Below are 107782 nucleotides of genomic sequence, written 5' to 3'. Positions count from 1 at the left end.
CGTCGTGCGGCGCCCAGTGCTGGACGAACACGTTCGCCCCCGCGCGTGCCAGCCGTGACGCGACCGCGTACCCGATGCCCTGGCGCCGGCTCACCCCGGTGACGACAGCCGTCCGTCCGTGCAGGTCCTCGCTCATGGTCGCCGACCGTAGGCGCCGCGCCGCGCGCCGGCCACCGGATAACGCACGTGCTGGTCCGATACCCCCTCGCCGCGCGTCGTCCCCGCGTACCCTGACGTGCGGGGGGCGGACGTGCGCACCCTCGGCACGGCCGGCGGCCGTGCACCGGACACGGGGGCACGGCCCGCGGAAGGGTGGTCATGGAGACCGGCGCCGTCCCCCAGCCCGCCCTCGAGCGGATGGTCGAGCCCACCGGGCACCCCCTGGTCGTCGGTGTCGTCCCCGGGCAGGACCCCCTGGTGGTGCGCACCGCCGCGGCGTGGGCGCGCGCGGTCGGCGCCCCGCACCTGCACCTGGCCTACGTCGACGTGACCCGGTACGTGGTGCAGGAGTACCCGGACGGGTCGGTCGCGCACATGTCGATCCGGCCCGCCGGTGCGGACGACGCCTGGCGGGTCACCCGCGACGAGCTGCGCGCGCACGCCGCCGAGCACCTGGCCGGGCAGGACGTCGTCTGGCGCGTGCACTACCTGGCGGGTCGTCCCGACCGCGCCCTGACGCACCTGGCCCGGGCGGTCGACGCCTCGGCGTTCGTCGTCGGCAGCGGGTCCGGGCGCCTGCGTGAGCTGGTCGACGGGTCGATCGCGCTGCGCCTCGCCCACCACCAGCACCGGCCCGTCCTGACGGTGCCCCTGCGCGTCGTGGACTGGAAGGACCCGCGGGCCCCGTGGCAGCGGTGACACCGACCGCGCCCCCGGGTGCCCCGGTCCCCGCACCGCCGACCCCCGGGGCCGTGGCCCTGGTCGCCGCCGGGGGCAGCGTCGGCGTGCTGGTCCGGGCCGCACTGGCCCAGACCCTGCCCGCCGCGCCCGGGGGCTGGCCCTGGACGACGTGGGCGGTCAACGTGGTCGGCTCGCTGCTGCTCGGTGCGCTGCTGGGGGTGCTGGGGCGTGGCCCCGACGCGGGACGCCGGCGGGCGGTGCGGCTCGGCGTCGGTACGGGGGTGCTCGGCGGGTTCACGACGTACAGCACGTTCGCCGTGGAGGTGGACACGCTGGTCACCGGCGGGTACGCCGTGGGTGTCGCGTACGCGCTGGTCAGCGTCGTGGTGGGGGTGGCCGCAGCCGCCGCGGGCCTGCTGCTCGGCGGGCGACCCGTGCGGGCCGCCGACGGGCCGGACGTCCCCGTGCGGGGCGCCGACGGGCCGGACGCCCCCGTGCGGGGGGCAGACGGGCCGGACCTCCCCGTGCGGGGCGCCGCGTGATCGTCGTGCTCGCGCTCGCGGGCGGTCTCGGCGCGGCCGCGCGGTTCGTCGTCGACACCGCGGTGGCCCGCCGTGCCCGGACGTCCGTGCCCGTGGGGACGGCCGTCGTCAACGTGACCGCCTGCCTGCTGCTGGGGCTGCTCACCGGCTGGGCGCTGGGGCGCCCGGGCAGCGACGGTGTGCTCGCGGTGCTCGGCACGGGCCTGCTGGGCGGCTACTCCACGTTCAGCACCGCGAGCGTGGAGGCCGCGCGGCTGCTGCTGGCGGGCCGCCGGTCCGCGGCCGTGCTGCACGCGCTCGGCATGCTGCTGGCCTGCGTCGGCGCCGCGGCGGCGGGTATCGCGCTCACCGCGCCCTGACGCTCGCGCTCACCGCGCCCTGACGTGCGACGGGCCGCGGGGCCGGCCGCGCTGCGTGCGCAGCCCCGGCCGGCCCCGCGGCCGTGGTCGGACGTCCTGTCGGCGGGTCGCGCCGTGTCACCAGGTCGGCGCGACCCGCCGTGCCCCGGACACCGGGGCCGGATCCCGCCCGGCATTCGCGGAAGCGCCGGGCGGGACGTGCGGTGGACGTCAGCTCGTCGTGCAGCTCAGCGTCGGGCTCGACGGGCTGCCGGTGGCGATGAACCCGAAGGTCGTGGTCCCGCCGGCCGGGAGCGTGCCGTTCCAGGCGGCGTTGCGGACGACCACGAGGTCGCCCTGCGGGGCGAGCGTGCCGCTCCACAGCTGGTCGACGCGCTCGCCGGCGGTCCGCCAGCTCACGCTCCAGCCGCTGGTCGCGGCACCGGCGCGCACGGTGACCTCACCCTGGAACCCGCCGGGCCAGCTGTTGACGGTGGTGTACGTCGCGGTGCAGGCACCCGCCGGCGGCGGCGTCGTGGGGCCGGGCGTCGGTGTGGTGGTCGGGCCGGGTGACGGCGTGACCGTGGGCGTGGGGGTGGGCGTCGGGGTGACCGTCGGCGTCGGCGTGGGGGTCGGCGTGACGGTCGTCGAGCGCAGCGACGTGAAGAACTGCCAGATCTCGCCCGGGACGTGCGACTGCTGCTTGCCGCGGTCGACGGCGGCCCACTGGTGGTCGCTGTCGTTGGCGATCCACACGACGGGGTACCCGTCGCGGCACTGGTACGTGGTCTTGGTGTGCGCCTGACCGCTGTTGCCGGCGGGCTCGGGCGCGTTCTGCGCCTGGCAGCCGTTGTTCCGCAGGGCACGGTCCCGCAGCGCACGACCCTGCGAGATGTTGAGGACGCTGTCGACGACGCCGTGCGAGCCGAGGTACGCGATGGGCTGGGTGCCGCCCTCGCAGCCGGACAGCTGGGCGCCGTTGAGCACGGCCACGGCGCGGAACACGTCGGCACGGGCGCACGCCAGCGCGTTGCTCATGCCGCCGCCGTAGCTGAACCCGGTGGAGAACCGCTGCGTGGTGTCGACGCAGAGGGCGGCCTCGACGGTCCGCAGGATGTCGTCGATGAACGTGACGTCCCTCCCGCCGGAGTTCGGCCACGCGTTGTCGATGCCCTGCGGCGCGACGAAGATCGTGCTGTTGTTCGCCAGCGGCTTCAGCCCGTAGAAGTTCTCGTTGACGACGTCCTGGGACGTGCCGTGCCACCAGTGGATCCCGAGCACCAGGCGGTACGCCGTGTTCGGGTCGTAGTTGGCGGGCACGTCGAGCCGGAACTGGCGGGACTGCCCGCTGCTGGTGATCGTGTGGTTGCCGGTGCTGAGGCGCGGTGCGCTGCCGCAGCCGGCGGTGACGGCGGCCGGGAGGGCGCCGCCCGGGGCGGCGGGCGCGGGCAGTGCCGACGCCGGTCCGGCGATGCCGCCGAGGACGAGTGCTGCGGCGGAGGCCGCGAGCACGGCTCTCAGCCGTGTGGTCGGGGTTCGCAGTCGCACGGGGGTTCCTCCCTGCCGGTGCGCGTCGGCGACGGTGCCGGACGCGCGTGGCCGTGGGGTCGGTGAACGTTCGCGGGTCCGGCGAATGTAGCGATACAGCACGTCGAGGAGCAGTGCCCGAAACGGTTCGGAGACTTCTCAGCCGGTGACCGGGTCCTTCGTCCACACCATCGCGTACCGCCACAGCGGGAGCCGCCGCCAGCGCGCACCGGGCAGCACCTCCCGCACGATCGCCCGCACCTGCGCGTACGTGTGCGGGCAGGGCCAGACCGTCGGTGCGGTGTGCTCCCAGGAGGTGCGGGTCCGGCGCAGCACCTGGTGCTGCACGACCCCGGCCACCTCCCACGGTGCGTCACGCCAGCCGACCGACCGGGCCATGCCGACGTCGACGAGCACACCGCCCGGTGCGACCAGCGTCGACAGGCGGCGCAGCCCGTCGGCGAGGTCGGGCAGGTGGTGCAGGACCGCGACGGACGCGACCACGTCGAACGTCCCGGCAGGGAAGGGTGCCCGCAGGGCGTCGCCGCGCACCCACGCGATGTCGTCGCCCGCCGCCCGGGCGCGGGTCAGCACGTCGGCGTCCAGGTCGAGGCCGACCACGTGCGGCACGCGGCGTCGCAGGTCGGCGGCGAGCAGCCCGTCGCCCGTCCCCACGTCCAGCGCCGTGCGCGCGTGCGCGGGCACCGCGCCGAGGACGAGCGGGTGGTAGTGCAGGTTGTGGTTCCAGCGGTCCTGCGTGACGGGCGCGCTCACGTGCCGCCCCCACGGTGTGCCGGGACGGCCGAGGTGCGCGACATGGACGGAACGTACCGGTCAGGCGCGGGCGCCGCGGGCGTCCATCGCCGTCGCGACGGCGGCAGCCTGCGGGTCGTCCTGCGTGCGCAGGCCCGCGACGACGCCGGCGTGGTCCGCCGCCGAGCGGTTCTGGCTCAGCTTCGCCTTGGCCTCGACGCGCTCGATCCGCACCTCGATGCCGACGACGGCCCGCAGCTGCCGGGTGACGAAGTCCGCCGGTGCGTCGGTGACGCGCCAGCGGTCGGCCCGGCCCTCCTCGTGGCGGTCCGTCAGCAGGGTGACCGCCTCGCGCAGCCACGCCTCGTCGGTGCGCACGGACGCGCGGCCGCTCAGGTGGACGGCCGAGTAGTTCCAGGTCGGGACCATCCGGCCGTGCTCGGCCTTGCTGGGGTACCAGGACGCCGACACGTACGCCTGCGGCCCGGTGACGACCGCCAGCGCGGGTGAGTCGTCACCGATGCTCCGCCACTGGGGGTTCGCCCGCGCCATGTGGAGCACCAGCCGGTCGCCGTCCCACACCACCGGCAGCAGGGTCGACGTCGGGTAGCCGTCGGGTGCGACGGTCACGAGCTCCGCGGTACCGGCCGCCGCGACGAGCGCACGGATCTCGTCGGCGTCGTCGAGCGCGTTGAACACGGGCACGTACATCGCGGGGTCCTCCCGGTGGCTGGTGCGACGGTAGCGCGGAACGGGGGCGCACGGCCGGGCCGACCGGGTGCCGCCGTCAGCGGGTGGCGATGCCGAGCAGGTGGCTCGAGACGTCGGCGGCCCCGCGGTCGCCCTCGGCTCGTCGTGCGAGCAGCAGCGCGGCGTCCACCACGTCGTCGTCAGGTGCGGAGAGCTCGAGCGCGAGGCTCGCCGGGCCTTCCAGGCCCGTGACCCACGCGTCGCGGAACCCCGCTGCGCCGAGCTCGTCGACGAGCTCGGCACCCGTGTGGAAGTGGCCGCCGGGGAACTCGCCCTCGGGGTTCCGGATCTCGTCGAGCACCTCACCGGTCTCGAGCAGGTGGACCAGCGCGGGCCCGGGCAGGCCGGTGAACCGGCGTCGCAGCACGGCGTCGAGCGCAGCGATCGTCCGCGAGATCCCGACCGCGAACACCGACCCGCCCGGACGCAGGACGCGAGCCGCCTCGCGCAGCGCGCGCACCCTCTCCTCTCGCGTGACCAGGTGGCACAGGGGGCCGGCGAGCAGGACGGCGTCGTAGGACGCGTCGTCGGCGACCAGCGCGCGGGCGTCGCCCAGCTCGGCCGTGAACGTGCCGACCGTGCGGGCGGACTCCACGTGGGACGGCACCGGGTCGACGAGGGTGACGGCGTGCCCGGCAGCGGCGAGCCACGTCGCGTGCGCCCCGGCGCCGCCACCCACGTCGAGCACGCGGGACCCCGGAGAGAGGTGAGCGCTCACGACCTCGCGGACGCGTGCGAGCTCGGCGCGGCCGACGGCTCCCGTGGTCAGCCGTGCAGCCTCGTCGAAGTCCCCGCCGTAGTAGCGCTGGATGCGCGCGTCGAGCGTCCGCTGGTCCATCCGCCGACGGTAGCGGCGGCGGTGCATCGGGTCCCGGTGATATCGACCGGTCGAGGCAGGTGCGTGGGCCGGCCATTGGTGACCACTGGTCAGTTGGGTCGGCCTGGCTGTGACCACTGGTCAGTTGGGTCGGCCCGGCTGTGACCACTGGTCAGTTGGGTCGCCCCGGCTGTGACCACTGGTCAGTTGGGAGGTGGTGCCGGCCGTTCCGGGCCCCCAACTGACCAGTGGTCAGCGGTGGGTGGGACGGCGGGCCGGTGGGCCGGTGGGGGCGCGGGTTGGCGTGGGCCGGGCCGCCCTCCGCGGTGGGAGGGCGGCCCGGTCGGTGCGGTGCGTCGTCAGCGTGCCGTGCAGGTGGCCGACGGGGTGCTGCTGTTGCCGCCGGAGTAGTACGTCACGCCGAAGCTGTTGCTGCCGGACGACGTGAACGTGTTGCCCGAGCGGGTGGCGTTCCAGGCGTTCTGGATCGACTGGCCCGAGCCGGGGTTGACCGTGACCGACCAGCTCGAGGCGCCGGACACCGTGTAGGTGACGTTGAAACGGTCGGACCACGACTCGGCCTTCGTCGCCGTCACGGTGCAGGCGCCACCGGTGTTGCCACCGGTGTTCCCCCCCGTGTTGCCGCCGGTGTCACCGCCGGTCGACGTCCCGGTCGGGGCGACCGCCCGGCCCGTCGAGGCCGAGATGTGCCCGGTGCACAGGTTGCGCGACTGCAGGTCCTGCAGGATGCCGGGCAGCGCCTGCACGGTGGCCGCCGGCCAGTCGTGCATGAGGATCGTCTGGCCGTTCGTCAGGCGCGAGGCGGCCTGGCGGATGCTCGACGACGACGCGTTGTTCCAGTCGTTCGAGTCGACGTCCCACGTCACGACGCGCAGGCCGAGACCAGCGGCGACGTTGTTGACGGTGCCGTTGACCTCGCCGTACGGCGGCCGGAAGACCGTCGGCGTGACGCCGGCGGTGCTCTGGATCGCCTGCTGCGTGCGCGACAGCTGCGACTGGACGTCGCTCTGGCTCATGTTCACCAGGTGCGGGTGGTCCCAGCTGTGGTTGCCGATCTGCAGGCCGGCGTTCTTGTAGGCCTGCATGAGGGAGGCGTTGCTCTGCGCGTTGGAGCCCGTCGGGAAGACGGTGGCGGTCGCGTTCGCGGCCTTGAGCGCGCTGATGATCTGGTTGGTCGTGCCCGAGTTGGGGCCGTCGTCGAACGTCAGGGCGACGTACCCGGCGGAGCAGTTCTGCGGCGTGCCGCCGCCGGTGTTGCCGCCCGTGTTCCCGCCGGTGTTCCCGCCGGTGTTCCCACCCGTGTTGCCACCCGTGTTGCCACCGGTGTTCCCGCCGGTGCTGCCCCCGGCCGCCGTGCAGGTGGCCGACGGGGTGCTGCTGTTGCCGCCGGAGTAGTACGTCACGCCGAAGCTGTTGTTGCCGGCCGACGTGAACGTGTTGCCGGAGCGGGTGGCGTTCCAGGAGTTCTGGATCGACTGGCCCGAGCCGGGGTTGACGGTGACCGACCAGCTCGACGCACCGGAGACGGTGTAGGTGACGTTGAAGCGGTCGGACCAGGACTCGGCCTTCGTCGCCGTGACCGTGCAGCCGCTGGACGTCCCGCCGCCGGTGTTCCCACCGGTGTTGCCACCCGTGTTGCCACCGGTGTTGCCGCCCGTGTTCCCGCCGCTGCCCTCGGACACCGTGATGTTGGACGAGCCGGAGGACTGGTACCCCTCGGTGGCCATGATCTGGTAGTTCTGCCGGCCGAGCTGCATGCCCTTGGACGCCCACGCGTTGAAGTGGTTCTGGGCGGTGATGGTGCCGCCGACGCGCTTGGACTGCCGCACCGACCAGAACTGCTTGAACGTCGAGCTGTCACCCTCGATCGACGGGGCGTTGACGCGCGTCGTCTCGTAGATGTCGTACGTGCCGCCGTCGGAGGTGACGGTGCCCTTGAAGGTGCCGGTGGGCCGGTAGGTGCCCCACGAGTCGACGATGTAGTACTCGACCAGCGGCCCGTTGGTCCAGCCGTAGAGCGTCAGGTAGGCGTTGCCGGAGGGGTTGAACTGGCCGGAGTAGGACACGGCACGGCCGGTGCCGGTCTGCCACCCCTTGCCGATGACGAAGTTGCCCGTGTTCTGCCACTGCGTCGTGTAGTTGCCGCCGTCGTTCATGCCGGACGAGACGGTGCCGGGGCTGTCGGTCCAGAACGAGAACCAGTAGCCGCCGCTGGTGCCGGTCTGGTTGGTGGTGACGGTGGCTGCCGTCGCGGGTGCGGCCGCGGCCACACCTCCGGCGGCGAGCACCGCGGTGGCGAGCGCGCCCAGGAGGGCGCGCGCGGTGCGGCGACCCTTCCGGGCCGGCCCGGCCGTTGCGAGGGTGTCGAGCATCAGGGGCTCCTTCGTTGCAGCACGGGGAGAGCGGGTGCGGGGCGGCCGACGGGGTGGAGGTGGCGCTCGTCGACGCACGTCCCGGGTGCGCACGGGCGCGGCTGGTGGGCGTCGCAGCACCGGGTCCGGCCAGTGTGGATCCTGCGGAACCGCAGGTGACAGGCGTGGAGAGGATCAGAACCGTTTAGGTTTCGGGGTTCAGCCCGAAAGGGTGTCGCCGGTCCCGGTGCGCGGACGCGGCGACGCCCGCCACGACACGGAGGTCTCCTCGCGTCGCGACGGGCGCCGTGGTGCGTCCGGTGCGGTCGGGACCGGTCACCCGGTCCCGACCGACGGTGCTAGGAGCAGATGCCCCAGGGGATGTAGTTGATGTTGTTCGAGCCCTTGTAGTACGTGACGCCGAAGCTGTTCGAGCCCGAGGACGTGAAGGTGTTGCCGTTGCGGTTGGCACCCCACGCGCTCTGGATCGACTGCCCGGTGTTGGGGTACACCGTCACGGACCAGCTCGACCGACCGGACACGGTGTAGGTGACGTTGAAGCGGTCGCCCCACTCCTCGCCCCGCGTCCAGCTCACCGTGCAGCCGTTGTTCGTGTTGCTGCCGCTGTTGTTGCCGCCGGTGTTGCCGCCGCCGCCGGTGTTGCCGCCGCCGTTGTCGCCCCCGCCGTTGTTGCCGCCGCCGCCGGCGGTGCCCTCGGAGACCGTGATGTTGGACGAGCCGGAGGACTGGTACCCCTCGGTGGCCATGATCTGGTAGTTCTGCCGGCCGAGCTGCATGCCCTTGGACGCCCACGCGTTGAAGTGGTTCTGGGCGGTGATGGTGCCGCCGACGCGCTTGGACTGCCGCACCGACCAGAACTGCTTGAACGTCGAGGAGTTGCCCTCGATCGACGGGGCGTTGACGCGCGTCGTCTCGTAGATGTCGTACGTGCCGCCGTCGGAGGTGACGGTGCCCTTGAAGGTGCCGGTGGGCCGGTAGGTGCCCCACGAGTCGACGATGTAGTACTCGACCAGCGGCCCGTTGGTCCAGCCGTAGAGCGTCAGGTAGGCGTTGCCGGAGGGGTTGAACTGGCCGGAGTAGGACACGGCGCGGCCGGTGCCGGTGGACCAGCCCTTGCCGATCACGAAGTTGCCGGTGTTGCGCCAGCTCGTGGAGTACTGGCCGCCGTTGCCCAGCGACGCGGAGACCGTGCCGGGGCTGTCGGTCCAGAACGAGAACCAGTAGCCGCCGTTGGTGCCGGTCTGGTTGCTGTTGACGTCCAGCGCGGAGGCGGGCGTCGCCAGCGCGACGGTGCCGGCCATGAGTGCGCCGACGGCGACGCTGCCGAGGGCGGCGCGCAGTGAGCGGCGCCGGGAGGGACGGACGGGGGCGAAAGTGTCGGTCATCAGGAGGCGCTCCAGTACGTGAGGGTGGAGGTGCCAGGCGGGGCGGACCGCGCTCCCTCGCGGGGCCCGCTGAACCTGCCACGGCGGTTCGACCGGTACGAGCCGGTCGATACCGTTATCGACGCAGTCTGCAGCGTGGGAGCGTGACCCCTCACGGGGAATCCGGGCGGTTAATCGTTTACGTCCTTCACCCGCTGCTCGTCTCATGGAGCGCTCGGGAGGCGGAGCAGCGCGCGCAAGTTTCGGGTGCTGGGTCGCACAGCCGCCCGACCAGGGCGGTCGTCCGGTGCCGGGTACGCTCGCGCCCGTGGCCGACTCGGGGGACGTGCTGACCATCGACGGCGGCGACCTCGGGTGCGCGCGGCTCCTGCTGCTGCTGCGGGACCGCGTGGCGACGCTGCCCGCCGGTGCGGTCGTGCACCTGGTGACCGACGACCCCGTGGCCCCCATCGACCTGCCCGTCTGGTGCCACATGACCGGCCACACGTACCTCGGCACCGTCGAGGGCCGGGCCCGGCCCACGTACGCCGTGGCGGTCGCGTCGCGACCGGCGGCGACCGACGAGCGGAACCCCTGGCACGCGGGCCCGCGCGACGCCTGACCGCACGCCGAGCAGCCGCGTCCGAGCAGCCGCGCGCCCGGTCGGGTCAGTCGCGCGGCACGACCCGCAGCGTCACGTCGACCACCTGCGGCCCGACGACCGTGCCGACGATCGCCGGCCCGTGCGCGTCGTACTTGGCGTGGTAGGCGGCGTCGAGGTCCGCGTGCACGTCGGGCGGCGCCGGTTCGAACGTCACGTCCTTCTCGACGCCGTCGGCGCGGACCCGCCCGCTCCCCGACGCCCGCGCGCGACGGAACCAGCCGTTGGTCGGGCCGTACGCCGAGCGCACGTACAGGTCGTCGCCCGTGCGCGCGCACCAGATCGTCACGTACGGCCGCAGGCTGCCGTCGGGACGGTACGACGCGAGCTGCAGCTCCTCCGCGTCGCCGAGACGTGCCAGGTCGTCGGGTGCCCAGGTGCTCATGCGTCCTCCCGTGCTCTCAGGGACACGACCGATGCTGTCGGCACGCGTGGACGAGCGCCACCGGGCGGTCGCGACGCCGCAGGCCGCCGGGCCGTCCGGTGTCGTCAGGCCGCCGACCTGGTGCGCGGTGCCAGCCGCACGACCGGGATCTCGCGGTCGGTCGCGGCGGCGTAGTCCGCGAAGCCCGGCGCGGCGGCGACGATGCCCGCCCAGGCCTGCGCGCGCTCCTCACCGTGGAGCTGCTCGGCGGTGACGCCGACGTGCTGCCGGTCGACCTCGATGCGCACCCGGTCGGGGTGGGCGGCGATGTTGTGGAACCACGCGGGGTTGCGCGCGTCGCCGCCGGCGGACGCGACGACGAGCCACGTGCCGTCGTCGCCGGGGAACCACGCGACCGGCACGGTGCGCTCCTCGCCGCTGCGGGCGCCGACCGTGGTGAGGACGAGCGCGTTCATCCTGCCGGCGAAGCCGCGGCCGCCGGTGGCGCGCAGGCGACGTGCGACGAGGCGGTTGACGAGCCGCATGACGGGCGCAGGGAGGGGCATGCCCTTGCCGCGGGTGCCGCTGGAGGTGCTGAAGCTCATGGCAGGTCCTGTTCGTCGGAGCGGCGGAGCGGTTCCCCCCTGCAACCGGCCCTGCTCCTGCCCGATTCCTGGCGTCGCGCGCGGTTCCTCAGCGTTCGCTCAGGGCGTGCGTGCGCCCGGGGGTGGGCGGTGGGGCCGCCGCGTCCGCGTACCGCCGGGCGAGGCGCGCGAACGCGGCGCGCAGCTCGTCCGGGCCCTCGACGCGCACGTCGGCGTCGAACCGTCCGAGGGCCGCCGCCAGCGCGGCCCAGGACCACGACCCGGACTCCAGCCGGCAGCGTCCGTCGCCGAGGTCCTCGACGACGCCGTCGCCGGCGAACGGGGCGACGTCACCGGCGGGCAGGTCGAGCACGACGGAGCCGCGGCACGGCCACGCGCTGCCCGACGTCGCCCCCGTGAACCGTGCCGCGAGCAGGGCGCGCACGTCGCCGCCGGGCACGGGGCGCGGCGCGAACCGGGGGCCGGTGGGCGTACGGGGCGTCATCCGGTCGACGCGGAACACCCGCCAGTCCGCGCGGTCCAGGTCCCACGCGACGAGGTACCAGCGGCCGCGGGCGGCGACGAGGTGGTGCGGCTCGGTGCGGCGCGGCGCTGCCGGGCGTGCAGGGCCCGTGCCGGCGCGGTCCGGTACGGGTCCGTGGTCGGCGGAGTCGCCCGCGTAGTCGAAGCGCAGCACCTCCCGGGTGCGGACGGCGGCCGACAGGGCCAGGAGCACGTCCGCCGCGACGGGGCCGGTCGGGCGCGTGGCGTCCGGGGCGGTCTCGAAGCGCAGAGCCTCGGCGCGGCGTCGCAGCCGTGGCGGCATGACGCGGCGGATCGTGCCGAGTGCGCGCTCGGCGGCCTCGTCGAGGTCGGTACCGAGCAGCGGCGCGGCCTGCAGCGCGACCGCGACGGCGGTCACCTGGTCCTCGTCGAGCAGCAGCGGCGGCAGCTCGGCGCCGGCCTCGAGGCGGTACCCGCCGGCCGAGCCGCGGTCCGCGTGGATCCGGTAGCCCATCGCGCGCAGCCGCTCCACGTCGCGGCGGACCGTCCGCTCGCTGATCCCGAGCCGGCCCGCGAGCGCCGGCCCCGGCCAGTCCCGCGGCGTCTGCAGGAGCGACAGCAGGCGCAGCAGCCGTGCCGTCGTGGTGCCCGACGTGCTCATGCCGCCAACCTAGCCGCGTATCAGGACCGAACCTGACCTGATGCCCCGGCATCGTCGGGGTGTCGGGACGGTCCCGGCACGTCACCACGAGGAGCCACCATGACCATCACCACCACGACCCACCTGAACTTCCGCGGCCGGGCCGCCGAGGCGCTCGAGCTGTACCGCGGCGTCTTCGGCGGTGACGTCACCGCCGTCACGTACGCCCAGGCAGGCGCCGTCACCGACCCGGCCGAGGCCGACCAGGTCATGTGGGGCCAGGTCGCCTCGCCCGCCGGGTTCCGCGTCATGGCCTACGACGTGCCCGCGCACACCGCGTACGAGCCCGGCGCCAACCCGGTCTACGTCTCCGTGCGCGGCACCGACGCCGACGAGCTGCGGGGCTACTGGGACGCGCTGGCCGCGGGTGCCGACGTCCGCGTCCCGCTCGCCGCGGCCGCCTGGTCGCCGCTGTACGGGATGCTCACCGACCGCGTCGGCGTCACGTGGGTCCTCGACCTCGAGGTGCCCTGGTCGTCCTGACGGACCGGCCGGCGCCGCTCGGGCGCCGGCCCGCCGGCACCACGGGTTTGCGGCGGCCAATCGTTTCGGGGCGGGACCGCGGGCGCCCGCGCTGCCTAGCATCCGGGCATCCACACCCGACGGAACGGCTGGTGCGCGCATGAGGACGATCCGGACCCTGGTCACCGTCGCGGCGGTCGCCGCGACCACGCTCGTCCTGGCACCCGTCGCGTCCGCCGGGGGTGGGCACGGGCACGGGCCGGGTCAGCGCGGCCCGTGCGCGCGCACCGACGCGCTGTTCTGCGAGGACTTCGAGGCGCAGCCGCTCGGCGGCCCGGTGAGCCTGGACTGGGGCGTCGACACCCGCCGCGGCACGCTGTCCGTCGAGCGGGCAGGCCGCGCGGGCAAGGTGATGCGGGTGCACACCGAGGACAACGGGCAGGCGTTCCTCGAGGTCACGGACTTCGCCGCCCCGGGCAACACGTTCTACGGCCGGCTGCGCGTCAAGGTCGACGACTTCCCGACGGCACCGGACTGGGCGCACTTCACGCTGGTCGAGGTCACGGGCTCCGGCTCCGACGAGGTCGTGCGGCCGCTCGGCGGGCAGTTCGCCCCGACGGTCGGCCCGGACGCCACGTTCTGGGGCATCGGCGCCGACGGCGGCCCGACCGGTGACTGGACGAGCTGGCAGGAGTCCGCACCGACGGTCGAGGACCGCTGGCAGTGCGTCGAGTTCGAGTGGTACGCCCCGGAGAACCGCGTGGCCGTGTGGTTCGACGGCGTCCCGCAACCGGAGCTGACCGTGACCACCACGCAGCACGGCGGCGCCGACACCGACTTCGTCCTGCCGGCGGCCGACACGGTGCGGATCGGCTGGCAGCTGTACCAGGGCGGCTCCGTGCCCGGGCGCTACGACCTGTGGGTCGACGACATCACGCTGGACACCGAGCGCGTCGGCTGCCGCTGACGCCCCGGTCCGGCCCGACCGACGTCAGAGGAACGGGCGCAGCTCGACCCGCCGCCGGCAGGCCCGGGACGCCGCGGTCGCGAGCGCGAGCGCGGTGGCGTGGTCGGCGGCGTCGACCACCCAGAAGCCGGCGACGTACTCGGTGGTCTCCACGAAGGGCCCGTCCGTCCGCAGGGCCGGACCGTCGCCCGTCGCGTCGACGACCGTCGACGCGCGCGGGCCCGCGGCGTTTCGACACGACGCGCGGTCCTGCCCCCGACCCGTCAGCGTGCCAGGTCGCGTCGCCGGAACCCGACGAACCCCACGGCCACGAGCACGGCCGTCACCAGCGCGAGCCACCCCAGCCCCGACCGGTCGGGGCTCGGGGCCGTCGTGTCCGGGACGTGCCAGAACGGGCTGATGCCGAGCACCAGGTCGTCGAGCCCGAGGGTCGGGCCGAGGAGCGTCAGCAGGAACGACGCGACGAGCGCCCCCCAGGCGGCGAGGCTCACGACGGGCCGCGCCCCGACCACCGCCACGGCCACGGCCACCACGGTCCACACCGCCGGGACCGTGGCCAGGGTCTGCTCGACGACGTCGACGAGCCCGACCGTGAGGTCGGCGCGGGCGGCCATGAGCCCCACGACGACCCCGGCGCCGACCAGGTACCCCGTGACGACGGTCAGCGCGACGGCCACGTGGCTCGCGTAGTACCGGGCGCGGGGCAGCGCACCGGCGAGCAGCGGCTCGACGCGGCCCTCCAGCTCCTCGCCGCGCACCCGCAGCACGATCTGGATGCCGGGCACGGCGGCGATGATGCCGACGAGGCTCAGCAGGGTGCGGACGACCGCGCCCGTGAGCTGCTCGGGCGTGGTGGCGCCGGACGCGAGGACCTGCTGCACGCCGGTGCTGCCGGCCACCAGGTCCGTGATCGACGTCGTGAAGTACCCGAACACCAGGCCCAGCAGGTGGAACGCGACCGCCCACGTGAGGATCGGCGCCCGGTTGAGCCGCAGGGCGAGCAGCAGGGGCCCGCGGACCCGTCCGCGCGCCGGGCCCGGGCGCTGGGCGATCGCGCCCTGGCCGACGTCGCGTCGCGCCTGCAGGGCGAAGCCGACCGTGACGACGACGACGGTGAAGGCGACCGCCGGCAGCAGCGGTGCCCAGTGGTCGCCCGACGCGGGTCGCGTCTCGAGCATCCAGCCCAGCGGGTTGGCCCGGACGGTCCACACGGGCGCGTCGAGGGAGACGCAGAACCCGCGGGCGAGGAACAGGGTGCCCAGGGTGCCGACCGCCAGCGCGTTCGCCGTGCGGGCGTCGGACCCGAGCTGCGCCGTGACCGCGGCCACGGCCGCGAACATCCAGCCGCTCGCCGTGTACGTGGCACCGAGCAGCAGCGACGCCTCCCACGCGCCGCCGCACAGACCCGTGACGACGCCGGCGACCACCCCTGCGGCGAGCGACCCGACGAGCGCGACGGCCACACCGGTCAGCAGCCGGGCCGAGCGGCCCATGACCCCCGACGCGAGCAGCTCGGCCTGACCGGAGTCCTCCTGGCCGCGGGTCGTGCGCGTCACGGAGAGCACCGCCCCGAGCGCCACGAAGAACCCGCCGAGGGCCAGGGTGCGCCAGGCGTTGAACCCGTCGACCGTCGTCAGGTCGAACGCCGGGCCGAAGACCAGCCCGAGGGCGGGGTTGGCCTCGACGGCCCCGGCGAGCGCGCGTCGTGCGGCCAGGTCCGGGAAGACGAACGGGTACACGACCACCGACGACGCCGACAGCAGCGTCACGACCAGCACCCAGGGGGCGAGGAGCCGGCCCTCGTGGCGCAGCGCGACGCGCAGCAGCGGACGGGTCCCGGTGAGGGAGGCGGCCGCGGTGCTCATCGCGCCGGGGTGCCGTCGTCGCCGTAGAGCCGCAGGAACAGGCTCTCCAACGACGGGGGCGCGACGGTGAGCGAGCGGATCCCGTGCACCGTGAGCACGGCCAGGGCCTCGCCGATCCGCGGCGTCTCGACGTGCGCCGTGATCCGGGCACCGTCCACGTGCACGTCGCGCAGGACGGCGGGGGCGGGCACGGGGAGCGGGCGCGTGAGGGTCGCGTGGATCGTCGTGCGGGTCTGCCCGCGCAGGTCGGCCAGGGTGCCGGACCGCACGACGCGCCCGTCGCGGACGATGCTGATCCGGTCGGCGAGCGTCTCGACCTCCGCCAGGGCGTGGCTGGACAGCAGCACGGTCGTCCCGCGGCTCCTGGCCTCGGCGAGCACCTCCTGGAAGACGTTCTCCATGAGCGGGTCGAGCCCGCTGGTCGGCTCGTCGAGCACCAGCAGCTCGACGTCGGACGCGAGCGCCGCGACCAGGGCGACCTTCTGCCGGTTGCCCGTCGAGTACTGCCGCCCCCGCTTGGTGGGGTCCAGCTCGAAGCGCTCGACCATCTCGGCGCGGCGGCGCTCGTCGAGCCCGCCGCGCAGCGCTCCGAGCAGGTCGATCGCCTCGCCGCCGGTCATCCCGGGCCACAGCGAGACGTCGCCCGGGACGTACGCCAGCCGTCGGTGCAGCGCCACGACGTCCCGCCACGGGTCGCCGCCGAGCAGCCGGACGGTGCCGCCGTCGGCGCGCAGCAGCCCGAGCAGGACGCGGATCGTCGTGGACTTGCCGGCGCCGTTGGGGCCGAGGAAGCCGTGCACGTGGCCGGCCTCGACCCGCAGGTCGAGGCCGTCGAGCGCGCGGAACCGGCCGAACGACTTGCGCAGCCCCCGGACGTCGACCACCGGTCCGCCCATCGGCCTCCCCCTCGTCGACGACCGGGCACACCCCAGTGAACTCCCCGGGAGCCCGTCCGGCGCGCTCGAGACCGCCCGCCGTGTCGGTGACGGGCGGCGTCGTCAGCCGCGCAGCAGCGCGCTGTAGCGCAGGTGCACGTCCAGCGGCAGGCCGTCCTCGGTGTCCTCGTCGTCGACGAGCCCGCCGGGCACCGCCCGCAGCATGACGTCGGGCACCGGGTACGGCTCGGGGTCGTCGCCCTCGCCCTCGGTCCAGTCGATCTCGTCGTCGTCCGTGGGGTCGAACCCGATGCCGTGGTCCGCCCAGTACCCCGCGGCGTAGCGCTCCTCGATCAGGCGCAGCAGCTCCCAGGTCGGACGGTCGGGCTCGGGCACCTCGTCGGCCGACGCGTACCGGCAGTAGTACCCGGCGCCGAGGATCCAGTAGGCGGCCAGTGCGCTGGCGCGGTCGGTCGTCGGGTCGTCGAGCACGAACCGGACGAGCGCCTCACCGGTGTCGTAGTTGGCCCGGCGCACGAAGGTGTGCCGCTGCTCCGGGGTGGCGGAACGCAGGTAGTCGCGCAGGAACTGCTCGGCCTCGGGGTGCACGGTGCTCACGTCCGTCGAGGCTACCGGGCCGTAGCCCGTCGGCACGGCGGCCGCGCGCCGGGGCGGTCACCGCGCCCGCAGCACCGTCTCCAGGTCGGCCGGCGGCGTGCCCGTGATCCGCTCGACCGCGTCGCTCGGCTCCGCCATGACGTCGCTCGCGATGGCCGTGTACGTCGACACCCACGCGTCGACCTGCCAGTCGGGGGCGCCGTACGACGCGCGTGACGCGTACGCCTCCTCGAGCGTCTCGTCGTGGAACGTGACGGGCGTGCCGCGCACGGCGCTGATCGTGGCGGCGGCCTCGGTCAGCGTCAGTCCCCGCGGCCCGGTGAGGTCGTACGCACGGTCGACGTGCGGCGCGGGGTCGGCCAGCACCGTCGCGGCGACGCGCGCCACGTCGGACCGGGCGACGAACGCGCACCGTCCGCCGTCGGCCGGCCCGCGCAGCACGCCGTCGGGGCCGACGAAGTCCTCCAGGACGTCGAGGTAGAACGTGTCGCGCAGGAACGTCCACCGCAGGCTCGACGCCCGCAGCGCCTGCTCCGTGCGGAAGTGGTCGCGCCCGAGCGTGAACACCGCGTCCGGTGCCGCCGCCGCGAACGACGTGTACACGACGTGCCGCACCCCCGCGTCGGCGGCGGCCGCGACGAACGTCTCGTGGTCGGCCGCGCGCGTGCGGCTCTCGCTCGCGGACACCATGAGCAGGACGTCGACGCCGCGCAGCGCGGCCGTGCTGAGGTCCCGGTCGCCGTAGTCGACGCGCTCGACGTCCGCGCCCACGTCCGGCAGGCGCGGGCTCGCGGGGTCCCGCACCAGCAGCCGCTGTCGCAGGCCCCGGTCGGCCAGGTGCCGGGCGACCAGCCCGCCGACGTGCCCCGTGGCACCGGTCACGCCGATCGTGGGGGAGTCCATGGGCCCTCCTCGGGTCGGCCCCCATCGTCGACCCCCGGCGTGCGGTCGCGCCATCGGGCGGCGGGCCGGGACGCGCCGGGTTAGCGTCGGCGGCGTGTACCGCGAGGTCGGGGGCGTCCGCGTGCACCACGTCGAGCACGGCGACGGGGTGCCGTTCGTGGTGCTGCACGGTGCGGGTGTCGACCACCGCGAGGTCGCCGGGGCGCTCGAGCCCGTGCTCGCCGGCGTCGACGGGCTGCGGCGGGTCTACCCGGACCTGCCCGCGCACGGCCGCACGGCCGCTCCCGCGCACCTGGGCGGCGGTGACGACGTCGTGGAGGTGCTGCTGCGGTTCGTCGACCGGGTGACCGGCGGCGGGCCGTTCGTGATCGGCGGGCACTCCCTGGGCGGGTACCTGGCGCGCGCCGTGGCCGCCCGGCGGCCCGACCGGGTCGCCGGCCTCGCGCTCGTCTGCCCGGCCGGCCGCAGGGCCCGGGACGTCCCGCCGCACCGGGTGCTGCACGACGAGCCCGGTGCCGCGGACGTCCTGGACCGTGCCGACGTCCCGGGGTTCGAGGAGTACCTCGTCGTGCGCACCGCTCGCACCGCGCGGGCCTACCGGGACCATGTGCTGCCCGGCGCCCGGCTGTGCGACGAGGAGGGGTTCGGCCAGGTGTACGGGCGCTGGGAGCTGCGCGACGCCCCCGACGCCGACGCGCCGCAGCCCTACCCGACGCTGGTCCTGGCGGGCCGCCACGACGCGTCCGTGGGGTGGGCCGACGCCGTGCGCCTGCTCGACGTCTACCCGCGCGCCTCGCTGACGGTGGCCGACGGCGCGGGCCACGCGCTCCTGCACGAGCAGCCCGACCTGGTCGCCGCGCTGCTGCGGCACTGGCTCGCGGGGCTCGGGCTCCCGGCCACCTGACGTCCGCACCACCTGACGGTCCACCACCTCGCGGCCCGGCCGCGTACCCCCGGGTGCGCCCCGCCGCGTGCGGGGTGCGCCCCGCCTCCGCATGCTGGGGACGGCGGGACCGTCCGGATCCGCCACCACCAGCCGGCAGGGGGCGCCGCGATGCGCGCAGTCATCATGGAACGACCCGGTGAGGTCCGCGTCGTCGACCGGGAGCAGCCGAGGATCGAGCAACCGACCGACGCCGTCATCGAGGTCACCGCGACCTGCATCTGCGGCTCCGACCTGTGGCCCTACCGCGGGATCGAGTCCGCCGACCACGCGTGGATGGGGCACGAGTACGTCGGCGTCGTCCGCGAGGTGGGGGCGCAGGTGCGCGACGTGCGGGTCGGGCAGTTCGTCGTCGGGTCGTTCTTCGCGTCGGACGACACCTGCGAGATCTGCCGCTCCGGGTACCAGTCGCACTGCGTGCAGCGGGTGCCGATGGGCATGATCGGGACGCAGGCGCAGTACGCGCGCATCCCGCTGGCCGACGGCACGCTCGTCGCGACGCCGGGGATGCCGGACCCGGACCTGGTGCCGTCGCTGCTGGCCGCGTCCGACGTGCTGGGGACCGGGTGGTTCGCGGCGGTGGCCGCCGAGGCGGGGCCGGGGAAGATGGTCGCGGTGGTCGGTGACGGAGCCGTCGGGCTGCTCGGTGTCCTGGCCGCGCGGCAGCTCGGTGCCGAACGCGTGATCGCCATGTCCCGGCACGCCGACCGGCAGGCGCTCGCGCGCGGGTTCGGCGCCACCGACGTCGTCGAGGAGCGCGGCGACGCGGGGGTGGCGCACGTCAAGGACCTCACCGACGGGCTGGGCGCGCACAGCGTGGTCGAGGCCGTCGGCACGCAGGAGTCGATGATGCAGGCCATCCGGTCGACCCGCCCCGGCGGGCACGTCGGGTACGTCGGCGTCTCGCACGACGTCACGCTGCCCGGCCAGGAGCTGTTCTTCTCCGGTGTGCACCTGCACGGCGGCCCGGCGCCGGTGCGCCGGTTCCTGCCCGACCTGATCCAGCGGATCTGGGACCGCACCATCGACCCCGGCAAGGTCTTCGACCTCACCCTGCCGCTGGAGCAGGCCGCCGAGGGCTACCGTGCGATGGACGAGCGGCGGGCGACCAAGGTGCTGCTCACCGTGTGAGGCGCGAGGGCGTCGGTGTGCACTCGTCAGCCCTCGGCGACGTCGAGCGTGTAGGCCGCCTCGACCGTGAACCCGTGCCCGTCGCCGCCCCTGATCACGACCTCGTGCCGGCCGGCGGGCAGCGGCGGGACCAGGCCCCACAGGCCCCACATCGCCATGGGGACGATCCGGTGGGTCTGCGTGACCGGGTTGTCCTGCGAGCCGGCGAGGTCCACGGCGTCGACGACGACCTCCCGCAGCTCGACGTCCGCACCGTCCACGGTGATCCGGCCGAACCCGTCACCCAGCACCGGCGCACCGTCGCCCGCCGGCCCCCACATGTTCACGGCCGGGCCGTACAGCGGCCGCCCGGCCGGCACCGTGCAGTCCCGCTGCACCGCCCCGCCGAACGTCCCGGCGAGGAACCAGACGTCGTCCGGCTGGTCCCGGCCGGCGTGCTCACCGTTGAGGTCGGCGACCGGTGAGGTCGCCCAGTCCTGGCCCGCGACCCAGCGGAGCCAGCGCGCGGACAGGTCCTCGGGGGAGCCCGTGGGGTACGGGACGGGCGCGGGCCTGCGGCGCCGGAAGAGCTGCATGGGCAGAAGGTAGTGGTCGGCGGTGCTCCGTGGGGCCGGAACCGGGGGACCGATCGGTGCCGGTCGTCCCGGGGGTGTCGCACCGTCCGCCGACGGCCGTCAGCCGGGCAGCACCTCGGCCAGGAAGCGGTCGACCACGGCCCGGAACGCGGCGGGCTGCTCCACCCACGGGTAGTGCCCGCACGCCTCCAGCACGACGAGCCGACCGGCGGGCAGCGCGGCGGCGAGCGCGGCCGGCGCGGTGACACCGGTGAGGGCGTCCTCGGCGCCGGCGACCACGAGCGTGGGGACGGTCAGCGTCGGCAGGCCCGCACGCAGGTCGTCGGGCGGCGGTCCCGCGAGGTACGCCCGGGCGGCTGCCAGGTGCCACCGGCCGGCCGCGGCGTGCGCCCGCTCCGCGGTTCCCCACGCGGCGTACCCGGCGGGCGCACCCGCGTGCTGCCACGCGTCGTAGGCCTGCGCGCTGCTCGTGCCGGCGCCGCCCTCGAGCGCCGCCACCGCCGCCCGGAACACCGGGTCGGTCGCGCGGCGGGCGGCCACCGCCTCCGCGTCCGAGGTGACGTCCACCAGCGACGCCGCCGACGGCGTGACCAGGACGAGCCCGGCCAGGCCGGGGAACCGCAGCGCGTGGCTCACCGCCTGGCGCGCGGCCGCCGAGTGCGCCAGCAGGACGACGCGCGACGCACCCAGGTGCAGGCGCAGGTCCTGCACGTCCCCGGCCTGCGCCCACCACGAGGCGTGGGCGGGGTCCAGCGGGGAGTGGCCGACGCCGCGCGGGTGGGGCACGACGAGCCGCCGGGCCCCGGCCAGGCCGGCCAGGTCACCGAGGTACGCGGGGTCGCGCGCGGACCCGCCGGGCAGCGCGATCACGACGGGGGCGTCGGCGGGGCCGTGGGCGTCGTACGTGAGCCCGGCACCGTCCGCTGCCGGGTAGGTGGCCACGCGGCGACCGTAGCGGCGGGGGCTCGCCGCGCGCACCCCGCGCACCCGACCTACCTTGTGGCGATGACTTCCGCAGCGACCGTCGTCGACCGTCTGATCGCCGCGTACCAGCGGTCCGTCTCGCCCCGCAAGGGCTTCAGCTGCGCCTACCGCGTCGCCCACGGCGACGCGTCGTGCTCCGGCGTCGTCCGGCAGGCCGTGCGCAGCCGCGGGGTCGCCCGTGCGGTGGTGCCGGCGGTCGTGCAGCTCGTCGCCTGCTGCCGGGCGGCGACGATGCTCGCGCAGTCCGACGTCAGCGGCGTCTGCTGCTGCGGGGGGATCCCGATCCCGTTCCGGTTCCCGTTCCGCTCCTGATCCGTCGCCGGTCGTCGTCGCGCGCTGAGGCCCGGGGTGCGTCGGCGGGCCGCCCCTCCGCGGCCCGCCGACGCGGCTCAGTGGCGGCGCCGCGCCGCCAGGACGGCGACGACCGGTGCCACGAAGGCGACGCCCGCGGCGACGAACGCGGCCGTGGCGACCGTCTCGTCGACCAGCGGGCCGTTGGTGCGGCCGATGCCGATCCACGTCAGGCCCCAGGCCATCGCCAGCCCGACCGGGATGACGACGGCGGGGCGGCGGCGGCCGTAGGCGCCGTACGCGACCGCGAGCAGCGCGGCGGCCGAGACGAGCACGACGGACCAGCCCGTGGCGCCGAGGCCCAGCTCGCCCACGCCCGCGATCGCGAGGAACGCGGCGGTGTTGGCGAGCGTCGCGACGCTCACCCAGCCGAGGTAGAGCCCGACGGTCACGTCCGTCACCACGGACGGCAGCGTCGTGGTGTGGTCCATCCGGACGAGCCTGACGAACATGGTGGCCAGCACCGCGAGCAGCACGATGATGACGACGTCGCTGCCGCCGACCGACCCGGCCTGGACGACCGCGATCCACAGCGCGTTCAGCAGCATCGACGCCAGCACCCACCAGGCGATCGCGCGCAGCCGCCGGTCGGTGGCCTGGCGGGGCAGCGCCTGGACGATCGCGAACACCGCCAGGCCCGTGTAGATGACGGACCAGATCGAGAAGGCGGGGCTGTCGGGGGCGACGGGCGTCGCCGTGGCGGACAGGGAGCCGCCCGCGGCCTCGGCGATCGGCTGCCCGCCGAACGCGCCCGAGCCGACGGTGGCACCGACGATGGCGATCGCGGCGCCGACGAGGACCGTGACCTGACGGACCCGGTCCTGGGACGTGGTACGGCCGACTGCTGCGGCGGGGTTCAAGGTCTCCATGTCACCAGAGTGACAACAGTCAGCAGGCTGAGCATCTTGAGAGGCGTCCCGATCTGCCCAGATCGTCCCCGCAGAAGCCAGGGGCGGCGTGGAGCCCCGGCCGGGTCGACCGCGGCCCCGTCGCCACCTGCCGCGTGCGCTGCGTGCGGCACGGGCCGTGAGTAGCGTGACGAGGCATGGGTCCCGAGCGTCGGGCGTGGGTGCCGCCCGAGTGGGTGGCGTGGGGTGCGGTCGTCGCGGCCTTCGCGTTCGCTGCGGTCAGCCTGGTGTGGGCGACGGGCAGCACGCTCGGTCTCGACACCCTCGGGGGTGCCGTCGAGCGTCTGGGGCGCGCCCGCGACCCGGCGCTGCTGGCGGCCAACGGTGTCGCGCTGGTCCTCAAGGTCGCCGGCGGCGTGCTCGCCCTGGCGCTCGTGCAGCCGTGGGGCCGACGCCTCCCCCGCCGGCCGCTGCTGGCGCTGGGCTGGGCGGGAGCTGCCGTCCTCGTGGTCTACGGCCTGCTGCAGGTGACGTCCCTGGTGCTGGTCGCGGCGCACGCCGTCGTGCCCGACGAGGCGCTGTCCGCCCGCGCGCTGCGCTGGCGGCTGCTGCTGTGGGAGCCGTGGTTCCTCGTCTGGGGACTGCTGCTCGCCGGTGCCACGCTGCGGCACCAGCGGCTGCGTCCGGCGACCTGACGTCGCGCCGCGAGCGGGGAGTCGGAGAAAACGCCTCCTCGGGGGACCGTGACCCCCTACTGTCGCGCCATGGCTGCCAACTTCACCTGCATCGGTCTGGACGCCACGGCACCGGGTGAGCTCGACCGCATCGTGGCGGCGGCCGCGACGGCCGCGACGCCGCTCGGTGAGCGGGACGGCATCAGGGTGATGCGCTGGCAGGACGACGGAGGTGCCCGGCTCGTCCTGGAGGTCGACCGGCAGCGGCGGGTCCTCGCCGTCACCCCGTCGTTCGCGGCCGAGGCGGGTGCGGAGGTCGGGTCGCTGAGCCACCTCAACGAGCAGGTGTGGAGCGCCGACGTCCTGCAGGGCGGTGAGAAGGTCACCGCGCTCGCTGCGGACGTCGAGCAGTCGGCCCTGCTGGACCAGTCCGTCCCGCCCGGTGGTCGTGCCGCGATCATCGCCTTCGGCTCGGACGTCCAGGTCCTCCCGGACGAGGAGGCGTTCATCTCGTCGTCGGCCTCGCTGCTGGCCCCCGACAAGGAGGACCACGGTGAGCCGCCCCCGCACTACGTCGAGCACGGCTGGCCCTGGCCGCCGCGGATGGGCGCGGAGTCGTTCATCTCGTACGGCGTCTTCGGCGACCCGGCGGGGGCCGAGGCGTACGCGCGGCTGAACGGCACCGTGCTGCGTTCGCGGACCCACCGCACGGCCCTCACCGGCGGGACGTTCCACGTCGCGCGCGTGCGGACCGCGGGGTTCGAGGCGGACGTGTGCCTCGCCGCGTCGGAGCACCCGCGGGCACCCGCGCCGGGAGCGGTGGTCGCCGGGGTCGTCTACCTCGTGATGGCGCTGGGGGAGACGCCCGCGCAGGACGCCCGCACCGCTCGCCGGCGGTGGTCGCTCCGGCGGTGACCCAGGACCGGTGGGGGCTGGGCGCGCCGCACGGACGGACGACGTCGCCTCAGGCTCGGCGGCGGAACGGCGCGAGCGTCGCGCGCAGGGTGTCGGCCGCGCCCCAGTCGTCGTCGAACTGGGCCACGACGGCGAGGTGCTGGCGCAGCTGGACGACCGGCATCCGCTCGCGCCAGCCGTCGTCGAGGCCCGTCAGCTCGGCGTAGCGACCGAAGAAGCGGTCGGCCTCGGGCGGTGGTGCGGTCGTCCAGACGTGCGCCAGGTCGACGTCCGCCCACGTGTACGAGACGGCCGGGTCGATGAGGGCGGGCGTCCCGTCGGCCGTCGCCATGACGTTGCCCGCCCACAGGTCGCCGTGGACCAGGCAGGCGGGGCGCGCCGGCAGCAGCTCGGGCAGCCGCGCGCACAGGTGCTCCAGCGCGTCGCGGTCGGCGGGGTCGAGCGCGGCGACCACGCGCGGCTCGTCGAGCCACCGCAGGAGCCGGTGCTGCGCGAAGAACTCGAACCCGTCGTCGTGCCACGTGTTGACCTGCCGGCGGCGGCCCAGCCAGTTGTCGCGGTGCCAGCCGAAGCGGTGGTGCGTCGTCGTGGTGTGCAGGCGCGCCAGGACGTGCGCGAACCGCTCCCAGAAGGACGCGTCGGCCGGGCGGGGGTGCAGCGACTGCAGGACGAGCAGGTCCGCTGCGACGAGCACGACCTCGGGCGTCACCGCCCCGCCGAGCGTGCGCAGGGCGTCCAGGCCCTCGGCCTCCGCGGCGAACGCGTCGTCCGACGGGGACTCGACGAACCCCTTGGCGAACACCGACGTACCGTCGCCGCGGCGTGCCAGGCCCGCGACGGCCGCCTGGCCCCCGGCCGCGTGCTCGACCGCGACGACGTCCGTCAGCCCGGCCGCGTGCAGGCGTGCCAGGAGCAGCGCTGTCGCCTCGGGCGGGTCCGTCCCGCCGGCCTCGTCCTCGATCGTCACGGGACGGGACCGTAGCGCGCCGCACGAGGGGTCGGTGGCGACGCGCGCACGACGGACATCCCCCCACAGACCTCCCGTTCCGCAGGCGCGATGACGTCGCCCGCAGCAGGATGACCAGCGACACCGTCCCCCAGCGAGAGGTGAGACACCCGTGGAGCACTGGACGATCGCGACCGTCGCGCAGCAGAGCCCGGACTTCCGGCGCGTGCTGTGGACCGGCAAGCACACCCAGCTCGTCATCATGACGATCCCGCCGGGCGGGGAGATCGGTGAGGAGGTCCACGAGGACATCGACCAGATCCTCACGTTCGTCTCCGGCACGGGCAAGGCGGTCGTCTCGGGCCAGGAGCGCAACGTCGCCCAGGGCGACCTGGTCGTCGTCCCGGCCGGGCGGACGCACAACTTCCTCAACACCGGCGAGAACCCGCTGATCCTCTACACGGTCTACGGCCCGCCGGAGCACGCCGACGGCGCCGTGCACGCCACCAAGGAGGAGGCGGACGCCGCGGAGGAGGCCGGGAAGGACGAGCCGCCGACGGAGTGAGTCGGTGCGGCGCCGGGACCAGGGGCCCGGCGCCGCCCCCCGCCGTGGCGGCCGGGCCCGTGCGACGCCCTACGGTCGGGCGGGCTCGGTCGCCGTGCGGTCCGCGCCGCCGGCCGTGCGTCCGGCCGCCTGCGCGTCCAGGTCGGCGACGAAGCGGAGCAGCGCCTCGGCCAGGCGGTCCGGCGCCTCGAGGCCGAAGCCGGCCAGGCCCGTCTCCACCGCCGTGACGCTCCGCACGGACTCCGGGTGCGCTGCCGCGAACCGGGTGACCGCGGCGCCGCTGAGGTCCTGGGCGCGCCGCCGCACCCCCGTCAGCACCGCCCCCTGGCACGCCTCACGCCCGGGGCTCCGCCTCCCGCCGACCCGTGGGCAACCGGTCCCACCCCGGGGGCAGGGCGACGGCTCCCCACGCAGGCTCCGGCAGCCAGGCGTCCCAGTCGGCGTCGAAGGGCCAGCGCGCCTCCCGCGCCCGCCGCAGCAGGTGCGCGCCGACGTCGTGGACGTGCGCGGCCTGCTGCTCCGTGACGTACCCGCGCTGCACCATCCACGCGAGCTCGTCCTCGTCCTTGAGCCCGACTCGCCACGCGTCGCCCGTGGGGTCGCCGCGCCCGACGACGTCCAGCGCCCAGTCCTGCGACTCGAACCCCAGCGCCGAGCGGCGCCACGGTGACTCCAGGTTGCCGTACCAGACGTCGCCCCACCGCTCGCCGTCGTGCCACCGCCACACGGACCAGCGGTCACCGCGCCGGTGCACCCGGACCACCGTCGCCCCCTGCCACACCCGCTCCTCGTAGGTGCCGTCCCACGCCGCCGGCAGGACGGTGCGGCCGTTCGGTCCGTCGCCGCGGCCCGCCCGCACGCGCACGTCAGAGCCCGGGGCGGTCGCGACGACGACCACGTCGTCGCGATCCCGCACCACGGTGCCGGCCACGGCGAACCCGACCGCGACACCGTGGCGGGGCCCGTGGTCCCGCACGCTGCGGATGGCCACCGTGGCGCCGCGGGTGAACGGCGCGGGCTCCTCCGCGGGGGGCAGCGGGACCTCGTCGTCGGCCATCGCGCCACGGTAGCGAGGCACGGCCGGGACCGCCGCGGGGGTGCGCCACGACGCCGCGCTCTCCGCCCCGCGGCCGATGCGTCCGCCGCAGCGCGTCACTACCGTGGCCGCATGCTCATGGCCGAGGACGTCCTGCTGCTGCTCACCGACGACACCACCGGGAGGTCCCTGGTCGACGGCACCCGCCGTGACATCGCCGTGGCGGGCGCGGTGATCGCGGAGCTCGCGGCCGCCGGGCGGCTGGAGGCCGTGACCGCCGACGGCGTGCTGCGCCGCACGACGCTGCAGGTCGTCCCCGGGCCCGCGGTCGGCGACGACGTCCTCGACGAGGCCCTTGCGCGCGTCGGCGCCGGCAACGGGTCGCCGGCCGCGGTGCTCGACCGGATCCGCAAGGGCCTGCGGGAGCGGCTCTACGCGCGGCTCGTCGAGCGCGGCGTGCTGCGGGCGCAGGAGGGGCGGGTCCTCGGGATCTTCCCGACGTCCTCGTGGCCGGCGGTCGACGGGCTGCACGAGGCGGAGGTCCGCCGCGGGCTGCACGAGGTGCTGGTGGCGGGACGTGCGCCCACCCCGCACGAGGCGTCCGTCGTGGCGCTGCTCTCGGCGGTCGACGCGCTGCCCAAGGTGCTGCCGGGCACCGGGCTGCCGAACCGCGAGCTGCGCGCCCGGGGCAAGCGGGTCGCCGAGGGCGACGTCGGCGGCGAGGCGGCGCGCAAGGCGTGGGAGGCCGTCCAGGCGGCGGTGGTCGCCGCTGGTACGGCGACGGCGGTGGCCGCCGCCAGCTCGTGATCCGCGGCCCGGTGCGGGCGGCGGGTCCTCACCACTGCGAGCGGGCGTAGTCCTTGAGGAAGCAGCCGTACAGGTCCTCGCCGGCCTCGCCGCGCACGATCGGGTCGTAGACCCGCGCCGCGCCGTCGACCAGGTCGAGCGGGGCGTGGAAGCCCTCCTCGGCCAGCCGCACCTTGGTGAAGTGGGGGCGCTCGTCGGTGATCCAGCCCGTGTCGACCGCGGTCATGAGGATGCCGTCGGACAGCATCTCCGCCGCGCTGGTGCGCGTGAGCATGTTGAGCGCGGCCTTGCTCATGTTGGTGTGCGGGTGGCCCGGGCCCTTGTAGCCGCGGGAGAACACGCCCTCCATCGCGGACACGTTGACGATGTACGTGCGGCGGGCGGGCGACGCCGCCAGCGCGGGGCGCAGGCGGCTGATGAGGATGAACGGCGCGGTCTGGTTGCAGAGCTGCACCTCGAGCAGCTCCATCGGGTCGACCTGCTCGACGGTCGCGACCCAGGAGTTGGTCTCGGCGACGTCCGGGATCAGGCCGCCCGCGTCGATCGACGTCCCGGCGACCAGCCGCTCGAGGCTCGCCGCCTCGGCCGTCAGGGACTGGGCGACGAGCTCGTCCGCGGCGCGGTTCGCGCGCTCGATCGCCAGCGCGGGGCTGGTGAGCTCGCTGACGGACCCCGCCAGCGCTCGCGGGTGGGCGTCGCTGGTCTGGCCGAAGGTCGTGATCAGCGCGGCGGCCTCGTCCGGCAGCGGGGCGGACTCCGCCTCCGCGAGCTGCGAGTACGCGCCCGGCGACCGGCGCACGGTCTGGGCGGCGTTGTTGATGAGGATGTCGAGCGGGCCCTGCGCGGCCACGTGGTCCGCGAGGGACACCACCTGCGACGGGTCGCGCAGGTCGATCCCGACGACGTGCAGCCGGTCCATCCAGTCGGCCGAGTCCTCCATCGCACCGAACCGGCGCACGGCGTCCCGCGGGAAGCGCGTGGTGATCGTCAGGTCCGCGCCGTCGCGCAGCAGCCGCAGCGCGATGTACATGCCGATCTTCGCGCGCCCGCCGGTGAGCAGCGCCCGCCGGCCCGTCAGGTCGGTGCGGGCGTCGCGCTTGGCGTGGTGCAGCGCTGCGCAGGACGGGCAGAGCTGGTGGTAGAACGCGTCGACGACCGTGTAGTCCTCCTTGCAGACGTAGCACGGGCGCGGCTTGAGCAGGGTGCCCGCGATCGCCCCGGTGGCCGACGAGGACAGCGGGATGCCGTTGGTCTCGTCGTCGATCCGGCCCGGGCTGCCGGTGGCGGTCGCGGCGATGACGGCGGCGTCGGCCTCGGCCAGCAGGCGGCGCTTCTCGCCCCGGCGGTGCTTCTTCGCGGCCTTGAACAGGCCCGACGCGGCGCGGCGTGCGGCGGCGTGCTGCGGGTGCTCCTGCGGCAGGACGGCCACCTGGTCCATCACCCGCAGGAACGTCGCGAACTCGGCGGGGTCGACGCCGGCACCGGTCGCTGCGTCGGGGGTGTCGTCGGTGGGGGGCACCGGGGTGGTGGTGTGCGCGGGCATGCGCCGTCCGTCCTGCAGGAGAAGAGCCGTCTCGGGGGCGAGGGCCGCAGAAATGGTACGCGTCGCGGGTGTGCGGGCCCCGGTGGTGCGACCACTGTCACGTTGGCGATCTTGGTGAGGCGCTGCGCCGGATCCTCCCCTCGCTGCTGGTGGACGGCTAGCCTCTCGCGATGATCCACGTCGACGAGCGTCAGCACCGTGCGCTGGTCGAGCTGTGCGCGCGGTACGGCTTCGCCAGGCTGGAGGTGTTCGGTTCGGTGGCGCGTGACGAGGACCGTGCGGACTCCGACATCGACGTGCTCTACGACCTGCTTCCTGGGCGGCACGTCACCTGGGAGATCGTCGACGCTGCCGAGGAGATGTCGGAGATCCTCGGGCGTCCCGTGGACCTTGTGTCACGCAGGGCGGTGCACCCCCTGCTGCGAGAACGGATCGAGACGGAGGCCCAGGCGCTCTATGCGGCCTGACGTCCTGTTCGTCGCCGAGATGATCGGCGCTGCGACACGCATCATCGCGCTGACGGCGGACCGTGATGCGCGTGCCGTCGAGCAGGACGCGACGGTGCGTGACGCGCTCCCGTGGAACTTCGCCGTCCTCGGCGAAGCGGCGAACCAGGTGTCCCAGGCGACGCGGGACCAGCACCCCGATGTGCCGTGGCGCCAGGCCGCAGGGATGCGCGCCCAACCGGATCGTGCACGGGTACTGGTCCACAGATGTCGACGTTCTCGTCTCGACGGCGCGCGACGTGATCCCCGCCCTGGTGGTGCAGTTGAAGGGCGTCCAGAGCTCGCTCGACTGATCCGGTCATCACAGGGTCGTCGGACCCCTGACCACGTTGCCGGGCCACGTGCAGCATCCCGCGGCCGACGCCCGCTCAGCGCGCGGCCATCACCCGCTGGACGATCCACGCGTGCATGCCGACCTGCCGCACCCGGTCGAAGTCGTACTGGTCGAACAGCTCGACCGTCCCGCTGAACAGGAAGCGCCCCTGCGCCTCGCGGCCGGCGGTCGTCTCCGAGATGGCCTCGACCAGGCCGCCGCCCTGCCGGGCGATGGAGTCCAGCGCGCCCTCCACGGCGACGCGTGCGACACCCTGGCCGCGGTGCCGCCGGTCGACGTACACGCACGCGATCCGCCAGTCGGGCACCGGCGGGGGCTCCTGGTCGTACCTGCGGCGGTGCTTGATGTTCGCCAGCTCCTGCGGGCTGCCGTACTGGGCCCAGCCCTGTGCCTGGCCTGTGGCGTCGAGGACGAGAGCCGCGTGGCCGCGCCCGGTGCGCACGCGCTGCTCCTTGACGTCGCGGTGGCTGATGCCGCGCTGCCCGCACTCGGGGTGCCAGCCGATGCACCAGCACCCGCCGAAGATCCCGTTGTTCCGCTCGACGAGCTCGGCGAACGCGCCCCACGTCGAGGCGTCGAGCTCGCGGACCGTCAGGCCGGCGCGCAGGTCGGTCCCGACGACGTGCGGCCGGTCCGTCCGGTCGGCCGAGCTCCGGTCGTCCGCGCGCGCCGGTGAGCCGGTACGGGTGATCATCGGCGTGATCCGCCCCGCGGCTCCCGCATCGTCGCTATCGTGGCGCCCCCCACCTGCGAGAAGAGGCACGCCCATGGTCGCCCGTCGTCTGCTCGCGCTCGCGACGCTGGTCCTGCTCGTCGCCGGGCTCGGTGCCGCGCCGGCTTCTGCGGCGCGGGCCGGCTTCCCGTTCTACTCCCGGCCCTACACGTCCGTCCTCGTCACCGACTACGGGCTGAGGCAGCCGACGATGCAGCCGGTGTCGTTCGAGACGTGGCTGGCCTGGGGTGCGCCCGCCCCGGTGCCCGCGCCGACCGAGTACCTCAAGTACCCGTGGGCGCCGCAGATCGTCGCGCGGACGACCTTCCCCCACGCCGAGCCGATCTGGCAGGTGCTCACCTTCGACGAGTGGGCGCGAGCGGGATACCCGACGCCCCGCGCCGCCGCCTGGCTGCCGACGACGAGCTACACGAAGTTCCTGTCGTCGCCGGAGATCATCGCGGAGTTCGGGGGCGTCAACCACATCCTGACGTTCGACGAGTGGCGGGCCGCGGGGTTCCCGGCGTTCGTCGAGCGGAGCGTCGCCTACGCCAAGCTCTCGTGGGACGCGGGGATCGCGGAGACGTACCCGGGGAACCCGGGCGCGGAGACCAAGCTCAACGGCGTGCGGCTCACGTACGCGCAGTGGGCGGCGGCGGGGCACCCGACGCCGATGGTCCGCGACATGTTCCCTGGCGACACCTTCTGCTGGGTGCCGGCGGAGTGGCTGGTCAACGACCAGGGCCCGGTGCCGAAGTACCCGGAGGGCGGCATCAGCTACGAGGGAGTGACGTACTCCGGCTACGTGCCGCGCGAGCACTGGCCGCTGATCGGCGCCGACGTCGCCACCGCGCCCCACTGCTAGGTCGAAGAGCCGGCGGTGTCCCCTGGACCCCGATGAGATCCGCCATCGAGCCGGGTCGGAACCTCACACCCCGCACCTGCCCCCGGAGGACCTGATGACCGACACCTCGGCGTACCGCACCCTCGACGTGCCCGGCGCGACGCTCGCCTACGACGTGCGCGGCCCCCTGCCGACCGCGGACGGGCGCCCGCCCCTGCTCCTGATCGGCCAGCCGATGGACGCCACCGGGTTCGGCACGCTGGCCTCCTACCTCACCGACCGGACCGTCGTCACCTACGACCCCCGCGGCATCGGCCGCAGCACGCGGGAGGACGGACGCACGGACCACGACCCGGCCGAGCAGGCGGAGGACCTGCACGCCCTGGTCACGGAGCTCGGGGCAGGCCCGGTCGACGTCCTGGGCAGCAGCGGCGGCGCGATCACCGGGCTCGCCTGGGTCACCGCGTACCCCGAGGACGTCCGGACCCTCGTCGCGCACGAGCCGCCGATCCTCGCCGTGCTGCCGGACGCCGAGAACGCCATGGCGGCGTCGGCGCGCGGCGACGCCGCCTACCGGGAACGTGGCTGGGGGTACGGCATGGCGGCGTTCATCGCGCTCACGTCGTGGCAGGGCCCGTTCCCTGCGGACTTCCTCGCCGAGCTGCCCGACCCGGCCCAGTTCGGCCTGCCCACGGAGGACGACGGGTCGCGCGACGACCCGCTGATGTCCGGGTCCTCCGACTCGGTCAAGGAGTACGTCCCGGACGTGGCGGCGCTGCGGTCCACCTCGACGGACGTCGTGCTCGCCGCCGGGATCGAGAGCAAGGACGTCCTCACGTGGCGCACGACCCACGCGCTGGCCGATCTGCTCGGCGCGCAGGTCGCCGTCTTCCCCAGCCACCACGGCGGGTTCATGGGTGACGAGTACGGGATGCCCGGGCAGCCGGAGGCGTTCGCCGCGCGGCTGCGCGAGGTGCTGCCGGAGGGGTGAGCCCGCAGGGCCGCGTCGGCCCGCCCGCTTGGTGCTGACGGGGCCCGTTCGTCCGCATCGAGGGACGCGACCGTTCGCCCGCTCGACGCGTCGCGCCAGCTCCCGCAGGCCGTCCGCGTCCGCACCCAGGTCCGCGACGGGTGCGCCGGCGAGGTCCACGACTGCGCTCGAGCGGCCGACGTACGGCGTGGGGTGCTCGTCGAGCGCCGTGACGTCGTGCTCGCTCAGCAAGCTGGTCCCGCCCGCCGGGGACGAGCAGCCGGCGAGGAGCGTCGCCGTCGCGACGGCGACGGCGAGCAGGTGCGGTGCGTGACGGCGGACATGCGGGCATCGTCCGTACCGGGTGCGCCCGTCACCCCGGTCGTCGCGGCACGCTCGCCGCCATCGTCACCTCACGCCGCGAGGTGGAAGGTGGTCGCGAACCGGTCCAGCAGTGATCCGGGGCCGTGCAGCACCTCGACCGCGCCGGTGGCCACGGCCCGGTCCGGGCTGAGCTCGCCGGAGATGATCCGGTGGAGGCCGGGTCCGGCGGTGAACGCGAGGTCGACCGTCCCGTCGCCGGGCGCGACGTCGAGCGTGCCGCCGTCGACCCGGACGACCAGGCCGTCGGCACCCACCCGTGCCGCGTACGCCGTCGGCGGCAGGGTGACCGCCACCGCGGGGCGGAAGGCCGTGCGCAGCGTCATGGTCAGCGCGGCGGGGGTGAGGACCTGCTCGTCGCGCGGTTCGCCCAGGGCCTTGAAGCCCCAGGCGCCGAGCGCGAGCACCACCGGTTCGAGCTCGCGCCCGAACGGCGTGAGCTCGTACACGACGACGCGTGAGCGCGGCGCGCGCCGCAGGATGCCCGCCTCCTGCAGCTCCTTGAGGCGCGTCGCCAGGATGTTGGTGGGGATGCGCGGCAGCCCGGCGGCGAGCTCGCCGTAGCGGCGGGGGCCGACGAGCAGGTCGCGGACGATGAGCAGCGCCCACCGCTCGCCCACGAGCTCGAGGGCGCGCGTGATCCCGCAGTACTGCCCGTAGTCGCGTGCTGCCACAGGCTCAGGCCTGCTGGCTCATGGAGGCCTCGGGGCCCTGCTCGGCGGCGGCGGGGTCCATCCAGCCGAACTCGAGCACGTTGCCGTCGGGGTCCGCGAGCTGGCGCTGGTACATGAAGCCGTAGTCGGCCGCCGGGCGCTCCTCCCGCCCGCCGGCGGCGATGCCCCGGGCCATCGTCGCGTCGACGTCCTCGCGGCTGTCGAGGAAGACCCCGGTGGACACCGAGACCGTCTCGGCGGGGTTGCCGACCGGCCGGTCGGAGAAGGTCTGGAAGAACTCCCGCGTGAGGATCATGAACGCGCTGTGGTCCTCCTCGACCATGACGCACGCGGCGTTGTGGTCGGTGAACATCGGGTTGATGGTGAAGCCGAGGGCCGTGTAGAAGGCCTTGGCGCGGTCCAGGTCGGTCACCGGCAGGTTGACGAAGATCATGGTCATGGCGGCACTCCCTCGTGGGCGGTTCGTCCGGTACGTCCGTTCACACTTGCAAAAGACAAGTGGGAAATCAAGGGGTCCGGCTGGTCGGTCTCTGCTGGGGTGGCGTCATGCCGTCCTTCGTCACGCCGCCCAAGCTCGTCCCCGGTGACCGCGTCGCGGTGGTGTCGCCGTCGTTCGCCGCGCCCGGGTTCGCACCGGGGGTGCACGAGCAGGCGATGCGCCGGCTGGTCGAGGCCACCGGCCTGGTGCCGGTCGAGTACCCGACCACCCGGCAGCTCGGGGCGTCCCCGCAGGACCGGGCGCGGGACCTCGACGCCGCGTTCGCGGACCCGACCATCCGGGCGGTGCTGGCGACGATCGGCGGGGACGACCAGATCCTGGTCGTCCCGCACCTCGACGCCGAGGCCGTCCGGGCGGACCCCAAGCCCTTCCTCGGCTACAGCGACAACACCAACCTGCTGAGCTGGCTGTGGCAGCAGGGCGTCGCCGGCTTCTACGGCGGCTCCACGCAGGTGCACCTGGGGCCCGGCCCCGCGGTCGACGCCGTGCACCTCGCCTCGCTGCGCGCGGCGCTGCTGACGGGGGAGACGCTCACGCTGACCGAGCCCGGCGAGTCCGAGGACCTGGGCCACGACTGGCTCGACCCCCGCGCCCTGACCGAGCACGGCGAGCGGGAGCCCACCGAGCCGTGGTCGTGGGCGGGCCCCGCACGCTCGGTCACCGGACCCACCTGGGGCGGGTGCCTCGACGTCCTCGACTGGCTCGCGATGGCCGACCGGTTCCCGCCCACCGCGGACCTGGCGGGCGCGGTCCTGCTGCTGGAGACCAGCGAGGAGCTGCCGTCGGCGCCGACCGTGCAGCGCTGGGTGCGCTCGCTCGGCGAGCGCGGGCTGCTCGCAGCCGTCGCCGGTGTGTGCGTCGCCCGCCCGCCCGTGACGGGCTTCGAGGTGCGGCTCGACGCGGACGAGCGTGCGCGGCGCCGGGCCGAGCAGCGCGACGCCGTCGTCGGGGAGGTCGCGCGCTACAACCCCGACGCCGTCGTGTGCGTGGGTGTGCCGTTCGGCCACACGCGGCCCCAGTGGATCGTCCCGTACGGCGGGCTGCTGACCCTCGACGGGGTGACGCGGACGGTGACGGCGTCGTACGCGTGACGTGGCGTCGTGGCGCGTCGTCCGGTGGGGGAGGTCCTCAGTCGGTCGTCGTCGGCGGGGTGCCCGTGCCGCTCGACGCGGCCTCCTGCCCGGACGCGGCCTCCTGCCCGGACGTGGCGTGCTCGTCCGAGGCGTCCTCGGCGTCGGCCTGCTCCGCGGTCGCCTGCTCGTCCGGCGTCACGGGCTCGTGCCCGGGCAGCAGCACCGAGGTCTCGGGCTCGGGGTGCCGGCGCCGCTGGACCACGATCAGGGTCGCCCCGGTCGCGACCGCGGCCAGCGCGCCCCACACGTTGGCGGGCAGCCCCAGCGGCGTGACGCTCGTCGGGTCGATCCGCAGCAGCTCGAGCCACACCCGGCCCGCGCCGTACCAGACCAGGTACGTGCCGAAGGCGGTGCCCCACCGCATCCGCAGGCGCCGCTCCAGCAGCAGGATCACGGCGATCCCGAGCAGGTTCCACAGCATCTCGTAGAGGAACAGCGGGTGGAACAGCGTCCCGTCCGGCAGCCCCGCGGGGAACGCGCCGTTGCTCGACGGGATCTCCAGCCCCCACGGGAGCGTGGTGGGGCTGCCGTACAGCTCGTGGTTGAACCAGTTGCCCAGGCGCCCGATCGCCTGCGCCAGCAGCATCGCGGGGGCCAGCGCGTCGGCGAACGACAGGAGCCGCACCCCGACGCGGCGGCAGGCGATGGCGGCGCCGACCGTCCCGCCGATGAGCGACCCGAGGATCGCGATGCCGCCCTCCCACACGTAGAGCGCGCTCAGCGGGTCGTCCGTGTAGTCCCCGAGGTGCGTGACGACGTGGTAGATCCGGGCGCCGAGGATGCCGAACGGTACGGCCCAGATCGCGATGTCGAGGACCGCCCCGGGGGGTCCGCCGCGTGCGGTCAGCCGTCGCGAGGTCAGCCAGACCGCCGCCGCGATGCCGGTCATCAGGCACAGCGCGTAGGTGTGGAACGTCAGGGGGCCGACGGAGACGCCCGCCCAGGACAGGTCGGGGCTCGGGATCGACAGGTGCACCACTGTCGCGGCTGCTCGGTTCACGGGACGAGCATCCATCGTCCGTGGCGTCGGGGGAAACCCGTCAGCCGATCCGACGCCGGTACGTCGCGACCGCGGCCAGGTACGCGACGACGAGCACGCCGACGAGCCAGGCGAGCGCCACCACGATGTCGGAGCCGACGGGCTGCCCGGCGAACAGCGCGCGGATCGTGTCGACCACCGCCGTGACCGGCTGGTGCTCGGCGAACCACGCGACCGGGCCGGGCATGGTGTCGGTGGGGACGAACGCCGAGCTGATGAACGGCAGGAAGATCAGCACGTAGCCGATGCCGCTCGCACCGTCGGGCGACGTGGCACCGACTCCCGCGATGACGGCGATCCACGTGAGGGTGAGCGTGAACAGCGCGAGCATCCCCAGCACCGCGAGCCACGCGCCGGCCGACGCCCCCGTGCGGAACCCGAGCAGCAGCGCGACGGCGACCACGATCGCCACGCCCGCCAGGTTGGCGACCAGGGACGTCAGGACGTGCGCCCACAGCACGCTGGGCCGCGCGATCGGCATCGACCGGAAGCGTTCGACGATGCCGCTGCTCACGTCGAGGAACAACCGGTAGCTGGTGTACGCGACCCCGGACGCCACCGTGATGAGCAGGATGCCCGGCAGCACGTAGTCGATGTACGACCCGCGCGAGCCGGTCTCGATCGCCCCGCCGAACACGTACGTGAACATCAGCATGAGGGCGATCGGGGTGACGACGCTCGTGACGATCGTGTCGGGGCTGCGCAGGACGTGCCGCAGGGACCGGCCGGTGAGGGCGGCGGTGTCGGAGACGGCGTGGGTGCTCATGACGGGTCCTCCCGGGCCGGTGCGTCGGGGGTGGGGGTGCCGGTGGTGGGGCCGACGAGCGCGAGGAACACGTCCTGCAGCGAGGGCTGCTTCTCGACGTACTCGACGGTGGCGGGCGGCAGCAGCCGCCGGAGCTCGGCCAGGGTGCCGTCCTGCACGATGACGCCCTCGTGCAGGATCGCGATGCGGTCGGCGAGGTGCTCGGCCTCGTCGAGGTGCTGGGTGGTCAGCAGCACGGCCGTGCCGCCGGCGGCGAGCCGTGTGATCGTCGCCCACACGTCCAGGCGGGCCTGCGGGTCGAGGCCTGTGGTCGGCTCGTCGAGGAAGATCACCGCCGGGTCGCCGACCAGGCTCATGGCGATGTCGAGCCGCCGGCGCATGCCCCCGGAGTACGTGCCCGCCCGCCGCCCGCCGGCGTCCGTGAGGCCGAACCGCGCGAGCAGGTCGTCGGCGACGGCTCCCGGGTCCGGCAGGTGCCGCAGCCGGGCGATCAGCGACAGGTTCTCGCGGCCCGTGAGGACGTCGTCGACGGCCGCGAACTGACCGGTCAGGCTGATGGCGTGGCGCACCTGCGCGGCCTCGGCCACGACGTCGAGGCCGTGGACGCTCGCCGTACCGGCGTCGGGCCGCAGCAGCGTGGCCAGGATGCGCACGAGCGTCGTCTTGCCCGCGCCGTTGGACCCGAGCAGCGCGACGACGCTGCCGGCGGCCACGTCCAGGTCGACGCCGCGCAGCACGCGGACGTCGCCGAAGGACTTCTCGACGCCGCGCACGCGGACGGCCGTGCTGCTCCCGGCCCCGGCGCGCAGGGCCGCCGTGCTCACGGCTGCTCCCGACGCTCGGCCTCGTCCATGGCGCGGACCAGGCGGGTGCGGGCCTTGTCGATCCAGCGTTCGCCGGCGTACGCCTCGGCGAAGCTCTCCGCGAAGTCGACGGGGTCCCCCCCGACGATCGCGCGCACGGGCCGCTCGTCGGCGGCGGCGCTCTCCCAGAGGTCGGCGAGGTCGCCGACCATCCGGACCAGGGCGTCCCCGTCGGTGAGCCCCGACGTGGCCATGAGGTACCGGTGCATGCCGGTGGCGGCGGTCCGGTACGGCTCGGGCAGGGCCTGGAGCCGGGCGACGTCCCGGCGGTACTGCTTCTTCTGGTCCCACGGTCCCGTGAGGGCCTCGATCCACCTGGCGGCCATGTCAGCACTCCCTGTCGGTGCGGTCGGTGCGTGCGGTGCGGAGCCGGTCGATGCGACCCTCGAGCAGGTCCCAGGTCCGCCAGAACTCGGCGAGCTGCTCCCGGCCTGCGGCGTTCAGCGAGTAGACCTTGCGCGGCGGGCCCTTCTCGGACGGCACCTTCTCGACGTCCACGAAGCCGCGCTGCTCGATGCGCACGAGCAGTGCGTAGACGGTGCCCTCGGCGATGTCGGTGAAGCCCTGCTCCCGCAGGTGCGTGGTGATCTCGTACCCGTAGGCGGGCCGGGTCTCGAGGATCGTGAGGACGATCCCCTCGAGCGTCCCCTTGAGCATCTCCGTCAGCTGGTTGGCCACGGGTCGTCCCCACTTCTCGGTGTCACTGAGTACCAGAACAAAGTAACGCTAGGTACCACTGCTTGGCAACACTAGGTACCGCCCTACCGGTGCTGGACGAGAGGCCGCGTGGCGGAACGGCGCTGCGGGGTGGAGAGTCGACGGACGACGGCATCCGGGGGGCGCGGTGGACGTGCAGGTGGGCGGGGCGACCGCGGGCGAGGTGCCGTCCTGCGCACGGGTCATCGCCGCCGCGCTGCGCGACGACGCGGTCGTGCGCTCGCTGGTGCCCGGGGGCCACGACCGCTTCGCGCGACTCACCGCCGTGTACGCGGCGGCCGTGCGCATGGCGCTCGCGGGGCGCGGCGTCGTCGACGTCGCGCGCGACGGACCGCACGGACCCGTCGTGGGCGTCGCGATGTGGGAGGGGCCCGACCACTCGCCGGGCGGGTGGCCGCTGCTCCGCGAGCTGCCGGGCCTGGTCCGCGCCGTGGGCGTGCGGCACCTGCCGGCCTGCGCCCGGGCGCTGCGCTCGTTCGCCGCGCTGCGCCCCCGTTACCCGCACTGGTTCCTGGCCGACGTCGCCACCGAACCCACCGCGCGCGGGCACGGCGTGGGATCCGCCCTGCTCGCGCACCGGCTCGCGGTCGTCGACGCCACGGGGCTGCCGGCCTACCTGGAGTCCACGACCGCGGCCAGCCGCCGGCTCTACGAGCGGTTCGGGTTCCGTGCCACCGGGACCGTCCGGCTGCCCGGCGCCGCCGCGACCGCGATGGTGCGGCCCGCCGCGCCGGAGGGCGGCGGTGCCGCGGACCGCTGACGTCGCCGCGGGTGCCCGCTACGGTGGCGCGATGTCGACCACGCAGCTGACGTTCACCGCGCCCATCGGCGTCGAGGTCAAGGGCGAGACGTGGAGCTGCGTCGAGATCCCCGGCTCCGCGGACTTCCTCGGCACCGGGCGGAGCGTGCGCGTCGACGCCACCGTGGACGACGTGCGGCTCGAGAACGTGGGCGCGATGCCCACCGGCGCCGGCGGGCACATGGTGTCGCTCAGCGCCAAGGTCCGCAGGGCGCTCGGCAAGGACGTCGGGGACGACGTCCGGGTCACGGTCACCCGCCGGTAGCGCAGCCGCGGCTCCGGGAGAGCCGGCCCACCGTCAGTGGGCCGTGGGCCGGTAGGTCAGCTCCTGCGTGCGCCCGTCGAGCACACGGCTGTCGAGCAGCTCGAGGTCGAAGTCGCCCGCGCCGCCGAGCACCGGGGTCGTCCCCGTCCTCCCGGTGATCACCGGGAAGATCGTCACCTGCACGCGGTCCACCAGGCCCGCTGCCATGAGCGCCCAGTTGAGCGACAGGCTGCCGTGCGAGCGCAGCGGCAGGTCGGACTCCTCCTTCAGCCGGGCGACGATCTCGACCGCGTCGCCGCGCGCGACCGTGACGTCGGGCCAGTCGACGGGCGCGTGCAGCGTCGAGGACACCACGGTCGCCGGCAGGTCCCGCATGCGTGCGGCCCACGAGTCGCGGATCTCCGAGTCGTCGGTGCTCCCGGCCCACATGGTCACGAACTCGCGCAGCGTGGTGGCGCCGAACACCATGCGCTGCTCGGCCTCGTACAGCTCGTGACGCCGGCGCAGCAGCTCCGGTCCCTGCTTGCCCCAGTACCCGCCCCAGTCGCCGGGCGGGGCGTAGGAGCCGTAGCCGTCGAGGCTGGCGAAGACGTCGAACGTGTACGTGGCGGTCATGGGTGTCCTCTCTCCGGGCGTCCGGGTGTCCTCCTCCCGACCGGCGGGGGCGGCCCGACTCATCGGGGTGACCGCCGGGGAAGCGGGCGGGATGGCCGCTCGCACACGGGACGCGGCGTGCCGTCAGGCAGGCGGGCGCGGTGGCGCCCCGGTCCCGGCGCTCGGTGCCATGTCGTACGTGACCCACGGGGTCGCCGTCGCGTGCCGGTCGTACAGCGCGCGGGCCCGTGTGTTGTCCTGCGCGGTGATCCACCGCACGACGGTGTCGCCGCGCTGGGCAGCCAGGTCGCCCGCGGCGCGCAGCAGGGCGGAGCCGGCGCCGCTGCGTCGCGCGTCGGGATCGACGAAGAGGTCGTCGACGTACAGGCCGGTGGTGCCGGTCGACGGCCGGGCGAACGCACGCAGGTTCGCCAGCCCCAGCAGGGTGCCGTCCGCCGCGGCCGCGACCAACCCGGTCATGCCGTGCTGCTCACCCACGACCCACCCCCACGTGGTGGCGACGGCGCGGTCGTCGTCGGGCAGCTCGTAGAAGGCGCGGTACCCGCGGAACAGCCGTGCCCAGGCGGCCGCGTCGGCCCCGGTGACGCGGCGCACGGTGGGCTCTGACGGGACGGGTCCCTCGGTCGTCATGGGCGGAGCGTGACGGTATGGGGGTGTCCCCGGGTGACCTGCCCGGTATCCGGACGACGGCCGTCCCCCGCCGCGGGGTCGTAGTAGTCGTCGTCGTCCGCCGGGTCGTGGCGCCGCGGGCGGGCGGTCGGCGGTGCGGCGGGTGATGGTCCGTCGGGTGGCCGCGTGTCGAGGGCGTCGTCGGGGTCGCCCACCACGACGACCACGTCGACGTCGTCACCGAGCTCCACGCCCTCGGCGCGCCGGGCGGCGACCTTGACCGGCACCATGAAGCCGCCGTCGCGGGGGAAGATCGACGTGGTGAACGTCGTCGCGCCCAGCGTGACGGTCGCCGGGATGCAGCCCCAGCCGTACGTGACCCGCGAGGCGATCGCCCGCAGGCGTGCGGCCTCGTGGTCGGGGAGCGCGACGAAGTGGTACGGCGCGGGTCCGCGCCACCAGATCACCTCACCGCCGAACCGCAGCTCCACCCGGCGAGCATGGCAGCAGGCGCCGACAGCCGCGCAGCCGCACCGGCGTCCGGGTCCCGCGGCCCGGGCGGGGCCGCCTCAGCCCGCCCGTACGGCCGCGGCCACGACGGACTCGATCGGCGAACCCGCCGGGACGACGATCGTCACGGCGGCGGCGCCGAGCGTGAACGCGACCTGCGTCGCGTCCGCGTACACCGGGTGCGGCGTCAGCGCGACGGCGTCCAGCCGGCCGAGCGGCAGCACGAGCCGCGACGCCGAGTGCTGCGGCATCTGCCCGCGCGTCACCCAGGCGCTGCGGCCGATCACCTCGACCGCCGACCCGTCGCCCGCGACGACCGCACCCTCCACGGTGGCCGGGGACAGCGCGTGCGCGGCCAGCCGCACGAGGCCGAGCGCCCCGGCGGGCCGGACCGTCAGCCGGCGTCGACCGTGGCAGGCCCACGGCACCAGGTCGGGGTGCGCACGGACCGCCGCCGTGACGTCGGCGACCAGGGCGAGGTCCTCGGGTCCCGGGTCGAGCGGGGACGGCGCCACGGCGCGCCCGGCGGCGTCCAGGGCACGGCCGGCCGCGCTCGGCCCGCCGCCGACCGCGCCCGCGCGCAGCACGTCGACCAGCCGCGTGACCTGCGTGCGCGCCGAGCCGTTGAACCGCACCGCCAGCACGGCACCGTCGTCGGTGCGGACCGTCAGCCGCCCGTCGAGCAGGTCGACGGACTCCTGGACCGCGACGACGTGCGTCAGCGGCACGGTGCGCACGTCGTACCCGGCCGGGGCCGTGGGTGCGCCGCGGCGTGCCCGCTCGGCCGCGCGTCGGCTGAGCACCGTCAGGGTCGTCGCGTCCACGACGAGCAGGTGGTCGTACAGGTCCATGTCGGGGGTCGCGTCCCGCCGGGCGATGTTGCGGGGAACCTTCAGGACGAGCCGCGCCGCGTCGAGGTCGAGGGGGTGGTCGCGGTAGAGGCGCGGGACGTCGTCCAGGGACGTGACCTCGTCGATCCACGGGCCGAACCGGTCGTACTCGGTGGTCGCGGTCATCCGGCTCCCCGATCCTGGGCGCGGCGCGCCGACGGCCCGGCACGCGGGGTGCGGCACCCTCGTCGGTGCGCGCGGCGCGACCCTACTCCCGGCCGACCCGCGCGCGCGCCGGGGGTGGCGCCACGTTGTGCGCACCGGGTGAGGTTGCGGTGGACGTGCCGTTCCACCCGCCCGTCTCCTTGTGCGGGTCCCCGCGGAACCCCTAGAACGGGACGAAGCGGACATCAAGGGGGATGTGCGCCCGTCGAGGGGGACCCACATGACCGCACACGTCCGTCCTGCGCTCGGAGCGGGGCTCCTCGCCGCCGCCCTGGTGCTCGTCGCACCGCCGGCGCACGCCGCCGCACCCGACGCGTCGACCGTCGACGCGGGCCGCGGCGCGTCGCCCCGCGCACCGGGCTGGACGGCCGTGGAGCTCGGGACGCTCGGCGGCGAGCGCACCGTGCCCACGGCGGTCAACGACCGCGGTCAGGTCGTCGGGCGCTCGCAGGTGCCGGACGGCCGGTGGCACGCGTTTCTCTGGGCCGACGGTGTCATGACCGACCTCTCGCCCGACGCGCAGGACGCGGTCGCCGCCGACGTGTCGAATTCCGGGCACGTCAGCGGCTGGGTGCAGCCGGCGCCCGGTGAGTCCGCCGACGCCGTCCTGTGGCGTGGCGGGACGGCCACGGTGCTGGCCGAGGAGGGGTACGGCGCGCTGGTCAACGAGCGGGGGCAGGTCAGCGGCACGGTCGCCCGGCCGGAGGCGTGGTCGGAGAACCCGTTCGTCTGGACCGCGGGCACCCGCACCGACCTCGCGCCGCCGCCGTTCCCCGACGCGTGGCCGAACGCGTCGGTCGTGGACCTCAACCGCCGCGGCCAGGTGCTCGCGATCGGGGAGTTCTACGACGACACGGACCTCGCGTACGTGTGGAAGGACGGCGTGTTCACCGAGCTGCGCGCCGACGGCCTGGTGCTGCGTGGTGCCGACCTGGACGAGCGCGGGCGCGTCGCCGGCGAGGTGCACCTGGGGAGCGGGGTGCGGGAGGCCGCGGTGTGGCGCGACGGGACGATCGAGCGGCTCGGCATGCTGCCCGGGACCACGTTCTCGCAGGCGTTCGCGATGAACGACGCCGGCCTCGTCGTGGGTGTCAGCTCGGACGGCCGCGGCCGGCGGGGCACGGCCTTCGCGTGGTCCCGCGGCACGATGCGGGCGATCGGCACCGTGGGGAGCGGGTGGAGCGACACCCAGGACGTCAACGAGCGCGGGCAGGTGGCCGGCCAGATCGGCTCCACCACCACGGACGGGGCCGAGCTCGTGCAGCCGTTCGTGTGGCACCGCGACCGCCTGACGCTGCTGGGTACGCCGACCCCGGACGACGTGCAGGTCGTCGACCTCAGCGAGAAGGGCCACGTCGCGACGGTCACGGGCGACTTCCTGCAGGAGCGCGGCGTGCTGTGGGTGCCGACCGGGCGGCGCTGACCGCGAGGGCCGCCGGCGGGCGTCCGGCACCGCGCGCGGGCACGCCCCCGGCGTCCGACACTGGCAGTGGACGCCCGACGACGGACGCCCTCACCCGCCCGCGAACGAGGGTCGCATGAGGATCACGCGCAGCGGCGGCCGGTCCGTCCCCGGCCCCGAGGACTGGTTCACCGGCACGGTCTGGATCGACGGCGTCCGGGACCCCGACGGTCCCGGGTCGGTCGGCTGCGGGCACGTGCGGTTCGCACCCGGCGCCCGTACCGCGTGGCACCGCCATCCCCGCGGCCAGACGCTCTACGTCACCGACGGTGTCGGTCGGGTCGCCCGCCGCGGCGGCCCGGTCGAGGAGATCCGCCCGGGGGACGTCGTGCACATCGACCCGGACGAGGAGCACTGGCACGGCGCGAGCCCCGACCGCTTCATGGCGCACGTCGCGCTCCAGCAGGCCGACGAGCACGGCGAGGTCGTCACCTGGCTGGAGCACGTCACCGACACGGACTACCGCGGGTCGTGACGGGCGCCGTCCACCGGTACGAGGGGCACATCCTCGGCCTGGCCACCGCGGACGGGCGTCGCGTCGTCGTGGGCCGGTGGCTGCGCTCGCCGTGGGGGCGGTTCGCGGACGTCATGACGCAGGACGCGCGGGGCCGGCGCACGCTGCTCGCGCCGTCCGAGGCGGTGGCCGACGAGGTCACCGCGACCTACGTCTTCGACGAGGTGGTCGTCACGCCGGTCCGCGTGTCGTGCGACCCGGCCACCCGTCGCTGGCACGTCGCGGCGGGCCCGCTGACCGCCGACGTCACGCTGGGTGGCCGGACCGCCCTCGGTGCGCTGCTCACGGCGTCGCCCCGGCCCGTCACGCGCTCGCGGGCGTTCGCCGCCGCGGTCGACCCGCTCGCGTCGCGGCTGGTCCCCGGGGTGCGGACCGTCGGCAGCGCCGGGCAGGGCCGCCGCGAGTGGTACGGCGCCACCGGGCAGCACCGGGTCGTCGACGTCGACGCCACCTGGGACGGTGTGCCGTGCGGACCGCTGCTGCCGGACGTGCCGCCCGTGGAGTTCGGCTTCTCGTCCGTGCCGCACCGCCCGACGGTCACCGCGGTCCGGACGACGATCGCGATCGGGGACGAGGGCCGCGCCTGAGGTCCGGGCCGCGGCGGTCCGGGGCCGCCGCGGGACGTGATCGCCCGTGACGTCCGACGTGCCGTGGCCTAGCGTGCGCGCATGGCCACCGTCGTCCCGTACCGGCCCCTGCCGCTCGACCTCACCGACGTGCGGTACGCGCACGGCCCGGACTCGGAGCGCCGCCCCGGCGTGCCGGCAGGGGAGACGGTGGAGCTGCGGTGGGACACCAGTGGGGTCTACCCCGGCACGACGCGCCGGGTCCGGGTCCACGTCCCGGCGCACGCCGGCCCCCCGCCGCCGGCGTCGGTGATGGTGTTCAACGACGGCGGGCTGTACCTCGACCCGGACGGCGACGTCCGCGGCGGTGTCGTCCTCGACAACCTGGTGCACGCCGGCGACATCCCGTACACGATCGGCGTCTTCGTCGACCCCGGCGTCGTCGTCGGCAGCGAGCACCCGAAGAACCGCAACGTCGAGTACGACGCGTTCGACGACCGCTACGCGACCTTCCTGCTCGACGAGATCCTCCCGCTGGTCACCGCGCGGTACGACGTCACGGACGACCCCGAGCGGTGGGGCGTGTGCGGGGGCAGCAGCGGCGGCGACGCGGCCTTCACCGCGGCCTGGATGCGCCCTGACCGCTTCCGGCGGGCCGTGTGCTTCCTGTCGAGCTTCGCGCAGATGCCCGGCGGGAACCCGTACCCCGCGCTGCTGGCGAGCACCCCGCGCAAGCCGCTGCGGGTCTTCCTGCAGGCCGGGCACCGCGACCTGAACCACGACGCACCCACCCGGAACTGGCTGGCCGAGAACCTGCGCGTCGGCGCGGCCCTGGCCGAGGCCGGGTACGACCACCGCCTCGTCCTCGGCGACGGCGGGCACAGCACCAACCACGGCGGCGTGCTGCTGCCTGACGCTTTGCGGTGGGCGCTGGGCGCGTGAGCCTCAGGCGGTGAGCACCTGCTCGTCGTGCTCGACCACGGGGAACGGGTCGTAGAAGTGGTGCAGCAGCCGACGCCACTCCTGGTACTGCGCCGACCCGCGGAACCCGTCGGTGTAGTCCTCCAGCGACCGCCACGTGACGAGCAGCAGGTAGGTGCCGGGCCGCTCCACGCAGCGGGACAGTGTCAGGCCGCCGAACCCCGGCATGCTCGCGATGATCGCCCGGGCACGCCCGAAGGCGTCCTCGAACTGCGCCTCACGGCCGGGGACGACGGCTGGACCCCGTGCGGGGCCGGTGACTGGGCGGTCGCGCTGCGCTCGCCGGACGGCGCGGCGGCCGCGCGGATCAGCCCGTTCGACCCGACCGGCCCGTACACCGCCGACCTCTACCGGAGGGCGGCCGGCACCCGTCGGGTGCCCGTGCTGCTGGCCCACCGGCGCCTCGCGGGCGGCGGTGACCTGCAGGTGCTCGAGTGGCTGGCGCCCGTGCCGCAGGACGAGGGGAACGCGTTCCAGCAGGCCCTGGCCGAGCGCCGCCCGGACCTGGCCGACCTCGCCGCGACCCTCGACGAGGTGCACGCGCGGGCGCGGCGCGAGCTGCCCTGGTGCGGCCCGCTGGACCGGAATCCCACCAACGTCATGCGCGCGCCCGACGGCCGGCTCGTCCTCCTCGACCCGTTCTACGCCGACGGCCCGGACCTGTACGCGACGGCCGGCACGGATCCCGACCGCCTGGTGGCGTCGATCCCCGAGCCGGAGCGGCGGTTCATGCTCGACATCCCCCTGGCGGCGTCGGGCCCGTGGGACCCCGTGGCCCGGGAGGCGCTGCGCCGCGGGATCGCCGCGGCAGACGCGCGGCGGGCGTCCCCGCCCCCGGCGGCTACCGTGCGCCCATGAGCAACGTGAACGAGGTCGGCGAGCGGGACGCGTGGCGCTGCTGGCTGTGCGACCAGCCGGTGGACCCGGACGCGTCGGTGAACTCCGACCTGGGCCCCAGCGTGGACGCGGGCGTCGCCCCCAAGTCGAAGAAGGGTGCGGCCGCCCCGGAGCGGCTCGCGCACCGGGCGTGCAACACCCGCAAGGGTGCGGTGAAGCCGGTCGTGCCGTGGTCGCCCGACCTGTTCGTCGTCGACCCCGCGCCCATCGCGGAGACCGTGGAGCGGCTGCGGCGCAAGGGCGGCCGCGAGGTCGTCGCACGCTGCCCCAGCCGTGCCGACGCGGACGCCGCCGCCGACTGGCTGGTCGACCGGCTGTCGCGGTTCGCCCCCGACCTGCCCGTCACGACGCAGGTCGAGCCGGGCGGCGGGCAGTTCCTGCTGGCGGTGCGGACCCGCTGACAGGGGGAGCGTGGCGGTCGTAGCCTGCGGCGAATGACGCACCCCGGGATGCTGCTCCGCCGTGCCGTGCCGGCCGACGCCGAGCGCGCCGGCACGGTCCACTTCACGTCGTGGGTCGAGACGTTCACCGGGCTCGCCTCACCCGAGTTCTGGGCCCGCGCGTCGCAGGAGCGCAGCATCGCCACCTGGCGACGGCTCCTCGACGACGGTCTCGACGCGACGTTGGCCGAGGTCGACGGCGAGGTCGTCGGGCTCGCGATCGTGGGTGAGGCCACGGCACGGAACGGCCACGAGCCGGTCCGCGAGCGCGAGCTGTCCAACCTCTACGTGCTGGCGGCGCACCACGGCACAGGCATCGGGCAGGCTCTGCTCGACGCGGTGCTGCCCCGGGCGGCGCCCGCCCAGCTCTGGGCGGCGCGCGGCAACCCGCGGGCCGTGCGGTTCTACGAGCGCAACGGGTTCGCCGCCGACGGTGCGACCGACGACGGGTCGTCGTTCGGTGGGATCGAGGCGGTGCGTCTGGTGCGGTGAGGCGCGGCGTCCGGCGGCGTCAGCCCGCCAGGTGCGCCACGTCCCCGACCGCGACGACCGCACGGTTGTGGAAGCGCCCGTCCTCGCGCAGGGTCGTGATGCTCCCCGACGGCACGGGGAACGCGACGTGCCCCGCCGCCTCGACCGGTATCCCGATCCAGGCCGCGACGACGAAGGTCGCGGCGAAGCCGTGCGTCACCACGACGAGCTGGTCGTCGTCCCGGGCCAGCAGGTCGGTCATCGCGCGGTAGACGCGGACGGCGAGGTCGAGCCGGGTCTCGGCGCCTTCCGGTCCCTCGCGGTGGTGCAGGCGGTCGCCCACGGCCGGCGGGGGCACGAAGCGCGCGTCCAGCCATGCCTGCGGCCGGCCCTCGGCCTCGCCGTACGACTTCTCCCGCAGGCGCGCGTCGAGCACGGGCGTCACGCCCCACGCCTCCCCGAGGACCTGCGCGGTGCGGTGGGTGCGCCGCAGGTCCGAGGTGACGACGGTGAGCCGGGACGCACCGGCGACCCGTTCCCGCAGCGCGGTCCCGATCGCCGCGGCCTGGTCCTCGCCGCGGGCCGTGAGGGCCGAGTCGAACTGCCCCCCGACCAGCCGGTCGACATGGTGCGTCGCCTCCGGGTGGGTGACGACCGTGACGGTGCGCACCCGCGGCGGCACGACGCCGGGCACGGGCGGCGGGGGGAGCGGCGGGGTGTCCACGGGCGCACCCTCCCACGGCCCGGGTCTCCGGCCGCTTCCATCCTTCGATGCAACCCCCGCCCTTGGTCCCTGCGCCCGGCGCGGCAGCACCCTCCGGATTCCTAGCGTCGAGCCATGTCGCACCGACCTCGACGAAAGGGATCTCCGATGAGCGTCCTCACCCCACCGGCACCCCCGCAGCAGCGCGGCGGCCTGCTCGGCGTGATCCGCCGCCGCCCCCTGCTGTCGTTCTTCGTCCTCGCGCTGGGCCTGAGCTGGGTCGCGTGGATCCCGTACATCCTGTCGAACCACGGCCTGGGCGTCTGGGACTTCTCGTTCCCCGGGGGGTCGATCGGCGGGCAGCTGCTGGGCATGCTCCCCGGCGCGTACCTCGGTCCCATCGGTTCCGCGCTGCTCGTCACCGCGATCGCGGACGGCCGGCCCGGGCTGCGGACGTGGGCGCGCCGGCTGTGGAACTGGAAGGTCAGCTGGAAGTGGTACGTCGGGATCCTGCTCGGCGTCCCGGCCGTCATGGTCCTGGCGGGCCTGGTGTTCGCCGGCGGTCAGGTCGAGGCGCTGCCGCTGACCGTGATCCCCCTGCTGGTCGTCGGGCTGTTCGCGCAGATGATCACCACCGGCCTCGCCGAGGAGCCGGGCTGGCGTGACTTCGCGCTGCCGCGCATGCAGCGCCTGGTCGGCGCGCCGCGTGCCGCCCTCGTCATCGGCGTCCTGTGGGCCCTGTGGCACATGCCGCTGTTCCTCACGGAGTGGGGCGGGTACCCCGACGTGCCGTGGTACCGCCCGGTGATGTTCACGCTGTTCTGCGTGACCTTCAACGTGGTGATGAGCTGGGTCTTCAACAAGACGGGCCAGAGCCTGCCGATGGCCATGCTGCTGCACGTCGGCATCAACAACTTCGCGTCCGTCGCGTGGTCGGACCTCTTCCCGGGCATGGACCGCGACACGGCGCAGGCGGCGCTGCTGCTGGGGTCGACGGTGGTCGGGGCGATCGTGATGGCCGGCTCCCGGGGTCGCCTCGGGTACCACCCCGAGCCGCAGACCGAGCCGGTGCCCGTTCCCGCCCCGCTGCCCGAGCCCGCGCGTCTATCGTGACGTCGGTGACCGAGCCCGTTGTGCACCACCGCCGGCCGACGGACGTCGTGCCGGCGGTGGTGTGGGTGCTCTCGGTGGGTCTGCTGGCCGCCTCCGTGGTCGTCAGCGAGGCCGACCCGGAGGCCGCGCTCGCCCTGCCGGGGTTCGGGGACGCGACGTGGTGGTGGTCGGCCGCGGTGCTGACCCTGCAGGCGGTGGCGCTCGCCCTGTGGTCGTCGACGCGGCCGCGTACCGCGCTCCTCGTGGTCGCCGCGGGGGTGCCCGCGGCGTTCGTCCTGGGTGACGCCATCGGCGTCGTCCTCCTGGCGGTGATGGTCGCGACGTACCGGGCGGTGCTCGCCCGGCCCGCCCGGAGCCTGACCCCCACGCTCGTGGGGGCCACCGCGCTGGTGGTCGTGGGGGTCGCCGCCACTGCCGTCCGCAACGGCGCCGAGGGGTGGGCCGTGGTCGTCGCCGGCCCGCTGCAGGCCCTGGCGTCCGTGGGTGTGCCGCTCGTGCTGGCGGGCGTCGTCGGCGCGCGTCGCGACGCTGTCGACGCGCTCGCGCGCACCGCGCAGGCTCAGGAGCGCGAACGGGACGCCCTCGTGCAGGTGGCGGTCGAGCGGGAGCGGACGGCGATGGCCCGCGAGCTGCACGACATCGCCGCGCACCACCTGTCGGGGATCGCAGTGATGACCGGGGCGATCGGACGGCAGATCGACGTCGACCCCGAGGGGGCCAAGGTCGCGGTCGCGCAGGTGCGCGAGCAGAGCACCGCGATGCTGCGGGACCTGCGCAACCTCGTCGTGCTGCTGCGGGACGTCGACGCCCCGCCGGGCCAGGGCGGGCCGGTGCGGATGGAGACGATCGCCGGCATCGGTGAGCTCGTGGGTGCGGCGCAGGCGGCCGGGGCGGACGTGTCGCTGGAGACGGCCGGGCCCGTCGCGGACGTCGCCGCCTCCGGGGACGTCGGTCCGCTGGCGCAGCTCGCCGCGTACCGCGTGGTGCAGGAGGCGCTCGCCAACGCCGCCCGGCACGCGCCCGGTGCGCCGTGCTCGGTGCGGCTCGACGCGCAGGAGGTGGGGCGCCTGGAGGTCGTGGTGCGCAACCGTCCACCGGCCGTCCGCGCCGCACCCGCACCCCGCGACCCCGGCTACGGTCTGGTCGGCATGCAGGAGCGCGCGGAGCTGACGGGCGCGACCCTGCGGTTCGGTCCGACGCTCGACGGCGGGTGGCAGGTCGTCCTGTCGGTCCCCGTGGGCGGACCGACGCCGGGGCCGACGACGAGCGAGGGGCAGGGCGGATGACGCAGACCGGGACCGTGCGGGTGGTCGTCGCGGACGACCAGCCGCTGGTGCGCATGGGGCTGGCGACGATGCTCGCCACCGAGCCGGGCATCGAGGTGGTCGGCCAGGCCGCCGACGGCGCGGCCGCCGTCGAGCTGGCCCGCGACCTGCGCCCGGACGTGGTCTGCATGGACATCCGCATGCCCGGCAAGGACGGCATCACCGCGACGCGCGAGCTGTGCGGCCCGGACGTCGACGACCCGATCCCGGTGCTGGTGCTGACGACGTTCGACGTCGACGAGTACCTGTTCGGTGCGTTGGAGGCCGGTGCATCGGGGTTCCTGCTGAAGGACGCCGAGCCGACGACCCTCGTCGAGGCCGTCCGCTCGGTGGCCGCCGGTCACGGCATGCTCGCCAACGCCCTGACGCGGCGGGTGCTGCGGGAGGTCGTCACACGCCGGCGCACGCAGCCCGTCACCGCCGCGCGCGCGAGCGAGCTGCTGACCCCGCGCGAGCTCGACATCGTGCTGCTGCTGGCGCAGGGCATGTCGAACGAGGAGATCGCCCGCGAGCTGTACCTCGAGGTGTCGACGGTGAAGTCGCACCTGGCGCGCGTCATGCCGAAGCTCGGCGTGAGGTCGCGGCTGCAGGCCGTGGTGTGGGCGTACCAGAACGGGATCGTCGAGATCGGCGGATGACGCCGGCCGAGGACGTCGGCGGCGAGCATCGCCACGGCGAGCAGGTGGCGGGCCCGTCGGCGCCCCGCGGTCGCTACGGTCGCGCCATGTCCTACGACGCCTGGCTGACGTACTACCGACGCAACCCCGAGCGTCAACGCCGGGACCGAGCCCGGTCGACGGGCCCGCGAGCACCGAGCACGTCCGGCCGTGACGACGCGACCGGGGTGCCGGTCCGTGCTGCCGGGGGCCAGGGCCAGACCGTGAGCCGTCAGTCCCACCAGAAGGACCAGGCCTCCGCGCCGGCGTGCTCCCGGGCGAGCGTCTGCAGGTCGCCGACGCCCTGGTCGACCAGGTCCGGGCAGTAGTCGTACTGCTCACGTGCGACGGCCAGCGCCTCGCCGGGGGTCGTGGGTGGGCGGTGCACGAGCACCTCGAGCACCTGGCCGTCGCTGAGGGCGACGAGCTCGGCACCGAAGCGCTCGTGCCAGTCCCGCAGGACGACGCCGTGGTCCACCGGCTCCAGGTCGTGGTTCACGCCCCCCTCCCAGCCCAGCACCACCGGCACCTGCCACCCGTGGGCGGCGGGGACGAGCGCGACGAGGCCGTCCTCCGCGGTGACCGAGAAGCGTGGCGGATGGCGTCGGACGACGTCGGGCTCGTCGTCCGCGTCGTCCAGGTCGTCGTCCTCGGCGCCGCCGTAGCGCGCGGCCCGCTCCACGCGCAGGGCCTGCAGCTCACCGAGGGTCATCGCGGTCGCGCGCCGCACCTGCGCGGCGTCGTCGTAGTCTCCCCGCGTCTCGGGGGTCAGCGCAGCGGCGAGGTCGCCGAGGTCGGGGCCCAGCAGGACGGGCCACAGGCCGGTGGTCGCGTGGTCGGCGCGCAGCCGGTGCCACCACGGCAGCAGGTCCGCCGCCGGCGCGTGGAACCCGCGAACCTCGACGCCCGACGGCGTGACGCCGAGGACGTGCGTCGTCGGCGCGGCGCCGGAGGTGGGCGTCGGCGATGCCGGGCGAGCCGCCCGTGAGGCCGTCGGCCCCGGCGGCGCCGCTGCCGGTCGCGTCGTGCTGCCCTGCCTGCCGCCGAAGAGCCTGCTCCACCACGTCATGCGGGTCATCGCACCACACCGCCGCAGGCCGCGGGCGGGTTCCGGCCGGCGGCCGGCCCCGCCGCGCAGAACCCACCCGATCGGGTGCAGCGCCCGGACGGAGCCGGCCGACGCGTCAGGGCAGCGGGATCCGCGACACCGTGAACGGCCCCGGCGTCCCGCCGCCGCCGAAGCGGATCTCGAACTGGCTGTTCACCGCGAGCAGGCTGCGCCCGGCGCGGGCGATCGTCGTCGGGTCGTCGAAGGTGGGGTCCGTCGTGCGGGAGACCACGGACCCCGAGGCGAGGTCCCGGCTCAGCCTGACCTCGACGACGGACTGCGGCGGGCCGGCGGTCCACTCGGCGGCCAGCAGCGTGCGACCGTCGAGCAGCAGGCCGTCGCCGGCCACCGAGGCACCGCCGAGGTCGACGCGCACGACGCTGCCGTCCTTCAGCCCGACACGGAACAGCTCGCCCGTCCGCGGCTTCGACACCACGGCGTACCGCCCGTCGCGCGAGACCACGATCCCGTTGGCGTTGATGTCCTGGTCGTACGTGAAGACGGTGCCCTCGAACGAGACGACGGGCTCGAGCAGCTCGGTGCCCGTCGTCCTGCGGTCGCGGGCGTCGATCCGGTAGAGCACCGGGCGCGACGAGTCGGTGACGTAGACGTCGCCGCGGGGCCCGACGGCGATGTCGTTGAGGAACGCCGGGGTGCCGTCCTGCACGACCTGCCACGACCCGGTCAGCGCACCCGTCCGCACGTCGTACGCCCAGACCAGCCCGGTGGGGCCGCCGGCGACGAACAGCGTGCGGCCGTCGACCTTCAGCCCGGCCGCCACCACCCGCCCGTCCTGGCCGCCGGGCAGGAACGGGACGGCGGTGGGCTGGTCGAGACGTCCGCGGTAGATCGTGCCGTCGGTGGTGCTGCTGACGTAGAACTCGTCGCCCTGGGCGGCGATGCCCTCGGGGTAGATGTCGTCGGCTGCGGGGCCGACCGGGTCCAGCAGGTACGTCGTCGGCAGGTCGGGGCCGTGGTGCCCGGGTCCGCGCGCGTCGTGCGCGGCGGCCGGGACGGCGGTGGCGAGGGTCAGCGCCAGGACGGCGGTGAGGGTGGTCGTCAGGCTGGAGCGCATCGGTGGACCCCTTCGACGGGGGCGTCCGGACCCTCGGGCGCGGGCCCCCGCCGACACCCCTGGGTGCACCGGGACGATCAGGCCGAATCGGCGCAGACGCCACTGTAGGGACGGCGGTGCCCCCCGTGCCACCGCTCGGCGCGTCGTGCCCCGGGGCTCAGGGCAGCGGGATGCGCGACACCGTGAACGGCTCCGGCGTCCCACCGGCCGCGCGGGTCTCGAACTGGCTGTTGACCACCAGCAGGCTGCGCCCGGCCCGGGCGATGGTCGTCGGGTCGTCGAAGGTGGGGTCCGTCGTGCGGGAGACGACGGTCCCGGAGCTCAGGTCCCGGGAGAGGTCCACGGCCACGACCGACTGGGGCTCGGCCGTCCACTCGGCCGCGAGCAGCCGCCGCCCGTCGAGCAGCAGGCCGTCACCGGCCACCGAGGCGCCGCCGAGGTCGACCTTCACGACGCTCCCGTCGGCCAGCCCGACACGGAACAGCTCGCCCGTCCGCGTCTTCGCCACCACGGCGTACCGCCCGTCGCGCGAGACCACCAGCCCGTTGGCATTGACGTCCTGGTCGTACGTGAAGTCCGTGCCCTCGAAGGACACGACGGGCTCGAGCAGCGCGGTGCTGGCCGTGCGGCGCTCGCGGGCGTCGATCCGGTAGAGCACCGGGCGCATCGAGTCCGTCACGTACACGTCACCGCGCGGGCCGACGGCGATGTCGTTGACGAACGTCGGGGAACCGTCCTGCGCGACCTGCCACGACCCGGTGAGCCCGCCGGTCCGCAGGTCGTACGCCCACACGCGGCCGGTGGCGCCCCCGGCGACGAGCAGCGTGCGGCCGTCGACCTTCAGCCCGACCGCCATCGTGCGGCCGTCCTGACCGCCGGGCAGGAACGGCACCGCGGTCGGCTCGTCGAGCCGGCCGCGGTAGATGGTCCCGTCGGTGGTGCTGGAGACGTAGAACTCCTCGCCCCGGGCGGCGACGCCCTCGGGGTAGATGTCGTCCGCCGCCGGGCCGACCGGGTCCAGCAGGTAGGTCGTCGGGAGGTCGGGGCGGTGCCGCTGACCCGTGTCGTGCGCGGCCGCCGGGGCGGCGGTGACGAGTGTCAGTGCCACGACGGCGGCGAGGGTGGTCGTCAGGCTGGAGCGCATCGGTGGTCCCTTCGACGGGGGCGTCGGCCCCACCGGGCGCGGGCCCCCGCCGACACCCCTGGGTGCACCGGGACGATCGGGACGAGTCGGCGCGGTGCCCACTGTAGGGACCGCGCCGCCGCGCGGGCCAGGAGCCCGCGCGGGCGTCTCACGCCGGGACGCTCAGCCCCTGCAGCCAGTCGCGCCACGCCGGCTCCTCGCGCTGCACGTACGCGGCGGCGTCGGGGGAGAAGAGGTGCGCGCGCACGGACGCGTTCGTCGTGCCCTCGCCGGCGTCGTGCACGCCGACGCTCAGCACGCCCGGCACGGGGTCCGTGAGGCGGACGACCGCGTGCCGCGGGCCGACGCTCTCGACGGTCCCGGCCGCCCCGCGCACGTCGAGCGTCGACCCGGCGTCGCCGAGCCCGAGCGCGTCGCGCAGCGCGGCCCACACCGTCGGCTCGTCGCCGGGGTGGGTGGCGTCGGCCTCGAGCACGGTGGCCTCCTGGCCCGCGAAGTGCGCGAGGTACAGGCGCAGGACCTCGAACGAGGGCCTCCAGCTCGCGCCCATGTCCTGCCACCAGTCCTGCTCCCAGTCGGCGCCGGTGCCGAAGCCGCTGGTGGTCACGCGCACGACGCACGTGCCGCCGGAGCGCGCCTCGACGACGAACTCCGACGTCATGGGGCTCAGGTCGTCCGGGTTCTTGCCCATGAGGGCGGCCCAGTCCTCCTCGTAGACGAGGCGGCGGGGCGGATCCCAGGCGGTGACGTGGCCGTCGGAGCCCATGTCCTCGCCCATGGCGAAGTGCAGGGTGCCGCCCTCGTGCTCCTCGATGCGGGTGGGCAGGAACCAGGAGCTCAGGCCGCGGGCGGTGGCGATGGCCTGCCAGACCTGCTCGGGGGTCCCGGGGACCTCGACGTCGAACTGCAGGCGGTACGGGACGTGCGGTGCGGTGGTCATGCGTCCTCCTCGGGCAGCGGGTGCGCGGCGACGACGAGCCGGTGCGGGCGCCCGTCGTCGTGGTGGTAGCGCGCGGCCAGGTCGAGCACCGCGGCGGTGAGGTCGTCCGCGAAGGCCGCGCGGTCGGCGGCGGAGCGGAACCCGATCTGCGTGTCGATGGTCAGCGTGGGGACGCGTGCCCCCGACGTCCCGGCCCGGCGGACCAGCGCGCCGACCTCCCGTACCAGCCGCCCGGCCAGCGCGACGAGGTACGCGGCGGACTGCCGGTCGGCGGTGGCGTCCGGCTGGGCGGCGGACGCGCTGACGGCGGCGGGGGAGACGACGTACCGCGCGGCGGACGCCCGCAGCACGCGTTCGGTGATCCCGCCGTGCCTGCGCTCCTCGGCCAGCTCCACCAGGCCGTGCGCCTCGAGCGCCTTGAGGTGGTAGTTGACCTTCTGGCGGGGGATGCCCACCCGGGCGGCGAGCCCGGCGGCCGACGCGGGCTCGGCCAGCTCGCCGAGCAGCCGCGCCCGGACCGGGTCCAGCGCCACGGCGGCGGTGCCCGCGTCCTCGATGACCTCGACGTCCTGCATGGGTACCAGGCAACGCTTGACAAGATTGTTTGTCAAGGGTGGAGAGGGGAGGGCGATGTCCGGGGCCGACCGGTCGCACCGACCCCCTGGCGTGTCGCACCTCCCCGCCGCCACGCTGGCGGGCATGGACGTCCCCGGCCCCACCGCCCGCCTGCTGCTGCGTCCGATGACCGACGACGACCTCGACGACATGGCCGCGCTGCTCGGTGACCCCGTCGTCATGGCGCACTACCCCCGGCCGCGCACGCGCACGGAGGCGCAGGCGTGGATCGACCGGACGCGTCGCTCGTACCGCGACCACGGGTTCGGGCTGTGGGTGCTGGTGGACCGGGTGACGGGGGAGTTCGTCGGCGACTGCGGGCTGACGGTGCAGCACGTCGACGGTGTCGACGAGCTGGAGGTCGGGTACCACGTGCGCCCGGACCGTCAGGGCGAGGGGCTGGCGACCGAGGCCGCGCTCGCCGCGCGCGACTTCGCCCGCGAGGTGCTGGGGGCGACGCGTCTGATCGCGATCATCGCGCCGCAGAACGTCGCGTCCCAGCGGGTGGCGTCGAAGATCGGGCTGGGCGTCGAGAAGCGCGCCCGGTACGGCGCCGACCAGCGGGAGGTCCTCGTCCACGCGGGGGTGCCGTGACCTGCGCCGACGGTGTGTACGTTCGAGCGCATGGCTCACGACTACTTCGCCGGCGACCCCCGCACCAACCGCGAGCGGATGCTCGCCGGTGACCTCTACATCGCCGACGACCCGGAGTCCGAGCGCATCGCCCGCCGGGCCACCGCGCTGGTCGACGCGTACCAGCGGGCCGTCGTCGCCTCCGACGACATCGGTGCGCGCGCGATCCTGAGCGACCTGCTCGGGACGCTCGGCGAGGGGGCGTTCATCAAGCCGCCGCTGGCCGTGGACTACGGCGAGAACATCCACGTCGGCGCCCGGACCTTCGTGAACTCCGGGCTCACGGCGCTCGACGTCGCGACCATCACCATCGGCGAGGACTGCCAGATCGGCCCGAACGTGCAGCTGCTGACCCCGACGCACCCCGTGGACCCGCAGCCGCGGCGCGACAAGCTCGAGGCCGCGCAGCCCATCACCCTGGGCGACAACGTGTGGCTGGGCGGCGGGGTCATCGTGTGCCCCGGCGTGACGATCGGCGACAACACGGTGGTCGGCGCCGGGGCGGTCGTCGTGCGCGACCTGCCCGCGAACGTCGTCGCCGTCGGCAACCCGGCCCGCGTCGTCCGGACGATCGAGCCCGGCGACGCGCGCTGACCCAGCGATGACCCAGCGGCGGGCCCGCCGACACGACCCCGGTCGGCGCGACCGCGTCGTGGGCGCCTGCCTGCAGGTCGTCGGCGAGGTCGAGCGCCTCACCGCGCCTGCCCGGACGGGTGACTGGCCGCCGCCGTGACCGCTCGGGATACTCGGCGGATGAACATCCGTGCGCGCCTGGTGGCGTCGGCCCTCGTCGTGCCGGCGCTCGGGGGGTGTGCGTCGGACGGGCTGCCGGACCGTTCCCCGGAGGTCACCGGCACGGTGACGGCCGACGGCGCCGAGCAGTCCCTCACGACGGTGTCCGACGACTACTACGAGGGCATGACGTTGCGTCTCGCGGACGCCGTGGTCGTCGACGCCGCCGGCGCGCAGGTGGACGCACCCTCCGACGGCGACGAGGTCGAGGTCTGGGTCGGTGGCGGCTGCAACGAGTCGCGCCCCGTGCAGTGCACCGTCGTCGCCGTGCGCGTGCTGGGCTGACGCGCCTCGGGCCACCGGGCGTCCCTCCCGTCCGGACGTGCCCGTTCCGCAACTGCGGTGCATCATCGAGGTGCGGCGCGGCCGTCCGGCCCCGCCGAAGACAGGGGGCAACCAGATGTGCACAGGGATCCGCTTCTCGGACGGTGACGGCAACCTCTACCTCGCCCGCAACCTCGACTGGACGGTCGGGTACGGCGAGCGGGTGCTCGTCACACCCACCGGCTACACGCCGAGGTCGCCTTTCGGTGCAGTGGGCAGCATCCGGCACGCGACGATCGGCATGGGCATCGTCGAGGAGGACACGCCGCTGTACTTCGACCTCGGGAACGACGCCGGGCTCGCCGTGGCGGGCCTGAACTTCCCCGGGTACGCGCAGTACGCGCCGGGCCCGGTCGACGGCAGGACCAACGTCGCCGCGTGGGAGTTCCCCCTCTGGGTGGGCTCGCAGTTCGCGACGGTCGACGAGGTGGAGGCCGCGCTCGCGGACGTGACGATCGTCGACAAGCCCATCAACGAGAAGTTCCCGAGCTCGTTGCTGCACTGGATCATCGCCGACGCGGAGCGCGCGATCGTCGTGGAGCACACGGCCACCGGCATGCACGTCTTCGACGACGACGTGGACGTCCTGGCCAACCAGCCCGGGTTCGAGTGGCACCACGAGAACCTGCGCAACTACCTCAACACGGGCCCGGAGTTCCCCGAGCCCCTGCAGGTCGGACGGGCCAGCCTCACGCCGTTCGGGTCGGGCTCGCACATGCGCGGGATCCCGGGCGACTACTACTCCACCTCACGGTTCGTGCGCGCGGCGTACGTCAACGCCCACTACCCGACCAAGAGCACCGAGGACGAGAACGTCAGCCGGGCGTTCCACACCCTGCAGCAGGTCGCGATGGTGGACGGCGCCGCCGCCATGGGTGACGGCGCGTTCGAGAAGACGATCTACACCGGCCTCTTCTCGTCGCGCACGTCGACGTACTACTGGAACCTGTACGACGACCCGGCGATCCAGAGCGTCGCGCTGGCCGACCTGAAGCCGGACGGCACGGAGCTCGTCACCGCGTAGGCGGGCGGCGCGGTCCCCGCTCCGGCCTCCGCGGTCCCGCGGTCAGACGCCCCGCGGGGCCGCGGCCGGTGCGGCGCCGATCGCCGACGCGCGCTCCCGCTCGACGCGCGAGCGCGCCACGTCGGCGGTCAGCCGTGCCGTCTCGGCGCGCTCCGACCTGCCGGCCCGCACCGCGAGCAGCGCCCACAGGATCGTCGTGAGGTCCACCGCCTCCTGCAGCCACGCCCCGGCCAGCGCCGGCAGGCTCCCGGTCGCCGCGACGAGCATCAGCGCGACGGACAGGCCGACCCCCATGCCGATCGACTGCCACGCGACCCGCAGGGTGCGCCGGCCGATCTGCACGGCGCGCGCCGCGCGGGACAGGTCGTCGACGGTGATGACGACGTCCGCGGACTCGCTGGCGGCGCTCGCACCGCGCGCGCCCATGGCGATGCCGACGTCCGCGACGGCCAGCACCGGCGCGTCGTTCACGCCGTCGCCGACCATCATCACCGGGCGCAGGGGAGCGGACCGGACGGCGTCGACCTTGTCCTGCGGCAGCAGCTCGGCCCGCACGTCGTCGATGCCGGCCTCGGCGGCGATCCGCCGGGCGACCTGCGTGCCGTCGCCCGTGAGCATCATCGTCGTGCGGATGCCGGCGCGGTGCAGCGCGGCCATGGTCGCGGCGGTCTCGGTGCGCAGCTCGTCGGCCAGCGTGATGCTGCCGGCGAGGCGCCCGTCGACGGACACGTGGATGCGCGTGTCGCCGTTCGTCGTCGCCGGTGCGGCCCCGGTCGCCTGCGCGACCCAGCCGGCCTTGCCGACGACGACGACCCGGCCGTCGACCGTCCCGCGCACGCCGTGCGCGGTGGTCTCGACGACGTCCACGGCGGACGGCACCGTCCGGCCCGTGCCGCGGGCGCGCTCCACGACGGCCTCGGCGAGGGGGTGGCTCGAGTACTGCTCCACGGCCGCGGCGAGCAGCAGCAGGTCCTCGGGGTCCAGGCCGTCCGCGTCGACGCGTGTGACCTGCGGCTGCCCGTGGGTCAGGGTCCCGGTCTTGTCGAAGGCGGCCGTCCGCGCCCGGGCGAGCTGCTCGAGGGTGCCGCTGCTCTTGACGATGATCCCGGCCCGCGCGGAGCGGGACATGCCGGCCATGAACGCCACCGGCGCGGCGATGATGAGCGGGCACGGCGTGGCGACCACGAGGACCTCGGCGATGCGCACCGGGTCCCCGGAGACCAGCCAGGCCGCGACGGCGAGCACGAACGCGAACAGCGTGAAGGGCACCGCCACCCGGTCCGCGAGCCGGACGAACGGCGCCTTGGAGTCCTGCGCCTCGCGGACGAGCGCGATGATCCGCTGGTACTGCGAGTCCGCCGCCGCCGCGGTGGCGCGCAGCTCGATCGCGTCGCCGCCGTTCAGCGCGCCGGACAGCAGGGCGTCGCCCCGCGCGTGCTCGACGGGCAGCGACTCCCCGGTCAGCGACGACTCGTCGAGGGTCGCGTCGTCGGACTCCAGCACGCCGTCGACGGGGACGACCTCGAAGGGGCGCACCAGCAGCCGGTCGCCGACCAGCACCTCGTCGACCGGGACGTCCGTCGGCCGCCCGTCGGGGCCGAGGTGGTGCGCCGTCCGGGGCGCGTTCTGCAGCAGCCCGGTGAGCTCGCGCCGGGCCCGGCCCGCGGCGTAGTCCTCCAGGGCCTCGCCGCCGGACAGCATGAGGCACACCACGAGCGCCGCCCAGTACTCGCCGACGGCGACCGTCGAGGCGATCGCCGTGACCGCGAGCAGGTCGATGCCGTGGTTCCCGGCCCGCAGGTCCGCGACCATCCCGCGGGCCTGCAGCAGCGCGACGACCACCGCGAACGCGGACACCACCCACCGGGCCGCGGTCGGGTTGCCCGTCGCCTCGAGCAGCCCGCCCACGGCCGCGACCGCGAGCGTCGCGAGGACCACCGGGTAGCCGAGCAGGCGCTGGACGAACGTGCGCATACCTCAGTGGTACGCCTGCCGAGGGCCTGTCCGCCACGAAGGACAGGCACACCTGGCCCGCGGCGGGCGGGCCAGGTGTGCCGGGGTGTCAGACGGCCGCGTCGAGGCGGTCGAGCTCCTCGCGCGTCAGCTGCAGGTCCGCCGCCAGGACGGAGTCCTGGATCGACGCGGGCCGCGACGCACCGGGGATCGGCACGACGACGTCGGCCTGCGCGAGCTCCCACGCCAGGGCCACCTGCTGCGGGCTCACGCCGTGTGCCTGCGCGACCTGCGCGAACGGCGCGAACGTGTCACCCAGGTCGGCGGCCTTCGCGATGCCGCCGAGCGGGCTCCACGGCAGGAACGCGATACCGAGCTCGGCGCACAGGTCGAGCTCCGGCTGCGAGGACCGGAAGGCGGGGGAGTACTGGTTCTGCACGGACGCGAGCCGCCCGCCCAGGACGTCCTGCGCGAGCCGGATCTGGTCCGGGTTCGCGTTGGAGATGCCCGCCAGGCGGATCGTGCCCGCGTCGAGCAGATCGACGAGTGCGCCGACCGACTCCTCGTACGGCACGTCCGGGTCGGGGCGGTGGAACTGGTAGAGGCCGATCGCCTCGACGCCGAGCCGCCGCGCCGACTCCTGTGCCGCCTGCTTCAGGTACTCCGGGCGGCCGTTCACCGTCCACGTCCCGTCGCCGGGGCGCAGGTGCCCGCCCTTGGTGGCGACGAGGACGGACGAGGCGTCGCCCGACCAGGTGCGCAGCGCCTCGGCGATGAGCTCCTCGTTGTGGCCGACCTCGTCGGCGTGCAGGTGGTACGCGTCCGCGGTGTCGACGAGCGTGACGCCCGCGTCGAGCGCGGCGTGGATGGTGGCGATCGAGCGCTGCCGGTCGGGGCGGCCCTCGATCGACATGGGCATGCCGCCGAGGCCGATCGCGCTGACCGGGACGTCGGCGATGTGTCGTGTCTGCATGGGCACATCCCACCCCGGCGTGGTCCGCTGCGCACGCCGGCCACGCCCGCACGGCTGCCTCCGTCGAAGGATGCAACCCGCAAGGAGCCGTCCTCCGCGGCTCGATGGCGACCCCGCCCGGTTCCTAGGTTCGAGATCGGCACCACGACCTCGACACCCAGGAGACGACCATGGCCACGCAGACCACCGCCGCGACGACGGGCACCGCGGTGCGCCTCGTCGACGTGCACAAGACCTACCCCGCCCGCGAGCCCGTCCACGCGCTGCGGGGCGTGTCCCTCGACCTGCACGCCGGGTCGGTGACCGCGATCGTCGGGCAGTCCGGCTCGGGCAAGTCCACGCTGCTGAACTGCGCCGCGGGCCTCGACACCCCCAGCCGCGGCTCGGTCGTGGTCGGCGGCCACGACCTGACGACGATGCGCCCCGACGACCTCACCCGGTTCCGCCGCGAGCACGTGGGCTTCGTGTTCCAGGCGTACAACCTCATCGGGCACCTCACGGCCCGCGAGAACGTCCGGCTGCCGCTCCTGCTCGCGGGCCGCCAGGTCGACCCGGCGTGGGAGGCGGCGCTGCTGGAGTTCCTCGGCGTGCCGGACCTCGTGGACCGGCTGCCGGGCGAGCTGTCCGGCGGGCAGGCCCAGCGGGTCGCCATCGCCCGCGCGCTCATCACACGGCCGGCGGTCGTCTTCGCCGACGAGCCGACCGGCGCGCTGGACTCGCGGACCGGGGCCGCGGTGCTCCAGGTGCTGCGGGACACGGCCGACGAGCTCGGCCAGACGGTCGTCGTCGTGACGCACGACGCGGGGGTGGCCGCCTCCGCCGAGCGGGTCGTCGTGCTCGCGGACGGGCTGGTCGTCGACCGGCTCGAGCGTCCCACCGCCGAGCAGGTCACCGCTCGCCTCCTCGCGAAGGGCCGGTGAGCACGATGTGGCAGCTCGCGTCCTCGGGCGTCCGCGCCCACCGCGGTGCGTTCGCCGGCACCGCCGTCGTCCTGGCCGTCGCCGCGGCGGTGCTCGCCGTCACGGGTGTCCTGTTCGAGTCGGGCACGCGCTCGCAGGGCGGTGCCGACCCGGCCTCCGGAGGCCTCCTCGTCGCCCTCGCCTCGTCGTACGCCGGCACCCTGATCGTCGTCGTCGTGATGGTCGTCGCGGCGACCGTCAGCCTGGCGCTGCGCAGCCGTCGCCGGGAGTTCGCGCTCCTGCGTGCCGTCGGCGCGACCCCCGCGCAGGTGCGGCGCGCCGTCACCCTCGAGGTGGGGGTCGTGTCGCTCGTGGCCGCGCCGCTCGGGGCGGTCGCAGGCCTGTTCGGCGCCCGGCTGCTGGACCCGCTGCTCGTACGCAGCGGGATGGTCGGGCCGGACTTCGTGTCGTCGCTGTCCCCGCTGCCCGTCCTGGCCGCGGTCGCGCTGATCGCGGTCACCGCGGTGCCCGTGGGGCGGCTCGGCGCCCGGGAGGCCGCCCGCACCGCACCCACCGCGGCGCTCCAGCAGAGCGCCGTCGAGGACCGCCAGGTCGGTCCCGGACGCCGTCTGACGGCCCTGGCGATGACCCTCGGCGGTCTGGGCATGGCGTTCTCGACGGTCTGGATCCCCGGCACCACCGGCAGCGCGATGGCCTCGCTGTCGGCGTTCCTGCTCATCGGTGCGGCCGCGCTCGCCGGGCCGGTGCTGGTCGGCTGGATCTTCGACCGGGTCGCCCGCATGCACCCGGCCGGTGGTCGTCCCGCCACGATGCTCGCCGTGCGCAACGTCCGCGGCTTCTCGCGACGCCTGACCACCGTCGTCGTGCCGCTCGCCCTGGTCGTCTCCGCCGCGACCATCCAGACGAGCGTGAACCAGGCACTGACGACCGCGACCGAGCAGGAGTTCGTCGCCGCGGTCACCACGGACCTCGTGGTCGCGCCCACGCAGGACGCGCCGCAGGACCTGACGGCCCAGGTCGGCGAGGTGCCCGGGGTCGCCGCTGCCGTGCCGCTCGCGACGGTCCCGGCGCAGGTCCGCACCGACAGCGAGGGCGGCGCGCTGGCCTGGGAGGCCGCCGCGCTGCGGGTCGTCCCCGCGGGCACCACCGCGCTCGACCCGGACGTCGTGACGGGGTCGCTCGCGGACATCGACGCACCGGACACCGTGGCCGTCAGCAGCGACACGGCGTTCACGTCCGGTGCCGGGCTGGGGGAGACGCTCACGCTCCGCCTCGGGGGTGACGAGGTCGACGCGACCGTCGTCGCGGTGTTCTCCCGCGGCATGGGCGTCGCGGGGGTCATCACAGGGCCGGCGACGGCCGAGGCGCACGGGCTGCCGGTCATGGCCGACACCCTCCTGGTCGACCTCGCCGACGGCGCGGACGCGGCCGCCACGACCGCGGCGATCACCGCCCTGGGCGCCACGGCGGCGGACCCGCAGACCCACATCAGCACCGCCATGAGCGGGGCCGGCGACGAGAACGAGGTCGGGACGGCGCTGCTCCTGCTCCTGCTCGCCGTCGTGGCGGTCGGGGCCGCCAGCACGCTGGCCATGACCACGGTCGCGCGGCGCGACGAGCTCGCGCTGCTGCACCGCACCGGCACCACCCGTCGCCAGCTCCTGGCCATGACCACCGTCGAGGCGGCGATCACGGGCGTGACGGCCTGGGTCGTCGGCACGCTGGCGGTCGTCCCGGCGCTGATCGGGGTGAGCGCGGGGGTGCTCGACGGGCCTCCCGTGGTGGACGTGGTGGCCTACGGCGTCGTCAGCGCAGCCGTCGTGGTCTTCGCGCTCGTCGCGACGGCGCTGGCGGCCCGCCGCACGACGCGGGTGGCGACGGCGGTCGCGTAGGGCGACCCGACGACGCACGGACCCGCCACCCCGCACCCCGGGGTGGCGGGTCCGTGCGTTCCGGACGGCCCGCACGCTCCGGACGTCGAGGCGACGCGGGCCCGAGCCGGGCGGGGTCTCAGGCCTGCAGGTCCACCCGGGCGCCCGGAGCGATGGTCGGCCCGGCGGCGTTGAGCTGCTCGACCGCGAACCCGGCGGCGGCCTTGTACCCGGCCATGAACGCGGACCGCTCCGCCGCGGGCACCACGTCGTCGATGTCGTCGAACTCCCCGCCGCACCGCTCGTCGACCAGGTCCAGCAGCCCGAACGGCCCGGCGCCGCGGTTGCGCAGGACCAGCTGCGAGACCGGTCCGCACAGCTGGGTGTCGAACGCGGCCAGCGCGGCCGGGGTGACGCCGTGCCGCAGCATCGCGGCGCCCAGGTGGCGGGCGTCCATGATCGCCTGGCTCGCCCCGTTGGACCCCGTCGGGTACATGGCGTGCGCGGCGTCGCCGACCAGCAGCACCGGACCGTCCTGCCAGGTCGGCACGGGGTCGCGGTCGATCATGGGGTTCTCGTAGACGACCTCGGCGCGCGCCAGCAGGTCGGGCACGTCGAGCCAGTCGTACGTCCAGCCGTCGAAGTGGTGCGCGACCTCCTCGACGCCGACCTGCCGGAACCAGCCGCTGCGCTGCCACGTGGTGGCGTCGACCTGCAGCTCGGCGATCCAGTTGACGGTGGCCAGGCCGGTGACGGGGTCGGTGGGGGAGATCGGGTAGACGACGACGCGGTGGCGCGCCGACCCCAGGCCGACGAACGACGAGCCGGTCCGCACGGGCGCGGCCTGCGTGGTGCCGCGCCACATCATGATCCCGCCCCAGTGGATGGGCGGCTGGTCGGGGTGCATCTGCGCGCGGACGGCCGAGTGGATGCCGTCGGCACCGACCAGCACGGTCCCGTGCTCGCGCCAGAGCGTGCCGTCGGGGTGCTGCCCCGTCGCCGTGACGGTGCCGTCGGCGTGCGTCTCGTACCCCGTCACACGGTGGCCGAGGCGGATCGCGTCGTCGCCGGCCCGCTCGCGCAGCACCTGCGCCAGCAGCAGCTGCAGCCGCCCGCGGTGCAGCGCGTACTGCGGCCAGCGGTACCCGGCGTCCAGGCCGCGGGGCTCGCTGTAGATGTCGTGGCCGTTGCGTCCGACCAGCGCCCACTCGCGTGCGGGCACGCCGATCGTGTCGAGCAGGTCGGGGCCGATGCCGAGGTCGCCGAGCTCGCGCACGGCGTTGGGCTGCAGGTTGATGCCGACCCCGAGCGGCGCGAGCTCGCGCGCGCCCTCCAGCACCGTGAACGGCACGCCGATCTGGTGCAGCGTCAGGGCGACGGCGAGCCCGCCGATGCCACCGCCGGCGACGAGCACGCGGGGTCCGGTCACGTCCGACGTCCTCATCCCACGCTGTAGAGGTCGACCTGCACGGTGCTCACGTCGCGCGCCCCGGTGCCGACGAACACCATCCGGTTGAGCCACCGGTAGTCCGGGTGGCCGCTCTCGAGGCGCGCCGTCGAGCGCATGGAGTACGACGCCGGCGGGGTGGGCTCGCCCGCCGCCAGCCGCCGCATCACCTCGGGCGGGCCGTGCCGGTACCCGGTGTTGACGACCTCGACGAGGGCGCCCTCGGGTGTCTCGAACGCGTACCGGGCGTGCAGCTCGGCCACGCCGTCGTGCGTCACGGACTGCCAGTCGGCTCCGACCCCGAGGATCGTGCCGGTGATCCGCCCGGTGACCTGCCCCCCGACGATCGGCACGATGCGCCGCTGGGCGAACCGGCCGAGGCCGAGGTCCATGATCGGGGCGAGCTCGACGCGGAGCGTGCAGAACGGCTCCACGGTCGGCGGCGGCAGTGCCAGCACGGGGTCCTCCCGGACGTCAGGGTGCGCGGCACCCTACCGGCGGCCCCGTGGGCCGCTCGGTCCCGTCTCACCGACCGCCGCCGGCCTCACCGGCTGCGGCGCCGGTTCTCCTTCTTGATCGCCTCGACCAGCTCGTCCTTGTCCATCGTCGACCGGCCGGCGATGTCCAGGCGCTTGGCGACGTCGTACAGGTGGCGCTTGGAGGCGTTGGCGTCGACGCCCTCGGCGGTCCGGCGCGACGTGCCCCGGCCGCCCTCGGCCTGGGCGTCCGAGGGGCCGTTCTCGTCCTTCGGCTCCCAGTGGTCCCCGACCTTCTCGTGCGTGTGCTTGAGGGCGGAGTAGGCGACGCGGTGCGCCCGCTCGGCGTCGTCGTACTCGTCGGCGGCCGCGTCGTGCGCCTTGGCGAACGTGCGCTGGGCCTTGGCGTCCGACCTCTGCAGCGTGCTCGGCAGCTCGCCCTGCTTCGGCTTCCCGCTCTTCGTCGTCTTGGGCATGGTCGCTCCCGTCGGCATCCGGTTCCCCTCCGGGCCATCCTGCGACGCGGTGCCGCCCCGTGCACGGCGGGAGGGTGGGCGACGCGGCCGCGCGTGGGGGGTGGACGGTGGGGCGGCCACGCCGGAGGACTCGACCTGGAGCAGGAGCCGCGGCGGTCACGGAGCGGTCCGCGACGAGCGTCGGTAGCGTGGCGGGATGCCCGTCCCGGAGCCGCCGCGCCGCCTGCTCGAGTGGTACGCCGACCAGCCCCTGCTCCGGGCCGTCGTGCCCGGCGTCGTGCTCGCGGCGCTCGGCCTGCTCGTCTTCTGGGGCATGTTCGACGCGGTCCAGGAGCGCGACGACTTCTCCCTGTGGGACCGGCCGGTCCTGGAGTTCCTGGTCGGCGTCCGCAGCGACGCCGTCACGGCTGTCCTCGCCGCGCTGACGTTCGTCACGGGTCCGACGGTGCTGCCGATCATCGTCCTCGTCGCGTGCGTGGCCTGGGGCGTGCTCCGACGCGAGTGGTGGCGGCCGCTCCTGCTCGCCGGCGCCATGATCGCCTCGACGCTGCTCTCGCTCCTGGTGAAGGGCCTGGTCGCCCGGCCCCGCCCGCCGGAGGAGACCATGTACATCCCCGGCTCGGAGACGACCGGGTCGTTCCCGTCCGGCCACACCATCGGCACGGCGACCTTCCTGCTGGTCGCCGGCTACCTCGTGGCCAGCCGGCGGCGGACCTGGCCGGTCGTCGTCGGCTGGTTGGTCGTCGGTGTCCTCGGTGCCACGGCGGTCGCACTCAGCCGCCTGTACCTCGGCTACCACTTCCTGACGGACGTCGTCGCGGCGGCCGGCCTGGCCGTCGTCGTGCTCGGCGTCGTCACCGTGGTGGACCGGGTCCACGTCGTGCGCGGCCTGCCCCCGACCGAGCCGGAGCCCGGCTGGAGCCCGGAGCCGCCGCCGGCGACCGACCCCCAGCCTCACGCCTCCGCGCAGGCGTCACCAACGTCATGACCCAGAACACCTAGAGCGCGCCTCCTCGGGCGACGGCGACGCTTGTCGCGGCCTGAGCGAGACCGGCGGACCACACCGAGCGCCACCGGTCCGACTGTCGGCCGGGCGCCCGTACCGGTTGGGTGTTCGTCCATGACGAGGTGGGGCAGCAGTTCGTGCTGCGCTCGGTGTCCCTGCGGCGCGGGCTCGCGGTAGCGGGCGAAACGCCCACATCGGACTGTGACTGGGTGATATCGTCACGTGACTCTTCGACCGGGAAGAGTGTTCTGACCCTCCCGAAGGCAAGGGATTGGAAAGCATGGCAAGCAGGGGTGTCATTAAGAGGCTCGTGGTGTGTGCTGCAGTGGCGATCTCGTCAACTCTCGTCGCCCCCGTGGCGGCGATGGCTGTCGAGGTCCAGGTCGATTCCTGGGATGCTCTTGAAGTTGCCGTGGACGGCTTCGCTGCGGGCCTCGAAGAGAACTCGGTCGAGGAGACGATCGCGTTGGTGAACGCGATCCCCGCGGGAGAACTGGAGAGGCGGTCGGGTGCCGCGCTGACCGGTGAGGTGGCCAGTTGGTCCCTGCCGAGCGGTGAGGACCTCGTGGTGGCCAGGACTCACGACGTCCTCGGGCTCTCCTCGCTCGCGCTCCGCCTGGACGGCAATGACGTCGTGCACACCGGTGAGACGTACGCGGAACTCCTTGACAGCGGCGAGGTCCAGCTGCGGCAGTGGGCGGACGGCGACCTGGTCGGCACGACCACCTTCAAGGCGACGGGACGCAACCAGGTTCGCACTACGACCGTGCAGCTCGCTACGGGCGTTCCGATCTCCACGACGACGACCGAGAACGTCGGATCTTCGAAGGGTTTGTCGTTCTCCAGTGCCGGCAACGGAGCCACCACCAACGCGACGTGGCATGCGTTCTCGACCTCGCGCTTCTTCTCGTGCACCGACAAGGCCGGTGTCGCAGGCTGGGTCATCGGCGCGTTCTTCGCGATCTGCGGGGCCTCGGGAATCGTGACTGCGGGGACCGCGCTCGTCGCCTGCGCACTCGGCATCGCCGGGACAGGTGGGGCGCTGGGGGCGTGCGTCGCGTACGCGACCTACTGGTGAACCCTGATCGTCAACGTTCACGTCGAGGAGAGGGAATGACGATGAGAGGACGAGAGACATCCGGTGGCTGGTCTTGGCGCCAGCTCCTCCCGGGGGGCGCGGCTGTCGCTGTCGTGATCGCACTCGCACCGGTTCCGCACATCGTCTCGGTGGCCGCGTGGGCAGTGGCACTGGTGGCCGGACTTGCTGCCACGCAGCTCGCGCGCCGCGCCTACCTCGCGACTCAGGAACGTTCAGGGTCTCGACCGGGGCTCCCGCTGGCATCGCCTCTCGTGCTCACGCTCTTCGCCGGTGTGGGCGTGGCTGCGGGAGTCGCCTTCCTGCGACCCGAGACGGTGGTGGGGGCCATGGCCGTGGCGGTCGTCTGCGCGGTCGCTCTGATAGTCCTGCGCTTCCGCTCGCTCCGCGGTGCGCGACATGCGAGCACGGACGACGGAAGGTGACCTCAGGTCCCTCAGGAGCTGGGCTGCCCCCGAGGGGCAGCCCAGCTTCCTCGTGATGACCAAGGCAGGGTGGAAGGTTCGGACATGTCGCGGGCGGTCGTGATCGGCACGACGGCTGTCGGCAGCCGCGCTCACGGCGTCGCCGGGACCGCCTCCCCGCGCTTCGCGCGCTGGATCTGCTCGTACACGTGCGTGCGCAGCTCGGTGAACCGCGGCAGCGCGCGGGTGGTGAGCTGGTCACGCTCGGCGGGTAGGTCGATCGTCAGGTCCTCCTGGACGAACGTCGGGGAGCTCGACAGCACGAGCACCCGCTCGCCCAGGTAGACCGACTCGTCGATGTCGTGGGTGACGAACAGGACGGTGGCTGACCGCGGCGCTCGCACTGCGTGCCTACGGGCTGCCCGTCACCATGCTCGAGGCGGGCCCCGAGGGGCGGCAGCGGCCCGGCAGCCGGGCGATCTTCACGCACAGCCAGACCCTGCAGATCCTCGACCGGATCAGTCCCGGGCTCGGCGCCGAGCTCTACCGCCACGGCGTCTACTGGAACACCCAGCGCACGTTCCACGCCGGCAAGGAGGTGTACGCCAAGACGTACCCCGACCCGCCCGCGGGCGTGTACCCGCACTTCAAGAGCCTGCCGCAGGTGCAGATCGAGGCGTACCTGCAGGCCCGGGCGGTGGCCGCGGGGGTCACGTTCGCGTGGGAGCAGGAGATCGCGGACGTCACGACCTCCGACGACGGCGACGTGCTGACGACGGCGGCCGGGCGCCGCTGGGACGCGTCCTACGTGGTCGGCGCCGACGGGTCGTGGTCGGTGGTGCGCAAGCAGGTCGGCGCCCGCATGGAGGGCACGCGGGACGAGGGCTGGTACGTCGTCGTCGACGTCGCCGAGAAGGACGAGCCGAGCCTGCCGAACGAGCGGCACTTCCACTACGCCCACCCGGCGGTCGACGGCCGCAACGTGCTGATCGTGCCGTTCGCCGGCGGGTACCGGGTCGACCTGCAGCTCACCGAGAAGGACGACCCCGAGGAGCTCGCGTCGCAGGAGGGGGTGCGCGGCTGGCTCGACGCGGTCCTGCCGCCCGGGTACGCCGAGCGCACCACGTGGGTGTCGACCTACCAGTTCCTGCAGCTCGTGGCGCACGACTTCGCCGACCCGTACCGCCGCGTGCTGCTGGTGGGGGAGGCGGCGCACCTGTTCGCACCGTTCGGTGCGCGGGGCCTGAACTCGGGGGTCCCCGACGCCGAGGCCGCGGCCATCGCGATCGCCGCCTCGACCCGCGCGACCGGCGCCGCTGCCCGCACGCCCGTCGAGGCGTTCGCGCTCGCACGCCGGTCCGCGGCGCTGTTCAACCGCGACGCGGCCGGGGAGGCGTTGGCGCACCTGCGCCCGGACGAGGAGACGGCCGCGCGCGTGCTGGCCGCCGCGGAGCGCGCGCCGCAGGACGCCGAGGCGTCGGTGTGGCTCGAGAAGGCGCCCTACGGCCCCCGCGGCGTCCACCGGGCGGAGACGGTCTACCGGTACTGACCACGTGCTGGACCCGCGGGTCCGCGAGACCGGGCTGGGCTGCCTGATGGCGCAGCATGCGCACGCAGATCCCGGTCTCGCGGGAGCGCCTGCCCGTCAGGTGACCAGCAGGTCCCGGAGGCGTCGTCGGGTGTCCTCGTCGAGGGCGATGACGTCGAGCAGCCGGTCGACGTCGGCCGCGGCCTCCTGCGCGACGGGGACCGCCTCCGCGCGGAACGCCTCGACCGGGGCTTCGTCCCAGGTCGACTGCCGGTCGTCGGCGTGCTCGCCGCGCCCGGCGACCTCGCGCACGGACTGCGCCCAGTCGGCGGCGACGTGCTCGGGCGGGACGCCGGCGTTCGCGAGCAGCAGGGTCACCACCAGGCCGGTACGGTCACCTCAGCGCTGCGTCGTCGGTCGCTCGGCGGGGACCGTCCGGTAGTGGTCGGGGGCGTCGACGAACCGGACGGGCAGCTCGGGCACGAGGTCCGTCAGCCAGCGGGCGTACTCGGCCATCCCCGCCTCCTCCGACGGCGCGTGCCCCACGACGACCATGCCGGCGCACGTGCCCGCGGCGACCGCGTCGGCGGCGTACTCCCCGATCTCCCACTCGTGGCCCTCGCCGATCACGAGCACGTCGACGTCCGGGCGGGCCAGGGCGGGGCGGTTGAGCGCGAACCCCTGGAACCCGGGCTGCAGCTCGACCGTCGACACCGACGCCCCGGGGTCGCCGACGTACCGCAGCGCGCGAGCGCCGAGGCTCTGCGCGACGTGCGCCGCCAGGTCGCCCAGGGTCGTGGCCGGCAGGTCGTAGACGCCCGGGTCGTCCGCCCGCTCGGCGTCGAGCCAGCCGAGGGCCCGCGCGACGCCGGTGAGGATCCCGTCGGGCTCGCGGTCGTGCCAGGCGTCGTGCGCGCGCAGCACGCGCAGCCCGTGCTCGGCGACGAACGCCGCCTTCGCGGCGTGCACCGGGTCGCCGGCGGCCGCGAGGTCGTCGTGCGACGTGCCCTGGTGGTCGAAGTACAGCGGCTCGTGGGTGATGACGAGGTCCAGCCCCTGCTCGACCGCCCGCCGCAGGACGTCGAACGTCGCCATCACCGTCACGGCGATCCCGCGGACCGGGGCGTCGGGGTCCCCGGCGAGGAACCCGTCGACCGTCGTCGCCCGCCGCGGCGCACCCACGTGCGCGTCGATCCGCTCCGCCACCTGCTGCGCCGTCATCGCCACGGGCGCCACCCTAGCCACGACGTGCCCGGTACGGAGTCCTCCGTACGTCGCGCCGTCCCGGTCGGGTGGCTCGATCGGAAGCGTTTCGACGGTTGCCGCGGCCGCCGCCGCCGCCCAGTGTCGAGGGACGTCATCCGTCGCCCCGGAGGTCCACATGCCACGCTTCTCACCCGTCCGCCGCCTCGTCGCGGCGGCCGGTGCCCTCGGGCTCGGTGTCGCCCTGCTCGCCGGGTCGGTCGTCCTCGCGGCGCCCGCATCGGCGCACGGTGCGGTGTCCGACCCGCCGTCACGCATCTACGGCTGCTGGGACCGGTGGGCGAACGCCCACACCGACCCGGCCATGGCGACGCAGGACCCGATGTGCTGGAACGCGTGGCGCGCCGAGCCGCAGGCCATGTGGAACTGGAACGGCATGTTCAAGGAGAACGTCGGTGGTCGCCACGAGCAGGCGATCCCCGACGGGAAGCTCTGCTCGGCGGACAACCCGCTGTACGACGCGGCGAACACCCCGGGAGCGTGGCGGGCCACCCCGGTGCCGTACGACTTCCGGCTCACCCTGCGCGACCCGTCCAACCACGGCGCCGACTACCTGAAGATCTACGTCACCAAGCAGGGCTACGACGCCCGGACGAAGCCGCTCGCGTGGTCGGACCTGGAGCTCCTCACGACGACCGGGCGCTACGCCCCGTCGAGCCCGTACGTCACGGACGTGAGCATCCCGCGGGACCGCACCGGGCACCACGTGGTCTTCACCATCTGGCAGGCGAGCCACCTCGACCAGCCGTACTACCAGTGCAGCGACGTGCTGCTCGGCGGCGCCACCCCGGCACCGAACCCGACCACCCCGGTGCCGAACCCGACGACCCCGGCCCCGAACCCGACCACGCCGGTGCCGAACCCCACGACGCCCGTGCCGAACCCGACGACCCCCGTGCCGAACCCGACGACGCCGGCCCCCGGACCGTCGGGCTGCACCGCCACGGTGTCCGTCGTCAGCGCCTGGCAGGGCGGCTACCAGGCGACCGTGACGGTGACCGCCGGGACCAGCGCGATCACCGGGTGGAGGGCGACCGTGGACGGCGCGACCATCACGCAGGCGTGGAACGGCACGGCCTCCGGCAGCACCATCACCTCGGCCGGGTGGAACGGGGCGCTCGCACCCGGGGGGACGGCCACTGCCGGGTTCCTCGGCAGCGGGAGCGCGAGCGACCTCAGCGCCACCTGCACCGCGTCCTGACCCGCTGGGCACAGGCCCGACCACCACGAGAGCCGCACGTCCGTCCGGGCGTGCGGCCCTCGTGCGTCCCGGGCGCGTGCGGGGGCGGGCGTCGTGCGTAGGTGCCGCGCGGGGAGAGAATGGGGGCCGCTGGATCTGTTTCGACGAGGAGTTCACCGTGCCGCAGGGAATCGTCCGCTGGTTCGACACCGAGCGAGGCTTCGGCTTCCTCGACCTCGGGGAGGATGCCGAGGACCTGTTCGTCCACGCCTCCGAGATCGTCGGGGACGACAACCGCAAGGTCCTGAAGGAGGGGCAGGAGGTCGAGTTCGAGCTCGGCGAGGGCGACCGCGGGCCGCAGGCGCGCAACGTCCGGGTCATCGGTGAGTACGCCGCCGACACCCCCGTGGGCCAGCTCGGCACCGTCTCCTGGTACGAGCCGGCCAAGGGCTACGGCTTCATCACCCCGGACAGCGGTGAGGCCGAGATCTTCGCGCACAGCTCCGCCATCATCGGCGGCGGCGTGCTCCGCGAGGGGCAGCGGGTCGCGTTCATGGTCGTGCCCGGCGAGAAGGGCCCGCAGGCGGAGCCCCTGATGCCGCTGGGCGCGAACGCCGCCCCGGCCGCGGTGTCCGACGGCGCCGACGGCACCATCACGTTCTTCGACGCGGACAAGGGCTTCGGGTTCGCCCGGCCCGACGCCGGCGGCGAGGACGTGTTCGTCCACGCCAAGACGCTGATCGGGACGGTCAGTCTCGCCGAGGGTGACCGCATCAGCTTCACCGTCGCCGAGAGCGACCGTGGGCCGCAGGCCCACGACGTGCGGCTCGTCGGCGGCCAGGCGCGCCGCGGTGCGCCCGCCGGCCGTGGTGCGCCCGCCGGGCGTGGTGCACCCGCCGGTCGCGGTGCGCCCGCCGCCGGTCGGGGTGCACCTGCCGGTCGCGGCAGGACCGAGCGGCCGCGGGGTTCGGGTGCGCCGGTGCGCGGCGGCACGGGCACGGTCGCGCGCTACGACGCGGAGCGCGGCTTCGGCTTCATCACCCCCGACGCCGGTGGGGACGACCTGTTCGTGCACGTGTCGGTCGTGCGCGGCTCCGACGACGGGCTCTACGAGGGCGACCGGGTCACGTACGAGGTTCGCCAGAGCGACCGCGGGCCGCAGGCGGACCGGGTCGAGCTGCTCTGACGCCGCCCTCCCACTCGCGTTCCGCCCTCTCGCCCAGGTGACCACTGGTCAGTTGGGGGCACTGGTCTGCCTCTCAGCTGCTCCCAGGTGACCAGTGGTCAACTGGAGGCGCAGCCAGGTGACCACTGGTCAGTTGGGGGCACTCACCTGCCCCTCAGCTGCTCCCAAGTGACCAGTGGTCAGCGGAGGGTCGGCCAGGCCTATGCGCTCGCGCGCCAGGCCGCGAACAGGCGCAGCTTCGCGAACAGGTCCTCCAGGACGAGCCGCACGTCGACGTGCGTCCACACCCGCATCGGCGGGGCGTCGGGCCGCTCGACGTACCGGCCGTCGTCCGTCAGCCCCGGCTTGGGGCGCGTGACGAACCGGGACGACGACGCGTCGCCCGTCCAGTAGGTCCGCAGGGCGGTGAGCGCCACCAGGCAGGAGTCGCCCAGCACGTACGCCTCGCTGGGCGGGCGCGAGGGGTTCGCGTGCCGCCGCATCTCCGCGCGGAGCTCCTCGTCGAGGTGGCGGCCCAGCGGCCCGGCCGCCCGCACGCGCGTGCGTGACTCCGCGTCGGACAGCACGCACGTCGCGAACGTGCCGCGGGGGATCTGCCAGAGGTCCAGGCCGGGCGCGTCGAACACGACCTGCGCGGCGCGCACGTCGATCGACAGGTTGTACTCCTCGTCGACCGACCGGGGCGCGGCGAGCCACGGCACGGGCTCGTGCTCGAACCCGCCGATCCACACGACCGTGAACCGGCCCGCGATCTCGGGGTGCGCCAGGTACGCCGACGCGAGATCGGTGAGCCCGCCGCCCGCGACGTAGAACAGCGGGCGCGGGTCGTCGCGCATCGCCTCGGCGACGATCCGCTCGGTCGCCGCGGACCGCTGCGGCGTGCGCAGGTCCGTCAGGGTCTCCTCCGAGCCCGCGACCACGACGTCGGTCGACGTCAGGCCCATGCGCGCGAACAGGTCCTCGACCACACGCACCCCGTCGGCCGCGCTCGTCTCCGACCGGCCACCGTGGTCGTGGCGCAGACCCGACGACACGATCAGCGAGATCTCCACCGACGGCGACAGCAGGTGGTGGACCAGCTGGAACAGGTCGTCCGGGTCGCCGGCGAAGTCGTTGTCGACGATCAGCCGCGCGGAGGCGGGCGCGGGCGGGGCGTCCGCGAGCCACGGGTGCTCCCCGAGGCGCCACAGCGGGCCGGCGGGGACAGCGGGGACGGGCGGGACGGTCGCCATGTCACGAGGGTAGGCACGGCCGGGACGCGGGCCGCCGGGCCTGCCAGGGGTGCGTCGGGTGGGTCCTCGCTGCATGCCGCCTTTGCCCCCAGCGCGCCGCAGCGATGGGATGGGCGGGTGGACGCGGTGGCGCGGGTGCGGTGGGCGCAGGTCGGGGCCGGTGGGCACGTGGCCCGGCGCACCAGCGCCTGGTGGGAGCGGCTCGTCGCGGCACGCGAGGGCCGTGCCCCGCAGCGGCTCGTCCACGCGGTGCTCGAGGTCGTCGTCGACGGCTCCGTGCGGAGCGTCGACATGGCCCCGACGTGGGGGCGGTCGGCGGGGGCGCGGCGCGTCGTCGTCACCGGCCCCGTCGGGTCACGGCTGCTGGGATGGTGGCCCTTGTTCCGGTACGAGCTGCGCGTGGTCGACGCGCCCGCCCCGCCCGACCACGTCCTGCACGTGAGCGACGACCTCCCGCTTCCGGCCGACGTGCTCGACGACCTGGCACTCGTGCCGGCGCTCACGTGGGGGCGGGACGAAGCGGGCGCGGGGGACATGTGGACGTCGAACTCGGTGGTGTCGTGGCTGCTGGAGCGGCACGGCGTGACGTCGGTGGGGCCACCGGCCGGTCACCGCGCGCCGGGCTGGGACGCCGGGCGGTGCGTCGCGCGGCGGTGACGCGCTCAGCCGGTGGGCACGCCGTGGACCTGCCTCCGCCGTTCGCCGACGCGGTTCCGACCGACGGGCTGACTGTCGTGGGGAGGGGCTTCCGCCTCGAGGTGTCGAGCTCGACGGCGTCTGGCGGAAGCGCGGGCGGGAGATCGACTGCGCCGCCGCACTCCGTCTCTCCGAGCGGTCGGTCCGGCGTCTCCTCCTCACACCGCATGTCTCCGTCGAGCTGACGGCGGACCAGTTCCGGGTGCTCGTGACGGACTACTGCCGCCTGTTCGGCCCTGGCCCCGGGGACCCCGTGGCAGAGGCGTTCCTGCACGTCTACGGCCGCCGCGAGCACGGTGCCGACCACCGCGTCCTCCTCGCGTCGGTCGTCCAGTGGTGACCGCACCAGGAGCCGCCGCGCGAGGTCGTCCTCCCGCAAGGCTCGCGCCGGATCCTGCGTCTGGTGCTGGTCGCGTGTCACCCTGAGGCCGTGCACCCTGAGGCGCCCCGTCGTCCGGGATCCGACCCAGCGCGCGTCGCCCTGACCATCGACGACGTCGCGCGACGGGTGCTCGCGGCAGTCCCGACGACGACCCGCGCGCTGATCGCGGTCGACGGCGTCGGAGCGAGCGGCAAGACCTCGTTCGCCCGGGCGCTGGCTCGGCGCATCACCACCCGGCCCGTCGTGCTGCTGCACGCGGACGACTTCCTCCAGCCTCCGGCCGTGCGGTACGCGCGCGGTCGGTACTCGCCGGAGGGCTTCTGGCGCGACGCGTTCGACACCCCCGCGCTGCGGGCGACGCTCGACCACCTGGCCGCCGCCGGCGACGGTCGGTACCGGACCTCGTCCGGCGACCCGAGCGACGCGACAGGCAGCGGGCCCAGCACGGCGCCCGTCGACGCGCTCGTCCTGGTCGAGGGCGTCTTCCTGCACCGGGACGAGCTCGTCGACCGGTGGGACCTGTCGGTCTGGCTCGACGTGCCGCCGGGGGAGGCGGCCCGGCGGATGGTCGCGCGCGACGGACTGGCCCCTGACGACCCGCGCCTGGAGCGCTACGCGGGGGCCCAGCGCCTGTACGCCGCCGCCGCGCGCCCCTGGGAGCGGGCGGCGATGGTGATCGACGTGTCCGATCCGGCGGCGATGCGGGTGGTCGACCGGCCCGGTCCGGCCTGACGCCCGGGCGACACCACGACGTGCGGGGTCACGACGTGCTGCGTCACGCGGACGTCGTGGCGCCGGCATCCACGGGCGCGGTCAGCGGGTCCGCGGCGCGGCGGCTGCGGCCCTCGTCGGTGACCGTTGCGAACCCCTCGCGCACCCAGTACTCGTACCCGCCGATCAGCTCCCGCACGCGGGTGTAGCCCAGCTCGGCCAGCGCCAGCGCGCCCCACGTGCTGCCGTTGCAGCCCGGCCCCCAGCAGTAGACGACGACGTCCGCGTCGCGGTCCGGCAGCAGGTCGGCGGCGCGGGCGGTGAGCTCGGCTCCGGGGACGTGCACGGCACCGGGGATGCGCCCCTGCCGCCACCCCTCCGCGGAGCGGACGTCGACGACGACCGGCGCGCGGCCGGCGGCACGGTCCGCGGCGAGGTCCGCGGGGTCGGTCTCGTAGGTGAGCTTGGCGGCGAAGAAGTCGCGGGCGGTGATCGAGGTCTGCATGCCCACCATCGAACGCGCGCCGCGCCCCGCTGACCAGGCACTCCGCACGGCGAATCGGGCATCTCGCCGGGGATCCGCTGGTACGTTTCGCGTCGTGCCGACGAATCCACGCCTCGTGCTCGACGCCACCGACCACCGGATCCTCGAGCACCTGCAGCGCGACGGTCGGCTGAGCGTCGCCGACCTCGCACGGGCGGTGAACCTGTCCGCCAGTGCGACGGCCGACCGGGTCCGCCGCCTCACCGACGCGGGCGTCATCACCGGGTACACCGCGACCGTCGACCCGCAGGCCCTGGGGTACGCGATCACCGCGTTCGTGCGCCTGGCCTACCCCTCGGGCAACTACCGGCCCTTCCACGACCTGGTCGACACCACGCCGGAGATCGTCGAGGCGCACCACGTCACCGGCGCCGACTGCTTCGTCATCAAGGTGATCGCCCGCTCGATGCCCGACCTGGAGCGGCTCACCGGCAAGCTCGCGACGCTGGGCTCCATCACCACGAGCGTCGTGTACTCGACCACGGTCCCGCGCCGGAACCTCGTCCCGGCCTGACCTCGCCCGGCTGTCCCGGCGCGGCCTCGCTCTCGGTCCGCGCCTGGATCTCGCCGTACGACGTCGCGCCCGGCGGCGTCCCGTCGTCCCGCACACGCCGTGCGACGTCGACGGCTGCGTCGAGCGCCGCGCGGTAGAGCAGGGAGCCGGTGCTCACCCTCCGGACGCCGAGCTCGGCCAGGCGGGACAGCGGGTGCACCGGCGTGGCCAGGACGTTCAGCGGGGCGCCCACCGCCCCGACGAGATGGCGGATCTGCGCGGCGTCGAGCGCACCGGGCACGAAGACGCAGTCGGCGCCCGCCAGCACGTACCGCTGCGCACGCCGCGTGGTCTCCTCGAGCGTGGCCGACTCCCCGAGCCAGAAGGTGTCGACGCGGGCGTTGACGACCAGCCGGGGGCAGCGGTCGCGGACGGCCGCGATCTTGTCCGCGTGCCGCTCGGGGTCGACGAGCCGCCCGCCGGTGCTGTCCTCGAGGTTGACGCCCGCGACCTGCAACGAGGCGACGAAGGCGGCCACGGCCTGCGGGTCGTCGTCGAACCCGTCCTCGAGGTCGACCGTCACCGGCACCGGCAGGTGGGCGAGGCTCCCGGCGAGGTCCGCCGTGAGGTGCCGCACCGCGCGTGACCCGTCGAGGACGCCCGCGCCGGCGGCGAGCCCGAGGCTGGTCGTCCCGACCGCCGCGAACCCGGCCCGCACCAGTGCGAGCGCCGAGGCGACGTCCCACGCGTTGGGGAGCACGAACGGGCCGGGCCCCCGGTGCAGCGCGCGCAGCGCCTCGCCCGACGCCGCCGTCACGGCAGCGCCGCCGTGGCGAGGCGGATCGCGAGCGTCCGGCCGGGGCAGGCGTGGTGGCCGCGGCCGAACGGCGCGTCGGTGAGGTCCACCTCGACGACCTCACCGTCCGGGGCGATCCGCCGGGTGCTCGGCACCGGGGGGCGCGGGTCGCCCGTGCGCAGCCGGTCGACCAGCGTGCGCGTCGCGGCGTGCGCCTGCACGAGGACGCCGACGCGTGCGGCGGTGCGCTCGTCGCGCGGGCCGAGCGCGGCGACGAGGCGGTCGGCGGCGGCGTCCGCCTCGGGCGACTGCGGTGCGTGGGGCTGGTAGGCGTCGGCCACCAGCGCGACGTCCGGTACGTGGGCGGCCGGTAGCCCGAAGGCGAGGAGGAGGCGCTCCGTCGGGTCGCCGCCCGGCTGGACCCGGGGCGTGAGGTCCGCGATGACGGCCGCCACGACCTCGCGCCTGCGGGTGTGCGACGGGCCTTCGCTGAACCGGACCACGTGGGCGCGCAGCCACGCCACCCCCGCGTCGGCGGCGGGCACGTCGGGCACGCGCAGCGCGGGGTCCTCCAGGGCCGACGACGGTGCGGTTCTCATGCGGGGAGTCTGCGCGGGGGACGGTTCGGCGAGGGCCGAACCGTCCCGGTCGCGGCACGGTCGGCGGTCGCGCCACGGACCGGACGGAGTGGGCGGACCGGACGGAGCATGATGGCCGGGTGCCCCTCACACCGGCTTCGATCGCGCGGTTCGCGGCGCTCCTGGGCGACGAGACACGCGCCGGGATGTGCCTCGCGCTGCTCGACGGGCGCGCCTGGACGGCCGGCGAGCTGGCCCGCCACACCGGGGTGGCCCCCTCGACGGCGACCGAGCACCTCAGCGCGCTGGTCGGCGCGGGTGCCCTGACGGAGCGCCGTCAGGGCCGGCACCGCTACGTGCGCCTCGCGGGGCCGGAGGTCGCACGCCTGCTCGAGGACCTCGGCGTGCTGGTCGGTGAGTCCGTCCGGCCGTCGTCGTTCCGCGCCGTGCATGCTGATGCGCGGCTGCGCGCGGCGCGCACGTGCTACGACCACCTCGCCGGTGCGGCCGGCGTCGCGCTGCTCGACGGGATGGCCGGCGCGGGGTTCCTCACGGCGGGCGACGCCCCGGCGCTCACCCCGGCAGGGTCCCGGTGGTTCTCCGGGCTCGACGTCGAGCCGGGTGCCGACGCACGCCCGACCGCGCGCGCGTGCCTCGACTGGACCGAGCGTCGCGAGCACCTCGGGGGGTCGCTCGGTGCGGCGCTCCTCGCGACCGCCCTGCGCCGGGGCTGGGTCCTGCGGGTCGAGTCCCTGCCGCGGGCGCTCACCGTGACGGACGCCGGCCGCGACGCGTTCCGCACGCACCTGGGCGTCGACCTCGGCGCGCCCGGTGGAGGAGGTGGACAGCCATGAGCGGCGCGGGGTCCGTCGTCGTCACCGGTGCGAGCGGCGGTGTGGGGAGCGCGATCGCCGAGCACCTGGCGGCGCTCGGGCACGTCGTCGTCAACCTCGACCCGGCGGCACCCGCGCACGCGACGCCCGGCGTGCACCACGTCCGGGCGGACGCCGGTGACGCCGACGCGGCGACCGCTGCGGCGGAGCTCGCCGAGTACCACGCGCCGCTGACCGGCTGGGTCAACAACGCCGCGGTCTTCCAGGACGCGGACCTCGCGACGGCGACCGCCGCGCAGGTCAGCGAGCTCGTCCGACGCAACCTCGACCTCGCCGTCGTCGGCTGCTCCACGGCCGTGCGGCACCTGCTCGCGCACGGCCGGCCCGGCGCGATCGTCAACGTGTCCTCCCACCAGGCGCAGCGGCCGGTGCGCGGCGCGCTGCCGTACGCGGTCGCGAAGGCCGCTGTCGAAGGCCTCACGCGGGCAGCGGCCGTGGACCACGGGCCGGCGGGCATCCGGGTCAACGCGGTCGCGCTCGGCTCGGTGACGACCGCGCGCTACGAGGAGTACCGCCGCGAGCACCCGGGGGTCGACGCGCAGATGGCCGCCCTGCACCCGCTCGGCCACGTGGGCCGCCCGCAGGACGTGGCGCGCGTCGTGGCCTTCCTGCTGTCGCCCGACTCCGCGTTCGTGACGGGTGCGGTGCTGCCCGTCGACGGGGGTCGCGGCGCGCTCGGCCAGGACCCCGAGGGGGTCTAGGGCCGGGCGACGAACGGCTCACGTCGTCCGGCCCGTCGCCCGCGGGCGGTATCCCGCGGCGCGGCTGCGTCCTCCTCCCGTCAGAATCCGGGAGGCCCGCCATGCCCGACGACCGCGACCGCAACGACCGCGACCGCAACGACCGCGACCGCAACGACCGCGACCGCCTCGTCCTCGACCGCCCGGCCGACGCCGCCCACGCCGCGCGCCTGCTCGCCGCGGGACGTCCCGTCGCGCACGGCTTCGCGAACATCTACGCCCTGACGGCCCACGCCGACGCGGTGCAGCGGCTCAACGTCCTCAAGGGCCGGCCCCGCGACCAGACGGGCAGCCTCACGGCGGCGACGGGGCACGTGCTCGACGCGTTCGACCTCTCCCGGCTCCCGCGCAACGTGCCCCCGAGCCTGGTGGCCGACGTCGTCGACGCCTTCGCGGTGGTCGGCCCGTTCGGGTTCCGCGGCCCTGCGGCCGCCCACGTCCCGGCCGGCCTGACGGCGCGCGACGGGCCCACGACGACGACCCAGGTGATCGTCCCGGGCGACGCGTGCCCGTCGCAGCGGTTCCTCGCAGCGGCTGCGGACGCCGTCGGCGGCGGCCTGCTCGCGATCACGTCGGCGAACCGGTCGCGGCACGTCACGGGCGACGCGGACGCACCCGCCCACTGGCGTGCCGACGCCCTGCGCGCCGAGCTCGCCGACGTCGCCGACGTCGTCGTCTGGCTCGAGCACGCCGACGAGGCCGCCGCCCGCGCGCGGTTCGGGCGCCACACGCCCGTCTCCACGAGCATCCTCGCGCTGCACCGCGCCGAGCGGGTGCGGGGTCGCGTCCACCTGGTCCTCGAGCGGCACGGCTCGCTGGGTGCCGACGACGTGGCGCGGGTGCTCAAGGGCCTGGGCCTGCGCCTCACCGTCGGGCCGCGGGCGGCGGTGCGGCTCACCCCCCGCTCCTACGCCCCTGAGCCGGCGGCGAGGCCCGTCGGACGGCCCGGGGTCGCGGTCCGGTGAGGTCGCGCGACCGGCGGGCTGGTGCCGCTGCGGACGTGCTGGGACCCTTGCGCCCATGACAGCGACGCCCGCCGACCCGGAGTGCGTCTTCTGCGCGATCGCCGAAGGCCGGGCCGAAGCCAGCGTGGTGTTCGAGGACGACACCGTCGTCGTCTTCATGGACCTGCACCCCGTCAACCCGGGCCACCTCCTCGTCGTCCCGCGCGCGCACGCCGTGGGCCTCGAGGACCTCGACCGGGTCACGGGTGCGCGCGTCTGGACGGTCGGGCACGACATGGCCAGGGCCCTGCGCGCCTCGACCCTGCGCTGCGACGGCATCAACGTCGTCCTCTGCGACGGGAAGGCCGCGTTCCAGACGGTCTTCCACGTCCACCTGCACGTCATCCCGCGCCACACCGGCGACGGGTGGACCCTGCCGACCGACCCGCCGGAGCGGGCCAAGGCGCTCCGCGACCGTGACGCGGCCGCGATCAGGGACGCGCTCGCCCTCGTGCGCTGATCGGCGCCCGCGCCGCTGCGGACGCCGGAGCGGGGCGACGTGGGACGCCCCGTCCGGGTCCACGCGCGTGACCCGCGGATCGGGTCTAGATTCCGGCACCATGGACATGCTGACAGGGGGCGAGATCGACCAGGCGCAGCTGGCCGACTGGCGCAAGCTGGCCCAGGGCCTGCACGCCCGGTACCTGGTCGACGACTTCGGCACCGGCGCCCGGTTCCTCGCCGCGGTGGGCGAGGCGGGCGACGCAGCCGGGCACCACCCGACCGTGGCGATGAGCACGGGCCACGTCGACCTCAAGCTGGTCAGCCCGGACGCGGTCTACCGCGACGGCGAGGGCACCGACCACGTCGTCGAGTGGGTCACCCGGAAGGACGTCGACCTGGCCCGGCAGATCACGCAGATCGCCGCCGAGCACGGGCTGGCCCCCGACCCGGCCTCGGTCAGCGTCGTCGAGCTGGGTCTCGACGCGACGGACTCCGCGACCGTCGCGCCTGTCTGGGCCGTGCTGATGACCGGCCACCCGGGGGCGCGGGGGCTGGGGTCGCCCAGCGACGAGGTCCGCGACGCCACCGGACGGGTGCCCAACCTCTGGTTCGGTGACGCCGACGAGCACGACGGGCCTCGCCAGCGGTTCCACGTCGAGGTGTACGTGCCGGCCGAGGTGCTGGAGCAGCGCATCGCCGCCGCGGTCGCCGCGGGCGGGACGGTCGTGGACGACAGCGACGCGCCGTCGCTCACCGTGATCGCCGACCAGGAGGGCAACACCGGGGCGGTCTGCGTGGCCTGACCGGGGCTGCCGGTCGTCCGTCGGATCGCGGTACGGCCCCTGACGCGGGACGCTCGGGCGGGGGACCGTCGAGCGGGGGGCGCTCGCGGGCTCGCCCGGGACGGAGCGCGGCGTGAGCAGGCACCCGGTGGACACCAGCCTGGAGGCGGACCGGCCGCGCCCGGCGTCCGCGCGCGCGGACGGACCCACGCCGGAACGCCAGGACGCCCTGGTCTCCCAGGGCTGGGCCGCCTCGGTCGCCACCGTGGTCGGCAGGGCCGCCCAGGCGATGACGGCCTGGCAGGTGGTCGCGCTGCTGCTCCTGCCGTTCGCCCCCGGCGTGGTGCACCGCGTCGCCGAGGTGCTCTCCGTGCTGAACCTGCCGGCCCAGCCGGGGTTCTTCTCGCTCGTGCTCCTGGCGACGGTCGCGTCCGGGCTCGTGCGCCGCCTGCGCGTCGCGCTGTGGTTCGTCGTGCTCGTGTGGCAGGCGCCCGTCGTGCTCGTGGGGCTGGTCGTGGCCGTCCTGTGGGTCGGTGACCCTGCCGGGCGCGCCGACCTCGGGGTGACGTCGCGCGACGTCGTCGCGTGGGTGGTCGCGGCCGTCGCCGTGCCGGTGCTCGTCAGTGCGCGGGCGGCGTTCCCGGCGCGCGTGCGGCCGGGCGGCTGGTGGCGGTCCCTGCTGGTGGCGCTCGGGGGCGTGGCCGCCGGCACCCTCCTGTCGTTCGTGCTGCTGCGGGTCGCGGGGCGCGGGCTGCCGACCGTGGGCGACCAGCTGCAGTGGGCGTTCGCGCAGGCGTTCAGCGTCTACGGCTCGGCGCTGGACCCCGGCACGGTCGGTCACGTGCCCGCGTGGGTCGGGGTCGTCGGTGGCCTGGTCGCCGCGCTCGGGCTGGTGCTGGCCCTCCTGGTGTTCACGCGGTCCCGGGAGCCGGTGGGCACCGATGCCGCCGATGACCGTCTCCAGGTGCGCCGCCTGCTGCTCGACTACCCGTCCGGTGACTCCCTGGGGTACTTCGCGACCCGGGACGACCGTTCGACGCTGTTCTCCGCGGACCGGCGGGCCGCCGTGTCGTACCGCGTCGTGTCGGAGGTGTGCCTCGCGGCCGGCGACCCGATCGGCGACCCCGCGTCGTGGCCCGACGCCGTCGCCCGGTGGTTGGCCACGGCCCGGCGCTACGGCTGGGTGCCCGCGGTGACGTCGACGACGGAGGCCGGGGCGCGGGCGTACCGTGCGGCCGGTCTGCACCCCATCGTCATGGGCGACGAGGCCGTCATCGTCACCCGGTCGTTCGACCTGAGGAACCCGGCCATGCACGGGGTCCGCCGCGCCGTCGCGCGCGGCCGCGCCGCCGGGTACGAGGTCCGGGTCCGCAGGCAGGCGGAGATGCCGCCCGACGAGCTGGCCGACGTGGTGGCCGAGGCCGACCGGTGGCGCCACGGGCAGGAGCGCGGGTACTCGATGGCGCTCGACCGGTTCGGCTCACCCGTCGACCCGTGGGAGGCGGTCGTCACCGCGCACGACGCGGAGGGCCGCCTGCGGGGGGTGCTGTCGTTCGTGCCGTGGGGCCGGCACGGGCTGTCGCTGGACGTGATGCGACGCTCGCCCGACGCGGTCTCGGGGGTCACCGAGCTCATGGTCGCCGGCCTGGTGGAGGCGTCGCGCGACATCGGCGTCGAGCGGATCTCCATGAACTTCGCGATGTTCCGCGAGACGTTCCAGCTCGGTGAGCGTGTCGGGGCCACGCCGGTGCAGCGCTTCAACCGGCGGGTGCTGCTGCTCGCGTCGCGCTTCTGGCAGCTCGAGCAGCTGTACCGGTCGAACGAGAAGTACCTGCCCGAGTGGCAGCCGCGGGTGCTGTGCTACGAGGCGGCGGGGCACCTGACGCGCGTCGTCCTGGCCCTCGGGCAGGCGGAGGGCTTCGTCCCGCCGCTGCGTCGGCTGGCCGGCGGGGAGCGGATGCCGGTGGCCGCGGCGGACGACCCGGCGTTCGTGGCCGCGGTCGCCGCGCAGGAGCGGGAGCTGCGGACCGTCCGCGCACCCAGGCGCCGCCTGAGCCAGCAACAGCGCGTCCGCCGCGCGAAGCTCGACGTGCTGCGGGCCGCCGGCATGGACCCGTACCCGGTCGTGGTGCCCCGGACCCACACCGTGGCCGCGGCGCGGGGAGTCACGCCCGACGGGCCTGCGGTGTCGGTCGTCGGGCGGGTCGTGCGGCTGCGCGACCTGGGCGGGGTCGTGTTCGCGGTGCTGCGCGAGGGCACCGCCGAGGTGCAGGCGATGCTCACCGCGTCGGGCACGGCCGGGCTCGACCTGTTCCGGCGCGCGGTCGACCTGGGGGACCAGGTGAGCGTGACCGGGCCCCTCACGCACAGCCGCACGGGTGAGCTGAGCGTGGGGGTGACGTCGTGGCGCATGGCTGCCAAGGCGCTGACCCCGCCGCCGGACAAGCGGCACGGCCTGGCCGACGCGGAGGCGAGGGTGCGGCTGCGGCACATGGACCTCGCGCTGCACGACGCCGCGGCCGCCGCCCTGCGGGCCCGGTCGACGGCGGTGTGGTCGATCCGCACCTCGCTGGTCGCCCGGGGCTTCCTCGAGGTCGAGACGCCGATCCTGCAGCGGATCCACGGGGGTGCGAACGCCCGCCCGTTCACCACCCACATCAACGCCTACGACCTGGACCTGTACCTGCGCATCGCCCCCGAGCTGTTCCTCAAGCGGCTCATGGTCGGCGGCACCGGCAAGGTCTTCGAGCTCGGCCGCAACTTCCGCAACGAGGGCGTCGACGCGACGCACAACCCCGAGTTCACGTCGATGGAGGCGTACGAGGCGTACGGCGACTACACGACCATGCGCGAGCTGACGCGCGAGCTGGTCGTGGCCGCGGCGGTCGCGGTGCACGGCGAACCCGTGGCGCACCGTCCGGGGGGTGAGGTCGTGCCCCTCGACGGCCCGTGGCCCGTCGTCACGGTCCACGAGGCCGTGTCGCGCGCGGTCGGCCGGGAGGTCACCCCCGACCTGCCGCTGACCGAGCTGCAGGCGCTGTGCGGTCGGCTCGGCCTGGCGTGGGAGCCGACCGAGACGCACGGCGCGCTGGTCTCGGAGCTGTACGACCGGTTCGTCGAGGGGCAGACCGTCGCCCCGACGTTCTACACGGACTTCCCCGTGGAGACGTCCCCGCTGACGCGCGAGCACCGCACCGATCCCCGCCTCGCCGAGCGGTGGGACCTGGTCGCGTTCGGGGCCGAGCTCGGCACGGCGTACTCCGAGCTCACCGACCCGGTCGAGCAGCGCCGCCGCCTGACCGAGCAGTCGGTGCTCGCGGCGGCCGGCGATCCCGAGGCGATGGAGATCGACGAGGACTTCCTCGACGCCCTCGAGTTCGCGATGCCACCGACCGGTGGCGTGGGCATCGGGGTCGACCGGGTCGTCATGACGCTCGTCGGCGGGACGATCCGGGACACGCTCGCCTTCCCGTTCCTGCGGCCCCGGGGCCGTGCGTGACCGCGGCGCTGCTCGCTGCCGTCGCCGCGGCGGTCGGCTACGGCATCAGCACCGTGATGGAGGCCGTCGGGGCCCGGCGCTCCCCGGGGGCGGGCGCGCTGCGCCAGCCGCTCGTGCTGGCCGCGCTCCTGCTCGACGGTGCCGCCTGGCTGCTGTCCCTGCTGGCGCTGGACCGGTTGCCGCTGTTCGCGGTGCAGGCGATCCAGGCGTCGTCGGTCGTCGTCGTCGTGGTGCTGGCGCGGTTCGTGCTCCGGGCCAGGCTGCGTCGGCGTGACGTCGCCGCCGTCGCGGTCGTGGTGGCCGCGCTGGTGGTCGTCGCCGGCGGGTCCGGCGACCAGCCCGCGGTGACCCCGCCGCCGGGCTTCACCGCGGGCATGCTCGTGGCGGCCGGGGCGCTGCTCCTGGTGGCCGTGGCGGCGTACGCGCGCGGCGGGTCGCTGCTGCTCGCGCTGCTCGCCGGACTCGGCTACTCGCTCGCTGCGGTCGCGGCCCGCGGCGCGCACGCGTCGGGTGACCTGCTCACAGCCGTGCGCCAGCCCCTGGTGGTCGTGATCGTGGTGGGCGGAGCCGTGGGCGTGGTCGCGTACCTGCGGGCGCTGGAGCGCGGGTCCGCCGGTGGTGCGGCCGCGGTGGAGTCGGTCGTCGAGGTGCTCGTGCCGGGCGCGGTGGGCGTGGCGGTGCTCGGCGACACGGTGCGCCACGGCTGGGCGGTGCCCGTCGTGCTCGCCCTCGTCGTGGCGGTGACCGCCTGCGTGGTGCTCGCGGACAGCCCGGCGGGGGTCGCGGCACAGGACGCCGAGCCCGACGCGGGACACGTCGGCGGGCCGGCTCGGCGCGCGCCGGGCTGAGCGCAGGGGCGGTGGTCGAGGGCGGTGCCGAGGGCAGGGCCGAGCGGGCGGGTCGAGGGACAAGGGCGGCAACGGGAGGTGCGTCCCGGGGCCTTGCCGCGTGACCGACGGCGCGCGTACGTTCGCCAGATGGGGGACGTGGCCGTGGACGGCTACCGGATCGAACCGCTCGAGGAGCGCACCTGGGACGCGTTCGCGGGCCTGGCCGAGCGCCACAACGGCGTGTGGGGCGGGTGCTGGTGCACCTACTTCCACCTGTACCCCGACCCGGTCGAGGAGCGCCGGGAGCTGGGCCACCGCGAGTTCAAGCGCCGGCTCGTGCTGGCGGGGCGCGCGCACGCCGCGCTCGTCATGGACGGTGACGAGGCCGTGGCCTGGGCCCAGTACGGCACGGTTGACGAGGTGCCGAACATCCAGCACCGCAAGGAGTGGGAGAAGGGCCTCGAGCAGCGGCCGGACTTCCGGATCACGTGCCTGTTCGTCGACCGTCGGTACCGCCGCCGGGGCATGGCGTCGGTGGCCGTGCGAGGCGCCCTGGGCCTGATCGCCGCCGCCGGCGGTGGCCTCGTCGAGGCGTACCCGCACGACCTGCCGCCGGGCAAGCGCACGTCCTCGTCGTTCCTCTACAACGCGACGAGGACGATGTACGAGGAGCTGGGCTTCGCGTACCAGCGGCCCAAGGGCAAGGGCAACTGCGTGATGACGTGGACGGTGCCCGCGGCGCAGGCGTGAGGCGGTGTCCGGTGTGACCCGTGCCGACCGGCGGGGCGCGACCCGCCGGCCCGCCACGTCGTCAGGACCCGGTGATGGCCGTGACGATGCCCCGCGGGGTCACCGTCGCGGACCGCCGGTCGAGCAGCCGGCTCGCGAGGCGTCGGCGACGGGTTGCGGCTAACGTCCGACCCGGGGGCATGTGCCAGGGCTGGGGGGCAGAGGCATGGGCGAGCAGAGCGTGACGGTGCGACGTGGTGTGACGGACCCTGCCCGTCGGCGGCACGCCACGGCCGTGCTGGTCGGCATCATCGCGGGGTGCATCGGCGCGATCGTCAAGTTCGGCTGGGAGGTGCCGTTCCCGCCGCGCACGCCGGAGCGCAACGCGACCAACCCGCCGCAGGCCTTCGCGGAGCTGTTGGGGGTGCCGCCGGACATCACGCACGCGACGTACGAGCTCAGCGGGAACGCGCTGCCGTGGTTCAGCTTCCTCATGCACTTCGGGTTCTCCATCGGGTTCGCGGTGCTCTACTGCGTCGTCGCGGAGCAGTGGCCGCGCATCAAGCTGTGGCAGGGCGTCGCGTACGGCCTCGTCGTGTGGATCGTCTGGCACTGGCTGCTCATGCCGGCGCTCGGCGTCGTCCCACCGCTGTGGGACCAGCCGCCGGCCGAGCACGCGTCCGAGCTCACCGGGCACGCCGCCTGGATGTGGGTCATCGAGCTCACGCGCCGAGACCTGCGCAACCGCCTGACCCATGAGCCGGACGCGGAGGTCCCGCTCACCTCGCCGTTCCGCTGACGCGAGGGCACACCGAGCCGCCGCGGACGAACGTGCCGGCCGGCGGGGCGGACCCGCCGGCCGGCACGTCGTCAGGAACCGGTGATGGCGGTGATGATGCCCTGCTGGGTCACGGTCGCGGACTGCCGGTCGAACAGCCCGAACCCGTACACGCCGTTGTAGCCGTTGTCCCAGTAGGCGGTGGTAACGCCGTACTTCTTGGCCAGGGTGACCATGGTGCGGGCGTAGTCGGCGCGGTACCGGTTGTTGGTCGGGTCGGCGGACGTCTTGTCGATCGACCCGTACTCACCGAGGAACACCGGGTAGCCCTGCACCACGAACGCGTCGTGCACCTTCTTCAGCTGGTTCTCCATGTGGACGTGGTCACCCCAGGTCGCGGCGCGCGACGGGTCGGCCACGGCCGGGCCCCACTGGGTGGTCGCGCCGCTCTCGGTGCCGGCGAAGTCCCACGGGTCGTAGTAGTGGACGGAGATCATGATCCGCTTGTCGGCGGCGGGGATCGCCGACGACCGGTACTGGTCGGTCGGGATCGTGAACCCGTAGTCACCGGTGGTGTAGTCGATGTTCGTGTTCCAGCCCGGGACGAGCAGCCACCGCGAGGCGTTGGTGCCGCCGGTGCGGCGCACCGTGTCGACGAAGACCTGGTTGTACGCGTTGATGTTCGAGTAGCACGGCTGCGTCGGGTTGCCGTACTGCCCGTCGAAGTTCTCGTTCATCGACTCCAGCACCAGCCGGCCGCCGTAGTCCTTGAACACCGTCGCGACCTGCTGCCAGACCTTCTGGTACTTGGTGCGGATCTGCTCCTGGCCGGAGGCGTCGCAGATCAGCCACGCCCCGCTGACGCTCGTGTAGCCGTCGCCGTGCATGTTGATCACCACGTACAGCCCGCGGTCGTACGCGAGGTCGACGACCTGCTGGATCCGGGTGAGCCAGGCGCGGTCGACGGTGTAGTCGGGGGCGGCACCGATCTTGCCGAGGTACGACACGGGGATGCGGACCGTGTCGAAGCCGGACGCCTTGACCCGGTCGAGCAGGGCGCCGGTGATCACCGGGTTGCCCCATGCGGTCTCGCTGGGCATCCCGTCGATGCTGGCCTCGAGCTGGTTGCCGAGGTTCCAGCCCTGGCCCATCTCGGCGACGAGGCGCGCGGGGTCGGCGGTGACGGGTCCCGCGGACGGCACGGGGGTGGGGGTCGACGTCGGGGTCGTCGTCGGCCGGGGCGACTGGGTCGGCGTGACGGTCGGCGACGTCGACGGGGTGCTCGTCGGCACCACCGGCACGCCGGTGCACGCGACACCGTTGAGCGTGAACGCTGTCGGCACGGGGTTGCTGCCGGTGAACGTGCCGTTGAAGCCGAACGACGCCGCGCCGTTGGTGGCCACGGTGCCGTTGTAGGAGGCGTTGCGGACCGCCACGGCGGACCCGGTCTGGGTGACGGTGCCGTTCCACAGCTGGGTGACGGTCTGCCCCGCGCCGAACGAGAAGCGCAGGTCCCACGAGGTGAGCGGGTCGCCCAGGTTGGTCACCTGCACGGCGGCGTTGAACCCGCCGGGCCATTGGCTGGCCACCGTGTAGTCGACGCGGCAGCCGGTGGCGGCGCTTGCCGGCGCGGTCACCGCGACCGAGCCGACGACGGCGACGAGTGCCGCCGCGGTCGCGGTCAGCGCTTTCCTCAGAGCATGCACGGGAGGTCCCTCTCGACGGGTGGACGGGTGCTCAGCCCACCAGTGCGGGTCGCGACATGCACTCGTCGAAGCGTTTCGCCTCGGGAGGTTGCAGCCGCGTCCTACCCGATCTGCCGGGAGCCTGATGAGAACGCGGTGACCACTGGTCAGTTGGGAGCGCGAGCAGGCGACTCGCAGGTGACCACTGGTCAGTGGGGAGCGCCAGCGGGCGACTCGCAGGTGACCACTGGTCAGTGGGGAGCGCGAGCAGGCGACTCGCAGGGGGCCTGATGCACGAGTAGGTGACTCGCAGGTGACCACTGGTCAGTTGGGAGCACCTGGAGCCCGCCGAACCCTTCCCAACTGACCAGTGGTCACCCGACGGCCCGGCGGGGCCTCAGTCCGCCCGCCGGACCTCCGCATGGAGTGTCACGGTGCCGTCGGGTGCGGTGGTCTGCCGGTACACCCCCGCCGTGCGCAGGCCGCGGTCCGCGAGTGCCGCGTCGAGGGCGATCCAGGCGTCCGCGACGTCGGTGGGCCCGTCGAAGGTCACCGCGACGCCCTCGTCGACCGGCGCGACGTCGACCACGGTGAGCCCGTCCACGGGGGTCGACGTGCCGGCGGTGACCAGGATCGTGTCGTCGTCGGTGCCGTCGTACAGCAGCACGACGGCGCGGTCGTCACCGAGCCGCTCGCGCAGCTCGGCGCGCAGCCGACGTGCCGCGTCGGGGATCTCGGTCTCGTCCCGCACCGAGGCGCGGAGGCTCCACAGCCGCAGCGCCGGCAGGGGCGCCAGCTCGAGTGTGCTCATGACGGTGTGCCGTCCCCTCTCGAAGGTCGCGAGGCGCGAGCGCACCTCGGCGAGGCGCCGTGACGCCTCGTCGACCTGGGCGACGAGCTCCTGCTCGCGCGTCCGGAGCAGGTCGACCAGGCGCCGCTCGTCGAGGTCCCCGTCGAGCAGGTCGCGGATCGCGTCGAGCCCGAACCCCAGGGCGCGCAGGGACGCGACCGCGCGCACCCGGCCGACCTGGCTGGGCGCGTAGCGGCGGTACCCGGTCACGGGGTCGGTCGACGCCGGCTCCACGAGCCCGAGCTGCTCCCAGTGGCGCAGCATGCGCCGCGAGACACCCGTGCCCCGCGCGATCTCCCCGATCCTCAGCATGTGGCCCATCGGACCTCCTCACACGGTGTCAGAGTCAACACCGGGCCGACCGGCGCCGGGGAGTGGTCGGCAGCAACGCCTGTCGGCGCAACGCCGGGCGGTGTTGACTCGGGCGATGGACTTCTCCCCGATGCCGGACCGGCTCGACACCGAGCGGTTCGTGCTGACCCCCGAGGAGCCGTCGGACGTCCCGTGGCTGGCGGAGCTGTTCACGGCACGCGGCGGGGGCGCGGTGACGCACGACCAGGCGTGGCAGCGCATGGCGGCCATGCACGAGCTGACGCGCCGGCACGGCATCGGGGTCTACGTCCTGCGGCCGCGTGACGGCGCCGCGCCCGTCGGCTACGTCGGGCTGGTCGTGGGCCGCTGCACCGTCGAGGAGCCCGAGCTCGCCTACGAGCTGCTGCCCGCCGCGCACGGCAACGGCTACGCGACGGAGGCGGCGCGCGTGGTCCTCGACGCGGTCCTCGCGACGGGCCGGGAACGGGTCTGGGCCACGGTGCGCGAGTCGAACGCGGCGTCGCTGCGCGTGCTCGCCAAGCTCGGCGGCTTCGTCGTCGACAGGGTCACCACCGACGAGCACGGGCGGGTGCTGTGGCACGTGCGTGAGCGCGACGCCTGACCCTCGCGGTCGCCGGGTCGGGTCCCTCGGGCCGTCTCCTGGGCTCAGACCTCCTGCGCGTAGTGCGCGATCTTGCCGTCGAGCACGGCGACGGCCGCGAGGATCCGCTGCGCCTGCTCCTCGAGCTCGGCGCGGCGCGCCCGCAGGAACGCGACGCGGTCGGACGCGCCGGCGTCGGTGCGCAGCAGCTCGGTGAACCGGCGCAGCTCCGCGATCCCGAGGCCGGCGTCGCGCAGGCACGTGACCAGGCCGATCCACGCGATGTCGTCGTCGTCGTACCGGCGCTGCCCGCCGGCGGACCGCTCGATCGGGCCGACCAGGCCCTCACGCTCGTAGTAGCGCAGCGTGTCCACGGACAGGCCGGTGCGCTGCGCGACCTCGCCCGGTGCGTACCCCGTCATGGGAGCCATCGTGGCAGCGCCCGTCAGACCGCGGCGTCGAGACGCGCCCGGGCCTCGTCGGGCAGGTCGAGGTCGCGCGCCGCCATGGCCTCGGTGAGCTGGTCGAGCGAGCTCACCCCGAGGATCGGGCTGACGCCCTGCGTCAGGAGCCACGCGAGCACCACCTGGTTGCGGGTCGCGCCGAGCTCGGCGGCGACCTCCGCGAGCACCGCGAGCCGTCGGTGCGTGCCGGGGTGGTCGTAGCCCTCCGACAGCGGACGGTCGTCGCGCACGTACGCGCCGGTGAGCAGCGGCGAGTACGCCCACAGGTCGAGGCCCTCGGTGCGCGCGTGGTCGAGCTGGTCGCGCTCCGCGTGCAGGTGCCCGCCCTCGGGGAGCGTCACACCCGGGCGCGGCCACACGTACGAGAAGCGCAGCTGCACGGCCGACCACGGTTCGACCCCGCGCTCGCGGGCGATCGCGCGCGCCTGCTCGACGCGCCACGCGGCGTGGTTCGACGCACCCAGCCGGCCGACCTGCCCCGCCGCGACCAGCGCCCCGAACGCCTCGACCGTCTCGGCCAGGGGGACGTCGCGGTCCTCCGCGTGCGCCCACAGCAGGTCCACCGACTCCAGGCCCAGCCGGTCGAGGGACGCCGCGAAGCCTGTCGCGATCGCCTCGGCGGACAGCCCCTCGGAGGACGACGGCCACTCGTGCGGGACGAGCGGCTGGTGACGGACCTTCGTCGCGAGGCGCACCCGGTCCCGCACGCCGGGGCGCGCGGCGAACCACCGGCCGAGGAGCAGCTCGCTCTGCCCGCCGACGCCCGACGGGTCCTCCCAGAAGCAGTAGCAGTTGGCCGTGTCGACCCAGCGTCCGCCGAGGTCGACGAACGCGTCGAGCAGGGTGGTGGAGAGCGCCTCGTCGGTGCGTGTGCCGAAGTACATGGCGCCGAGGACGGGCTCGGGGGTGCGCTGCGGGGTGTCCGTGGTGTCCATGACGAGCAGCCTGCGACCTGGAGCGCGCTCCAGGTCAAGGCCCGGAGCCGTGAGGTCGTCAGGCGGTGCCCCGTACCGCGTGCCGCACGTACACCGCCCCGTTGTCGAACCGTCGTGTGTCCAGCAGCTCCAGCTCCAGCCGCACGCCGAGGGGCAGGGCCGGCTTGCCGCCGCCCACGGTGACCGGGCACAGCATCAGCACGATCTCGTCGACGAGCCCGTGCCGGAACGCCTCGGCGCCGAGGATCGCGCCGCCCACACTGAGGTCGGCGTCGGACTCCTCCTTGAGCCGGCGCACCGCGTCGGCGTCGAACTGCCGCTCGATCCGGGTCCTGGCGGTCGACACGGCGTCGAGCGTCGTGGAGTAGACGACCTTGTCGGCGTCGCGCCAGATCCCCGCGTACTCGCGGACCACGGTCGGCTCGTCGGCCAGCCAGTCGTCGTCCTCCCAGACGCGCATCGTCTCGTACATGCGCCGGCCGTACAGGGACGTGCCGATGCCCCGCTCGTGCTCGTTCCAGAACGCGTGCACGGCCTCGTCGGGGACCGACCAGTCGAAGGCGCCGTCCGCGTCCTCCAGGTAGCCGTCGAGCGAGGTGTTGGCGGCGTAGACCAGCTTGCCCATGGGGACCTCCGGGATGTGCGACTCCGGAGCCGGCTCTCCTCGCGTCGCGGTATGCGGTGCAGACCGTCGACGGGCCCCGGACTCATCGCCTGGCTCGAGCCCGGACGCACGGCCGGCCGGGGCGTCGCCGCCCCGGCCGGCCGTCGTGGTGCCGGTCCCGGTCAGCTCGCGGTGCAGGTGGCGCTCAGGCCGCTGCCGCTCCCGCCGGCGATGAAGCCGGCGGTCGTCGAGGCACCGGCCCCGAGCCTGCCGTTCCAGTCGGCGTTGGCGAGGGTGGTGCTGCCGCTGAGCGTGGAGTTCCACGCCTGCGTGATCGTGGCGCCGTTCACCGTGACCTTCCAGCCGGTGATCGCCGCGCTGCCGGCCGTCACGGTGACCTCACCCTGGAAGCCGCTGCCCCACGAGTTGGCCGCGCGCACCGTCGCGGTGCAGGCACCGTTGCCCGGCTGCGGTGCCGGGGTCGTCGTGGTGGGCTGCGGTGCGGGCGTGGTCGCGGTGGGCTGCGGCGCCGGCGTGGTGGCCGTGGGCTGCGGGGCCGGGTTGCCGCCCGGCGTGATGTACGCGTCGATGCACTGGTAGAACGCGTTCACCGTGTCCGCGATGTTCCACCGGACGAAGATCTTGTGGTTGCCCTCGGGCAGGTTGGTGATGGTGTGGGTGAACCGCTTGGGCGGCATCGCCCCGTTGTCGTTGATGGTGGTGTGCAGCCGGCCGTCCACGAAGTACTCCCACGTCGACGTGGAGTGGTTGGCGACGATGTCCCAGGTGAAGGTCTCGTTGGTGGTGAGGTTCTGGCGCGGCCAGGCCCGGGACTCGTTGTCGAGCTCGGTGAAGCGGCCGCCGCCGGAGCAGAGCATCGAGCCCTTCTTGGCCTCGACGCTCCACGGCTCGTACTGGACGGGCCCGCAGTCCTTCACGGCACCGGTGTAACAGAGGTCCTGCCGGCTGGGCGGGTCGGAGATCCACCCGTGCGCCTGCGCCGACGGCGCGGGAGCGGCGGTGAGCATCGCGAAGGCCAGGGCGACCGCGGCCAGTGCGGACAGGAGCAGCCGTATCGCGGTAGGTCGTGAGTCTCGGGGAAGAGCGGACGATCTCATGGCGGTCACCTCGACCGGTCGGGTCGGACATGGACCGACGACGTTACGAGTCCATGAGCCGCCCACCCAGGGCGAGAAACCTTTCGTCGACCCTCGTCACCGGTGCCGGGACGCGTCCGTGGCGTGCGGCGGCACGGGTCGGACGTGCTGGTCAGCCTGCGCGCAGCGTCGTCAGCTCCCCGGTCCCGACGTCCACCCGGTAGACGACGTCCTGCGGGTGGTTCCCGGCCAGGGCGGTCGCGACGTCGACCCGGCGCAGGTGGTGCAGCAGCAGTCGGCCGATCATCTCGTGCGAGACGAGGAGGGGGTGCTGCGCACCGGACGCCGCGACGCGCGCCACGGCCTGTGCCGCGCGCGGGACGGCGTCCTCGTAGCTCTCGCCGCCGGGGAACCGCCAGCGGTACTTGTCCTGGCGGCGCCGGGCGAGCTCACCCGGGAAGGCGCGCTCCATCTCCTCGGGTGTCATCCCGGCCATCGACCCGTGGTGCACCTCGGCGAGCTCGTCCAGCGTCGTGACGGGCAGCCCGAGCCGGTCGCCGCACACCTGCGCGGTGGCCGCCGCCCGGCCGAGGGGGCTGCAGAAGACGGCGTCGACCGGCTGCTGCGTGAGCAGGGCGGCGACGGCCCGCGCCTGCGCCCGGCCGAGCGCCGTCAACGGTGCATCGAGCTGGCCCTGCCAGCGGCCGAGTGCGTTCCCCTCGGTCTGGCCGTGCCGGGCGAGGTACACCGACTGCAGGGAGGGCATGGGGGGAGTCTAGGAACTGGCGCTGGTCGGGGGCCGCCGTGCGATCTCCGGGGTGAAACGCTTCGACGGGCTCGGAGCCCTTGTTGCCGACGGCGAGTCCGGGGCAGGGTGACGGACATCCACGAGTGAGCAGGACGCTCGCTCACGGCCGGTTGTGAACGATCACACCTGGCGGCCGACGTCGTCCGCCGCGCATCGAGTGCGCACGTCCCCAGCCCCACCGCACCACCCCAGCCCCACCGCACCACCCGACCGGGCGGGGCGCGTCGTCGCGCCGCCACCCACTCCAGAGAGAGCGACAACATGACCACGACCTCACCCCGGTTCGGCCGGGTGCGCCGGGCGGTGTCCCTGCTCACGACCGCGGGGCTGGTGGCCACGGCTGCCGTGGCCCTGGCCGGCCCCGCCCAGGCCGGGACGACGCTGGGCCAGTCGGCCGCGGAGCGCGGCCGCTACTACGGCACGGCGATCGCGGCCGGCCGCATGAACGACTCCACCTACATGGGGATCGTCGACCGTGAGTTCGACATGATCACGGCCGAGAACGAGATGAAGATGGACGCCACGGAGCCCAACCGCAACCAGTTCACCTTCACCAACGGCGACCGGATCGTCAACTACGCGCTCAGCAAGGGCAAGCGGGTGCGCGGGCACACCCTCGGCTGGCACGCGCAGCAGCCCGGCTGGATGCAGAGCATGTCGGGTCAGCCGCTGCGCGACGCCTTCCTCAACCACGTCACGCAGGTCGCGTCGCACTACAAGGGCAAGATCTACGCCTGGGACGTGGTCAACGAGGCGTTCGCCGACGACGGGCGCGGCTCGCGGCGCGACTCGAACCTGCAGCGCACCGGCAACGACTGGATCGAGGCCGCGTTCCGCGCGGCCCGTGCCGCGGATCCCGGGGCCAAGCTCTGCTACAACGACTACAACACCGACGGCATCAACGCGAAGTCCACCGGCATCTACACCATGGTCCGGGACTTCAAGTCCCGCGGCGTGCCGATCGACTGCGTCGGCTTCCAGTCGCACCTGGGCACGAGCATGCCCAGCGACTACCAGGCGAACCTGCAGCGGTTCGCCGACCTGGGCGTCGACGTGCAGATCACCGAGCTCGACATCCAGCAGGGCTCCAACCAGGCCAACGCCTACCGGCAGGTCACCGAGGCGTGCTTGGCGGTCTCGCGGTGCACCGGCATCACGGTCTGGGGCGTGCGGGACACCGACTCCTGGCGCGGCGGCGCCAACCCGCTGCTGTTCGACGGCTCCGGCAACAAGAAGGCCGCCTACACCTCGGTCCTCAACGCCCTCAATGCCGGCAACAACAACGGCGGCGGCAGCGGCTCCGTCGACACCAACGCGTGGTACGTGCTGGTCAACCGCAACTCCAGCAAGGCGCTCGACGTCTACAACCTGTCGACCGCGGACGGGGCCGACATCGTGCAGTGGTCGCGCAACAACGGCAACCAGCAGCAGTGGCAGTTCGTCAGCTCGGGCAACGGGTCGTACCGCGTGAAGTCCCGGCTCTCGTCGAAGGTGCTGGACGTCTACGCCAAGTCCACGGCCGACGGCGGCGAGGTCGTCCAGTGGTCCGACAACAACGGCGGCAACCAGCAGTGGAACGTGTCGATCACCAACGGCTACGCGTCGCTCGTCAACCGGAACTCGGGCAAGGCGCTGGAGGTCCAGGGCGCGTCCGTCGCCGACGGCGGCAACGTCGTCCAGTACTCCAACTGGAACGGCGCGAACCAGCAGTGGCAGCTGGTCAAGGTCGGGTGACGCCGGCAGGCGGCGCCTGCGTCTGAGACGACCGCCCCCGCACGGGTCCGTGCGGGGGCGGTCGTGCGCCGGCAACCGGACGCCCACGCGCCCGCCGGCTACACCGCCGGCGCGACCGCCCGGAGCTCGTCGAGCAGGGCGTCGAGGTCGACGACCGCGACACGCGCGGTGCTGTCACTGCTGCCGTAGGGCAGGACGAGGCTGCGGCCGTGCCGCATGGCCCCGCACGAGTAGACGACGTTCGGCACGTAGCCGGACCGCTCCTCGCCCACCGCCCGCAGCAGCGGGTGCGCGAGGCGCCCGACCACCCGGGTCGGGTCGTCGAGGTCCAGCAGCAGGGCGCCGATGCTGTAGGTGCGCATGGCGCCGACGCCGTGGGTGAGCACGAGCCAGCCGTGCTCGGTCTCGATCGGGGGGCCGCAGTTGCCGAGCTGGACCAGCTCCCAGCCGTGCTCGGGGCGCTGGACCACGACGGGGTCGTCCCATCGCAGCAGGTCGTCGGAGGTGGTGACCGCGTTGTTCTCGCGGTCCGCGCGCGACAGTGCGACGTAGCGTCCGCCGATCTGCCGGGGGAACAGCGCCAGGCCCTTGTTCCGGGCACCCGGACCGCTCAGCGGTCGGCTCGAGAACTCGGCGAAGTCGTGCGTCTGCAGGAGCTGGGCGGTGATGTCGCGCCCGTCGTACGCGGTGTACGTCCCGAGGTAGGTGACCTCCCCGTCGGCCGCCTCGAACCTCACCATGCGCACGTCCTCGATGCCGTTGCTCTCGGTGGGGCCCTGCGGCGTGAGGACACGGGAGGACATCGAGGACCCCGGAGGGAACGACGCGCGGTAGCTGCGTCCGGCGACCCGGTCGAGCTGCTCGGCCGTGCGGACGGCCGACCCCCGGGTGAGCCGCTGCGCACGCAGGTCGTCGAGGACCCGGTCGAGGTCGGCCCGGTCGAACTCCGGCCCCAGGGCGGCGAGGACGAAGTCAGCGTCCGCACGGTCGGCGGCGAGGTCCTCGAGCTGGTGCTCGAACACGGCGCGCGTGAACCGGGGCTCCGTGACGACCGGCAGCCGGGTGTGCGCGCTGACCGCGTCGAGGCTGACGGCCCCTGCCGCGTCGACGGTGCCGGTACGCAGCTCCATGCTCGAGACGTGGCCCTCGCCCGTCGCGCGCACGGTCATGACGAACCGGGTCGACCCTGCGGGCAGCCCGCTCTGGTCCGGGTGCGGCACCATCGAGGGGTTGGACAGTGCGGCCCCCTCGACGGCGTACTCCTGCGTGAAGTACGCCCCGACGAGCCGGCGCCGGTCGGTCCCGAGGGGTCCGGCGCCGGCGAGCCGGTGCCGGACCAGGGCGAAGTGCTCGTCCCAGATCGCCTCGAGATCGTGGTGGCGGTCCGCGAACCTCGTCCTCAGGTCGCGCAGCGCACGGGCGACCTCCTCCTCGTCGAGTGCGAGCACCCGGCTGAGCACACCGGCGGACCGGGACTTCCCGGACCCCGCCATCTCCTGCCCGGGCAGGAAGACGCGGGCCACGACCCGGGTCGGGTCGGGGCGCAGCAGGTGCTCCGTGCGTCGCACCCACGGCGGGTCGTACCCGTCCGCGGCGTCGACGCTCACGGTGCGGGCGTCGGACGCGGCGGGCCGCCGAGCTGCGCGCACGCGAGCCACGCGAGGGTGGACTCGGCGCCCTGGTTCTGGTTGACCCCGTCCGGCTCCAGCCCGTCGAAGCCTGCGCCGGTCGCCACGTCCCGGACGGGGACGCCCGCGTCGTTGTCGCCCTCGAACCACGAGACGCACCGCTCGATCACCACGGCCCAGCGGTCGTCGCCCGTGGCTCGCAGGGCTGTCGCAGCGGCCTCGGCGACGGCGGTGACCTCGATCGGCTGCTGGTCGAACCCCCGGCGGCCGTCGTCCGGGCCGCGCCCCCCGGCGGGCACCACCGACAGGTGGCCGTCGGCGGTCTGCACGGTGACGAGCCAGTCCAGCAGGCGGAGCCCGTCCGCGAGCAGCCCGTCGTCCCCGAGCGCGTCGCCCACGGCGATCAGCGCCTCGGCCAGGACGGCGTTCGCGTAGGACAGGCGCGCCTCCGGCCAGGGCCACCGCGGGTCGGACGTGGGCCGGGGGAGGGCGTCGCGAGCGTCCTGCAGCAGTCGGTGCGCCCCCGCGTGACGCGGGTCGACGCGCAGCAGCTCGACCGCGCCGAGCGCCGCGTAGGCGGTGGCGCGCACGTGCGGTGAGCGTGCGGCCAGCGCCTCGCCCGCACCGCGGTGCGCGTCGGCCGCGAGCCCGGGGTCGCGCACACGTGCCGCCGCCGTCCCGAGCGCCCAGACGGCCCGGCCCCAGTGGTCGTCCGTGGACGGCTCGTCGAGCCACGACCCGTCCGGGGTGCGGCGGTTGTGCACGAGCCCGCCCGGGCGCTGCGCGGACCGGACGAACCGCAGGTACGTCGCGGTGAGGGTGGCGACCTCCGGGTCGCCGTGCGGTGCCCGTGCCATGACGACGAGCGCCCGGGCGACGTCGTCGACGCACATGCCGTGCTCCACGCGTGGCTCCGGGCCGAGGGCGTGCTCGAACAGGCCGGTCGGGGTGCTCAGCCGCACCAGGTGGTCGAGCCGCACCGTGCGGTCCACGGTGGTCCTGGTCGGCATCAGACGGCGGTCTGCAGCGCGACGTCCTGGAGCGCGACGTCCTGCAGCGCGACGTCCTGGACGCTCGCGGCCAGCGCCACGTACTGCTCGGCCACGGCCGGCCACAGCAGCGAGTCGGCCAGGCGCCGGGCCTCGGCTGCCATGGCCTCGGCCACCCCGTCCACCGTGAGGACCTGCCCGAGCGCGGCCGCGATCGCGCCGGGGTCACGCTGCGGGACCAGCAGGCCGGCGCCGCTGGAGAGCAGCTCGACGGCGTGCGGGAACCCGGTGGACACGACGGGCTTGCCCGCCGCGACGGCTTCCGTGAGGACCCCGGAGGTCACCTGCTCCCTCGAGTCGTAGGGGAGCAGCACGACGTCGGCGTCGCGCACCACCGCGCGCAGGTCCGCACCGGGCAGGTACCTGCTGTCGAACCGCACGGACCCGGCGAGGTCGAGGTCACGGACCATCGCGACGAGCCGGTCGCGGTACGCCTCGCCCTGCTGCTCCAGGACCCGGGGGTGCGTCTGCCCGACGACGAGGTACGTCGGCAGCGGCGCGTGCCGGCGCAGCTCGGCGAGCCCGAGCAGCGCCCACTCGATCCCCTTGCCCTCGGACAGCAGGCCCCAGGTCAGCACCGTCGGCGGGCCGTCGGCCGGGCGTCGTGACGTGGGGGTGCCGGGGGAGCGGTTGTCCTCGGCGCCGTGGGCGATCACGGACACCCGCGCCGGGTCCACGTCCCACCCGGCGATCAGCCGGTCGCGGGCGGTGGTCGTCATCGTCACGAGCGCCGCGGACCGGTCGACCAGGGCGGACAGCACGCGGTGCTGGTTCGGTGTCGGCGTGGTCAGCACCGTGTGCAGCACGGTCAGCACCGGGACGTGGAGGTGCGCGAGCAGGTCGAGCACGTCCTGGCCGTCGGTGCCGCCGTAGATCCCGTACTCGTGCTGCACCACCGCCACGTCGTAGGCGTCGAGCGCCCGGGCGGCCGACCGGGCGCCCGACGGCTGCCCGGCCACCCACTGCCACACCACCTGCGGCACGGAGGGCTCCGGCTCGTCCACGAGCCGGACCACGCCGACGTCGGTCCCGGCGGCGAGCAGGTGGCTCACCAGCGCCGCGCTGAACGTGGCGATGCCGCACGGGGTGGACGGGTAGGTCGACAGGACTCCGAGACGGAGGGGCATCGGGACTCTTTCCGGTGCGTTCGCAGCGAGCGTGCTGCCGTGCACGGTGCGAGGGGGAAGGCCGCGTCCCTGAGGGCGCCGTCGGTCCGGCGCCGGCTCACCGGAGCAGATCCGGGGAGAGGGCGAGCGTAGCAGCGTGCCCGAGAGGCGTACGCTGCCCGTGACCCCGGGAGGCCGACGTCAGAGTCGCCGTGCTCGCCTCGATCGCCCACCGCGTCCCCCCGCGCGGCTACGGGCCGTGGGAGCAGGTGGCGTCGACCCTGACCGAGGGTCTGGTCGCCCGGGGCCACGACGTCACGCTGTTCGCGTCCGCCGACTCCGCCACCGCCGGCCGGCTGCACGCCGAGGCTCCGGCGGGCTACGAGGAGGACCCCTCCGTCGACGCGAAGGTCGCCGAGTCCCTGCACGTGGCCGCGGTCTTCGAGCGGGCCGACGACTTCGACGTCATCAGCAACCAGTTCGACTTCCTCCCGCTGGTGTTCAGCAGGCTCACCGCCACGCCCGTGGTCACCACGATCCACGGGTTCTCCTCCGAGCGGATCGTGCCGGTCTACCGCGCGTACGACGACGTCGCGCGCTACGTCGCGATCAGCGACGCCGACCGGCACCCCGACCTGACCTACGCCGCGACGATCCACCACGGGATCGACGTCGACGCGTTCACACCCGGCGCGGGCGACGGCGGGTACCTGCTGTTCCTCGGCCGGATCCACCCCGACAAGGGCACCGCCGCCGCCGTCGAGGTCGCCCGTCGCGCCGGGATGCCGCTCGTCATCGCGGGTGTCGTCCACGACGCCGACTACCACCGCCGCGAGGTGCTCCCGCACGTCGACGGCGACCGCGTGCGGTACGTCGGGCCCGTCGGCCCGGGTGAGCGGGACAGGCTGCTCGGCGGGGCGCGCGCGCTGCTGCACCTCATCGACTTCGACGAGCCGTTCGGCCTGTCCGTGGTCGAGTCGATGACGGTCGGTACGCCGGTGATCGCCTTCGCGCGCGGGTCGATGCCCGAGATCGTCCGACCCGGCCTGTCGGGCTTCCTCGTCGCCGACCTGCCCGCGGCCGTCGCGGCCGTCGCCGACGCCGCCCTGCTCGACCGGGCCGCCTGCCGGCGCGACGCCGTGGCGCGGTTCTCGGCCGACCGGATGGTCGACGACTACGAGCGCCTGTTCCGCGCCGTCGCCGAGGAAGGGCGCTGAGGCGAGCCTCGCCGTCAGCAGCGGACAGCTCCTGCATCCCGGCACCTCGATCCCGCTGGCGGAGCCGTGGGCGGGCGGTGCAACGTTCTTTGCGTCGTGGTGCCGAACCTGCAACACAAACAGTGCGAGCGTTGCAGGTTGCTCGCGTGGATGCCACGAAGCGTGTCCGGCTGCGGGCCGGATCCGGCTGCGGGCCGGGTCCGGCGGTCAGGTCGGATCCGGCGGGGGTCGGATCAGGCCGGGACCCTCTCGCGGGCGGCGGCGAGGACCTGGTCGTAGAGGCCGCGCACGTCGTCGGCAGGGGCGGCCTCCAGGACCTCGCCCTCGGGCGTGAGGTCCTGGCCGAAGCGCAGGCCCGGGCCGGCCAGGGTCACGGCCTGCACCCGCTCGAGCACCTCACCGAGCTGACGCACGGAGCCGGCCGCGGCGCCCCACCCGTAGCCGATGACGCCGATGGGCAGGCCCTTCCACTCGGCGTGCAGCGTGTCGATCGCGTTCTTCAGCACGGCGGGGTAGCCGGCGTTGTACTCCGGCACGGTGAGGATCAGGGCGTCGTAGCTGCGGACCCGCTCGGACCAGGCCGTCGTGCTGGGCATCGAGTAGCTGCCGGTGGCCGGCTGCTCGGGCTCCGCGAGGAAGGGCAGGTCGATCTCGGCGAGGTCGACGATCTCGACGTCGGCGCCCGCGGGGGCGAGGGTGCTGACCCACCGGGCGACCTTCGGGCCGATCCGGGTGGGGCGCGACGAGCTGATGACGATGCCGATCCTCTGAGTGTCCATGTCCCGTCAATGAATGAAACGACAACTATCTTCCGGATACGGCAGTGACGGGCGTCACGTCGTGCCGCTACCGTCCAGGGGAGCCCTCGTCCATACGGGTAGCGACGGTCGCCGCCACGTCAGGAGCTGACATGTCCCTCGTCCGCGTGCACAACTTCTCGGTCTCGCTCGACGGCTTCGGCACGGGTGAGGGCCAGTCGCTCGAGGCGCCCTTCGGGCACGCCGGCCAGCGGCTGATGGAGTGGGCCTTCGAGACGCCCACGTTCCGCGCGATGGGCCTGCACGGGGTGACGGACGGCTCCTTCGGTGTCGACGAGGCGTTCGCCGGCTCGTGGGGGACCGGGGTCGGCGCGGAGATCATGGGCCGCAACAAGTTCGGCCCGCAGCGCGGCCCGTGGCTCGACGAGGAGTGGACGGGGTGGTGGGGCCCCGACCCCGTCTTCCACACCCCGGTCGTCGTGCTGACGCACCATCCGCGGCCGACGCTCGAGATGGCGGGTGGCACCACGTTCCACTTCGTCGACGCCGACCCTGTCGACGCGCTCGCGCTCGCCCGCGACCTGGCCGGCGGCCTCGACGTGCGGATCGGCGGCGGTGTCAGCACCGTCCGCCAGTTCCTCGCGGCGGACCTGATCGACCGGATGCACCTCGTCCTCGTGCCGATCCTGCTGGGCAGGGGCGAGCGGCTGTGGGACGGGCTGGAGGGTCTCGACGAGCGCTTCAGCATCGAGGCGATACCGTCGCCGTCCGGCGTCGTGCACCTGACCTTCGCGCGTCGGTAGGGCGGGGGCCACGACTCGTCCCCGCCGTCCTGTCGAATCCGGCGGGTCCCGCCCGTCAGGGTGGTGACGGGAACAGGCGGCACAGGAGGCGCGACATGACGCAGTACGCCATCTACTTCCACCAGCAGTGGGTCGGCGACCACCCGGCGGAGTGGTTCCGGTCCCGCGTGGAGCCCAGCACGGCGGTCGTGCGTGACATGGAGGCCGCCGGGGTCCTGGTCTTCGCCGGTGGGCTCGAGGAGGACCTGGCCGACGCGTTCAGCGCCGACGCGACGAGCGGGACGTTGTCGATCACCGACGGGCCCTACACCGAGACCACCGAGCAGCTGGGCGGGATCACGGTCATCGACGTGCCCGACCTGGCGACGGCCAAGATGTGGGCGGGCCGGGTCGCGGAGGGGTGCGGGTGGCCCCAGGAGGTCCGGGTCATCCGGTAGGTCGGCGCGTCACCGGTGGTGCCGGCCGCAGCCCGGCGTGTCGGGGCCCAGCGCCGAGCCGACGGCGGCCGTGTAGGCCTCGTAGCCCTCGAGCGTCGGGTGGAACGCCCCGGGGTCCGTCGGCCCCAGGATCCACGGGTCCGGGGAGTTCGCCCCGTGCCCCTCGAAGCGCTGGCGCACGTCGACGAACCGGAACCCCGCGCGGGCGGCTGCGGCGGCGATCACCGTGTCGAGGGTGTCCGCACCGGCGTTGAGGCTGCCGAGCTCCTCCGGCGAGGCGGCGAGGTAGGCGCCGTGCTCGGGGGAGAACAGCCGCGGGTAGCCGGTGACGACGACGCGGGCGTGCGGGGCTGCTGCGGCGACCTGGGCGTACACGGTGTCGAGCAGGGCAGGCAGCTCACCGGTGATCCGGGCGTCGACGACGGCGACCGCACCCGCGCACTGGGCGTCGCTGCCGCCGAGGCACGCCACGACCGCGGTGGACCAGCCGACGTCGTTGCCGCCGATCGTCAACGTCACCAGGTCCGTCCCGGCGTCGAGCGCGGCGAGCTGACCCCCGGTGACCAGGGACGCCGTGGTGGCGCCCGCGCACGCGACGAAGTCGTCCAGCCGCACGCGCTGACGTCCGTCGAGCTGCACGGCGTAGGCGCTCTGCGAGCGGCCGCAGTCGGCGTAGGGCGGGACGCCGTACCCGGAGGCGTACGAGTCGCCGAGGGCGTCGTAGACCACCGGCGGCCGGTGGGCGGAGGCCGCACCGGCGCCGGGCAGGACGAGCGCGAGCGCGGCGACGAGGGCCACGACGGCGGACCGCGCCGTCCGCAACGAGCGCTTCATCTCTGCACGGTAGCCGCGTCGCCCAGGGTGTGCCGGGTGGGCGGCGCGCCAGCGGTCCTGCGCGGCGTACCCGGTGATCGGCGGGCCTGTTCCGTATCCTGCGAGCCATGGCACTGCGCGCGCTGTTCATCGGTGGGACCGGCATCATCAGCACGGAGGCGGCCCGGCGGGCCGTCGCGGAGGGCGTCGAGCTCACCCTGCTCAACCGCGGGCAGTCGACGAAGCGTGCGGTGCCCGACGGCGCCCGTGTGATCCACGCCGACGTCCGCGACCCGCAGTCCGTGCGCGCCGCGCTGGGGGACCTGGAGTTCGACGCCGTCGTGGAGTTCACGGCGTTCACCCCCGAGCACGTGCAGGCGGACCTCGACCTGTTCACGGGGCGCACCGGGCAGTACGTGTTCATCAGCTCCGCGTCGGCCTACCAGACGCCCCCGACCCACCTGCCGGTCGTCGAGTCGACGCCGCTGCGCAACCCGTTCTGGGAGTACTCCCGCAACAAGATCGCGTGCGAGGACCTGCTCGTGCGCGCGTACCGCGACACGGGCCTGCCGATGACGATCGTGCGCCCGTCGCACACCTACGACGCGACGCTCGTGCCGATGGACGGCGGCTGGACGGTGGTCGACCGGATGCGCCGCGGGCTGGAGGTCGTCGTGCCCGGGGACGGGACGTCGCGGTGGACGATCACGCACAGCGCCGACGTCGCGGTCGGGCTGGTCGGGCTGCTGGGG

124 protein-coding genes and 1 pseudogene (1 of these 125 cut by a window edge) are annotated in these 107782 nt (G+C 74.6%); 60 read left to right on the top strand and 65 right to left on the bottom strand.

From position 1 onward, the window contains the following. Window positions 1–136, bottom strand: partial view of an SDR family oxidoreductase gene (locus tag BMZ16_RS16230; protein WP_089802416.1) — the 5' end (the start) only. It extends 671 nt beyond the left edge of the window; the window shows 136 of its 807 coding nt (coding positions 1–136); its start codon is at window positions 134–136; the stop codon falls past the left edge of the window. A gap of 182 nt (window positions 137–318) precedes the next feature. On the opposite strand from BMZ16_RS16230, the gene BMZ16_RS16225 reads away from it, so the two are divergent. The 3 genes from BMZ16_RS16225 to BMZ16_RS16215 are packed head-to-tail and all read left to right on the top strand — an operon-like array spanning window position 319 to window position 1741. Beyond that, window positions 319–858, top strand: a complete 540-nt coding sequence (locus tag BMZ16_RS16225; RefSeq protein ID WP_089802921.1) for a universal stress protein — start codon at window positions 319–321, stop codon at window positions 856–858. Then, window positions 846–1382, top strand: coding sequence for a FluC/FEX family fluoride channel (locus BMZ16_RS16220; protein ID WP_255366759.1), 537 nt, complete (start codon window positions 846–848; stop codon window positions 1380–1382). The genes BMZ16_RS16225 and BMZ16_RS16220 overlap by 13 nt, the downstream gene beginning before the upstream one ends. Next, window positions 1379–1741 carry a fluoride efflux transporter FluC gene (locus tag BMZ16_RS16215; RefSeq protein ID WP_089802414.1) on the top strand — a complete coding sequence of 121 codons (363 nt, stop codon included), beginning with the start codon at window positions 1379–1381 and terminating at the stop codon, window positions 1739–1741. Before BMZ16_RS16220 ends, BMZ16_RS16215 begins: the two co-directional genes overlap by 4 nt. 210 nt (window positions 1742–1951) lie before the next feature. Here the strand turns inward: BMZ16_RS16215 and BMZ16_RS19990 are convergent, their stop codons facing one another. The 6 genes from BMZ16_RS19990 to BMZ16_RS19980 all read right to left on the bottom strand — a co-directional run bounded on the left by BMZ16_RS19990 (window position 1952) and on the right by BMZ16_RS19980 (window position 9345). Next, window positions 1952–3268 (bottom strand): CE1 family esterase, encoded by a 1317-nt coding sequence (locus tag BMZ16_RS19990; protein WP_089802412.1) that lies wholly within the window; start codon window positions 3266–3268, stop codon window positions 1952–1954. A gap of 138 nt (window positions 3269–3406) precedes the next feature. Continuing rightward, complete coding sequence (locus BMZ16_RS16205) at window positions 3407–4021, bottom strand: class I SAM-dependent methyltransferase (RefSeq protein WP_089802410.1); 615 nt, start codon at window positions 4019–4021, stop codon at window positions 3407–3409. Window positions 4022–4081: 60 nt separating this feature from the next. Further along, window positions 4082–4711 (bottom strand): FMN-binding negative transcriptional regulator, encoded by a 630-nt coding sequence (locus tag BMZ16_RS16200; protein ID WP_089802409.1) that lies wholly within the window; start codon window positions 4709–4711, stop codon window positions 4082–4084. A gap of 76 nt (window positions 4712–4787) precedes the next feature. Next, entirely contained in the window at window positions 4788–5588 is an 801-nt protein-coding gene (locus tag BMZ16_RS16195; protein ID WP_177199746.1) for a class I SAM-dependent methyltransferase, read from the bottom strand. A gap of 338 nt (window positions 5589–5926) precedes the next feature. Continuing rightward, window positions 5927–7960 carry a glycoside hydrolase family 11 protein gene (locus tag BMZ16_RS19985; RefSeq protein WP_089802405.1) on the bottom strand — a complete coding sequence of 678 codons (2034 nt, stop codon included), beginning with the start codon at window positions 7958–7960 and terminating at the stop codon, window positions 5927–5929. A gap of 338 nt (window positions 7961–8298) precedes the next feature. Continuing rightward, entirely contained in the window at window positions 8299–9345 is a 1047-nt protein-coding gene (locus BMZ16_RS19980) for a glycoside hydrolase family 11 protein (RefSeq protein WP_089802403.1), read from the bottom strand. Window positions 9346–9652: 307 nt separating this feature from the next. On the opposite strand from BMZ16_RS19980, the gene BMZ16_RS16180 reads away from it, so the two are divergent. Then, entirely contained in the window at window positions 9653–9946 is a 294-nt protein-coding gene (locus BMZ16_RS16180; protein ID WP_089802917.1) for a sulfurtransferase TusA family protein, read from the top strand. A gap of 46 nt (window positions 9947–9992) precedes the next feature. On the opposite strand, the gene BMZ16_RS16175 is transcribed toward BMZ16_RS16180, so the two are convergent. The 3 genes from BMZ16_RS16175 to BMZ16_RS16165 all read right to left on the bottom strand — a co-directional run bounded on the left by BMZ16_RS16175 (window position 9993) and on the right by BMZ16_RS16165 (window position 12098). Beyond that, window positions 9993–10370, bottom strand: a complete 378-nt coding sequence (locus BMZ16_RS16175; protein WP_089802400.1) for a DUF2255 family protein — start codon at window positions 10368–10370, stop codon at window positions 9993–9995. Window positions 10371–10474: 104 nt separating this feature from the next. After that, on the bottom strand, window positions 10475–10954 hold the full coding sequence (locus tag BMZ16_RS16170) for a nitroreductase/quinone reductase family protein (protein WP_089802398.1): 480 nt from the start codon (window positions 10952–10954) through the stop codon (window positions 10475–10477). An 88-nt stretch (window positions 10955–11042) separates the two neighbouring features. Then, window positions 11043–12098, bottom strand: a complete 1056-nt coding sequence (locus BMZ16_RS16165; RefSeq protein ID WP_089802396.1) for a helix-turn-helix transcriptional regulator — start codon at window positions 12096–12098, stop codon at window positions 11043–11045. 99 nt (window positions 12099–12197) lie between these two features. Between BMZ16_RS16165 and BMZ16_RS16160 the strand changes: the two genes are divergently transcribed. Beyond that, complete coding sequence (locus tag BMZ16_RS16160; protein ID WP_089802395.1) at window positions 12198–12620, top strand: VOC family protein; 423 nt, start codon at window positions 12198–12200, stop codon at window positions 12618–12620. A 139-nt stretch (window positions 12621–12759) separates the two neighbouring features. Then, window positions 12760–13566 (top strand): hypothetical protein, encoded by an 807-nt coding sequence (locus tag BMZ16_RS16155; RefSeq protein ID WP_089802393.1) that lies wholly within the window; start codon window positions 12760–12762, stop codon window positions 13564–13566. 24 nt (window positions 13567–13590) lie between these two features. Here BMZ16_RS16155 and BMZ16_RS16150 read toward each other — a convergent pair whose 3' ends face one another. From BMZ16_RS16150 to BMZ16_RS16130, 5 genes are all read right to left on the bottom strand, one after another. After that, on the bottom strand, window positions 13591–13905 hold the full coding sequence (locus tag BMZ16_RS16150) for a YciI family protein (RefSeq protein ID WP_089802391.1): 315 nt from the start codon (window positions 13903–13905) through the stop codon (window positions 13591–13593). Then, the gene (locus tag BMZ16_RS16145) at window positions 13830–15431 is read right to left on the bottom strand and encodes an ABC transporter permease (protein ID WP_089802389.1); all 1602 of its coding nucleotides are present in this window, start codon (window positions 15429–15431) and stop codon (window positions 13830–13832) included. The genes BMZ16_RS16150 and BMZ16_RS16145 overlap by 76 nt, the downstream gene beginning before the upstream one ends. Then, window positions 15428–16327: an ABC transporter ATP-binding protein gene (locus tag BMZ16_RS16140; protein WP_089802387.1), complete on the bottom strand. Its 900-nt coding sequence runs from the start codon at window positions 16325–16327 to the stop codon at window positions 15428–15430. Before BMZ16_RS16140 ends, BMZ16_RS16145 begins: the two co-directional genes overlap by 4 nt. Window positions 16328–16429: 102 nt before the next feature. Then, a complete protein-coding gene (locus tag BMZ16_RS16135; protein ID WP_089802385.1) occupies window positions 16430–16924 on the bottom strand; it encodes a DUF4274 domain-containing protein in 495 nt (164 codons plus the stop codon). A 57-nt stretch (window positions 16925–16981) separates the two neighbouring features. Continuing rightward, the gene (locus BMZ16_RS16130; protein WP_089802383.1) at window positions 16982–17827 is read right to left on the bottom strand and encodes an SDR family oxidoreductase; all 846 of its coding nucleotides are present in this window, start codon (window positions 17825–17827) and stop codon (window positions 16982–16984) included. Between the two features lie 94 nt (window positions 17828–17921). Here BMZ16_RS16130 and BMZ16_RS16125 point away from each other — a divergent pair, with 94 nt between their 5' ends. Next, window positions 17922–18731 (top strand): alpha/beta fold hydrolase, encoded by an 810-nt coding sequence (locus tag BMZ16_RS16125; protein WP_255366758.1) that lies wholly within the window; start codon window positions 17922–17924, stop codon window positions 18729–18731. Window positions 18732–18881: 150 nt separating this feature from the next. Further along, entirely contained in the window at window positions 18882–19901 is a 1020-nt protein-coding gene (locus BMZ16_RS16120; RefSeq protein ID WP_089802381.1) for a zinc-dependent alcohol dehydrogenase family protein, read from the top strand. A gap of 26 nt (window positions 19902–19927) precedes the next feature. Here the strand turns inward: BMZ16_RS16120 and BMZ16_RS16115 are convergent, their stop codons facing one another. Beyond that, entirely contained in the window at window positions 19928–20476 is a 549-nt protein-coding gene (locus BMZ16_RS16115) for a hypothetical protein (protein WP_089802379.1), read from the bottom strand. 99 nt (window positions 20477–20575) lie between these two features. Then, window positions 20576–21418: an alpha/beta fold hydrolase gene (locus BMZ16_RS16110; RefSeq protein ID WP_089802913.1), complete on the bottom strand. Its 843-nt coding sequence runs from the start codon at window positions 21416–21418 to the stop codon at window positions 20576–20578. Window positions 21419–21481: 63 nt separating this feature from the next. On the opposite strand from BMZ16_RS16110, the gene yidD reads away from it, so the two are divergent. Beyond that, the gene (yidD, locus tag BMZ16_RS16105) at window positions 21482–21772 is read left to right on the top strand and encodes a membrane protein insertion efficiency factor YidD (protein WP_089802911.1); all 291 of its coding nucleotides are present in this window, start codon (window positions 21482–21484) and stop codon (window positions 21770–21772) included. A gap of 77 nt (window positions 21773–21849) precedes the next feature. Here the strand turns inward: yidD and BMZ16_RS16100 are convergent, their stop codons facing one another. Beyond that, window positions 21850–22680: a TspO/MBR family protein gene (locus BMZ16_RS16100; RefSeq protein ID WP_089802377.1), complete on the bottom strand. Its 831-nt coding sequence runs from the start codon at window positions 22678–22680 to the stop codon at window positions 21850–21852. Window positions 22681–22856: 176 nt separating this feature from the next. Here BMZ16_RS16100 and BMZ16_RS16095 point away from each other — a divergent pair, with 176 nt between their 5' ends. Together BMZ16_RS16095 and BMZ16_RS16090 are read left to right on the top strand one after the other, a co-directional pair. Then, window positions 22857–23354: a DUF3995 domain-containing protein gene (locus BMZ16_RS16095; protein ID WP_089802375.1), complete on the top strand. Its 498-nt coding sequence runs from the start codon at window positions 22857–22859 to the stop codon at window positions 23352–23354. 69 nt (window positions 23355–23423) lie between these two features. After that, window positions 23424–24248, top strand: a complete 825-nt coding sequence (locus tag BMZ16_RS16090) for a hypothetical protein (RefSeq protein ID WP_089802373.1) — start codon at window positions 23424–23426, stop codon at window positions 24246–24248. Between the two features lie 49 nt (window positions 24249–24297). Here BMZ16_RS16090 and BMZ16_RS16085 read toward each other — a convergent pair whose 3' ends face one another. Next, window positions 24298–25215 carry a fructosamine kinase family protein gene (locus BMZ16_RS16085; protein ID WP_255366757.1) on the bottom strand — a complete coding sequence of 306 codons (918 nt, stop codon included), beginning with the start codon at window positions 25213–25215 and terminating at the stop codon, window positions 24298–24300. Window positions 25216–25366: 151 nt separating this feature from the next. Between BMZ16_RS16085 and BMZ16_RS16080 the strand changes: the two genes are divergently transcribed. Then, window positions 25367–25759, top strand: a complete 393-nt coding sequence (locus tag BMZ16_RS16080; protein WP_089802369.1) for a cupin domain-containing protein — start codon at window positions 25367–25369, stop codon at window positions 25757–25759. 69 nt (window positions 25760–25828) lie between these two features. Here BMZ16_RS16080 and BMZ16_RS19405 read toward each other — a convergent pair whose 3' ends face one another. Together BMZ16_RS19405 and BMZ16_RS16070 are read right to left on the bottom strand one after the other, a co-directional pair. Further along, window positions 25829–26077, bottom strand: coding sequence for a hypothetical protein (locus BMZ16_RS19405; protein WP_089802367.1), 249 nt, complete (start codon window positions 26075–26077; stop codon window positions 25829–25831). Window positions 26078–26093: 16 nt separating this feature from the next. Then, window positions 26094–26816 (bottom strand): ribonuclease FAU-1 family protein, encoded by a 723-nt coding sequence (locus BMZ16_RS16070; protein WP_143082866.1) that lies wholly within the window; start codon window positions 26814–26816, stop codon window positions 26094–26096. Window positions 26817–26927: 111 nt separating this feature from the next. Between BMZ16_RS16070 and BMZ16_RS16065 the strand changes: the two genes are divergently transcribed. Next, on the top strand, window positions 26928–27602 hold the full coding sequence (locus BMZ16_RS16065; protein ID WP_089802363.1) for a GOLPH3/VPS74 family protein: 675 nt from the start codon (window positions 26928–26930) through the stop codon (window positions 27600–27602). A gap of 28 nt (window positions 27603–27630) precedes the next feature. Here BMZ16_RS16065 and BMZ16_RS16060 read toward each other — a convergent pair whose 3' ends face one another. Then, complete coding sequence (locus tag BMZ16_RS16060; protein ID WP_089802361.1) at window positions 27631–29145, bottom strand: SDR family NAD(P)-dependent oxidoreductase; 1515 nt, start codon at window positions 29143–29145, stop codon at window positions 27631–27633. Window positions 29146–29315: 170 nt separating this feature from the next. On the opposite strand from BMZ16_RS16060, the gene BMZ16_RS16055 reads away from it, so the two are divergent. Beyond that, the gene (locus tag BMZ16_RS16055; RefSeq protein ID WP_089802359.1) at window positions 29316–29612 is read left to right on the top strand and encodes a nucleotidyltransferase family protein; all 297 of its coding nucleotides are present in this window, start codon (window positions 29316–29318) and stop codon (window positions 29610–29612) included. Beyond that, window positions 29602–30120, top strand: a complete 519-nt coding sequence (locus tag BMZ16_RS20085) for a HepT-like ribonuclease domain-containing protein (protein ID WP_089802358.1) — start codon at window positions 29602–29604, stop codon at window positions 30118–30120. The genes BMZ16_RS16055 and BMZ16_RS20085 overlap by 11 nt, the downstream gene beginning before the upstream one ends. On the opposite strand, the gene BMZ16_RS16045 is transcribed toward BMZ16_RS20085, so the two are convergent. Beyond that, window positions 30020–30679 carry a GNAT family N-acetyltransferase gene (locus BMZ16_RS16045; protein ID WP_255366756.1) on the bottom strand — a complete coding sequence of 220 codons (660 nt, stop codon included), beginning with the start codon at window positions 30677–30679 and terminating at the stop codon, window positions 30020–30022. The genes BMZ16_RS20085 and BMZ16_RS16045 overlap by 101 nt on opposite strands. Before the next feature lie 73 nt (window positions 30680–30752). Between BMZ16_RS16045 and BMZ16_RS16040 the strand changes: the two genes are divergently transcribed. Next, window positions 30753–31562, top strand: coding sequence for a hypothetical protein (locus BMZ16_RS16040; RefSeq protein WP_089802356.1), 810 nt, complete (start codon window positions 30753–30755; stop codon window positions 31560–31562). Between the two features lie 94 nt (window positions 31563–31656). Beyond that, the gene (locus BMZ16_RS16035) at window positions 31657–32532 is read left to right on the top strand and encodes an alpha/beta fold hydrolase (RefSeq protein ID WP_089802354.1); all 876 of its coding nucleotides are present in this window, start codon (window positions 31657–31659) and stop codon (window positions 32530–32532) included. Window positions 32533–32924: 392 nt separating this feature from the next. On the opposite strand, the gene BMZ16_RS16030 is transcribed toward BMZ16_RS16035, so the two are convergent. Then, a complete protein-coding gene (locus tag BMZ16_RS16030) occupies window positions 32925–33566 on the bottom strand; it encodes a winged helix-turn-helix transcriptional regulator (protein ID WP_089802352.1) in 642 nt (213 codons plus the stop codon). A gap of 4 nt (window positions 33567–33570) precedes the next feature. Further along, window positions 33571–34005, bottom strand: a complete 435-nt coding sequence (locus BMZ16_RS16025) for a VOC family protein (RefSeq protein ID WP_089802350.1) — start codon at window positions 34003–34005, stop codon at window positions 33571–33573. A gap of 107 nt (window positions 34006–34112) precedes the next feature. Between BMZ16_RS16025 and BMZ16_RS16020 the strand changes: the two genes are divergently transcribed. Continuing rightward, a complete protein-coding gene (locus BMZ16_RS16020) occupies window positions 34113–35156 on the top strand; it encodes a S66 family peptidase (RefSeq protein WP_089802348.1) in 1044 nt (347 codons plus the stop codon). 37 nt (window positions 35157–35193) lie between these two features. Here BMZ16_RS16020 and lgt read toward each other — a convergent pair whose 3' ends face one another. Genes lgt through BMZ16_RS15995 form a run of 5 tightly spaced genes read right to left on the bottom strand, consistent with a single transcriptional unit; the run spans window position 35194 to window position 38544 of the window. Beyond that, on the bottom strand, window positions 35194–36198 hold the full coding sequence (gene lgt / locus BMZ16_RS16015; RefSeq protein WP_369822647.1) for a prolipoprotein diacylglyceryl transferase: 1005 nt from the start codon (window positions 36196–36198) through the stop codon (window positions 35194–35196). Window positions 36199–36238: 40 nt separating this feature from the next. Further along, window positions 36239–37003, bottom strand: coding sequence for an ABC transporter permease (locus BMZ16_RS16010; RefSeq protein ID WP_089802344.1), 765 nt, complete (start codon window positions 37001–37003; stop codon window positions 36239–36241). Then, window positions 37000–37827 (bottom strand): ABC transporter ATP-binding protein, encoded by an 828-nt coding sequence (locus BMZ16_RS16005; protein ID WP_255366755.1) that lies wholly within the window; start codon window positions 37825–37827, stop codon window positions 37000–37002. The genes BMZ16_RS16010 and BMZ16_RS16005 overlap by 4 nt, the downstream gene beginning before the upstream one ends. Further along, window positions 37824–38192 (bottom strand): DUF1048 domain-containing protein, encoded by a 369-nt coding sequence (locus BMZ16_RS16000; protein ID WP_089802342.1) that lies wholly within the window; start codon window positions 38190–38192, stop codon window positions 37824–37826. The genes BMZ16_RS16005 and BMZ16_RS16000 overlap by 4 nt, the downstream gene beginning before the upstream one ends. 1 nt (window position 38193) lies before the next feature. Further along, window positions 38194–38544 (bottom strand): PadR family transcriptional regulator, encoded by a 351-nt coding sequence (locus BMZ16_RS15995; protein ID WP_089802339.1) that lies wholly within the window; start codon window positions 38542–38544, stop codon window positions 38194–38196. Window positions 38545–38710: 166 nt separating this feature from the next. Between BMZ16_RS15995 and BMZ16_RS15990 the strand changes: the two genes are divergently transcribed. Next, window positions 38711–39343: a GNAT family N-acetyltransferase gene (locus tag BMZ16_RS15990; protein WP_089802338.1), complete on the top strand. Its 633-nt coding sequence runs from the start codon at window positions 38711–38713 to the stop codon at window positions 39341–39343. A 31-nt stretch (window positions 39344–39374) separates the two neighbouring features. Then, entirely contained in the window at window positions 39375–39647 is a 273-nt protein-coding gene (locus tag BMZ16_RS15985; protein ID WP_089802906.1) for a DUF1905 domain-containing protein, read from the top strand. Between the two features lie 33 nt (window positions 39648–39680). Here BMZ16_RS15985 and BMZ16_RS15980 read toward each other — a convergent pair whose 3' ends face one another. The 4 genes from BMZ16_RS15980 to BMZ16_RS15965 all read right to left on the bottom strand — a co-directional run bounded on the left by BMZ16_RS15980 (window position 39681) and on the right by BMZ16_RS15965 (window position 42397). Next, a complete protein-coding gene (locus BMZ16_RS15980; RefSeq protein ID WP_089802336.1) occupies window positions 39681–40262 on the bottom strand; it encodes a dihydrofolate reductase family protein in 582 nt (193 codons plus the stop codon). A 123-nt stretch (window positions 40263–40385) separates the two neighbouring features. Continuing rightward, the gene (locus BMZ16_RS15975) at window positions 40386–40892 is read right to left on the bottom strand and encodes a GNAT family N-acetyltransferase (protein ID WP_089802334.1); all 507 of its coding nucleotides are present in this window, start codon (window positions 40890–40892) and stop codon (window positions 40386–40388) included. After that, a complete protein-coding gene (locus tag BMZ16_RS20080; RefSeq protein ID WP_089802332.1) occupies window positions 40889–41362 on the bottom strand; it encodes a DUF1905 domain-containing protein in 474 nt (157 codons plus the stop codon). Before BMZ16_RS20080 ends, BMZ16_RS15975 begins: the two co-directional genes overlap by 4 nt. A gap of 78 nt (window positions 41363–41440) precedes the next feature. Beyond that, window positions 41441–42397, bottom strand: coding sequence for a hypothetical protein (locus BMZ16_RS15965; RefSeq protein WP_089802330.1), 957 nt, complete (start codon window positions 42395–42397; stop codon window positions 41441–41443). Window positions 42398–42656: 259 nt separating this feature from the next. Between BMZ16_RS15965 and BMZ16_RS15960 the strand changes: the two genes are divergently transcribed. The 4 genes from BMZ16_RS15960 to BMZ16_RS15945 all read left to right on the top strand — a co-directional run bounded on the left by BMZ16_RS15960 (window position 42657) and on the right by BMZ16_RS15945 (window position 45920). After that, complete coding sequence (locus tag BMZ16_RS15960) at window positions 42657–43859, top strand: hypothetical protein (RefSeq protein ID WP_089802328.1); 1203 nt, start codon at window positions 42657–42659, stop codon at window positions 43857–43859. Window positions 43860–43974: 115 nt separating this feature from the next. Further along, window positions 43975–44373: a (R)-mandelonitrile lyase gene (locus BMZ16_RS15955; protein ID WP_089802325.1), complete on the top strand. Its 399-nt coding sequence runs from the start codon at window positions 43975–43977 to the stop codon at window positions 44371–44373. Next, window positions 44370–44999 (top strand): hypothetical protein, encoded by a 630-nt coding sequence (locus BMZ16_RS15950; protein ID WP_089802324.1) that lies wholly within the window; start codon window positions 44370–44372, stop codon window positions 44997–44999. Before BMZ16_RS15955 ends, BMZ16_RS15950 begins: the two co-directional genes overlap by 4 nt. Before the next feature lie 81 nt (window positions 45000–45080). Further along, window positions 45081–45920 (top strand): alpha/beta hydrolase, encoded by an 840-nt coding sequence (locus tag BMZ16_RS15945; protein WP_089802321.1) that lies wholly within the window; start codon window positions 45081–45083, stop codon window positions 45918–45920. Window positions 45921–45923: 3 nt separating this feature from the next. Here the strand turns inward: BMZ16_RS15945 and BMZ16_RS20075 are convergent, their stop codons facing one another. Further along, window positions 45924–46355, bottom strand: coding sequence for an antibiotic biosynthesis monooxygenase family protein (locus BMZ16_RS20075; RefSeq protein WP_089802319.1), 432 nt, complete (start codon window positions 46353–46355; stop codon window positions 45924–45926). Between BMZ16_RS20075 and BMZ16_RS15935 the strand changes: the two genes are divergently transcribed. Genes BMZ16_RS15935 through BMZ16_RS15925 form a run of 3 tightly spaced genes read left to right on the top strand, consistent with a single transcriptional unit; the run spans window position 46335 to window position 47788 of the window. Further along, window positions 46335–46817, top strand: coding sequence for a hypothetical protein (locus tag BMZ16_RS15935; protein WP_177199745.1), 483 nt, complete (start codon window positions 46335–46337; stop codon window positions 46815–46817). The two genes, BMZ16_RS20075 and BMZ16_RS15935, sit on opposite strands and share 21 nt — an antisense overlap. Then, window positions 46814–47257, top strand: a complete 444-nt coding sequence (locus tag BMZ16_RS15930; RefSeq protein ID WP_089802315.1) for a hypothetical protein — start codon at window positions 46814–46816, stop codon at window positions 47255–47257. The genes BMZ16_RS15935 and BMZ16_RS15930 overlap by 4 nt, the downstream gene beginning before the upstream one ends. Before the next feature lie 33 nt (window positions 47258–47290). Next, complete coding sequence (locus BMZ16_RS15925) at window positions 47291–47788, top strand: GNAT family N-acetyltransferase (RefSeq protein ID WP_089802314.1); 498 nt, start codon at window positions 47291–47293, stop codon at window positions 47786–47788. 19 nt (window positions 47789–47807) lie between these two features. On the opposite strand, the gene BMZ16_RS15920 is transcribed toward BMZ16_RS15925, so the two are convergent. Further along, the gene (locus tag BMZ16_RS15920) at window positions 47808–48491 is read right to left on the bottom strand and encodes a histidine phosphatase family protein (RefSeq protein WP_218143380.1); all 684 of its coding nucleotides are present in this window, start codon (window positions 48489–48491) and stop codon (window positions 47808–47810) included. A gap of 147 nt (window positions 48492–48638) precedes the next feature. Here BMZ16_RS15920 and BMZ16_RS15915 point away from each other — a divergent pair, with 147 nt between their 5' ends. Genes BMZ16_RS15915 through BMZ16_RS15905 form a run of 3 tightly spaced genes read left to right on the top strand, consistent with a single transcriptional unit; the run spans window position 48639 to window position 51546 of the window. Continuing rightward, window positions 48639–49583, top strand: a complete 945-nt coding sequence (locus BMZ16_RS15915) for a CPBP family intramembrane glutamic endopeptidase (RefSeq protein WP_089802313.1) — start codon at window positions 48639–48641, stop codon at window positions 49581–49583. A gap of 5 nt (window positions 49584–49588) precedes the next feature. Further along, on the top strand, window positions 49589–50869 hold the full coding sequence (locus tag BMZ16_RS15910) for a sensor histidine kinase (RefSeq protein WP_143082864.1): 1281 nt from the start codon (window positions 49589–49591) through the stop codon (window positions 50867–50869). Continuing rightward, window positions 50866–51546 (top strand): response regulator, encoded by a 681-nt coding sequence (locus BMZ16_RS15905; RefSeq protein WP_089802309.1) that lies wholly within the window; start codon window positions 50866–50868, stop codon window positions 51544–51546. The genes BMZ16_RS15910 and BMZ16_RS15905 overlap by 4 nt, the downstream gene beginning before the upstream one ends. Before the next feature lie 250 nt (window positions 51547–51796). Here the strand turns inward: BMZ16_RS15905 and BMZ16_RS15900 are convergent, their stop codons facing one another. The 5 genes from BMZ16_RS15900 to BMZ16_RS15880 form a co-directional block, all read right to left on the bottom strand. After that, entirely contained in the window at window positions 51797–52642 is an 846-nt protein-coding gene (locus tag BMZ16_RS15900; protein ID WP_089802307.1) for a DUF4253 domain-containing protein, read from the bottom strand. 106 nt (window positions 52643–52748) lie between these two features. Then, complete coding sequence (locus BMZ16_RS15895) at window positions 52749–53747, bottom strand: SMP-30/gluconolactonase/LRE family protein (RefSeq protein WP_089802305.1); 999 nt, start codon at window positions 53745–53747, stop codon at window positions 52749–52751. Between the two features lie 157 nt (window positions 53748–53904). Further along, complete coding sequence (locus tag BMZ16_RS15890; protein WP_089802303.1) at window positions 53905–54891, bottom strand: SMP-30/gluconolactonase/LRE family protein; 987 nt, start codon at window positions 54889–54891, stop codon at window positions 53905–53907. Window positions 54892–55039: 148 nt separating this feature from the next. Beyond that, on the bottom strand, window positions 55040–55831 hold the full coding sequence (locus BMZ16_RS15885; RefSeq protein WP_089802302.1) for an SRPBCC family protein: 792 nt from the start codon (window positions 55829–55831) through the stop codon (window positions 55040–55042). Then, window positions 55828–56406 (bottom strand): ArsR/SmtB family transcription factor, encoded by a 579-nt coding sequence (locus tag BMZ16_RS15880; protein ID WP_089802301.1) that lies wholly within the window; start codon window positions 56404–56406, stop codon window positions 55828–55830. The genes BMZ16_RS15885 and BMZ16_RS15880 overlap by 4 nt, the downstream gene beginning before the upstream one ends. A 91-nt stretch (window positions 56407–56497) precedes the next feature. Between BMZ16_RS15880 and BMZ16_RS15875 the strand changes: the two genes are divergently transcribed. The 4 genes from BMZ16_RS15875 to bsh all read left to right on the top strand — a co-directional run bounded on the left by BMZ16_RS15875 (window position 56498) and on the right by bsh (window position 59219). Then, window positions 56498–57040, top strand: coding sequence for a GNAT family N-acetyltransferase (locus BMZ16_RS15875; protein ID WP_255366754.1), 543 nt, complete (start codon window positions 56498–56500; stop codon window positions 57038–57040). Window positions 57041–57070: 30 nt separating this feature from the next. Continuing rightward, complete coding sequence (locus BMZ16_RS15870) at window positions 57071–57673, top strand: sugar O-acetyltransferase (RefSeq protein ID WP_089802300.1); 603 nt, start codon at window positions 57071–57073, stop codon at window positions 57671–57673. Between the two features lie 159 nt (window positions 57674–57832). Then, a complete protein-coding gene (locus BMZ16_RS15865; RefSeq protein ID WP_089802299.1) occupies window positions 57833–58156 on the top strand; it encodes a hypothetical protein in 324 nt (107 codons plus the stop codon). A gap of 115 nt (window positions 58157–58271) precedes the next feature. Further along, on the top strand, window positions 58272–59219 hold the full coding sequence (gene bsh / locus BMZ16_RS15860; protein ID WP_089802298.1) for a choloylglycine hydrolase: 948 nt from the start codon (window positions 58272–58274) through the stop codon (window positions 59217–59219). A gap of 42 nt (window positions 59220–59261) precedes the next feature. On the opposite strand, the gene BMZ16_RS15855 is transcribed toward bsh, so the two are convergent. Both BMZ16_RS15855 and BMZ16_RS15850 read right to left on the bottom strand, forming a co-directional pair. Beyond that, complete coding sequence (locus BMZ16_RS15855; protein ID WP_089802296.1) at window positions 59262–61193, bottom strand: heavy metal translocating P-type ATPase; 1932 nt, start codon at window positions 61191–61193, stop codon at window positions 59262–59264. Between the two features lie 88 nt (window positions 61194–61281). Next, complete coding sequence (locus tag BMZ16_RS15850; RefSeq protein ID WP_089802295.1) at window positions 61282–62145, bottom strand: aldo/keto reductase; 864 nt, start codon at window positions 62143–62145, stop codon at window positions 61282–61284. A gap of 170 nt (window positions 62146–62315) precedes the next feature. Between BMZ16_RS15850 and BMZ16_RS15845 the strand changes: the two genes are divergently transcribed. Together BMZ16_RS15845 and BMZ16_RS15840 are read left to right on the top strand one after the other, a co-directional pair. Continuing rightward, window positions 62316–63065 carry an ABC transporter ATP-binding protein gene (locus BMZ16_RS15845; protein ID WP_089802293.1) on the top strand — a complete coding sequence of 250 codons (750 nt, stop codon included), beginning with the start codon at window positions 62316–62318 and terminating at the stop codon, window positions 63063–63065. Between the two features lie 5 nt (window positions 63066–63070). Continuing rightward, window positions 63071–64957 carry an ABC transporter permease gene (locus tag BMZ16_RS15840; protein ID WP_255366781.1) on the top strand — a complete coding sequence of 629 codons (1887 nt, stop codon included), beginning with the start codon at window positions 63071–63073 and terminating at the stop codon, window positions 64955–64957. A gap of 118 nt (window positions 64958–65075) precedes the next feature. On the opposite strand, the gene BMZ16_RS15835 is transcribed toward BMZ16_RS15840, so the two are convergent. From BMZ16_RS15835 to BMZ16_RS15825, 3 genes are all read right to left on the bottom strand, one after another. After that, window positions 65076–66365 (bottom strand): flavin-dependent oxidoreductase, encoded by a 1290-nt coding sequence (locus tag BMZ16_RS15835; protein WP_089802289.1) that lies wholly within the window; start codon window positions 66363–66365, stop codon window positions 65076–65078. An 11-nt stretch (window positions 66366–66376) separates the two neighbouring features. Beyond that, window positions 66377–66841, bottom strand: coding sequence for a DUF3237 domain-containing protein (locus BMZ16_RS15830; protein ID WP_089802287.1), 465 nt, complete (start codon window positions 66839–66841; stop codon window positions 66377–66379). A gap of 86 nt (window positions 66842–66927) precedes the next feature. Next, window positions 66928–67335, bottom strand: a complete 408-nt coding sequence (locus BMZ16_RS15825; protein WP_089802901.1) for a ChaB family protein — start codon at window positions 67333–67335, stop codon at window positions 66928–66930. 196 nt (window positions 67336–67531) lie between these two features. Between BMZ16_RS15825 and BMZ16_RS15820 the strand changes: the two genes are divergently transcribed. Further along, window positions 67532–68323: a phosphatase PAP2 family protein gene (locus BMZ16_RS15820; RefSeq protein WP_089802284.1), complete on the top strand. Its 792-nt coding sequence runs from the start codon at window positions 67532–67534 to the stop codon at window positions 68321–68323. Between the two features lie 382 nt (window positions 68324–68705). Next, a complete protein-coding gene (locus BMZ16_RS15815; RefSeq protein ID WP_143082863.1) occupies window positions 68706–69419 on the top strand; it encodes a hypothetical protein in 714 nt (237 codons plus the stop codon). 574 nt (window positions 69420–69993) lie between these two features. Here BMZ16_RS15815 and BMZ16_RS15810 read toward each other — a convergent pair. Then, window positions 69994–70224: pseudogene (locus BMZ16_RS15810) on the bottom strand (ABC transporter ATP-binding protein); the annotation flags it as partial. Between the two features lie 47 nt (window positions 70225–70271). Here BMZ16_RS15810 and BMZ16_RS15805 point away from each other — a divergent pair. Continuing rightward, on the top strand, window positions 70272–71390 hold the full coding sequence (locus BMZ16_RS15805) for an FAD-dependent monooxygenase (RefSeq protein ID WP_089802280.1): 1119 nt from the start codon (window positions 70272–70274) through the stop codon (window positions 71388–71390). Between the two features lie 96 nt (window positions 71391–71486). Here BMZ16_RS15805 and BMZ16_RS15800 read toward each other — a convergent pair whose 3' ends face one another. Together BMZ16_RS15800 and BMZ16_RS15795 are read right to left on the bottom strand one after the other, a co-directional pair. Next, a complete protein-coding gene (locus BMZ16_RS15800) occupies window positions 71487–71753 on the bottom strand; it encodes a hypothetical protein (protein WP_143082862.1) in 267 nt (88 codons plus the stop codon). A gap of 15 nt (window positions 71754–71768) precedes the next feature. Further along, window positions 71769–72590 (bottom strand): Nif3-like dinuclear metal center hexameric protein, encoded by an 822-nt coding sequence (locus tag BMZ16_RS15795; RefSeq protein ID WP_255366780.1) that lies wholly within the window; start codon window positions 72588–72590, stop codon window positions 71769–71771. Between the two features lie 160 nt (window positions 72591–72750). Here BMZ16_RS15795 and BMZ16_RS15790 point away from each other — a divergent pair, with 160 nt between their 5' ends. Next, window positions 72751–73833, top strand: coding sequence for a lytic polysaccharide monooxygenase auxiliary activity family 9 protein (locus BMZ16_RS15790; RefSeq protein ID WP_089802278.1), 1083 nt, complete (start codon window positions 72751–72753; stop codon window positions 73831–73833). Window positions 73834–73990: 157 nt separating this feature from the next. Beyond that, window positions 73991–74998, top strand: a complete 1008-nt coding sequence (locus BMZ16_RS19975; RefSeq protein ID WP_089802276.1) for a cold-shock protein — start codon at window positions 73991–73993, stop codon at window positions 74996–74998. 200 nt (window positions 74999–75198) lie between these two features. Here the strand turns inward: BMZ16_RS19975 and BMZ16_RS15780 are convergent, their stop codons facing one another. Further along, window positions 75199–76230 (bottom strand): nucleoside hydrolase, encoded by a 1032-nt coding sequence (locus BMZ16_RS15780; RefSeq protein ID WP_089802274.1) that lies wholly within the window; start codon window positions 76228–76230, stop codon window positions 75199–75201. 117 nt (window positions 76231–76347) lie between these two features. Between BMZ16_RS15780 and BMZ16_RS15775 the strand changes: the two genes are divergently transcribed. From BMZ16_RS15775 to BMZ16_RS15770, 3 genes are all read left to right on the top strand, one after another. Beyond that, entirely contained in the window at window positions 76348–76887 is a 540-nt protein-coding gene (locus BMZ16_RS15775) for a hypothetical protein (RefSeq protein WP_143082861.1), read from the top strand. 241 nt (window positions 76888–77128) lie between these two features. Continuing rightward, window positions 77129–77266 (top strand): hypothetical protein, encoded by a 138-nt coding sequence (locus BMZ16_RS19395; protein WP_177199744.1) that lies wholly within the window; start codon window positions 77129–77131, stop codon window positions 77264–77266. A gap of 90 nt (window positions 77267–77356) precedes the next feature. Beyond that, window positions 77357–78040: a nucleoside/nucleotide kinase family protein gene (locus BMZ16_RS15770; protein ID WP_218143379.1), complete on the top strand. Its 684-nt coding sequence runs from the start codon at window positions 77357–77359 to the stop codon at window positions 78038–78040. Between the two features lie 43 nt (window positions 78041–78083). Here the strand turns inward: BMZ16_RS15770 and BMZ16_RS15765 are convergent, their stop codons facing one another. Further along, window positions 78084–78533, bottom strand: a complete 450-nt coding sequence (locus BMZ16_RS15765; RefSeq protein ID WP_089802270.1) for a rhodanese-like domain-containing protein — start codon at window positions 78531–78533, stop codon at window positions 78084–78086. Between the two features lie 85 nt (window positions 78534–78618). Between BMZ16_RS15765 and BMZ16_RS15760 the strand changes: the two genes are divergently transcribed. Then, on the top strand, window positions 78619–79077 hold the full coding sequence (locus BMZ16_RS15760; protein ID WP_089802268.1) for an Lrp/AsnC family transcriptional regulator: 459 nt from the start codon (window positions 78619–78621) through the stop codon (window positions 79075–79077). On the opposite strand, the gene BMZ16_RS15755 is transcribed toward BMZ16_RS15760, so the two are convergent. Then, window positions 79019–79873 carry an isocitrate lyase/PEP mutase family protein gene (locus BMZ16_RS15755; RefSeq protein ID WP_255366753.1) on the bottom strand — a complete coding sequence of 285 codons (855 nt, stop codon included), beginning with the start codon at window positions 79871–79873 and terminating at the stop codon, window positions 79019–79021. The genes BMZ16_RS15760 and BMZ16_RS15755 overlap by 59 nt on opposite strands. Further along, window positions 79870–80451, bottom strand: a complete 582-nt coding sequence (locus BMZ16_RS15750; protein WP_089802266.1) for a hypothetical protein — start codon at window positions 80449–80451, stop codon at window positions 79870–79872. Before BMZ16_RS15750 ends, BMZ16_RS15755 begins: the two co-directional genes overlap by 4 nt. 119 nt (window positions 80452–80570) lie before the next feature. Between BMZ16_RS15750 and BMZ16_RS15745 the strand changes: the two genes are divergently transcribed. From BMZ16_RS15745 to BMZ16_RS15705, 9 genes are all read left to right on the top strand, one after another. Continuing rightward, entirely contained in the window at window positions 80571–81284 is a 714-nt protein-coding gene (locus tag BMZ16_RS15745) for an ArsR/SmtB family transcription factor (protein ID WP_218143378.1), read from the top strand. Further along, complete coding sequence (locus BMZ16_RS15740) at window positions 81281–82024, top strand: SDR family NAD(P)-dependent oxidoreductase (protein ID WP_089802265.1); 744 nt, start codon at window positions 81281–81283, stop codon at window positions 82022–82024. Before BMZ16_RS15745 ends, BMZ16_RS15740 begins: the two co-directional genes overlap by 4 nt. 101 nt (window positions 82025–82125) lie before the next feature. Continuing rightward, window positions 82126–83028: a hypothetical protein gene (locus BMZ16_RS15735; RefSeq protein ID WP_218143377.1), complete on the top strand. Its 903-nt coding sequence runs from the start codon at window positions 82126–82128 to the stop codon at window positions 83026–83028. A 55-nt stretch (window positions 83029–83083) separates the two neighbouring features. Then, the gene (locus tag BMZ16_RS15730; protein ID WP_089802263.1) at window positions 83084–83527 is read left to right on the top strand and encodes an HIT family protein; all 444 of its coding nucleotides are present in this window, start codon (window positions 83084–83086) and stop codon (window positions 83525–83527) included. 100 nt (window positions 83528–83627) lie between these two features. Continuing rightward, on the top strand, window positions 83628–84314 hold the full coding sequence (locus tag BMZ16_RS15725) for a 4a-hydroxytetrahydrobiopterin dehydratase (protein ID WP_089802261.1): 687 nt from the start codon (window positions 83628–83630) through the stop codon (window positions 84312–84314). A 112-nt stretch (window positions 84315–84426) separates the two neighbouring features. Continuing rightward, window positions 84427–87792 (top strand): bifunctional lysylphosphatidylglycerol synthetase/lysine--tRNA ligase LysX, encoded by a 3366-nt coding sequence (lysX, locus tag BMZ16_RS15720; protein ID WP_255366752.1) that lies wholly within the window; start codon window positions 84427–84429, stop codon window positions 87790–87792. After that, on the top strand, window positions 87789–88640 hold the full coding sequence (locus BMZ16_RS15715) for a hypothetical protein (protein ID WP_089802258.1): 852 nt from the start codon (window positions 87789–87791) through the stop codon (window positions 88638–88640). The genes lysX and BMZ16_RS15715 overlap by 4 nt, the downstream gene beginning before the upstream one ends. A 129-nt stretch (window positions 88641–88769) precedes the next feature. Beyond that, the gene (locus BMZ16_RS15710; RefSeq protein ID WP_089802256.1) at window positions 88770–89372 is read left to right on the top strand and encodes a GNAT family N-acetyltransferase; all 603 of its coding nucleotides are present in this window, start codon (window positions 88770–88772) and stop codon (window positions 89370–89372) included. A gap of 238 nt (window positions 89373–89610) precedes the next feature. Further along, window positions 89611–90150, top strand: a complete 540-nt coding sequence (locus tag BMZ16_RS15705; protein WP_255366751.1) for a YagU family protein — start codon at window positions 89611–89613, stop codon at window positions 90148–90150. Window positions 90151–90221: 71 nt separating this feature from the next. Here the strand turns inward: BMZ16_RS15705 and BMZ16_RS15700 are convergent, their stop codons facing one another. Continuing rightward, window positions 90222–91835 (bottom strand): cellulase family glycosylhydrolase, encoded by a 1614-nt coding sequence (locus BMZ16_RS15700; protein WP_089802252.1) that lies wholly within the window; start codon window positions 91833–91835, stop codon window positions 90222–90224. 376 nt (window positions 91836–92211) lie between these two features. After that, complete coding sequence (locus BMZ16_RS15695) at window positions 92212–92985, bottom strand: MerR family transcriptional regulator (RefSeq protein WP_255366750.1); 774 nt, start codon at window positions 92983–92985, stop codon at window positions 92212–92214. 106 nt (window positions 92986–93091) lie between these two features. Here BMZ16_RS15695 and BMZ16_RS15690 point away from each other — a divergent pair, with 106 nt between their 5' ends. After that, the gene (locus BMZ16_RS15690) at window positions 93092–93598 is read left to right on the top strand and encodes a GNAT family N-acetyltransferase (RefSeq protein ID WP_177199743.1); all 507 of its coding nucleotides are present in this window, start codon (window positions 93092–93094) and stop codon (window positions 93596–93598) included. Between the two features lie 44 nt (window positions 93599–93642). On the opposite strand, the gene BMZ16_RS15685 is transcribed toward BMZ16_RS15690, so the two are convergent. The 5 genes from BMZ16_RS15685 to BMZ16_RS15665 all read right to left on the bottom strand — a co-directional run bounded on the left by BMZ16_RS15685 (window position 93643) and on the right by BMZ16_RS15665 (window position 97443). Further along, window positions 93643–93999 (bottom strand): MerR family transcriptional regulator, encoded by a 357-nt coding sequence (locus BMZ16_RS15685; protein WP_255366749.1) that lies wholly within the window; start codon window positions 93997–93999, stop codon window positions 93643–93645. Window positions 94000–94022: 23 nt separating this feature from the next. Next, window positions 94023–94976: an aldo/keto reductase gene (locus BMZ16_RS15680; RefSeq protein ID WP_089802244.1), complete on the bottom strand. Its 954-nt coding sequence runs from the start codon at window positions 94974–94976 to the stop codon at window positions 94023–94025. A 58-nt stretch (window positions 94977–95034) separates the two neighbouring features. Then, window positions 95035–95601: a dihydrofolate reductase family protein gene (locus BMZ16_RS15675; RefSeq protein ID WP_089802242.1), complete on the bottom strand. Its 567-nt coding sequence runs from the start codon at window positions 95599–95601 to the stop codon at window positions 95035–95037. A gap of 161 nt (window positions 95602–95762) precedes the next feature. Then, window positions 95763–96698 carry a lytic polysaccharide monooxygenase gene (locus BMZ16_RS19855; RefSeq protein WP_089802239.1) on the bottom strand — a complete coding sequence of 312 codons (936 nt, stop codon included), beginning with the start codon at window positions 96696–96698 and terminating at the stop codon, window positions 95763–95765. Window positions 96699–96849: 151 nt separating this feature from the next. Next, on the bottom strand, window positions 96850–97443 hold the full coding sequence (locus BMZ16_RS15665; RefSeq protein WP_089802237.1) for a histidine phosphatase family protein: 594 nt from the start codon (window positions 97441–97443) through the stop codon (window positions 96850–96852). Between the two features lie 303 nt (window positions 97444–97746). Here BMZ16_RS15665 and BMZ16_RS15660 point away from each other — a divergent pair, with 303 nt between their 5' ends. After that, a complete protein-coding gene (locus BMZ16_RS15660; protein ID WP_089802235.1) occupies window positions 97747–99219 on the top strand; it encodes a glycoside hydrolase family 10 protein in 1473 nt (490 codons plus the stop codon). Window positions 99220–99317: 98 nt separating this feature from the next. Here BMZ16_RS15660 and BMZ16_RS15655 read toward each other — a convergent pair whose 3' ends face one another. From BMZ16_RS15655 to BMZ16_RS15645, 3 genes are read right to left on the bottom strand one after another with little or no spacing between them, the layout of a single operon-like run. Then, entirely contained in the window at window positions 99318–100826 is a 1509-nt protein-coding gene (locus BMZ16_RS15655; protein WP_218143376.1) for a glycoside hydrolase family 130 protein, read from the bottom strand. Then, the gene (locus tag BMZ16_RS15650) at window positions 100823–101857 is read right to left on the bottom strand and encodes a glycosyltransferase (protein WP_177199742.1); all 1035 of its coding nucleotides are present in this window, start codon (window positions 101855–101857) and stop codon (window positions 100823–100825) included. Before BMZ16_RS15650 ends, BMZ16_RS15655 begins: the two co-directional genes overlap by 4 nt. Further along, a complete protein-coding gene (locus BMZ16_RS15645; protein WP_089802233.1) occupies window positions 101857–103023 on the bottom strand; it encodes a glycosyltransferase in 1167 nt (388 codons plus the stop codon). Before BMZ16_RS15645 ends, BMZ16_RS15650 begins: the two co-directional genes overlap by 1 nt. 191 nt (window positions 103024–103214) lie before the next feature. On the opposite strand from BMZ16_RS15645, the gene BMZ16_RS15640 reads away from it, so the two are divergent. Continuing rightward, window positions 103215–104219 carry a glycosyltransferase family 4 protein gene (locus tag BMZ16_RS15640; protein WP_089802231.1) on the top strand — a complete coding sequence of 335 codons (1005 nt, stop codon included), beginning with the start codon at window positions 103215–103217 and terminating at the stop codon, window positions 104217–104219. 233 nt (window positions 104220–104452) lie between these two features. Here the strand turns inward: BMZ16_RS15640 and BMZ16_RS15635 are convergent, their stop codons facing one another. After that, a complete protein-coding gene (locus BMZ16_RS15635; protein ID WP_089802230.1) occupies window positions 104453–104998 on the bottom strand; it encodes an NADPH-dependent FMN reductase in 546 nt (181 codons plus the stop codon). A gap of 131 nt (window positions 104999–105129) precedes the next feature. Here BMZ16_RS15635 and BMZ16_RS15630 point away from each other — a divergent pair, with 131 nt between their 5' ends. Together BMZ16_RS15630 and BMZ16_RS15625 are read left to right on the top strand one after the other, a co-directional pair. Further along, window positions 105130–105780: a dihydrofolate reductase family protein gene (locus BMZ16_RS15630; protein WP_089802228.1), complete on the top strand. Its 651-nt coding sequence runs from the start codon at window positions 105130–105132 to the stop codon at window positions 105778–105780. 95 nt (window positions 105781–105875) lie between these two features. Continuing rightward, complete coding sequence (locus BMZ16_RS15625) at window positions 105876–106217, top strand: YciI family protein (RefSeq protein ID WP_089802226.1); 342 nt, start codon at window positions 105876–105878, stop codon at window positions 106215–106217. Between the two features lie 9 nt (window positions 106218–106226). Here BMZ16_RS15625 and BMZ16_RS15620 read toward each other — a convergent pair whose 3' ends face one another. Continuing rightward, a complete protein-coding gene (locus BMZ16_RS15620) occupies window positions 106227–107051 on the bottom strand; it encodes an SGNH/GDSL hydrolase family protein (RefSeq protein WP_089802224.1) in 825 nt (274 codons plus the stop codon). A gap of 107 nt (window positions 107052–107158) precedes the next feature. On the opposite strand from BMZ16_RS15620, the gene BMZ16_RS15615 reads away from it, so the two are divergent. Then, on the top strand, window positions 107159–107782 hold a 624-nt coding region (locus BMZ16_RS15615), incomplete at its 3' end, for an NAD-dependent epimerase/dehydratase family protein (protein WP_143082860.1).

Origin of the sequence: Cellulomonas sp. KH9 (assembly GCF_900114185.1) — a bacterium.
GTDB lineage: Bacteria > Actinomycetota > Actinomycetes > Actinomycetales > Cellulomonadaceae > Cellulomonas.
The sequence above is the reverse complement of the archived record's forward strand: the minus strand, read 5'-3'. Positions and strand labels throughout refer to the sequence as shown.

Bases quoted from the DNA above. Each gene is read 5' to 3' on its own strand.
- BMZ16_RS16225 (WP_089802921.1), top strand. From the start codon at position 319: ATGGAGACCGGCGCCGTCCCCCAGCCCGCCCTCGAGCGGATGGTCGAG.
- BMZ16_RS16200 (WP_089802409.1), bottom strand. From the start codon at position 4,711: ATGTACGTGCCCGTGTTCAACGCGCTCGACGACGCCGACGAGATCCGT.
- BMZ16_RS16195 (WP_177199746.1), bottom strand. From the start codon at position 5,588: ATGGACCAGCGGACGCTCGACGCGCGCATCCAGCGCTACTACGGCGGG.
- BMZ16_RS19985 (WP_089802405.1), bottom strand. From the start codon at position 7,960: ATGCTCGACACCCTCGCAACGGCCGGGCCGGCCCGGAAGGGTCGCCGC.
- BMZ16_RS19980 (WP_089802403.1), bottom strand. From the start codon at position 9,345: ATGACCGACACTTTCGCCCCCGTCCGTCCCTCCCGGCGCCGCTCACTG.
- BMZ16_RS16175 (WP_089802400.1), bottom strand. From the start codon at position 10,370: ATGAGCACCTGGGCACCCGACGACCTGGCACGTCTCGGCGACGCGGAG.
- BMZ16_RS16170 (WP_089802398.1), bottom strand. From the start codon at position 10,954: ATGAGCTTCAGCACCTCCAGCGGCACCCGCGGCAAGGGCATGCCCCTC.
- BMZ16_RS16165 (WP_089802396.1), bottom strand. From the start codon at position 12,098: ATGAGCACGTCGGGCACCACGACGGCACGGCTGCTGCGCCTGCTGTCG.
- BMZ16_RS16160 (WP_089802395.1), top strand. From the start codon at position 12,198: ATGACCATCACCACCACGACCCACCTGAACTTCCGCGGCCGGGCCGCC.
- BMZ16_RS16155 (WP_089802393.1), top strand. From the start codon at position 12,760: ATGAGGACGATCCGGACCCTGGTCACCGTCGCGGCGGTCGCCGCGACC.
- BMZ16_RS16145 (WP_089802389.1), bottom strand. From the start codon at position 15,431: ATGAGCACCGCGGCCGCCTCCCTCACCGGGACCCGTCCGCTGCTGCGC.
- BMZ16_RS16140 (WP_089802387.1), bottom strand. From the start codon at position 16,327: ATGGGCGGACCGGTGGTCGACGTCCGGGGGCTGCGCAAGTCGTTCGGC.
- BMZ16_RS16130 (WP_089802383.1), bottom strand. From the start codon at position 17,827: ATGGACTCCCCCACGATCGGCGTGACCGGTGCCACGGGGCACGTCGGC.
- BMZ16_RS16120 (WP_089802381.1), top strand. From the start codon at position 18,882: ATGCGCGCAGTCATCATGGAACGACCCGGTGAGGTCCGCGTCGTCGAC.
- BMZ16_RS16115 (WP_089802379.1), bottom strand. From the start codon at position 20,476: ATGCAGCTCTTCCGGCGCCGCAGGCCCGCGCCCGTCCCGTACCCCACG.
- yidD (WP_089802911.1), top strand. From the start codon at position 21,482: ATGACTTCCGCAGCGACCGTCGTCGACCGTCTGATCGCCGCGTACCAG.
- BMZ16_RS16100 (WP_089802377.1), bottom strand. From the start codon at position 22,680: ATGGAGACCTTGAACCCCGCCGCAGCAGTCGGCCGTACCACGTCCCAG.
- BMZ16_RS16095 (WP_089802375.1), top strand. From the start codon at position 22,857: ATGGGTCCCGAGCGTCGGGCGTGGGTGCCGCCCGAGTGGGTGGCGTGG.
- BMZ16_RS16090 (WP_089802373.1), top strand. From the start codon at position 23,424: ATGGCTGCCAACTTCACCTGCATCGGTCTGGACGCCACGGCACCGGGT.
- BMZ16_RS16070 (WP_143082866.1), bottom strand. From the start codon at position 26,816: ATGGCCGACGACGAGGTCCCGCTGCCCCCCGCGGAGGAGCCCGCGCCG.
- BMZ16_RS16065 (WP_089802363.1), top strand. From the start codon at position 26,928: ATGCTCATGGCCGAGGACGTCCTGCTGCTGCTCACCGACGACACCACC.
- BMZ16_RS16060 (WP_089802361.1), bottom strand. From the start codon at position 29,145: ATGCCCGCGCACACCACCACCCCGGTGCCCCCCACCGACGACACCCCC.
- BMZ16_RS16055 (WP_089802359.1), top strand. From the start codon at position 29,316: ATGATCCACGTCGACGAGCGTCAGCACCGTGCGCTGGTCGAGCTGTGC.
- BMZ16_RS20085 (WP_089802358.1), top strand. From the start codon at position 29,602: ATGCGGCCTGACGTCCTGTTCGTCGCCGAGATGATCGGCGCTGCGACA.
- BMZ16_RS16045 (WP_255366756.1), bottom strand. From the start codon at position 30,679: ATGATCACCCGTACCGGCTCACCGGCGCGCGCGGACGACCGGAGCTCG.
- BMZ16_RS16040 (WP_089802356.1), top strand. From the start codon at position 30,753: ATGGTCGCCCGTCGTCTGCTCGCGCTCGCGACGCTGGTCCTGCTCGTC.
- BMZ16_RS16035 (WP_089802354.1), top strand. From the start codon at position 31,657: ATGACCGACACCTCGGCGTACCGCACCCTCGACGTGCCCGGCGCGACG.
- BMZ16_RS16025 (WP_089802350.1), bottom strand. From the start codon at position 34,005: ATGACCATGATCTTCGTCAACCTGCCGGTGACCGACCTGGACCGCGCC.
- BMZ16_RS16020 (WP_089802348.1), top strand. From the start codon at position 34,113: ATGCCGTCCTTCGTCACGCCGCCCAAGCTCGTCCCCGGTGACCGCGTC.
- BMZ16_RS16010 (WP_089802344.1), bottom strand. From the start codon at position 37,003: ATGAGCACCCACGCCGTCTCCGACACCGCCGCCCTCACCGGCCGGTCC.
- BMZ16_RS16000 (WP_089802342.1), bottom strand. From the start codon at position 38,192: ATGGCCGCCAGGTGGATCGAGGCCCTCACGGGACCGTGGGACCAGAAG.
- BMZ16_RS15985 (WP_089802906.1), top strand. From the start codon at position 39,375: ATGTCGACCACGCAGCTGACGTTCACCGCGCCCATCGGCGTCGAGGTC.
- BMZ16_RS15980 (WP_089802336.1), bottom strand. From the start codon at position 40,262: ATGACCGCCACGTACACGTTCGACGTCTTCGCCAGCCTCGACGGCTAC.
- BMZ16_RS15975 (WP_089802334.1), bottom strand. From the start codon at position 40,892: ATGACGACCGAGGGACCCGTCCCGTCAGAGCCCACCGTGCGCCGCGTC.
- BMZ16_RS15965 (WP_089802330.1), bottom strand. From the start codon at position 42,397: ATGACCGCGACCACCGAGTACGACCGGTTCGGCCCGTGGATCGACGAG.
- BMZ16_RS15960 (WP_089802328.1), top strand. From the start codon at position 42,657: ATGACCGCACACGTCCGTCCTGCGCTCGGAGCGGGGCTCCTCGCCGCC.
- BMZ16_RS15955 (WP_089802325.1), top strand. From the start codon at position 43,975: ATGAGGATCACGCGCAGCGGCGGCCGGTCCGTCCCCGGCCCCGAGGAC.
- BMZ16_RS15945 (WP_089802321.1), top strand. From the start codon at position 45,081: ATGGCCACCGTCGTCCCGTACCGGCCCCTGCCGCTCGACCTCACCGAC.
- BMZ16_RS15930 (WP_089802315.1), top strand. From the start codon at position 46,814: ATGAGCAACGTGAACGAGGTCGGCGAGCGGGACGCGTGGCGCTGCTGG.
- BMZ16_RS15925 (WP_089802314.1), top strand. From the start codon at position 47,291: ATGACGCACCCCGGGATGCTGCTCCGCCGTGCCGTGCCGGCCGACGCC.
- BMZ16_RS15915 (WP_089802313.1), top strand. From the start codon at position 48,639: ATGAGCGTCCTCACCCCACCGGCACCCCCGCAGCAGCGCGGCGGCCTG.
- BMZ16_RS15905 (WP_089802309.1), top strand. From the start codon at position 50,866: ATGACGCAGACCGGGACCGTGCGGGTGGTCGTCGCGGACGACCAGCCG.
- BMZ16_RS15900 (WP_089802307.1), bottom strand. From the start codon at position 52,642: ATGACCCGCATGACGTGGTGGAGCAGGCTCTTCGGCGGCAGGCAGGGC.
- BMZ16_RS15895 (WP_089802305.1), bottom strand. From the start codon at position 53,747: ATGCGCTCCAGCCTGACGACCACCCTCACCGCCGTCCTGGCGCTGACC.
- BMZ16_RS15890 (WP_089802303.1), bottom strand. From the start codon at position 54,891: ATGCGCTCCAGCCTGACGACCACCCTCGCCGCCGTCGTGGCACTGACA.
- BMZ16_RS15885 (WP_089802302.1), bottom strand. From the start codon at position 55,831: ATGACCACCGCACCGCACGTCCCGTACCGCCTGCAGTTCGACGTCGAG.
- BMZ16_RS15880 (WP_089802301.1), bottom strand. From the start codon at position 56,406: ATGCAGGACGTCGAGGTCATCGAGGACGCGGGCACCGCCGCCGTGGCG.
- BMZ16_RS15870 (WP_089802300.1), top strand. From the start codon at position 57,071: ATGGCTCACGACTACTTCGCCGGCGACCCCCGCACCAACCGCGAGCGG.
- BMZ16_RS15865 (WP_089802299.1), top strand. From the start codon at position 57,833: ATGAACATCCGTGCGCGCCTGGTGGCGTCGGCCCTCGTCGTGCCGGCG.
- bsh (WP_089802298.1), top strand. From the start codon at position 58,272: ATGTGCACAGGGATCCGCTTCTCGGACGGTGACGGCAACCTCTACCTC.
- BMZ16_RS15855 (WP_089802296.1), bottom strand. From the start codon at position 61,193: ATGCGCACGTTCGTCCAGCGCCTGCTCGGCTACCCGGTGGTCCTCGCG.
- BMZ16_RS15850 (WP_089802295.1), bottom strand. From the start codon at position 62,145: ATGCAGACACGACACATCGCCGACGTCCCGGTCAGCGCGATCGGCCTC.
- BMZ16_RS15845 (WP_089802293.1), top strand. From the start codon at position 62,316: ATGGCCACGCAGACCACCGCCGCGACGACGGGCACCGCGGTGCGCCTC.
- BMZ16_RS15840 (WP_255366781.1), top strand. From the start codon at position 63,071: ATGTGGCAGCTCGCGTCCTCGGGCGTCCGCGCCCACCGCGGTGCGTTC.
- BMZ16_RS15825 (WP_089802901.1), bottom strand. From the start codon at position 67,335: ATGCCCAAGACGACGAAGAGCGGGAAGCCGAAGCAGGGCGAGCTGCCG.
- BMZ16_RS15820 (WP_089802284.1), top strand. From the start codon at position 67,532: ATGCCCGTCCCGGAGCCGCCGCGCCGCCTGCTCGAGTGGTACGCCGAC.
- BMZ16_RS15815 (WP_143082863.1), top strand. From the start codon at position 68,706: ATGGCTGTCGAGGTCCAGGTCGATTCCTGGGATGCTCTTGAAGTTGCC.
- BMZ16_RS15805 (WP_089802280.1), top strand. From the start codon at position 70,272: ATGCTCGAGGCGGGCCCCGAGGGGCGGCAGCGGCCCGGCAGCCGGGCG.
- BMZ16_RS15795 (WP_255366780.1), bottom strand. From the start codon at position 72,590: ATGACGGCGCAGCAGGTGGCGGAGCGGATCGACGCGCACGTGGGTGCG.
- BMZ16_RS15790 (WP_089802278.1), top strand. From the start codon at position 72,751: ATGCCACGCTTCTCACCCGTCCGCCGCCTCGTCGCGGCGGCCGGTGCC.
- BMZ16_RS15780 (WP_089802274.1), bottom strand. From the start codon at position 76,230: ATGGCGACCGTCCCGCCCGTCCCCGCTGTCCCCGCCGGCCCGCTGTGG.
- BMZ16_RS15765 (WP_089802270.1), bottom strand. From the start codon at position 78,533: ATGGTGGGCATGCAGACCTCGATCACCGCCCGCGACTTCTTCGCCGCC.
- BMZ16_RS15750 (WP_089802266.1), bottom strand. From the start codon at position 80,451: ATGAGAACCGCACCGTCGTCGGCCCTGGAGGACCCCGCGCTGCGCGTG.
- BMZ16_RS15740 (WP_089802265.1), top strand. From the start codon at position 81,281: ATGAGCGGCGCGGGGTCCGTCGTCGTCACCGGTGCGAGCGGCGGTGTG.
- BMZ16_RS15735 (WP_218143377.1), top strand. From the start codon at position 82,126: ATGCCCGACGACCGCGACCGCAACGACCGCGACCGCAACGACCGCGAC.
- BMZ16_RS15730 (WP_089802263.1), top strand. From the start codon at position 83,084: ATGACAGCGACGCCCGCCGACCCGGAGTGCGTCTTCTGCGCGATCGCC.
- BMZ16_RS15725 (WP_089802261.1), top strand. From the start codon at position 83,628: ATGGACATGCTGACAGGGGGCGAGATCGACCAGGCGCAGCTGGCCGAC.
- BMZ16_RS15710 (WP_089802256.1), top strand. From the start codon at position 88,770: ATGGGGGACGTGGCCGTGGACGGCTACCGGATCGAACCGCTCGAGGAG.
- BMZ16_RS15695 (WP_255366750.1), bottom strand. From the start codon at position 92,985: ATGGGCCACATGCTGAGGATCGGGGAGATCGCGCGGGGCACGGGTGTC.
- BMZ16_RS15690 (WP_177199743.1), top strand. From the start codon at position 93,092: ATGGACTTCTCCCCGATGCCGGACCGGCTCGACACCGAGCGGTTCGTG.
- BMZ16_RS15685 (WP_255366749.1), bottom strand. From the start codon at position 93,999: ATGACGGGGTACGCACCGGGCGAGGTCGCGCAGCGCACCGGCCTGTCC.
- BMZ16_RS15680 (WP_089802244.1), bottom strand. From the start codon at position 94,976: ATGGACACCACGGACACCCCGCAGCGCACCCCCGAGCCCGTCCTCGGC.
- BMZ16_RS15675 (WP_089802242.1), bottom strand. From the start codon at position 95,601: ATGGGCAAGCTGGTCTACGCCGCCAACACCTCGCTCGACGGCTACCTG.
- BMZ16_RS19855 (WP_089802239.1), bottom strand. From the start codon at position 96,698: ATGAGATCGTCCGCTCTTCCCCGAGACTCACGACCTACCGCGATACGG.
- BMZ16_RS15665 (WP_089802237.1), bottom strand. From the start codon at position 97,443: ATGCCCTCCCTGCAGTCGGTGTACCTCGCCCGGCACGGCCAGACCGAG.
- BMZ16_RS15660 (WP_089802235.1), top strand. From the start codon at position 97,747: ATGACCACGACCTCACCCCGGTTCGGCCGGGTGCGCCGGGCGGTGTCC.
- BMZ16_RS15650 (WP_177199742.1), bottom strand. From the start codon at position 101,857: ATGCCGACCAGGACCACCGTGGACCGCACGGTGCGGCTCGACCACCTG.
- BMZ16_RS15645 (WP_089802233.1), bottom strand. From the start codon at position 103,023: ATGCCCCTCCGTCTCGGAGTCCTGTCGACCTACCCGTCCACCCCGTGC.
- BMZ16_RS15635 (WP_089802230.1), bottom strand. From the start codon at position 104,998: ATGGACACTCAGAGGATCGGCATCGTCATCAGCTCGTCGCGCCCCACC.
- BMZ16_RS15630 (WP_089802228.1), top strand. From the start codon at position 105,130: ATGTCCCTCGTCCGCGTGCACAACTTCTCGGTCTCGCTCGACGGCTTC.
- BMZ16_RS15625 (WP_089802226.1), top strand. From the start codon at position 105,876: ATGACGCAGTACGCCATCTACTTCCACCAGCAGTGGGTCGGCGACCAC.
- BMZ16_RS15620 (WP_089802224.1), bottom strand. From the start codon at position 107,051: ATGAAGCGCTCGTTGCGGACGGCGCGGTCCGCCGTCGTGGCCCTCGTC.